This is a genomic window from Streptomyces sp. P9-A2 (assembly GCF_036634175.1).
Taxonomy (GTDB): Bacteria; Actinomycetota; Actinomycetes; order Streptomycetales; family Streptomycetaceae; genus Streptomyces; species Streptomyces pratens.
On sequence record NZ_JAZIFX010000001.1, the window covers coordinates 5,320,044 to 5,434,869 of the forward strand.

Here is a 114,826-nt window from a genome sequence, read left to right on the forward strand (position 1 = left end):
CCGGCATCATCCAGACCCTCGCCTTCCCCTTCTACGACAAGGCCTGGAACAAGACCGGCTCGGAGAAGGTCCGCAAGGGCCTGTCCATGGCGATCAACCGGGACCAGATCACCGAGACCCTCTTCGTGAAGACCCGCACCCCCGCCACCGACTGGACCTCCCCGGTCCTCGGCAAGGACGGCGGCTTCCAGGACGGGCTGTGCGGCGACGCCTGCGAGTACCGGCCCGACGAGGCCAAGAAGCTCATCCAGGAGGGCGGCGGCCTGCCCGGCGGCAAGGTCACCATCACCTACAACGCGGACACCGGCTCCCACAAGGACTGGGTCGACGCGGTCTGCAACTCCATCAACAACGCGCTGGACAACGAGCGCGCCTGCGCCGGCAACCCGGTCGGTACCTTCGCCGACTTCCGCAACCAGATCACCCAGCAGAAGATGAGCGGCCCGTTCCGCGCCGGCTGGCAGATGGACTACCCGCTCATCCAGAACTTCCTCCAGCCGCTCTACTACACCAACGCCTCCTCCAACGACGGCAAGTGGTCCAACAACGACTTCGACGAGTTCGTCGACCGGGCCAACCAGGAGACCGACACCGCCAAGGCCGTCGGCCTGTTCCAGCAGGCCGAGGAGGTCGTCCGCGACAACATGGCCGCCATCCCGCTGTGGTACCAGAACGGCAGCGCGGGCTGGTCCGAGCGGCTGTCCGACGTGAAGCTCAACCCCTTCAGCGTCCCCGTGTACGACCAGATCAAGGTGAGCTGATCCGCCGTGGGACGCTACGTCGTCCGGCGTCTGCTCCAGATGATCCCGGTGTTCATCGGGGCCACGATGCTGATCTTCCTGATGGTGAACGTGATGGGCGACCCCATCGCGGGCCTCTGCGGCGAGCGGAAGTGCGATCCGGCGACGACAGCCCGGCTGAAGAAGGAGTTCGGCCTCGACAAGCCCCTCTGGCAGCAGTACCTGACCTACATGGGGAACGTCTTCACCGGCGACTTCGGTACGGCGTTCAACGGCCAGAAGGTCACCGAGCTGATGGCGACCGCGTTCCCCGTGACCATCCGGCTCACGCTCATCGCGATCCTCTTCGAGATCGTCATCGGCATCGCCCTCGGCGTGGTCACCGGACTGCGCCGGGGACGCCCCGTCGACACCGGTGTCCTGCTACTCACCCTCGTTGTCATCTCCGTGCCCACCTTCGTCACCGGTCTGCTGCTCCAGCTGCTGCTGGGGGTGCAGTGGGGATGGATCAGTCCGTCGGTCTCCTCCGAGGCCCCGTTCGACGAGCTGATCGTGCCCGGCCTGGTGCTGGCCTCCGTCTCCCTCGCCTACGTCACCCGGCTGACCCGCACCTCCATCGCCGAGAACCGGCGCTCCGACTACGTCCGCACCGCCATCGCCAAGGGGCTGCCCCGGCACCGGGTGATCACCCGGCACCTGCTGCGCAACTCCCTCATCCCGGTGGTCACCTTCATCGGCGCCGACATCGGCTTCCTCATGGGCGGCGCGATCGTCACCGAGCGGATCTTCAACATCCACGGCGTCGGCTACCAGATCTACCAGGGCATCCTGCGGCAGAACACCCAGACCGTCGTCGGCTTCGTGACCGTCCTCGTGCTGGTCTTCCTGGTCGCCAACCTCGTCGTCGACCTTCTGTACGCCGTTCTCGACCCGAGGATCCGCTATGCCTGAACAGCACTTCGACCCCGACCGCGCCATCGCGGGGACCGGCATGGGCGGCACCATGGACCTGGGCGTCGACGAGGCCGAGACCCTCGAGAAGGCCCCGGGCGGCCCGGACGGCACCGGCCCGCAGGGCAAGCCGCGCTCCCTGTGGTCGGACGCCTGGCGCGACCTGCGCCGCAACCCCGTCTTCATCGTCTCCTCCCTGGTGATCCTCTTCCTGATCGTCATCTCCCTGTGGCCCTCGCTGATCGCCTCCGGCAGCCCGCTCAAGTGCGACCTGGCCAAGGCCCAGGAGGGCTCCCAGCCCGGCTACCCCTTCGGCTTCAACGGGCAGGGCTGCGACGTGTACACCCGTACCGTCTACGGCGCCCGTACGTCCGTCACGGTCGGGGTCTGCGCCACGCTCGGGGTCGCGGTCCTCGGCAGCGTCCTGGGCGCGCTGGCCGGCTTCTTCGGCGGGGTGGGGGACTCGGTCCTGTCCCGGATCACCGACGTCTTCTTCGCCATCCCGGTCGTCCTCGGCGGCCTGGTGCTGCTGTCCGTGGTGACCAGCAGCTCCGTGTGGCCCGTCATCGGGTTCATGGTGCTGCTCGGCTGGCCGCAGCTCTCCCGGATCGCCCGCGGTTCGGTCATCACCGCCAAGCAGAACGACTACGTCCAGGCCGCGCGGGCGCTCGGCGCCTCCAACTCCCGCCTGGTGCTCCGCCACATCGCGCCCAACGCCGTCGCCCCGGTCATCGTCGTGGCGACCATCGCGCTCGGTACGTACATCTCGCTGGAGGCGACCCTGTCCTACCTCGGCGTCGGGCTGAAGCCGCCCAGCGTCTCCTGGGGCATCGACATCTCCGCCGCCTCGCCCTACATCCGCAACGCCCCGCACGCGCTGCTGTGGCCCTCCGGCGCCCTCGCGATCACCGTCCTGGCGTTCATCATGCTCGGCGACGCGGTGCGCGACGCCCTCGACCCGAAGCTGAGGTGAGTCGCCGTCATGCTGCTCGAAGTGCGTGACCTGCACGTGGAGTTCCACACCCGGGACGGCGTCGCCAAGGCCGTCAACGGCGTCAGCTACGGCGTCGACGAGGGGGAGACGCTCGCGGTGCTCGGTGAGTCCGGCTCCGGCAAGTCGGTGACCGCGCAGGCGATCATGGGCATCCTCGACACGCCGCCCGGCCGGATCACCGGCGGCGAGGTCGTCTTCCAGGGCCGCGACCTCCTGACCCTCAAGGAGGAGCAGCGCCGCAAGGTCCGGGGCGCCGAGATGGCGATGATCTTCCAGGACGCGCTGTCCTCCCTCAACCCGGTGATCTCCGTGGGCGACCAGCTCGGCGAGATGTTCGTCGTGCACCAGGGCATGTCGAAGAAGGACGCGCGGACCAAGGCCGTCGAGCTGATGGACCGGGTGCGTATCCCCGCCGCCCGGGAGCGGGTGCGGCAGTACCCGCACCAGTTCTCCGGCGGCATGCGCCAGCGCATCATGATCGCCATGGCACTGGCCCTGGAACCGGCCCTGATCATCGCCGACGAACCGACCACCGCCCTCGACGTCACCGTCCAGGCCCAGGTCATGGAGCTCCTCGCGGAACTCCAGCGCGAGTACCGCATGGGGCTCATCCTCATCACCCACGACCTCGGCGTGGTCGCCGACGTCGCCGACCGGATCGCCGTCATGTACGCGGGGCGGATCGTCGAGTCGGCCCCCGTGCACGACATCTACAAGGCCCCCGCCCACCCGTACACCCGGGGCCTGCTGGACTCCATCCCCCGCCTCGACCAGAAGGGCCGGGAGCTCTACGCCATCAAGGGCCTGCCGCCCAACCTCATGAACATCCCGCCCGGCTGCGCCTTCCACCCCCGCTGCCCGATGGCCCAGGACATCTGCCGCACCGACGAGCCGCCGCTGTACGAGGTCACCGAGTCGGACGCCGACCGCGGCAGCGCCTGCCACTTCTGGAGGGAGTGCCTGCTTGACATCTCTCCCAGCTGAAGTTGGGAGATTCAGCCCTCGCGGGTTGAGCTTTCTGCTTCATCGACAGCAGCCGACCCGAATAAACGGCAAGGGCTGGTGTACCAGCCATCGGTCTTACGCCAGCTCCACAGACCTGACATCCCGCCAGCCCGGCGGTAGACCCGACTGGCTTGTTTTTCGCCAGCCAGGCAAAGCCGACTTTATCACCCAATCCACCCAACTCCCGCTGTGCGGTGGGACGGTGCTTCGCCCTGGGGGCGAAGCACCGCTCCCTGCCCTGCTCCGCAGGAGTCCATTCCTCCCCCGCCGGAAGGCGGGGGTATCCACGGAGAGATCTGATGACCGAGCCGAGGCATGACGTGGGCGGGAAGTCGAGCCTGGAGAAGGGCGTCGGTCCCGCCGAGGTGTCAGGCGCCGGTCCGGCCGGGGAGCCGATTCTGGAGGTCTCCGGCCTGGTCAAGCACTACCCGCTGACCCAGGGCATCCTGATCCGCAAGCAGGTCGGCGCCGTGAAGGCCGTCGACGGGGTCGACTTCGTACTCGGCCGGGGCGAGACCCTGGGCATCGTGGGCGAGTCGGGGTGCGGCAAGTCCACGGTCGCGAAGATGCTGGTCCACCTGGAGAAGCCGACGGCCGGCACGATCCGCTACAAGGGCGAGGACATCACCAAGCTGTCGGGGAAGGCCCTCAAGGCCGTCCGCCGCAACATCCAGATGGTGTTCCAGGACCCGTACACCTCCCTCAACCCCCGGATGACGGTGGGCGACATCATCGGGGAGCCCTTCGACATCCACCCCGAGGTGGCGCCCAAGGGTGACCGGCGCCGACGGGTCCAGGACCTGCTGGACGTGGTCGGCCTCAACCCGGAGTACATCAACCGGTACCCGCACCAGTTCTCCGGCGGCCAGCGCCAGCGCATCGGCATCGCGCGCGGCCTGGCCCTGAACCCCGAGGTGATCGTCGCCGACGAACCGGTCTCCGCGCTGGACGTCTCCGTCCAGGCCCAGGTGATCAACCTGATGGACCGGCTCCAGGCCGAGTTCGACCTGGCGTTCGTCTTCATCGCCCACGACCTGTCGATCGTCCGGCACATCTCCGACCGGGTCGGCGTGATGTACCTGGGCCGGATCGTCGAGATCGGCACCGACACCCAGATCTACGACCACCCGACCCACCCGTACACGCAGGCACTCCTGTCCGCCGTCCCCGTACCGGACCCGACGGCGCGGGAACACCGTGAGCGGATCATCCTCACCGGCGACGTCCCGTCCCCCACCAACATCCCCTCCGGCTGCCGCTTCCGCACCCGCTGCTGGAAGGCGCAGGCGCGCTGCGCCGAGGAGGTACCGCTGCTGGCGGTCCCCGAGGTGTTCCGCAAGGCCGGAGGCCCGGCGGCCCACGACTCGGCGTGCCACTTCGCGGAGGAGAAGCAGGTGGTCCCGTAAGGAGCCGCCGGGGCGGACGAAGGGACGGGCCGAAGAGCCCGGCCGGTCAGGCCGGATCGGGCATCAGGTCCTGTCGGTCCTCCCGGTCCTGGAGTGCGGTCACCTCCAGTCGTGGCCAGTGGGCGAGGTCGCGGAGCAGTTGCCGGTCGTGCGTCGCGACGACGACGGCGGCGCTGGTGGCGCGGATCGCGTCGGTCAGCTCGTCGACCAGCGTCGACGACAAGTGGTTGGTCGGCTCGTCGAGCAGGAGCAACCCCGGCCGCCCGGCCAGCGCCAGGGCCAGGTCGAGCCGCCGCCGCTGCCCCTGCGACATCCGCCCGACCGGCGTGCGCAGCGCGTCGGGGTCCAGCAGCCCGAGTGCCCCGAGTGGGACGGCGTCGGCGTCGCGGAGCAGGCCGCGCGCCACCAGCCGCCCCACATGGCGGGCGTGCACCTCCCGGGCGGTGAGGCCGGGGTCCTGCGCGGCGGTCTCCTGGGCGACGCGCACGACCCGTGCCCCCTTGGCCGCCCGGACGTGCCCCTGAGTGGGGTCGAGCGCACCGGCCAGCACGGCGAGCAGCGTGGACTTCCCGGCACCGTTCGGTCCGGTGACGAGCAGCCGGTCACCGCCGTCGAGGGTGAGATCGACGGGGCCGGCCAGTCGCCCGTCGACCGCGACGCCGTGCGCCCGCAGCAGGGGCGCGCCCGGCCGGACGCCCGGGTCCGGCCGGCGCAGCACGGACGGCGGCTCCGGCACGTCGATGCGGTGTGCGTCCAGGGCGTCCTGCTGCCGGTTCAGGGCCTGCACCACGCCCGGTGCGCGGGACTGCCGCTGGTGTTTGCCGGTTCCCTTGTCCGGGCGCCAGCCGGTGGAAAGCCGGTCGCGTGCCTTGGACACGGCATCCTTCAGCCGCCGGTGCTCGTCCTGCTGTTCCGCGTACTCCTGCTCCCAGCGCTCGCGCTCACGGCGCCGGGCGTCCTGCCAGGCGTCGTAGCCGCCGGCGTACAGGCGGGGCTTCCCGTCGCGGGATGGGTCGAGGTCGAGGAACCGGTCCGCGACGTCCCGCAGCAGCGCCCGGTCGTGGCTGACGACGGCGAGACCGCCGGCGTGCTCGCGCAGCCTGCGGGTCAGGAAGTCCAGGCCTCCCGCGTCGAGGTGGTTGGACGGCTCGTCAAGCAGCAGGATGTCGTGGAGCGCGCCGAGCAGGCAGGCCAGCCGGACCCGGTAGCGCTGCCCGACCGACAGCGTCGACAGGGGGCGGTCGCGGTCGGTGCAGGCGCCGAGGGCTTCGAGGGCGACGTCGACACGGCGTTCCGCGTCCCACGCGTCGAGTCGGGTGGCGGTGTCGAGCGCGGCGGCGTAGAGGTCGTCGGCGGCGGGGTCCTCGCCCTCGGTCAGGGCGAGGGCGGCCTCGTCCAGTGCGCGCAGGGCGGCGAGGGACGGGGCCAGCGCCTCGGAGGTCAGGGTGCCGACGGTCTCGCCGTCCCGCGCGGACAGTTCCTGGCGGGCCAGGCCGATGGTGCCGGCCCGGTGCACGGAGCCCTCGTCGGGCGCGAGCAGCCCGGCCAGGACGTGCAGCAGCGTCGTCTTGCCCTGCCCGTTCTCGCCGACGACGGCGATCCGTGACCGGGCGGAGACGGTGACCGAGACGCCGTTCAGGACGCGGCGCGACCCACGGGTGACGGTGACGCCCTCGGCACGGACGTGCGCACTGCCGCCCGCCGCGACGGGCACGGACATGGCTTCAGGGGTGACAGGGGTGACAGGGGTGGTCGGAGGGGTGAGGTTCAACGGATGCTCCGCAGCTCGCAGGGGGAGCCGGGGGCAGCAGAAGGCGGCCGCCCGGCGGGAACCGGAACGGCGAGCGCTTTTTCAACAGGGAGAAGGCGCCGCCGTCAGCGGCGGAATCGAACCTTCTGCGACCAGATACCTCGTGCCATGCGATCCACCGTAACAGGGGCGCCGTCGTCGCTCCCGTGAATTTCCGTCCGGCCGGACTCCTGCGGATCCGCCCGGCCGGGCAGGGCAACGGGCCGGGGCGACATGGCGCACCCCGGCCCGTTCACGGCACCCGCACGGCCGTACGCCGAACACCCTCGCGTGTCCGTATATCGGTACGGCTTCCCCGAAGTTGCCACCGTGTTAACGCAGTTCAGGCCTGTTTTCCTGGGGCGGGGCGAGTGTGTGTTCGAGAATGTCCTGAATCCGGGCTCCTGGTGTCCCCCGACGGCGGCCGTCCGTAGGCTCCGGCCGGACAAGGGCTCTCTACGCGCCCGACCCAGTCACCGAAAGGACCCTTCGGACATCGTGTCGGCTTCGCGCACGGGCTTCCACACCCGTACCGGTTCCCGCTTTCGTTCCCGCATCCTGGTCTCCTCGGCCGCGCTGACGATCGGTGTGGTGCTCGGGGTGCTCGGACCCCTGCTGATCAATGCCACCGATCCGGTCGGCCACCCCGTACATCTGGTCCTGTCCGCGGGATGGTCCTGGGCTGCGCTGGCGTTCTGCGTCGGCCTCGCCCGGGAGTCCAGGGTCGAGTCGGCCGTCCTGGCCGCCGCGTCCCTGGTCACCGCAGTGATCGCGTACTACCTGACGAAGCTGGGGCAGGGGCAGTACCTGACGCTGGGCCGGGGTGACCCTTCCGGGACGCCCTATGTCTCCTGGGGCGACTTCGCCTCGAAGACTCTGCTCTGGTGCCTGGTCGCCTGTGTCACGGGGCCTGTGCTGGGGCTGGCCGGGAACCTGGCACGGGATCACGGACTGCGCGGCCTTCCCTTCCGGATGCTGGTCCCAGTGGTGGCCGTCGTGGAGATGTCGGAGCGGCTGGACGTCGAAGCGCCGCTGCAGAGGCCCATCGTCGATACGACCTGGAGCGGTGTACGGCTGGTGGCGGTTGTCGTCCTCGTGGTTCTCGTAGGGCGCGCTGTGATGACGTGGCGGATCCGGCCCTCCGCCGGGCGGGCAGGCGAATGACGTGTGCCCGCCCGGCGTTGTGCCACTTCGTGGTTCCTTGCCGTGGTCAGTCCGTCAGGCCGAGCGAGCGCCTGAGGAAGTCGAGTTGGAGGCGGAGGAGGTTCTCGGCGACCTCCTCCTGCGGGGTCATGTGGGTGACGCCGGACAGGGGCAGTACCTCGTGGGGGCGGCCGGCTGCCAGCAGGGCCGAGGACAGGCGCAGCGAGTGGGCGACCACCACGTTGTCGTCCGCCAGCCCGTGAATGATCATCATGGGGCGGTGCGGCGTGGCGGCGTCGACCAGGCCCGCGTCGTCGATCACCGAGTTGCGGCGGTAGACCTCCGGCTGCTCGTCCGGGTGGCCGATGTAGCGCTCCTGGTAGTGGGTGTCGTACAGGCGCAGGTCGGTGACCGGGGCGCCCACCACGGCCGCGTGGAAGACGTCCGGCCGGCGCAGCGCCGCGAGGGCGGCCAGGTAGCCGCCGAAGGACCAGCCCCGGATGGCGACGCGGCTCAGGTCGAGCGGGAAGTCGGAGGCGAGGGCCTGGAGCGCGTCCACCTGGTCCTGGACGGTGATCGCGGCGATGTCGTCCTTGACGGCCTTCTCCCAGGCGGGGGAGTGGCCAGGGGTGCCGCGGCCGTCGGCGACGATCACCGCGAAGCCCTGGTCGGCGAACCACTGCGAGGTCAGGTGGGGGTTGTGTGCGGCCACCACGCGCTGGCCGTGGGGGCCGCCGTAGGGGTCCATGAGGACGGGGAGGGGAGTGTCGCCGTGGTAGTCCCTTGGCATAAGCACGGCGCACGGGATTTTGCGTGCGCCCCCCTGGGTGAGGGTCAACCGGGGGGACATACCGGGGTCTTCGGCGTACGAGCGGACAGTCGCCGTCGGTTTCCCGTCACGCAGGATCCGCGTCCGTGCCCCCGGCCGGCCCGGTGTCGCGGACACCAGGACGGTCACGCCCCCGGCGCGTACCGCGGAGTGCACGCCGGGCTCCTGGGAGACGCGCTCCACACCGAGTTCGTTCACCCGGTAGACGTGCACCTCGCCGATCTCCGGGCCGCCGTCCGCCGCCCCCGGCCTCGATCCCGGTTCCGCCCCCGCCGACGCCGATACCAGCACGTCGTCGTCCGATACGTCCAGTACCGCGCGGACGTGCAACTGCGGTCCGGTCAGCGGGCGTTCGCCGACGGCGAGTCGTCGTGCGCCTCCCTCGTCCGTGATCCGGACCAGCTGCCCGGAAGGGCTCCAGCAGGGCACCCCCGCGAAAAGATCAAGCCAAACTAGATCTTCGTCGGCGTGCACCATCCGGGTGGCCCCGGTGTCCGGGTCCACCGCCAGGAACAGCTGACTGCGCTGGTCGCGCGCCTGTACGAGCAGCAGTGGCGCACCCGCCGCTGACCAGTGAGCATGCGCCATGTACGGGTACCGCGCCCGGTCCCACACGACCTCCGTACGCGCCCCGTCCAGCCCGATCACGAACAGCCGCACCTCCGCGTTCGGGGTCCCCGCCGCCGGGTACGCCACCCGCTGCGGCTCCCGATCCGGATGTGCCGGATCGGAGATCCACCACCGCCTCACCGGCGTGTCGTCCGCGCGCGCCACCAGCAGCCGGTCCGACTCGGGCGCCCACCAGAAGCCCCGCGAACGCCCCATCTCCTCGGCCGCGATGAACTCCGCCAGCCCGTAGGTGACGTTCTCCGTCTCGGGGGTCGCCAGGGCCCTGTCGTCCGCCCCCTCCGCTCCGACGGCCCGCAGCGCACCCTGCGCGACATAGGCGATGTGACGCCCGTCGGGTGACGGCCGGGGGTCGATCACCGGCCCGGGAGTGGGCAGTTCACGCGTCGCCCCGGCCGACAGGTCGGCTGTGAAAAGCCGTCCTGACAAGGCGAAAGATGCCGACTCGACCTCCGCGTCGGTGGCGTAGCCGACGATGCCGGCGCCTCCCTCGCGGCTGCGTTCGCGCCGCGCCCGCTCCTGGGCCGACAGGTTCTCCGCGGCGCCGCCCAGCAGGGCGCGCGGGTCGGCCGCCACGCGCTCCCCGCCGTCCCGGGGGTCGAGCACCCACAGCGAATTCGCCCGGTCCGTACCGGAACCGGAACGCAGGAACACGACCCGGGAACCGTCGGGTGCCACGGTGAACGATCGCGGCGCGCCGAGCGTGAAGCGCTGGGTGCGGGCGTGCCGTCGGGGGAAGGAGTCAGCGTCGGTCGTCATGCCATGACCATATTGGCCATGCGCCCCCTTGTGCGGCCGTGCGCCGACCGATGCGCACGTACGGATAGTTATGATCGTTAGCGCATAGTGGGTATGAACCTGCTGGCTGCTGTGTGGATTTATCTGCCCCCATATTCCTACCCCCCCTGTCGTCCTGGGATCCTTGGAGGTGAGCCGCCGTGGCACTCTCGATTTCGGCGGTAGTGCTGCTGGCGATCATCGTCTTCCTGCTGATCAAGAAGTCGGGCCTCAAGACGGGGCATGCGGTCGTCTGCATGCTCCTCGGCTTCTACATGGCGTCGTCGACGATCGCGCCTACGATCAGTGAGCTGACGACCAACATCGCGGGCATGATCGGCAGCATCAACTTCTGACCCGCCGGCTTCGTCCGGCTCGACTCCAGCTCCCTGCCGGGGCGCTGGTGCGACAGGCAGGGCCGGACGGACCCTAGGACTGGCGCGTGGAAGCAATCGGTGTGCTCGCCGTCACCGGGTTCCTTGTCGCGTGGCTGCTGTGGAGCCTCTGGAACCTCTACCGCATCCCCGTCGGTCTGCGGGACGGATCGTGGCAGCGCCCGCTGTGGTGGGCGCGCCTGTGGTCCCTCGCGCTGTTCGTCGGCTGCGTCGCCTGGCTCCGGGGTGCGCTCAGCGGCGGGCTCGACGTGGGTGAGACATGCGCGTACGTCCATCATCAGACGTACGACAGCGCCTACCTGGCGGAACCTGGCGAGGAGTTCAACGCGCTGTTCCCGTTGAGCAACAAGTGCAACGCGCACTACGACCTGGTTCCGGCCTGGGTGAACCCGACCGTCCTGAACTGCGCCGCCTTCGTACTGCTCGCCACGGCCGTGCTGCTGTGGTTCGGTGTCGCGCGTCTCACCGGCCGTGGCGCGTCGGGCAGCGCGGTGCGGCGACTCGGGGATGCCGACCTCTCGCCTGTTACTCGCCGGTAAGGAATGATGGCGGGCAATCATCCACGCGTTCAGGGGCGGTGCCACCGGTGACGGCTTCCGAGGAACGGACCGGGGTGCACGTCTTCCGCGACGACGCCCTCGGCGACCACGACGTCCTCGGCGACCACGACGCCGTGGGCCTGGCCGAGGCGATCCGCGGGGGAGAGGTCGGGGCCGCCGAGGCCGGCCTCAGCGGCGCTCGGGCAGGTCGGCCTCCGCCGGCAGGGTGGAGAGCGTGCGCGGCGCCTTGGTCGACGACGCCGCGGGCGCGGTCTCCTTCCCGCAGAAGGCCGCTTCCAGCGTCCCGCCGAGCGCCGTGTTCGCCGCGCCCCGGTTCGAGGTGTTCGCCATGGCGGAGAGCGCGCGCCGACCGTCACGGGTGGTGAAGGCATACGTGTAGAAGCCCTGCACGGTGCCGGTGTGCCCGTACACCTGGGTGCCGCAGGACAGGTCGTAGCGGCGCAGCCCGAGTCCGTAGAAGCGGGTCTGGGTGGCGTCCGTCGGGGTGACCGTGGTCATGGCGTCCAGCATCCGGGGTGAGAGCAGCCTGCCCTGCATCAGCGCGGTCGTGAAGGTGTTCAGGTCGGCCGGGTCGGAGATGACCGCGCCGGCCGACTGGGCCCAGGAAGCGGTCTGCTCCGTGGAGTCGACGAGCGGCGCCCCCGCCTCGTCGGGGTGGAGGTAGCCGCGCACGTGCGCTCCCTCGATCCGGGTCTCCGGGTGGACGTAAGAGGTGTGACGCAGCTTCAGCGGGTTGATGATGCGCCGCTCGTACTGCTTGGCGACCGAGGTCCCCGTGGCGTTCTCGATGAGCATGCCGACGACGACGAAGTTGGCGTTGGAGTACTTGTAGGCCACACCGGGCTCGGTGGTGCGGGGTTCGGCCAGGGAGAGGTCGACCAGTTCCTGGTAGGTGAAGACGCGGTTGCGCACGGCTTCGAAGCCGGGCACGGTCTTGGCGAACATGGCCTCGGTGTAGTCGGCCAGGCCGCTGCGGTGGGTGAGCAGGTGACGGACCGTGATGCGGTCGTCGGGCAGCAGTCCGGGAAGGTAGTGGTTGACCGGCGTGTCGAGCTCCAGCCGTCCCTCGTCGACCAGTTGGAGCAGCACAACGCTGGAGAAGGTCTTGCTGACGCTGCCGATGCGGAAGCGTGCCCGGGTGTCCATGGCCTCGCCGGAGACGCGGTCGCGGACGCCGGCGGTGCGCGTTTGGACGCCGTCGGGACCGGTGAAGCGGGCCATCGCGCCCGGAGCGCCGTTGGCCATGGCGGAGTTCAGAGCCGCGGTCACGCCGTCCATGTCGGGGGCGGGGGCGGCGGGGGTTGCGGGGCCGGTAGGGGCCGTGGGGGCTGCCGGTGTCGCGGAGGCCGCGGTGGCGGGGGCGAGACCGCCGGCGAGGGCGGCGATCAGGGTGGCGCTCATGGCCAGACGTCGGTGTGTCGACAGGGGCACGTGACTTCCTTTTTCTCGACTCATCGGAAAAGCGGCACCCGCGTGGGGTGTGCAGTGGGGGCCTGGGAGGAGCGATCACTGCGCGCTGTCCCGGATCCCCCTGGAGCATGAGTGCCAACGCGTCACGTCGGTTCCTGTCACGGGGCGCCGATATCCCGTCCGACAGGGTGTCAGGACCGTTTCCCGGTAGGTCGGCGGAGCGTCGCCGGGGTTCGGAAGCGGTCCGGGCGCAGAAGAACCGTCCCGGACGGGGGGCGGGGCGGCGGGAGAGGGGGCGTCGGCATTTCTGTGTGTCTGCCGGATTACTGTGTGTCTGCCGGACGCCCCGCCGCTCAGGCGCGACCCGCCGCCTTTCGCTTCGAGGCGACCGCGCTGGCAGACGATCTACTCCGCAGACTGCCGCCCGCGACCAGCGTGAGCAGCCCGAGAACCGGTCACACCAGCCCTTTGACCTGCGTATTCAAGGCGGCGCAGGCTCAGTTCCAGAGGCTGTTCCCGCTGCACGACAAGTGCAACGCGCACTACGACCTGGTTCCGGCCCGGGTCAACCCGGCCATCGTGAACTGTGTCGCCTTCGTGCTGCTCGCCACGGCCGTGCTGCTGTGGTTCGGTGTCGCGCGTCTCACCGGCCGTGGCGCGTCGGGCAGCGCGGTGCGGCGACTCGGGGATGCCGACCTCTCGCCTGTTACTCGCCGGTAAGGAATGATGGTGGGCAACCATCCACACGTTCAGGGGCGGTGCCACCGGTGACGACTTCCGAGGAACAGGAAAAGGAGCAGGCACGGGAACGGGCACGGGAGCGGGAGCGGGCCAGGGTGCACGTCTTCCGCGACGACGCCCTCGGCGACCACGACGCCGTGGGCCTGGCCGAGGCGATCCGCGGGGGAGAGGTCGGGGCCGCCGAGGCCGCCCGCGACGCGGCGGCCAGGGTCAGGGCGGTGGAGGACCACCTCAACGCCGTCCAGGTGCACATCGACGTTCCGGCGTACCGCTCCGAGCCGGCCGGTGCCTTCGCCGGAGTGCCGACCTTCGTCAAGGACAACACCGACTACCAGGGGCTGCCCACCGGGCACGGCAGCGCCGCGTTCGCGCCGAAGGCGGCACGGCGGCACGCCCCGTTCGCCCGGCAGTTCCTGAGCACCGGCGTCACGGTGCTCGGCAAGACCCGGATGCCCGAGTTCGGGTTCAGTCCCACCACGGAGTACGAGGACGCCGAGCCCGTCCGCAACCCGTGGCACACGGGTCATTCGGCGGGCGGTTCGTCGGGCGGCAGCGCGGCCCTCGTCGCCGCCGGGGCGGTACCGATCGCGCACGCCAACGACGGCGGCGGCTCGATCCGGATTCCCGCCGCCTGCTGCGGACTCGTCGGACTGAAGCCCACCCGGGGCCGGGTGGTCCCCAATGCCCAGGGCCGTCAGCTCCCCATCGACCTGGTCGCCGACGGCGTCGTGAGCCGCTCGGTACGGGACAGCGCCGCGTTCCTCGCCGCCGCCGAGCAGCACTGGCGCAACCCGAAGCTGCCGCCCGTCGGGCTGGTCGAGGGCCCCTCGGAACGGCGGCTGCGCATCGGGCTCGTGCTGGACTCGCCGAACGGCGTCCCCTCCGACGCCGACACCCGCGCGGCCGTCACGGAGACGGCCCGGCGGCTGGAGCGCCTCGGGCACACCGTGGAGCCGGTGGAGCTGTCGATCGACCCGCGCTTCACCCCGGACTTCCTCACCTACTGGGGGCTGCTGTCGTTCCTGATCGGCGTCACCGGCCGGACCCTCGGCACGGACTTCGACCGGCGCCGCATGGACGGCCTCAGCCGGGGCCTGCGCGAGACGTACGTGAAGGACTGGCAGCGCACACCGGGCGTGGTGCGGAGGCTGAAGCGCACGCGGGAGCCGTACGCGGCGGCGTTCCGCGGGCTCGACCTGATCCTCTCCCCGGTACTGGCCCACACCACGCCCCCGCTGGGCCACCTCAACCCGGCCGTCCCCTACGAGACCCTGATCGAACGCATCCTCGCCTACGTGGCGTTCACCCCGGTCAACAACGTCGTCGGGACGCCGTCGATCTCGGTCCCGGCCGCACACACGACGCCGGAAGGACTCCCCGTCGGCGTCATGTTCTCCGCCCGCCCGGGCGCCGAACGGACGCTGCTGGAGCTCGCCTTCGAGCTGGAGGCCGACGAGCCGTTCCGGGGCATCCGGGACGCCTGACGGGAGCTGCGGATGGGCTCTGGCAAAAACCGTGAGTACTTGACCTCACCGGCTGTGTCCGGGCCGGTCGCCTCCGACCTGACGGTCTCCCGCCTGATCGACACCCTCGCCGCCTCCGGCGGGAAAGCCCTGTCCGTGATCCGCGCCGCGTGTTCCGAAGACCGCCAACGGGGCTGGACCCAGACTTCGTCGGCGGCCCATCACGAAAGGTCGAGGCTGGAACCTCGGAGTGCACTCGAAGCAAGCGCCAACGGTGCCGGACAGCGACTGTCCCCCGTGTTGCGCTACCACAAAGTGATCTCTATTCCAACCGCTCTTCCAGACATTCCGTGATGGATCGTCAAAGCGTGTGAAGTGAAAGGCGCTTGCCCCGTGCGGATGCCGTACCTAATGTGATCTTGGCGCTCGGTCACCAGTTCGGGCGTCAGTTCTGGATGTATCCGTAGTTGACGCGTTACGCGTTCGGGAGGGGACTTAGAGATGATCAGCAAGAAGGTGGCCTCGTGGGGAGCCGCTCTGGCGATTGCCACAGGAGCCGGAGTCGCAGCGGCCGCGGCTCCGGCCTGGGCGGTACCGGACGGCTGCGAGGCGCCGAAGCCCAGCCTCACCAGCACGAACGGACTCCTCAAGGGCAAGGCGACCTCGACCTGTACGACGTCGAAGACGCGAGCGCTGGTCGTGGAGATCAAGTGGAACAAGGCTGTCCTCCCGGATCCGCTCACCGCCAAGAACACGGATTCCGGCACCAAGAAGTCGTACAACGCCACGGTCTCCACGTGTGACAACGGAAACAAGCGTGGGTATTACGCCCGGGGCTACTTCACGCAGAACGACTCGCACCACGACACCAGCCCCAAGGATATAAAGTCCTGCGGCTGAGTGCGGACCAGATAGACAGCTAGGCGGATGGGGGGCGGCTTCATGGCCGTGGTGGAAGCGTGTGGGCTGGAACAGCGCCGCGGAGCACGGCAGGTCCTTCACGGGGTCAACTTCACGGTCGGTGCCGGTGTGACAGGGCTTCTCGGCCCGAACGGCGCGGGAAAGACGACGCTCCTCGAGACACTCTCCACATTGCTGCCCCCTTCCGCCGGCACTCTCTCGGTGCTGGGCGCTGATGCCGCCGAACGCCGCGCGCGTGAAAATATCAGACGGGGGATCGGTTTCCTGCCGCAGGGCTTCGGATACCCACCCAATTTTCGCGTAATCGATTTCGTCGAGTACGCCGCCTGGAGCAAAGGGCTCCCTCACCGAAAAATTTCTGAAGCGGCCCGTGAGGCAATGAATGCTGTCGATCTGTCGCAATTCGGCCACCGGCCTCTCAAAGCACTTTCGGGCGGCATGCTCCGTCGCGCCGGAATCGCTTCGGCCATTGTGCACAGCCCGTCCTTCCTGATCCTCGACGAGCCGACTGTCGGCCTCGACCCGCAGCAGCGCACCCAGTTCCGAGAACTCGTCATTCGTATTTCCGACCGGACCTCCGTGCTTCTGAGTACTCATCTGACCGAAGACATCTCCGTAGCCTGCGACCGCGTTCTGGTCCTGAACAAGGGCACGATCGCCTTCGATGGATCCGTCGAAGAGCTTTCCGCGCGGGGTCGGGCTCCCACCGGAGACGGTGACGGCAGCGGGGTCCGTTCGACGCAGACCGAGCTGGAGCGCGGGTACGACAGGGTGGTCACCGCCGCATGACCGACCGGACATCCCTCACGGTGCAGTCACCTGATCCATACGGGCAGGACGACCTGCCATCGGCCCGTCCGCACTCCCCGCTACGCTCGTTCCTGATCCCTCTGAGGATCGAGCTGGCCCGCTCGGGCTTTCTGTGGTTCGTGCCCGTCCTGGTCTGCGTAGGAGTCGCGATCGCCTGGCACACACTCCGCCCCGGCGTCGCCTACTGGCCCAGCACCATCACTTCGGCCAACGCCTCGGTCGTCATCACCGGCCCCCTCGTCGCGGGCATGGCGACATGGCTCGGCGCGCGGGAGAAGCGAAGAGGACTGGTCTACCTCAGGGTCCTGTCTCCGCAGGCCGACTGGCTTCACCTGGCTGCCGAGCTGATCGCGGTCCTGGCGTGGACGGCCTTTTCCTACGTCTTCGTGCTGCTGACCGTGGCCCTGCGTACGTCGTTCATGGGAGCGACGGGGAGGTTCAGCCTCTCTGCCGCACTGGCCGGCGCCATGGGGCTCTGCCTGCATGCTGTGGCGGGCTACGCGATAGGCCGCTGTTGGCACGGCAGAATCGCCCCCCCGCTCGTGGCCATCGGCGCGTTCGTGATCACGTTGTACGGCTCCGGCGGATACGGTTCTTCCTGGTACCTGCTCTTCCCGGTCCTCATCGACGTGCCGGACCCGTTCTCGGCGTGGCAGCCAGGCCTCTACTGGCGTCAACTCCTCTGGCTTTTCGCCTTGGTCGCCCTGCTGACCAGCCTGTGTCTCGCCGGTGTATGGCGAAGCCGCATCCTTCTGGCCTGCGTGGCGTTTTCCGCAGCGCTCGCAGTGGCCGGTGGTTACGTCACCTGGCAACTGCGCGGCGTGTACTTCGAGCCGGGTGAACCAGCTTTCTCCTACGCCTGCCGTCAGGGAACCGTCACCGTGTGCGTCAACCCGACCTTCCGTGCTGCCCTCCCCGACCTTGAGGCGGGTTTCTCGGAGATCGTCAGGAAACTCGATGGAACACCGGGAGAAGTCACGAAACTTGAACAGCGCCCGAGAGGGGTGGGCGGAGCCGCGTCTCCAGGAGCGCACGCCATCCACATGGACAATCTCGGACCTGGATGGCTCAGCGAAGTCCGCTCCGAGTTCCTGCAGGAGCTGGTCGACCAGGACGCATGCATGGACGCCGAAGAGGACGCCTATCTGCTGACGGAGTCCGTTGCAGCATGGATCACCGATGAAGCGGTTCCGGAGAACAGCCGATCGGCATACGCCTCGGACCATCTTCGCGGTCTCTCTCCAGGACAATCCCGGAACTGGCTGAACGATCACTTCACGCAGTTCCGTGAGTGCTCACTCGTTTCGTCCGACTTCACGCGGAGCTGACACTGAACGCGTTTCGATTCTGGCTGCTGTTCGCTCGTGCATACCGGGGCGCGCAGTCATTCGCGGCCATCTTGTTGCTCACGGTACTGAACGCCGTAGTAGGGGCCCATGAGGTGCGAGCCGGTATATCGGAGCCTGTGACGATTCCGTACGCGCTGCTGATTCCGGCTCTCATGGCATGCGTGGTCGGGCTGTCCTGCTACGCGGACGTCGGCCATATGGACCGGGCAGGGACCCGCCGCGTCCCGCTCGCTCGACTCCTTCTGCTGCTCGCCCTCCTGACCCCGGCCGCAGTCGGGCTTCTGCTCCTCACCCCAGGCAGCCAGTCCCCCGAGGCCCTTGGTCAGGGTGAGTGGGCCGCGTTCCGTAATCTCCTGGGCCTGACCGGGGTCGTCGCCCTGTCGGTGACTGTTCTCGGGCAGGAAGGGAGCTGGGTGCCCGCGACCGTTCTCACGGGCGCTGCCCTCTTTCTCGGCCGGCAGGGCACGGGAGCCGGCATGTGGTCGTGGATTTCCGCACCGCAGAACGACTCCGACGCCTTTTGTGTCGCTGTGGTTCTCTTCGTCTGCGGTACGTCACTCCTCGTCGTCCACGGTGAGAGGGGTCTGGCACGGCGCGTACTCCGGCATTGAGGAACACCGCGGCCCGAGGGTTCCGCCTCGATGTGGCGCTCGCGGTCGGGTGGGGATGGGGACCGCCTGGCCGAAGTGCCCGGCGAGCCGGTCCGGGAAGCGGCACGTCACCTCGGCGGTGCAGCTCTCGGTGAAGACCATGAAGTGCATCCGGCCCTTGGGGCTGATCGCCGAAATCGCGTTCACCGAGAACCGCTTCCCGCTCCGTCGCACCACGGGAGTCCTGCCGTTCTCCCCCCAGGTGCGGCCGAGGAGATCGTCCGCGACCTCCAGTCCACCCTCGACGAGTTCACCGCCATCGCCCGTTCCCTGGGCGGCGAAGTGGACGTACCGGAGGCCGAGGTCGAGTAGGAGTTGGCCGTCAGCCCTCGACCGCGTACGGCACGAAGTCGGCCCACGTGGCGGGGGCGAAGGCCAGCCGACCGCCGTCCAGGTCCTTGGAGTCACGGACATGGACGGTGCCGGGCGCGGTGGCGATCTCCACGCACGAGTCGCCCTCACTGCCGCTGCTGTAACTGCTCTTGAACCACACCAGGTTGGAGCCGTCCCTGGCTGAGGTGTTCCGGATCATGCTTCCCCCAGCAGTTGTTCGATGAAGGCCGTCGACTCACGTGGTGTGAGCGCCTGAGACCGGATGATGCCATACCGCAGTTCCAAGATGCGGAGCTGCTTCAGGTCGTAAACCGGCCGTCCATTGGCCACTGCTGGGGAACGGCCGATCGCTGAACCGTCGTCGAACTTGAGCACCTCGATGCTGCCGTCCACCCCGGCATGTTCATCACGTTCCATTGGCATCACTTGAAGCTCGACGTTACGCAGCCGTCCTGCCTCAAGGAGGTGCTCAAGCTGGGCACGCAGGACAGCCCTTCCGCCCAGTGGTCGTCGAAGTGTCCACTCTTCCAGGATGAAGCTCAGTTCGGGCGCAGGGTCCCGTTCGAAGATCGCCTTGCGTGCCACGCGTGCGGCAATGAACTGCTCCACCTCACCCGCTGAATAGGCGGGGCGCCGCATGGACAGAAGGGTGCGTGCGTACTGCGGGTGCTGCAACAACCCATGGATGTTCAAGGGGTCATACAGCTGAAGCTCAACCGCCCGCCCCTCCATCTGAGCCAAGTCCCGGACCTTCTTCGGGTACCGGACCTTCTTCACGTCCTCCTTCATCGCTGAGATGAGCCCCCCGGCGTTGAACAGCTCGTCCGCCGTGTCCAGGTACTCGGGCCGGGGGATGCGCTTGCCGCTCTCGATCTTGTAGACGAGGTCGTCGCCGTAACCGACCGCTACCGCGAAGTCGCCGACGCGCATGCCCGCCGCCTCCCGGCGGAGCCTCAACTGCCGTCCCACGGTGGCCACCACCGCGAGTGCCCAGTCGTCGTCCGGGTCGACCTCCCACCCCGGCTCATCCGTCTGGTCCGTCTCGGTCGTGACCCGCACCGCCTCGCCGTTCACCGACATGTCGCGCTCCTCCGTTGTGCCGCGCCGTACCGTCGCGCGGTGCCGGTGGGAGCCGTATCGACAGTTCGGACAGGGCCGGACGAGCCATGGACGGTCACCCTACGCAGCATCGCGATTACTCAACACGGTACGTCCGGTCGGCCACGCTGAGTGACGTGAATCAGGAAACTCAGGAAATCTCCGGGACGGACACCCGACCCGGCTGCGAAGTCCGCAACGTCACGATGCTGCTGTCGTCCACCCCGCGCGGTGCCCGTCTCGCCCGCCTGCTCGCGGTGGACGCACTCCGGAGCTGGGGCCTTCCAGGCGAGGCGGCGAGCCACGTCGTGGCGGAGCCGGCGGCCAACGCGGCCACGCACGGCCGTCTGCCCGGCCGCAGCTTCCGCCTCACGCTGTACGTGGTCGGCGCCACGCTCCGCATCGAGGTCACCGACACACGGGGCGACCGGCTGCCCGCGCGGCAGGAGCCCGATGGCGGGGCCGAGTCGGGCCGTGGGCTGCTGCTCGTGGAGGCGCTGGCGGACCGCTGGGGAGTGGCCGAGGGGCGGTTCCCGCACAAAACCGTGTGGGCCGAACTGAGCCTTACGCCACCGGAACCCGTCCCCACGCGTTCCGGTGACGTCGACGACTGAAAGACAAAGAACGTGGGGGGAAAGAACCCCACCAAGCCCCACCCCTCCCGCCCGTGACGCGCACTCACTCGGGCGGGTGAACATCCCCGGTCCGGCTGGATTTCGTGGCCCTCCAGGCCCGACGCTCGGCGCAGGACCACAGAAGACATGCGACGGCCCCCGCCGGGACGGCCATCCCAGGGCGAGGGCCTGACCACAGAGGAAGTGAAGGTCTTCCTGATGGGTACCCAGAACCCTAACGCGCACCCGCGCGCCCAGGCCCGTATTGCGGGCAACCAGCACCCGAACCGGGGCCACCGCACCGGCGGGCTGCTCCACGACAACTCCCGCCACACCGAACGCTTCACGGTGATCGGCAACCACCTCGCCCAGCACCGCGAACTCTCGCTGCTGGCCATCGGACTCGGCACCCACCTCCAGTCGCTGCCGAAGGGCGCCCCCGCCCCCCGTTCCGCGCCCGCACCCGTCCGGTACGGGATGCGCAACTGCGACGGTTGCGAGCGCGGCTTCCGCGCCCCCGCATCCGAAGCCCGCTGCCGCGACTGCCGCACCACTCTGCAGGACACCGTCCTGACCGGTGGTGCGTCAGTGCCTTCGGAGTCGACGGCACCGCCTCTGGACCATTGAGGTTTTCCCGACGAAATGATCCCGTGGGGTGACTTGGCCCAGGGGATCCCGCGAGTCGCGATGAGTCCTGCGGCGTCCGGCGGTCGTACCGTCGAACCCGTCACCGAGGAGGATGTCTGATGCGCAGCGTGACCTATTCGATGAGCGTCTCGCTCGACGGCTACATCGTCGGGCCGGACGGCGGCTTCGACTGGACGGTGCCCGACGAGGAGGTCTTCCGCTTCTGGATCGACGAGATCCGGGAGGTCGGCGTCCACCTGTTGGGACGACGGCTGTACGAGACGATGCTGTACTGGGAGACCGCCGACCAGGATCCCTCGCTCGACGACTCCAAGCTCGAGTGGACCGCGCTCTGGAAGCCGCTCCCGAAGGTGGTGTTCTCCACCACGCTGTCGGCGGTGCGGGGTCATGCCCGCCTGGCCTCCGGGGGCCTGGCGGAGGAGATCGAGCGGTTGCGGGCCGAGCCGGGGGAGGGCGACATCGCGATCGGCGGCGCGACCCTCGCCGCCGAGGCGGCCGCGTCGGGCCTGATCGACGAGTACCGGGCCGTGGTCTACCCGGTGCTGCTCGGCGGCGGCATTCCGTTCTTTCCCCAACGCGAGCGCCGGGTGGACCTCGAACTCGTCGAGACCCGCACCTTCGGATCGAGAGCCGTCTACCTCCGCCACCGTGTGGCGCGCTGACCCTGTCCGGCAGGGATCTTGCCCCATGCAGTTGCCTTGAGTAAGTACCTGGGTCTGGCCCTGGCCGTGGGCGAGCCCTGCCTCCCCCCAGATCACAGCGACCGGATCGAGTCGGGAAAGATGAGGAGCGTGAACATCGACGGGGCTGTTGTGGCGATCGGGAACGCTCAGGACATGCCAGATCCGCGGCCACGGCGGTGCCGTCGCCCCACGCCTGGGAGGTGTCCAGACGGGCATGCGCGTTGACCAGGCCGGCGACGGCCTGGTTCAGCAGCACGATCGAGGCCGCCCCCAGCCGTATCGCCAGGAGCCGCCGGGTCAGCCCCTGACCGCGTACGGGACGAAGCCGGCCCACGCGGCGGGGGCGAAGGCCGGCCGGGGGCCTTACTCGGACGACTGGCCGACCCTGACCACGTACTTGCCCCGCACACCGCCCGCCTCCAGCGCCCGGTGTGCCACCGATGTCTCCTCCAGCGGGAAGACCGTGTCCACCGCCGGGCGCAGTCTCCCCTCCGCCACCTGGCGGGCGAGGTCGTCGAAGAGCGCCCGCACGGGGTTGCCGCTGAAGAAGCGCACCCGGCCGCGTCCGTGTACGGCGCTGGCCGCGATGTAGCCGAGCGAGGCGGCGGGCCGCGTCAGGTCGAAGGCGATGGTGACCATGCGCCCGCCGGGTTTCAGCAGGCGCCGGAAGGCCCGCAGGTCGGTGCCCACCGTGTCGAGGACCACGTCGAACAGGCCCAGTTCCGCCGGCGGAACGGTCCGGTGGTCGACGGCGTGGTGGGCGCCGAGCGTGCGGACGAAGTCCAGGTTGGCGGCGCGGGCCAGGGCCGTGACCTCGGCACCGTACGCCCGCCCGAGCTGGACGGCGGCGTTGCCGACACCGCCCGCCGCGCCCCGTACGAGCAGCCGTTCGCCAGGGCGCAGCGCGGCCTTGTCGCGGAGCGCGGTGATGGCCGTGGTGGCCACCGGCAGCGCGGCGGCGGACACCAGGTCCAGTCCGTCCGGGACCCGGCCGAGCCGCTCGGCCCGCACGGTCACGTACTCGGCGGCGCTGCCGAACCCGGAGGTGCGGCCCAGGACGCCCCACACCGGGTCGCCGACCGCGACGCCCGTCGTGCCGGTACCGAGTGCGACGATCTCACCGGTGAAGTCCAACCCGACGCGCTGCGGGAACTTCCGGCCGGTGAAGAGGCGGAGACGGCCGGAACGGGCCGCCAGTTCGCCACCGTTGACGCTGAACGCACGCACCCGCACGAGAACCTCGCCGGGTGCTGGTTCGGGGCGTGGCACCCGGCCCACGTACAACACCTCAGGACCGCCGAAGCGGTCGAACAGTCGGCCTTGGCCCGCGCCGAGCCGTTCACGCATGGATCACGAGCCGCGGGTCCCTTCAGCTGAAGGGACCCGCGTCCGCCGGGGAGGCGTGCCAGTTGGTGACGATCGGGTCCTCGACGGTAATGGTGCCGACCGGCAGGGACACCGGGTCGGGGTCGTCGTCACCGACGCCGACGATGATGCTGTCCAGTTCCTTGCCACCGTTTCCGCCGGTGCTTTTCGGGTTCACCCCGGCGTAGGCGGTGGTGCTCCCGCTCAGCTTGATCTGGTCGCCGACGGTCTGCTCCGCGGGGCCCGCCTGGGTGCCGTCGGAGCCGAACGCCACGGTCGGTCGCGGATCCGGTCGGCCCGTTCGGGGAGGGTGTGGGCAATGCCCCGTCGTCCGAGCCAGGTCCGGATCGCTGTGGAGCCGTAGCCCTTTACTCGAGATCATTCAGAGACGCCGCTCAGCAGCCCGCCTCGACGCCGCTGTTCACGAACGAGTCGACGTCGATCGAGTAGCCGGCCCCGGTGGTGAGATCGGGGCGGCTTCCGTGGCCGTCCTCCGCGAGGCCCTCGGCGGTGAGGAAGACGATCCGCAGGGCCATTTCCTCTCTGGCGAAGCACAGGTCGTCGGGCAAGGCTTCGGGGTGCGGATCCCATCCGTCACGTACCGCCGCCGCCCGGTAGTGTGCGGCCACTTCGGCCTGCGTGCCGGGGAAGGCGTACGTCCGGCCGGCGTACACCGAGACATCGCCGCTGTCCGCCCAGCATCCGGCGTCGATCTTCTCGAAGCCCCGGGCGACGGTGGCCCCGGCGGGCCGGGAGTCGAGGATGTCGAGCGCCGCCATCTCCTTCACCCGGTCGTCGGTCCCCTCGCAGTCCCTGGTGAGTTCCAGCAGTGTGCAGCCGGTGAGCGTCCCGGCCGCAAGCGCGGTCGAGAGGAGCAGGGGTATCAGGCGGGTGGTACCTGTCCGCAGAGGCAAAGCGGGCTCCAGGAGGAAGGCCGGGGCGGAGGGGGCCGCCAGGCAGCAGAGTTGTCCGTGCCGCTCCGGAGCGGCACCGCCCAGTTCTACCAAGGAGCCGTCCCCCTCGCATCGTTCCTGATGCGAGGGGGACGCTTTGAGGACACCTCCTGGGAAGCGGGGCCGGGTCCTTGAGGGACACGGCCCCGCTGATCCGACGGGGCGTCAGCCCGCCCAGACCTCGGCCTCGTCGGCCGGGACGGTGGTGGCCAGGCCCAGTTCCTTGCGGGCGGCGACCGACTTGTTCGGGTCGATGCCGGTGAACGCCGGGTCGTAGGCGATGTAGAACGCGTCGGCGTCGGCGGCGTTCGCGGCCTTCCCCCAGTTCCCGGCCGCCTTCGTCAGCGTCGCGTGGAGCTTGCCGACCTCGGTGCCCTCGATGCCGTCCAGGCCCTCGACGTGTGCGTCGAGGGCGGCCGCGACGGCCTTGGCCTGCGCCTTGTAGCCGGCCAGGTCGTCCTCGACGGTGTCCTTCTCGGGCTGGTTCGCCCACAGGGCCTCGTAGACCGCGTTCGAACCCTCGAGGTAGGTGGTCTGCTCGGGCTCGAGGGACTTCACGGTGTCCAGCGAGCCGCTGAACGTGCCCTTCTCCGCGGTGTAGGTACAGCTCACCGCGCGGTCACCCGTCGCCCAGCTCTCCTTGGACGGGGTGTAGTGGAAGAGGCCGACGCCCTTGGGGAGCGCCCAGGTGTCCGGGGCGTACTTCTGCGCCTCGACCAGGCAGCGGTTGTCCGCGATCGTCGTGATCTCGTCGCCGCCGGGGTACTCCTTGCCCTCGTCGATCGCGAACTCGCCGACGACCTGGCCCTCGTGCTCCTCGTCGCAGGGCACGATCTCGACGGCGTACGCCGTCTCCTCGGCCTTGCCGTTCGGGTTGTAGCAGTCGCCGATGTCCAGCGAGAACACCGAGCGCTGGCGAGCCACCTTCTTCGCGCCGTCCTTGGCACTGCCGACGGCGTCGGAGACGTCCGAGCATCCCACCGCGCCGATCGCGAGCAGGGCGGCAACGGCGGATATGCCGCGAAGTGAACGATACGGGGCGCGGATTGCCACGGCTTGTACATCCTCTTATGTGATCTTTATGAAGGTCGCACGCATCGTATGCCACTCCTGTGGCCCGGTCGGCGAGGGTCCTCACCTCATCACGACGCCTCTGACTCGCGACGGGCCGCGAGGGTTGCATCCGGGCTACTCGCAGGTGGGAGCGGGGAGGGCCCTGTGGCACTTCCGCGGAGCCGGGCGCTGTTGAGCGTGGAGGGACGTGCGCAAGGGCGGGCGTACCGCGAGGCGCGGATTCGCCACGAAAACGGCCTGGCGTGAACGGGCGTCAAGCCCTCGGCGCCGCTGGGCGAGACGACCTGCACCTACGACACCCAGAACCGGCTGTCCTACGCCCTGGAGGCCGACACGGCGGGCGCGCGGAAGGCCTCCTGGCTGTACTGCCGGGACAAGGCCGGCAACCTCACCAGCCAGGACGGCAGCGAGAACGCCTGCCCCGGCGGCGCGGTGTTCACCTACAACGACGCCTCCCGGCTGACCGGCCAGACCGGCTCGGCCACACCCTGGTCCTACGACAAGCTCGGCAACGAGACCGCCGGCGGGCGCGTGGCCGCCATCGCCCGTACGGGTGAGTCCTGGACCGACTACAGCCAACTCTCCGGCCTCACCGCCTACGGCACGAGCTACGACCTGGTCCACGCGGGAACGGACAACTCCGAGCGCACCAAGCTGGGTTCGACCTGGTTCCATCACACCGCCCTCGGCCTGGTGTTCACGACGACCAACGGCGTGGACACCGGATTCATCCGCGAACCGGCGGACACACTGAACTCCATGACGACTGGATCGGACAGTGGCGGGTCGGCACCATAGCGGACCCGCCACGGCCTAGAAGAGTCATGATCAACCCGGATTCTTTCACCGGCGTGGAAAAAGTGAAGCGCAATATGAAATTCACGGCGATCGCCACTTTCCCTGTCCTGGTCATAGCAATCTTTGCTTCTGGCCTGGGGAATCGGCGAAGCGTGGATCCTCGTCGCTCTCGCTGCCGCGGTTTGGACTCTCCTTTGGGTCCGTTTCGCGGGCGTAGGCGCCCGGCGAGGTCTTCCCGACCAAAAGTAGTCCGTATGTGTGGGTCACGGAGTGAGATACCGCTGATGTAAACCACACGACAGAAGACCTCAGGGGTAGGAGAAGAACGCCTCCCTCTACGCGGGTGGCGACTTCATCGACAACACCGACCCCAGCGGGGCCAGTGAACTCGGTTGCATCCCAGGGGGTTTCTCCGTAGTGGCGGAGTTCTCTCATTCGGGGAGCGCTTCGGACGGTATCGCCTCATCGAGGGCGGGTCCCGCTGTGTCGGCGGTCCGGGCGGTCCGGGCGGTCCGGGCGGCCCGTGCAGACCGGGACGGATGAGCGGGTCGTGAGCACTGTGCGGCCATGTGCTCACGGTTTTGCCGGCACCCGTCCGGAGCGTGGGCGGCCGGGGGTCGACGGGCGTGATCCGGAAACGGAGGCATCGGTTTCGGCCGCCTTCGGCCGGGTCGCTTGTCCTGGCTTGCCCCCCGGCGTCGCCACGATCATGACGATCATGCTCGTGAAGAACATGGCGGAGGGGCGGCCCGCCCCTGCCGGTGTGCGGCGGGGCAGGCACGCGTCGTGCGTGAGCGAAGCCTCCCGGCCACGGCCCGTGAACGGGTCCGGCCACAGGACCGCCGTCACGGGGTCCGGCCGGGAATCCGCAGGCTGCTCTTTCCGTTGACGGCGGGATTCTTCGTGTTCTGGAGCGCGTCAAGAATGGCCAGACCCTGGCCCACCATGCCCGCGGCCATCTGGTTGACGCCCTCGGTGCCGTTGAGGACGGTGAGGCTGGCGCCCGACATACCGCGGGCGGCCGCGTCGGCGAGGGCCGGCAGGTTCTCCACCACACGGTTGGCGGCGATCAGCTCCTGGTTGCCGTCCCGCAGCGAGAGGGCGCGGGCGGTGTTCGCGTCGGCCTGGGCCTGCGCGATGGTGCGCTCGGTGTAGGCGTTGCCGTCCGCCTCGAACTTGGCCCTGTCCCGGGCGGCTTCGGCCAGGGTGCGCAGCCGGTATGCCTCAGCGTCCGCCGGGCGCCTGATCTCTCCTTCAAGGCGCTGGGCCGCCAGTTCGGCCTGGCGCTGGGCGAGCGCGGTCTGTTCCTCGATGACCTCGTGGGACGCCCTGGCCTGAGCGAGCGGGCCGGCCTGGGCGGCTCGGGCGTTGGACTGCTCGGTCTCGGCGAGGAACCCGGCCCGTTTGATCGCGGTGTCCCGCTCGTACTCCGCCTTGAGGGCGGCCGCCTGCTGTTCGCGTTCGGTCGCCTCCTGGTCGGCCTTGGCCCGGGCGATGCGCGCCTGGCTGGCGACTGCGGCGGCGTGCGGAGCGGAGAGGTTGTTGATGTATCCGGTGGCGTCCTCGATCTCCTGGATCTGGAGCGCGTCGACGACGATGCCGAGTTTCTCCATCTCGCTGTGACTGCCCGCCATCACTTCCTGGGCGACCCGGTTGCGTTCCCGGATGATCTGTTCGACGGTCAGTCCGCCGACGATGGACCTGAGGTGTCCGGCGAAGATCCGGCCGACGAGCTCCTCCATCTGTTCCTGTTCGGAGAGGAAGCGGCGGGCCGCGTTGGCGATCGAGACCGCGTCGTCACCGACCTTGAACACGCAGACCGCGCGCACACGCAGCTGGATGCCCTGCTGGGTGACGCAGTCCTCCGCGATCTCCGCTTCCCGCAGTGCCAGGGACAGCATGCGGGCCTTCTGCTTCACAGGCAGTACGAAACTGCCGTGACCTGTGACGATACGGAACTGCGTCGCCTGCGCCTGCCGTTTCGTACCGGATATGAGCATGGCCTCATTGGGCGCGGGGACCTGCCAGAACAGCATGAGAGAACTCCCGTCGAGCAGCGGGACGCAACGCACTTTTCCGGCCCTTTGCGGGACCGTTCAGGACGGCAGCGGCTCGACGATCACCGAGCGCGCCGAAATGGAGTCGACGACGATGACCCGTGCGTCTCTTGCGAGGGTGGTGTTGGTACGCGACCATGCCGCGTAGGTCTCCGAGCCCCCGCGCACAGCCACCAAGACCTCACCCGGTCCGTCCGGAGGAATCCCCACGGTGATTCTTCCGATCGCTCCGACCGGACTCTGGGAGGACTCGTCAGTGCTGGGCATGGGCCCTCTCGCCGGGCATACGTCTCATGATCACAGGCGATCACCTTCGGCCCTGTTGTCGATCGGGAGCGGCCACGTCACACGAGCCGACGGCGACGATTCTCTCGATGTCTTCACGGTACTCCCGCTCCCTGCCGGGCGGGAGCGCGGCGTCAGTACCCGCCACCGGTCTGCTTGGCCTCACCGGTGACGCTGCTGCCGGACGTGTCGAGTACGTACCAGGCGGCACCGAAGGCGGTGGAGCCCTGACCGTTCATGTCACCGGCCTTTTGGTCGCCCCCGAAGTAGTACAGGGGGTGCCCGTTGTACGTGATCTGCTTCTCGCCGCCGCTCCGGCCGGTGGTCCCCCAGCAGATCTGCCTTCGCGCCCTTCCCGGCGGCCGGTGCGCCGGTCACGGTGACGGGCGGCCAGGCGGCGGCGCAGGTACCGGTGCAGGTGGACTCGGTGGAGGTGTCGGCCTCGAAGAGGTAAAGGGTGCGGCCCCGGCCATCGACGAGGACGGTACCCAGCGGGGAGGAGGCGCCGGCCACGGTTCCTGCGGCTGCCGCCGTACCCGACGCCGACGGGGAGGCACCGGTGGACGCCGACTGCGACGAGGACGAGTAAGAGCCCCCGTTGCTGTTCGAACAGCCGCTGGCGGTGCCGGCGAACAGCCCGATCACGGCGACGACAGCGGTTTTCCTGGCAAGTACGGCGATGGGTTTCATCCGGGAGAACTCCTGACACTGGAGCGTTGGCCTGTCCGTGCGGGGCCAGGAGAACCATTGAGGCAGGGAATCAGGCCTGCGGCGCGTCGGGCGTGCCGCCCGGGTGCCCCGGGCGGGGGAAGCGGGCCGTGGTGCGGCGTTCGACGAGGAAAGGCCAGATATTTCGGGTGGCCCGTGGGCTCGTCTTCTCCGCGCCTGCCGGCCCCGCGCCAGGTGTGGCAGCGGCCTCCCCACGGCTCCGCCGGCGGAGGGAGGGAGCCACCGACCCGGACCACGAGACCGGGTGACGGGCGCCCTGGGTGGGGGCGAGGGAGGCCGGGCGCCTCATAGGGTGGAACCCATGACGGAACTGCCCTCTCCCAGCCTGCGGCCGGGGGAACCCCCCTCCCGCGCCGCCCGGCGGCTGATGCTGGTGCACGCCCACCCGGACGACGAGTCGATCAACAACGGCGCCACCATGGCCCGCTACGCCGCAGAGGGCGCCCACGTGACCCTGGTCACCTGCACCCTCGGGGAGCGCGGCGAGGTCATCCCGCCCGGACTGGCCCACCTGAGCGGCGCCGCTCTCGGACAGCACCGTATGGGTGAACTGGCCGGGGCGATGCGCGCCCTCGGCGTCGACGACTTCCGGCTGCTCGGCGGCGCCGGACGCTACAGCGACTCCGGGATGACGGGCCTGCCCGACAACGACGACCCCGGCTGCTTCTGGCAGGCCGACGTCGACCAGGCCGCCGGTCTGCTCGCCCAGGTGATCCTCGAGGTCCGGCCCCACGTCCTCGTCACGTACGACGACAACGGCGGCTACGGGCACCCCGACCACGTCCAGGCGCACCGCGTCGCCATACGGGCCGTCGAGCTCGCCGCCCGGGACGGATGGGACATCCCCAAGGTCTACTGGAACCGGGTGCCCCGCTCCGTCGCCGAGGCCGCCTTCGCGCGCCTGCACGACGACCTGGCCGCACTGCCGTTCGACAAGGCGGGCGAGATCGGCGACGTCCCTGGAGTCGTCGACGACGAACGGGTCACCACCGCGATCGACGGCACCGCGTACGCCGCCGCCAAGGCCGCCGCGATGCGCGCCCACGCCACCCAGATCACCGTGGCCGAGCCGTACGCGCCGTACTTCGTGCTCTCCAACGAACTCGCGCAGCCGCTGTTCACGACCGAGTACTACGAGCTGGTGCGCGGTGCCCGCTCCCTCGGCCGGGAGAGCGACCTGTTCGCCGGGATCGCGGCCGGGGCGGGGGAGACGGCATGAGCGACCGGACGGCCGGGAACACATCGGCGCTGGCCCAGCCGCTGCGGCTGCCCTCCGGCGGGCGGATCGCCGCCTGCGTGGGGCTGTTCCTGCTCGGTGCCGTGGTGGGCGTGGCCGGGGCGCTGGTACAGCCCGCGTGGTTCCCGGGCGGGCTGCTGCTCGCCCTCGCCGCCGAGGCCGGGCTCTGCCTGGGCGGGGCGCTCGCGCTGCGCAGCCGCGCCGGGGCCGCGTCGGCCGCCGGCGGCTGGGTGCTCGTCGTCCTCCTGCTCTCCGCCAGCCGCCCCGAAGGCGACTTCCTGTTCGCCGCGGGAGCCGGCTCCTACCTCTTCCTGCTCGGCGGCATCGCCGTCGCTGTGATGTGCGCCACCCTCGCGCCGGGGCGGCAACCGCAGGGCGATCCTGCCCGACTTGAGAAGTGACGTACCACTTCGCCGCGGTGCGCGCGTGCGGTTCCGGTGGGGGTTTCCGCCACGGTCCGGCCATACGGTCCGGATGCGGCCAGTATGGTTGTGCGCGCGCCGCTGAGCCTCCCCGAACTCTCGGCTCCGGCCGAGTTGGGGGAGACCCCCACCGTGAGGTCGTGACGGGCGGCGGAGCCAACCGGGAGAACCTGCCTTGAGTCGTGAAACTGACACTCCGTCCACCGGGCCCAACGGGCGCGGCGGAGCCGCATACCCGTCGGGCACCCCGCCCTACGGAATTCCGGCGGTTCCGGGTGAGGCGGCGGCCGCGGGCCGGCCCGCGGCACGGCCGGACGAACAGCGCCCGGGCGACCAGCGGCCGGGCGGCCCACGTGCGGACGAACGCAAGACCGAGACCACACTGACGACCAGAATCCGGATCAACATCCCCGGTTCCCGGCCCATTCCGCCGGTCGTCGTGCGCAAGACCGTCAAGGACGGCGAGGGCACGGGCGCCGGCGACACCCAGGGTGCGGCCCAGGGGGGAGCCGGGAACCGGACACCGGCGCCCGCGCCCGGCGCCCCCAGAGCACTGGGGGCCGGCAGCGGCGCCGCTGCCGGACCGGGTTCCGGCCCAGGCGCCGTCGAGCCCTCCACCGCGCCCGCCCCGGGCGCCACGGGTCGCCCGCGGCCCGCCCCGCAGCAGTCGGTTCCGCAGCAGGCGGCCCCGGCGGACAAGCCGGCCAGCGACTGGTTCGCGCCGCGCAAGTCCGGTGCGGGCAAGAGCGGTACGAGCGGCGGCTCCGGCAACGGAGCGGGTCCGGCGGGCGGTTCGGGACCCGTGGGCGGCGCTCCGGGAACGTCCGGTGCGCCCGGCCCGTCAGCACCGGCCGGCTCGCCCGGCACCTTCGGTGGCGGTGCGCGTCCGGGTGGACGTCCGGCCGGTGTGTCCGGCGGGATGAGCGTGACGGGTGGCGGCCCCCGGCCCGGTGGCCTCGGTGGTCCCGGTGGCACGAACGGTTCCGCACCCGGCGGTGGCAACGGCTCCGGACTCTCCGGCGCCACCGGCGGGCCGGTCGCGCCCGGACACGGCGGCGGCACCGGTTCCTTCGACGTGACCGAGGCACTGGCCGCCGGCCCGCTCGGCAGCGGCGGTACGCGTCCGGGCGCGGGCCCGGGTGCGGGCGGGAACGGCGGCGGCGAACCGCGCCTCGACGACCTGCCGTTCTTCACCGACGACGACCTCGAAGCGCGCAGCGGCCAGGCGGGACACCCCGGCCAGTCGCCGTACGGCGATCAGGGCGGACCCGGTGGTCCTGTCGGCCCCGGTGGTTTCGGTGGCCCCCCGACCGGCCCTGGCACCGGTCGGACCGGCCCGCTGGGCCTGCCGCCCGGCGGTGGCCCGCGCGGCCCCCACGGCGGCGGCCCGCACGGCGGCGGACTGGGCGACGACACCGCGAGCCTCACCCCGCAGTTCCCCGCCCCCGAACCCGGCGCCCCGGGCTACGGAGCCCGCCACGACAACGTCTCCGGGCAGACCGTCACCAGCGGCATCCCGGTCGTGTCGGCGAGCGCCGCCTTCGACGCGGGCTTCCCGGCCGACGGCCCCGGCACGCACACGCCGCCCAGGCAGCCCGAACCGGCCACCCCGCCCCCGGCGGCCTCCTCGAAGACACCGAAGAAGAAGGGCCGCAGCAAGCTGCCCCTGCTCGGCGGCGCCGTGATCCTGCTCGCCGGTGTCGCCTACGGCGGCGGTCTGCTGATGAACCACTCCGACGTGCCCAAGGGCACCACCGTGCTCGGCGTCGACATCGGCGGCGGCACCCGCGACGAGGCCGTGCAGACACTCGACAAGGCCCTCGCCGACCGGCTGAACGAACCGCTCAAGCTGGCCGTCGGCGACAAGACCGTCGAACTGGAGCCGGACAAGGCCGGACTCCAGCTCGACACCGACGCCACCATCGGCGCGGCGGCCCGGAGCGACTACAACCCGGTCTCCGTCATCGGCTCCCTCTTCGGCAACAGCCGCGTCGTGGACCCCGTCATCCCCGTCGACGAGGAGAAACTGCACGCCGCCCTGGAGACCGCGGGCGGCGGCTCCGGCAACGACGGCACGATCACGTTCGAGTCCGGCAAGGCCGTCGCCGTCTACGGCAAGCCCGGCGCGGGCATCGACGTCGACAAATCGGCCGAGGCGGTCGAGGAGGCGTACCGGACCCAGGTGGAGACCGGTTCCTCGTCCACGGTGAAGGTTCCGACCACCACTCAGGAACCCACGGTCTCCAAGGCCGAGGTCGACCGGATGATGAAGGAGTTCGCCCAGCCGGCGATGTCCGCCAACGTGACGGTGCAGACCGACGCGGAACACTCGGTGCCGATGAGTCCGCAGAAGTCGCTGTGGAAGTTCCTCAGGGTGGAGGCCGTCAACGGCAAGCTGGTCGACAAGCCCGACCTGAAGGCCCTGGAGGAGCTTTACGGCCAGGCGTTCGACGGTGTGCTCATCACCCGGGGCAACGGCGAGAAGACGCCTGTCACTTCCCAGGACGTCTATGTCGCCCTTCGCCAGGCGCTGACCAGCACGACCAACCGGGTCGCGGTCATCGAGACCGACCCGAGCTGAACCGGCACCGGCTCCTCCTCCTGATCCCCGCATGACATCCGTCATGCGGGGATCAGGACGCCCGGCACTGTCCTCCGGGCCCCGTACAGGTCACGATGGTCGCCAGACGGGGGAGCGGGTCATCGGCCCCACGCTCGCCGCCGCCGACGGCTCCACCAACGCGGAACCGGCCCTCTCCCTGCAGCTGGCCCAGGGCACGGTCCGCAACTACCTCTCCACCGCCATCCAGAAACTGGCCGTCCGCAACCGCGCGGAGGCGGCCCGGGTGGCCCGGGTGGCCAGGGAGCCAGGGTGGCCAGGGAGAAGGGCCGGCTGTAGTCCGGGGTCCGGGCCCTGGTGTCCGGGGCCGGGCCTGATGTCGCAGTCGCGCCGACCCGGACAGGGTCGGCGCGACCACGCTCCGTTCGTCCGGTGCGCCAGGGCGTCCGGCTCAGGTGTCCCCGCGCCGCACCGTGCACAGTGCCCAGATCATGACGCCGGAGAGGGCGATCATCACGACCGACCAGACCGGGGCGTACGGCAGGGACATGAAGTTGGCGATCATGATGAGCCCGCCGACCGCCACACCGGCCACCCGTGCCCACGTACTGGCCTGGAACAGCCCCACGCTGATGAGCACGGCCACCGCGCCCAGGATCAGGTGGATCCAGCCCCAGGACGTGAGGTCGAACTTGAAGACGTAGTTCTGCGTGGTCACGAAGACATCGTCCTGGGCGATCCCGGAGATGCCCCGGACGATGTTCAGGACTCCGGCGAGCATCAGCATGACGCCGCCGAAGACGGTCAGCCCGCCGGCCCACTCGCGCTTGGCGGAGGGACTGTGCGCACGTGCCTGTGTGTGATGGGCGTGAGCCGTAGCCATGTCGCCGCCCCTTTCGTTTGTCGTACAGGTTGCTCGTACTCGTTCGTCGTAGTCGTTCGGCGTATGGGTTCGTCGTGTGGGTGCGTGTGGTCAGTGGGTGTGTCCCGCGCCGTGGCCGCTCAGCACCAGTTCCTTGGCCCGGTCGAACTCCTCGTCGGTGAGGTCGCCGCGGGAGCGGATCTCGGACAGCCGGTGCAGTTCGTCGGCGGTGCCGGCCTGCCCGCCGGGGCTCGCCGCCGTCTCCCTGATGTAGCTGTCGAACGCCTTCTGCCGCGCACGGGCCTGCGTGATCTCCCGCCGGCCCATGTTCCGGCCGCGGGCCACGACGTAGACGAACACGCCGACGAACGGCAGCACGATGACGAAGATCAGCCACCCGGTCTTGGCCCAGCCGCCCAGCTCGTCGTCCCGGAAGAGGTCGGCGACGACCCGGAACAGCAGTACGAACCACATGACCCACAGGAACAGCAGCAGCATCGTCCAGAAGGCCCCGAGCAGGGGATAGTCGTACGCGAGGTAGGTCGCGGAGCTCATGGCTCTCCTTCGTCCGGAATCCGGCGCGGGTGGCGCGTGCCGTACCAGGCTGCCCCGGCCGCGGCCGTGCGGCCTCACCCCTGACGGGTGATCCCGGACGGACCGGGCCGCGGTGAGTTGGAGAGCGGACGTACGCCGAAGCCAGGAGGGCGGATCATGACCACACCGAGCGCCGTCTCCGCGACACTCCCACCGGCCGAGCGGATCGACCGGGGCCGGACGGCCCGCACCCGCGTGCTTCGCTCGGCGCACGGCCTGTTCGACCCCGGCCCCGACCGCTTCGACCCGGTCGACGTGCTCGCACACCAGTCGGCCGCGCGGGTACCCGAACTGGTCCCGATCCGGTACGGGCGCATGCTGGAATCGCCGTTCCGGTTCTACCGGGGAGCCGCCGCGATCATGGCGCCGACCTGGCGACACTGCCGCACACCGGACTCGAGGTACAACTGTGCGGCGACGCCCACCTGCTGAACTTCCGGCTGCTGGCCTCGCCGGAACGGCACCTCGTCTTCGACATCAACGACTTCGACGAGACCTTCCCCGGCCCCTTCGAATGGGACGTCAAACGCCTCGCCGCCAGCCTCGTCATCGCGGGCCGCGCCAACGGCTTCTCGACGCGGCGGCAGGACAAGGCGGTCACCACCTGCGTCCGGGCGTACCGCGCCCTCCCGGCCTTCGCCCAGGCCTACGCCGACCGCAACGAACGGGACTTCAAGAAGCTCGGGGCCGCCGTACGCTCGGGGCGGCTCACGGCCGAGAACCTCTGAGGGGGCGGCCGGGGGACGGCCCGGGGGACAGGGGTCCCGTGGACCGGCCGGGAGCGCGCGGGCAGACGAAAGCGGCGCTGTCAGGACCGGAGACCGGTCCTGACAGAGCCGCCCGCGGGTTCGTGCGCGCCTTCGCCCGCACCTCGCGTGGCCCGCTCAGTGAGCGGCGACGAGCACCACGGGCTCCTCGGCGTCCTCGGCCTGGGCGAGCATGTCCTTCGCTTCCTCGGCGCGGCCCTTGATGAAGACGGCGGAGGCCACGGCACCGAGGACGCACAGGACGCCGGTGACGGTGACGGCGGCGTGCAGACCGTTGACGAACGCCTGGCCACTGCCCTCGATGACGGCGGCCTTGATCTGCGCCGACATGTCACCGGAGACGGGGGCGATACCCATCGTGACGGCGTCCTCGGCCTGCTCCAGACCGTGCGCCAGGCCCGTCGGGACACCCGCGCCGGTCAGCTCGCCGAACAACGAGGAACCGACCTTGCCGGCGATCACGGTGATCAGCACCGAGGTACCGAGGGCGCCACCGATCTGCAGCATGGTCGACTGCAGGCCGGAGGCCACACCACCGTCCTTGACAGGCGCGTTGCCGATGATCGTGGCGGCGGTGGCCGGCAGCACGATGCCGACGCCCAGGCCGATCGCGATGAACGGCGGCCACATCGTCGCGTAGGACGAGTCGACGCTCCACGACAGCATGCCGAACATGCCGGCGCCCGAGAGGAGCAGGCCCAGCGGGATCGTGACCCGCGCGCCGAGGCGGGCGGTCAGCTGGGAACCGATCGGAGAGGCGAACAGCGACGCGATCGACATCGGAAGCGTGCTGATACCGGCCTCGACCGGCGTGTAGCCGCGCACGTTCTGCAGGTACAGCATGATGAAGAAGATGCCGCCGAGCATCACGAAGAAGTTCAGCAGGGTCATGACCGCACCGGTGGTCAGCGAGCGGTTGCGGAACAGGCGCATCGGCAGCAGCGGGTGCTCCTGCCGGGTCTCGTACCAGCCGAAGACGACCAGCAGCGCCAGACCCAGGACGAGGGCGCCAAGAGTGCCGGCGGAGGTCCAGCCCCACGTCTCGCCCTTGACGATGCCGAAGACGAGCGCGACCATGCCCGCCGCCAGCAGGACGACGCCGGGAATGTCGAAACGCTGCTGACCGCCGGAGTTCTTGGACTCGGCGAGCACCACCGCGCTGAACACCAGCGCGACGAGGCCGATCGGCACGTTCAGGAAGAAGACCGACTCCCAGTTGACGTGCTCGACGAGCAGACCGCCGATGATCGGGCCCAGCGACGTCGAAACGGCCGAGACCATGCCCCAGATGCCCACCGCGAGCCCGAACTTCTTCGGCGGGAAGACGGCGCGCAGGATGCCCAGGGTGTTGGGCATCAGGATGCCGCCCGCCACACCCTGCAGGGCACGGAAGGCGATGACGCCCTCGATGCTGCCGACCACGCCGATGGCGACCGAGGTGACGATGAACCCGCCGATGCCGGCGAGGTAGTAGAAGCGCCGGCCGAACCGGTCGCCGAGCTTGCCGCCGAGGATCATCGAGGCGGCGAGCGCGATCAGGTAGGAGTTGGTGACCCACTGCAGCTCAGCGGTGCTGGCGTCGAGGTCCTTGCCGATCGCCGGGTTGGCGATGGCGACGACGGAGCCGTCGAGCTGCACCATGAGCAGGCCGAACGACACGGCGATCAGCGCGAGCCAGGGATTGGCCCGGAAGCGCTCGAACTTCGACCGGGCGGCCGTGTCGGGAGCGGAGTGATCCACGGGTGTGGACGCCATGAAAGGAGCCACTTCTTTCTTTGAGGGGGACGGACGAACTGCACGGCGGGGCCGCGGTCCGGCAGCTGGCCCGGAACCCCCGCCCGCCCGGTCAGGGGCAGAGCGAGGCGCACGGGGCCGTGCCCAGGGCTGTCCGGTAACGACTGCCCGGGGAAAGGAGGAGGGGGTGGAGGCGCGGGACGCCGAACGAGCACCTCACCGTCGGTGCTTGCGCGATGCGCGATGCTTGCGCGATGCGCGATGCTTGCGCGATGCGCGAGCCGGTGACGCTCTCGTCAGCCGACTGCCGGGCGGAGGCTCCGGGCCAGCACTTTCAGCGCGCCGACAGCGGAACCCAGCGCGTCCAGCTCACCGTCGGTGAGGGACAGCATCGCCTGGCCGAGGTGACTCTCCTCGAGGGCGATGGCCTCGGCGATCCGCTGCCGCGAGGACTCCGTGAGGTGGAGGTGGGCGATCCGCTTGTCGACGCCGTCCTGCCGGCGCTCCAGCTCTCCCCGCTCGGTGAGCTGGGAGACCAGTGTGCTGACGTTGTTCGGCTTCATCAGCAGCGCCTCGGCCGCCTCACGGACCGTGGCGCCCTCATACTGTGCGACGAACCGCAGCAGTGCCAGCTGCCCCTCGGGCGGCTTCGGGTGCGGGTACTCACTCGCCACCCGCCGCTCCAGGGCCCGGTGCAGCGCGGGAAGGCACGCCGCGAGCTCGGAGCTCACGTGTGCGATGCGCTGGTCGGAGGCACTGTTGATGGACACCCGTAGATATTAGGTATCTAAAAATACCTATGTCAAACGAGGTGTGAGGGGGGTCTCACGGGGACTGCACAGCCGGGCTTTCGCCGGAGCGACGGGGCTTACGGGGCTTGCAGGGTTGAGGGGGCTTGTGGGGCTTGCGAGATCTGCAGGGCCTGCAGGGTCGACGGGGCCTGCGGGGTTGATGGGGCCTTGCGGGCCTTGCAGGGTCGACGGGGCCTGCGGGGTTGATGGGGTCTTGTAGGGCCTACGGGACCTACGGGGCCTACGGGGCCTACGGGACCTACGGGGCCTACGGGGCCTACGGGACCTACGGGGCCTGCGGGGCCTACGGGGCCTACGGGGCCTTGTGGGGTCGACGGGGTCTTGTGGGGCCTGCAAGGGTCTGTGGGGCTTGCGGGACGAGCCTCAGTTGAGCAGTGCCCGTGCCGCCCGTGCCTCGCCGCGGATCCGGTCCGCCGCCGGCTCGTCCACCGCTGCCACCACCTCGGCGTACGCCTCCAGCTCGTCCGCGCCCTCGAGGAAATCGCCGCGCCGCACCAGCAACCGGGCCCGTTCGTACCGCAGCTCCGCCGGCCGGGAGGGGAGCAGCAGGGACAGGTCCAGCGCCCATAGCGACACGTCCGAGCGCTCCGGGCGGGCCTCGGCCCACGCCCGGATGTTGTTCAGGACGCGCAGCACGACGTTCAGCGGATCGGCCGGTACCAGCATCGACGGCTCCAGCGGCGCCCCCGTCGCCCCGGCGACCAGTAGCTCCGTATCGGCCCCGGTCAGCACCCGGCCGCCCTCGAAGGGGTCGACGAGCACCTGCCGCTCCGGGACCGCCTCGCCCCGCGCCACGGCCTCCGCCGGCTTCGCCTCCGCCGTCGCACCGGCTTCCCCGAGGCCGACCACGAAGTGACCGGGCAGCCCGACCCCGTACACCGGTGCCCCCGCCCGCCGGGCGACCTCCAGCCACACCACCGACAGCAGGATCGGCAGCCCCCGCCGTCGCCGCAGCACCTCGTGCAGCAGCGACGACTCCAGACGCTGGTAGTCCCCCTGGGCGCCGTGGAAACCGCACCGCTCGCCCAGCAGTTCCCGCAGCGCCGACGCCCACGCGCGCGGAGTGCCGGGCCGGTAGGGGAGGCGGCCGGCCAGCGCGTCCAGCTCGATCTGCGCGGCGTCGATGCCCGCCTCGTCCAGCGTGCCGTCCGCCGCCGCACCGACCAGCAGGCACAGCGTGGCCAGATCCGGCCGCTCGGACCGGGCCTCCTCGGCGAACCGCCGCCGCAGTTCGGCGGAGCGTTCCGGAGGCGGGGGATGGGGGGAGCGCATGACCGGTTCGTGCCCTCTCACGGCGATCCGTCACCGGCCGGAGCCGACGACCGGGGCGCGCGGTAGTGGTGGTAGGAGTGGTGCGCGGCGAAACCCATCCTGCCGTACAGGGCGTGGGCCGCCGCGTTGTCGTCCTCGACCTGGAGCCAGGCGGCCGACGCGCCCTCCTCGAGCGCCCGCCGGGCCAGCGCGGCCATCACGGCGCTCGCCAGCCCGCGCCGCCGCAGCGCCGGATCCACCTCGACGGCGGCGAAACCGGCCCACCGGCCGTCCACGACACACCGCCCGATCGCGGCGGGAGCGGCGCCGCCCGGAGCACCGTCCCCGGGGCCGCCGTCCCCAGGGCCGGCGTCCCCGGGGCCGCCGTCCCCAGGGGTGGCGTCCCCGGGGACGCCACCCCCCGCCGGCACGGTCGCGAACCACACCGACGGGCCTTCCCCGCTCTCGGCTCGGCCCGAGCGGGGGGACCCCCCTCCCAGCACCTTCAGGGCGACCTCGCTCACGCCCCGGCGCTGATAACGCGCCAGCCACGCCTCGTCGGCCTCCCGGGACAGCAGGACGTCCACCCCGGCCGGTTCGCCGCCGGACGGCTCAGGTCCCGCGTCGGCGACCGGCGCGAGCCCGCCGACCCACAGCTCGGCGGTCACCTCCCGCACCCAGCCCCGCCGCTCCAGCTCCGCGCCCAGCGCCTCCTGCGTGCCCTCGGCACCGGTCGCCGTCTGCACGTAGGCGGGCAGCCCGCGTTCGGCGTACCAGCGGCATACGGTCGTCAGCGCCTCGTCCAGCGGTACGCCCGGGTCGCCGAGCGGCAGCACCGAGTTGGCCCGGCGGGTGAAGCCCACCCGCCGCTCGACGGCCGCCCTCAGCTCCCAGTCGCCCAGCCGCTCGCTCTCCACGGGCCGCCACGCCCGCGCGGCGACCCGCGCCAGCTCCTCGTAGGAAGCGGCCGGACCACGCCGGCGGGCCGGCGCGGACGGCACCACCTTGCCCGCGACCAGCGCGGATTCCCGGACGAGGACGCTCTCGCCGTTCTTCCGTGTGATCCGCAGCACGCCGTCGTCCCATGATGTGAGAACTCCGACCACGTCGGTGAACCTCCCACCCGGGGGACCATGTTCGATCAAGCTCCGTACGGAGACCCGTTTGCCCACGTCAGTAGTGGTGATACGGACCTCGAGACGCCCGGCGGCGGATATTTCCACAGGTCGGTACACCCCTCCTGTTCGGATCATGCCCAAGAACGGAGATACTAGGGGCGGGCATCGACGACGCCGCGCTCCCGCGCGCCAGGCGGCGGAGCCTGAAGAGGCCCGCCAGCGCCCTATCGAGGAGGAACGACAGCGTGACCTACGTCATCGCGCAGCCTTGTGTCGACGTGAAGGACAAGGCGTGCATCGAGGAGTGCCCGGTCGACTGCATCTACGAGGGCCAGCGGTCCTTGTACATCCACCCGGACGAATGCGTCGACTGCGGCGCCTGTGAACCGGTCTGCCCGGTCGAGGCCATCTTCTACGAGGACGACACTCCCGAGGAGTGGAAGGACTACTACAAGGCCAACGTCGAGTTCTTCGACGACCTCGGCTCGCCCGGCGGTGCCAGCAAGCTCGGGCTGATCGAGCGCGACCACCCGTTCATCGCCGCGCTGCCGCCGCAGGCGTAAGCACCCGGGCGGCCCGGAAGCGGCCCGCGCCCGCGCCGCCTCGGTCCCGTACGGCCTGATCGCCCCCGATCGGCGCCGTACGGGGCCGAGGCGTTTGCCGTACCGGCGTGTGCCGGCGTGTATCGAAGCGCACCGATGACAGCGCACGGATGAAAGTGAGCCAGTGACCGTGTCCGCAGTTTCCGAACGCTTGCCCACCTTCCCCTGGGACAAGCTCGAGCCGTACAAGAAGACGGCCGCCGCGCACCCCGACGGCATCGTCGACCTCTCCGTCGGCACCCCCGTCGACCCGGTCCCCGAGCCGATCCGCAAGGCCCTGACCGCCGCCGCGGACTCCCCGGGCTATCCCACGGTCTGGGGCACCCCGGAACTGCGTGACGCGCTCACCCGCTGGGTGGAGCGACGCCTGGGCGCCCGCGAGATGACCCACCACCATGTGCTGCCGGTCGTCGGCTCCAAGGAACTGGTCGCCTGGCTGCCCACCCAGCTGGGCCTCGGCCCCGGCGACCGGGTGGCGTACCCGCGCCTGGCCTATCCGACGTACGAGGTCGGCGCCCGCCTGGCCCGCGCGGAGTACGAGGCGTACGACGATCCGACCAAGCTGGACCCGACGGGTCTGAGGCTCCTCTGGCTGAACTCCCCGTCCAACCCCACGGGCCAGGTCCTCCCCAAGGCGGAGCTGACCCGGATCGTCGCCTGGGCCCGCGCGCACGGCGTCCTGGTCTTCTCCGACGAGTGCTACCTCGAACTGGGCTGGGACGCCGACCCGGTGTCGGTGCTGCACCCGGACGTCAACGGCGGCTCGTACGACGGCATCGTCGCCGTGCACTCGCTGTCCAAGCGGTCCAACCTCGCGGGCTACCGCGCCGCCTTCCTGGCCGGCGACCCGGCCGTCCTCGGCCCGCTGCTGCAGATCCGCAAGCACGGCGGCATGATGACCTCGGCGCCCACCCAGGCGGCCGTGGTGGCGGCCCTGGGCGACGACGAACACGTCCGCGTCCAGCGCGAGCGCTACACGGCCCGCCGCACCGCGCTGCGGATGGCCCTCCTGGGGCACGGCTTCCGCATCGAGCACAGCGAGGGCGGGCTCTACCTCTGGGCCACCCGCGACGAGTCCTGCTGGGACACCGTCGCCCGCCTCGCCGAGCTCGGCATCCTGGTCGCACCGGGCGACTTCTACGGCCCGGCCGGCGAGCGGTTCGTCCGCGTCGCCCTCACCGCCACGGACGAGCGGGTAAGGGCGGCGGTGGAACGCCTGAAGGCGTGACGCGAGGCAGTCGCACGGACGCCGACGGGGCCCGGGTTCTTCCTGGGCCCCGTCGGCATACATGGCGTACATGGCGTACATGGCGTACATGCGGTCCGGGCCGGCCGGGCCCGGACCCCCGTGGATCCGGACCCGGACCCGGACCCGGACCCGGTCGGGTCAGCCGAGCGGCAGCGCCGGGGCCGGGAGGGTCCGGGCGGTCGGCACGCCGTCCAGGGGGACGGCGTCGGTCGGCAACGTGCCCTCGGCGGCCTGGACCGCCACCGGCGCGGCCTGCCCGAGCGCCTGGCCGCCGGTGCCGCCCGCGGTCTCGGTGACGGCGTGCGCCGCGTCGTCCACGGTGCCGGTCGCGCCGGCCTGGTCCAGGGCGGTCAGACCGCCGACGTTCGGGGTGGCCGGCAGCCCGGGGGCCGCGGTGGCGGAACCGGCCGCACCGACCCCGGCGGCCGCTCCGGCGGCGACGAGCAGCGCGGCACGGGCGATCCGACGGGTCAGGGGGAGGGACATGGTGCTCCTTCGGCGGGAGAGAACGGTGAAACGTCCAGCCGAACCCGGCGGGTGGTCGGTCTCACGTCGATCTGGTCGATCTCCGGTCGTCGGCCTCCGGGCCCGGACGCAGTGACTACCGCTCGAAGGCCTGGAAGGTTGCGGTGGGGCGACGTAAAGAGTTGGCAACGGGTCGCATGATCGGGTACGCCGAAAAGCGGACGAACGGTATGTCGTTCGACGGGCTGCCGAATGGTTACAGCGCCCAAGCCCCAAGGAGCCCGGCGAAGCAGGGGCGAGAACGCGTAAACCCGCTCACCACGTCAACGCCCCGACCCTCGGAGCAACCTTCAAGGGTGAGTCGTCGGGCAACCGTGCGAGGGGCTGTACGGTCCACCGCGCGGCCTGCCGTGCGGGTTACTCCGCGGTCCGGATCACGACCGCGGAGTAACCCGCGCCGCCGTCCGCGCCCGCGGAGTTCTTGCCGTCCTCGTCGCCCTTGCCCTCGCCCTCGACCGGGGTCCACCGGCCGCCGTCGTCCCCGGCGGTCCACTCCCGCCCCGCGTACGACACCCGCTCCATGTGCAGCGCGGAGGCGTTGGCCACGGCCCAGTGCGCCAGCTGCCAGCCCTGAGCCCTGGCCTTCCGGCCCGGGTCCGCCTCGGTGGACACCGACAGCGTCATGGTCCGCCCGTCGGAGTCGGAACTGAAGCCGGTGCCGGAACCGGAGCCGGGGTCACCGTTCCGGGGGGTGGAGGGTACGGGGCTCGCCGCGTCGCCGACCTCGGCGCCGACCGGTTCCAGGGTGTCCCGCCCGAAGTCCCGGACCAGCGCGTCACGTACCGCGTCCGTCCCCGCCGCGCGGGTCGCCCCCGGACGGCCCGCGCAGGTCAGCGTGGCCTCCGAGTTGCCGGTCAGGGCGGCGGCCAGCAGGGTGGCGTCCGGCTCATGCTTGGCGTACGCCTGCGGGAAGCCGCTGAGCTGCACCCGCTGGGCGGCGACGGTGAGCGGCAGCCGGGTGTACCCCGGCACCTCCTCCAGCCCCTCGTAGAACTTCCCCGCGGAGTACGCCGGGTCCATGATCTCCTCCGGCGTGCCCCAGCCCTGCGAGGGGCGCTGCTGGAACAGGCCGAGCGAGTCACGGTCGCCGTAGTCGATGTTGCGCAGCGCCGATTCCTGGAGGGCCGTCGCCAGCGCGATCGCCACGGCCCGCTCGGGCAGGTCGCGGGCGGTGCCGACGGCGGTGATCGTCGCCGCGTTCACCGCCTGCTCGGGCGTGAACGCGTACGCGGCCCCGTCGTCCTTGCCGGACACGACCCGGCAACCCGGGCCGCTGGTGCCGCCCGTGTCGTACTGGACCACCAGATAACCGGCGATCCCGAGAAGTACCACGGAGGCCGTCCCGAAACGGAGGAAGCGGCCACGACGCCTGGAAGGAAGTGGTGACTCTGACACGCGTAACAAGGTACTGGAGAGTAGGAGCCGTGTGTTCCGGGTGTGGACAGTGGGCCCGGACCAGCGCGTTAGGGTCGTCGCCATGGCCGATACACCGCTTGACCTCACTCTGGACGCGGCACGCCTGACCGCGCGGCTCGTCGACTTCCCCTCCGTCAGCGGCACCGAGAAGCCGCTCGCCGACGCGATCGAATCCGCCCTGCGGCCCCTGCCGCACCTCACGGTCGACCGGTACGGCAACAACGTCGTGGCCCGTACGCACCTGGGACGCGAGGAGCGCGTGATCCTCGCCGGTCACATCGACACGGTCCCCATCGCGGACAACGTCCCCTCCCGGCTCGACGAGGACGGCGTGCTGTGGGGCTGCGGCACCAGCGACATGAAGGCGGGCGTGGCCGTACAGCTGCGCATCGCGGCCACCGTCCCCGCCCCCAACCGGGACCTCACCTTCGTCTTCTACGACAACGAGGAGGTCTCCGCGGACCTCAACGGCCTCAAGCACGTCGCCGAACAGCACCCCGACTGGCTGGAGGGTGACTTCGCGGTCCTCCTCGAGCCCACCGACGGCCAGGTCGAGGGCGGCTGCCAGGGCACGCTCCGGGTGCTGTTGAAGACCACCGGCGAGCGCGCCCACTCCGCGCGGAGCTGGATGGGCGCCAACGCGATCCACGCGGCATCCCCCGTCCTCGCCCGCCTCGCCTCCTACGAGCCGCGCCACCCGGTGATCGACGGTCTGGAGTACCGCGAGGGCCTGAACGCGGTGGGCATCTCCGGAGGCGTCGCCGGCAACGTCATCCCCGACGAGTGCGTCGTCGCCGTCAACTTCCGCTACGCCCCCGACCGCTCCGAGGCCGAGGCCCTCGCCCACGTCCGCGAGGTCTTCGCGGACTGCGGCGTGAGCGAGTTCGTCGTCGACGACCACAGCGGCGCGGCCCTGCCCGGCCTCTCCCACCCGGCGGCGGCCGCCTTCATCGAGGCGGTCGGCGGCACCCCCCAGCCCAAGTACGGCTGGACGGACGTCTCCCGCTTCTCGGCCCTCGGCATCCCGGCGGTCAACTACGGCCCCGGCAACCCGCACCTGGCGCACAAGCGGGACGAACGCGTCGAGACGGCGAAGATCCTCGCGGGGGAGGAGCGGCTGCGGTCCTGGCTGACCGCGTGAGCACACCACCCCGGCGGGGCGTTTGGAACGCTGTCCCGCGGACATGCTGACGTCCCCCGGACGTAACCCTCGTGGATCTACGCTGAGGTGGAATGACCTCTCCCCGTCCTCTCGGCGATCTCCCGAGCCGGGGAGACCGGAACGGAGGGAGCACATATGGCTACTGGCAACCCCGAGGGCAAGCAGGTTCCACCGGAGGAGCAGCGGCTGGGCCCGGTACTCCGCAGGCGGGGCCAGGTCCAGACGAGCACCACGGACCAGCGGCTGCTGGACGGGCGTGCCCCCTCGGACTGGGTGCACACCGACCCCTGGCGGGTGCTGCGCATCCAGTCGGAGTTCATCGAGGGGTTCGGCGCACTCGCCGAGCTGCCCCCCGCCATCAGCGTCTTCGGCTCGGCCCGCACACCGGCGACCTCGCCGGAGTACGACGCCGGCGTCCGGCTGGGCCGGGGCCTGGTCGAGGCGGGCTTCGCCGTCGTCACCGGCGGCGGCCCCGGCGCCATGGAGGCGGCCAACAAGGGCGCCTGCGAGGCCGACGGCGTCTCGGTCGGCCTCGGTATCGAGCTGCCCTTCGAGCAGGGGCTCAACAGCTACGTCGACATCGGCCTGAACTTCCGGTACTTCTTCGTCCGCAAGCTGATGTTCGTCAAGTACTCGCAGGGCTTCGTCGTCCTGCCCGGCGGCCTCGGCACCCTCGACGAACTCTTCGAGGCGCTGACCCTGGTCCAGACGCAGAAGATCACCCAGTTCCCCGTCGTCCTGTTCGGCACCGAGTACTGGGGCGGCCTGGTCGACTGGCTGCGCGGCACGGTCATCGCCCAGGGCAAGGCGGCCGAGAAGGACCTCCTCCTCTTCCACGTCACGGACGACGTGGACGAAGCGGTGTCCCTGGTGTCCAAGGAAGCGGGCCGCTGAGCAGGCGAGCCCTCCACGCCTTGCCCCGCCCTCACCCACTGACCGGCGCGTGGACCGGAGGCCTCCTCGACAGCCCCCTCCCGCCCTGCCGAGCGACACGTGGGCCCCGGGCGGCCGCCCCCCGGCCCCCCGGGGCCCCGCAGGACGACCGGAGGGGCCCCGGGGGGCCGGGGGAGGTACTTCTGATCCCTGCCGAGCGGCGTGCGGGCCGGGGCCTTTCCCGACCCACCGTGTGACGGTCCGGGCCCTGGGGTCACTTTTCGATCCACCGAGTCGGGCGGTGGGTGGGCACAGGGCGGGGTCCAGGGGCAGAGCCCCCGGCTGGGTGTGGGGCGGAGCCCCATGCCCGGGGTCCAGGGACGCCGGTCATGGAAACGGGCTCAGGGGCAGAACCGTCACCCGGGGCGGAGCCCTACGCGAGCCCCCGCCGGGCCACCGCAGGGGCACGGTGGCCCGCGATGGACGCCACCATGTCCAGCACCTGCCGCGTCTCCGCCACCTCGTGCACCCGGTACACCCGCGCCCCCAGCCACGCCGACACCGCGGTCGTCGCAAGCGTCCCCAGCACCCGCTCCTTGACCGGCCGGTCCAGGGTCTCCCCGACGAAGTCCTTGTTGGACAGGGACACCAGCACCGGCCACCCGGTGGCGACCATCTCGTCCAGCCGCCGCGTCGCCTCGAGACTGTGCCGGGTGTTCTTGCCGAAGTCGTGCCCGGGATCGATCATCACCGACTCCCGCGGCACGCCCAGGGACACCGCGCGCTCCGCCAGCCCCAGCGTCCGCTCGAGGATGTCGGCCATCACGTCCTCGTACTCCACCCGGTGCGGCCGGGTCCGTGGCAGTGCGCCTCCCGCGTGGGTGCACACCAGCCCCGTGCCGTACCGCGCGGCGACCTCCGCGAGCCGCGGATCGACCCCGCCCCAGGCATCGTTCAGGACGTCCGCCCCCACCTCGCACACGGCCTCGCCGATCTCGTGCCGCCAGGTGTCCACGCTGATCACGACGTCCGGGAAACGCCGCCGCACCTCGGCGACGAAACCGACCGTGCGTCGTGCCTCCTCCTCCGCGGAGACCTCCTCGCCCGGCCCGGCCTTCACCCCGCCGATGTCGATGATCGCGGCGCCCTCGGCCACCGCCTGCTCCACGCGCGTGAGCGCCGGTTCGTCGCGGAAGGTCGCGCCCCGGTCGTAGAAGGAGTCGGGGGTCCGGTTCACGATCGCCATGATCACCGGCTCGTGCGGTGCGAATTCCCGCCTGCCCAGCCTGAGCATCCCCAAAGACCTCTTCTCGTCGGTGCGGTCCGACGGCCGTCCCGGCCGCCTGTGACCCTGACTGTCAGACTCGCATGGCACGATCGGAGCCACACATCCGACTCCGGCTCGATCCAACCCTGGGGACCACAGCGATGGTTATGTTCCTGTTCCTGGTCGTCGCGCTCGCCGTCGTGGTCGCCGCGGTGACCCTCGCCGTGGTGGGCGGCGGCGAGAGCGGCCCGCTGCCCGACGCGGCCCCCGACCGGCTGAGGGACACCCTGCCGCTGGACCGCCCGGTCAGCCGCGCGGACGTGGACGGTCTTCGCTTTCCCCTCGCCGCGCGCGGCTACCGCATGGACGACGTGGACGACGCGCTGAGCCGCCTCGGCGCCGAGCTCGCCGAGCGCGACGCCCGGATCGCCGACCTGGAATCCGCGCTGGCCGGTGCCCGTGCCGTCGCGGCCCACCTCGCCCTGGACAAGCCCGCCGCGCGCCAGGAGGGCGACCAGCTGTGACCGACGGGGCCGCCCTCGCGGGTCCGGACGGCGCACCGCGCTGCCCCTGGGCCCTGTCCACCGAGGACTACATCGCCTACCACGACGAGGAGTGGGGCCGCCCGGTCCACGGGGACGACGCCCTGTTCGAGCGCCTCAGCCTGGAGGCCTTCCAGTCCGGCCTGTCGTGGATCACGATCCTGCGCCGCCGTCCGGGCTTCCGCAGCGCCTTCGCCGGCTTCCGGATCGCGGCCGTCGCGGAGTTCACCGACGCCGACCGGGAACGCCTGCTGGCCGACGCCGGCATCATCCGCAACCGCGCCAAGATCGACGCGACCCTGGGCAACGCACGCGTGCTGGCCGGGTGGGCGCCCGGCGACCTGGACGCCCTGATCTGGTCGCACGCACCCGACCCGGCAGGCCGCCCGGCACCGGTGACCCTCGCCGACGTGCCCGCGATCACACCCGAGTCGACGGCGCTGTCCAAGGCCCTGAAGAAGCAGGGCCTGCGCTTCGTCGGCCCGACCACGGCCTACGCGCTGATGCAGGCCTGCGGCCTGGTCGACGACCACCTGAAGGACTGCGCGGCCCGACAGCCCTGACCCCTCGAAGGCGAGCAGGCCACGCCGCAGACGGCCCCGGGCCTGTCGCCCGGGGCCTGCCCCTTCCGGATCTGCCGCTCCCGGGTCTGCCCCTTCCGGGTCTGCCCCTTCCGGGTCTGCCGCCCCGGGTCTGTCATTCCCGGACCTGTCGCCCCGGGCCCGTCGCTCCTGGATCTGCCACCCCCGGAGTCAGCGGCCCTGGTACTTCGGCTTCTCCTTGTTGACGAAGGCCTGCACGGCGATCGTGTGGTCCTCGGAGGCGCCCGCCCGGGTCTGGAGCTCGTCCTCCTTCTCCAGGGCCTCCTCCAGGGAGTGGGTGAGCCCGTACGCCACCGACTCCTTGAGTGCCGCGTACGCCACCGTGGGCCCCGCGGCCAGCGCCCGCGCCGTCTTCTCCGCCTCCGCGCGCAGTTCGGCGGCCGGGACCAGCCGGTTCGCGATCCCGAGGTCGTACGCCTCCTGGGCCGTGATGCTGCGGGGGAAGAGCAGCAGGTCGGTGGCGCGGCTCGGGCCGACGACCCGCGGCAGCGTCCAGGAGATACCGGAGTCCGCGGTCAGCGCGACCCCGGCGAACGACGTGTTGAACGCCGCCGTGTCGGCCACGATCCGGTAGTCCGCCGCCAGCGCGAAGCCGAAGCCCGCCCCGGCCGCCACCCCGTTCACCGCGGCGACCACCGGTTTCGCGGCCCCGGCGAGCGCCTTCACGATCGGGTTGTAGTGCTCGCGCACCGTACTCATCGTGCGCCCGCCGCCGTCCTCCCGGTCGGCGACCAGCAGCCCGATGTGCTCCTTGAGGTCCTGCCCGACGCAGAACGCCCGGTCGCCGGCGGCGGTCAGCAGTACGGCCCGCACACCCTCGTCGTCCGCGGCGGCCCGGACCGCGTCCCGGAGAGCGGCCTTCGCCGCCACGTTCAGCGCGTTCATCGCCTCCGGGCGGTTCAGCGTGATCGTCGCGAGTCCGTCGCTCACCTCGTAGAGCACGGTGTCGGCCATGGTGTATCCCTCCGCGTCGCGGCTCGTGGACCTACCCGTCAGTACGTCCCTGTGCAGGACAGCATGACGGAGATCGCCGGCGCCGGTGCGGAGCCCGTGTGTGACCTGCGTCAAAGAATTCCGGTCCGATTTTCTTAGGGGGAGTGGCGTAAGAGGGCGCAGTATCGCAGCCACATCGCCGAATTGAGTGGTTTTGCTCGCGCGCGTTGCCCAAGCGATGCCGACCGATGTTGGTCATCGGGTCCTGAGATGCGGGATAATGGCCTGGAAGCAATGTGTTCGATGCCGGTGGCGTGTGTCCTGCTTCAAGGACCGCAGGTGCCCTTCAGTGGGCCGTCGGCTAGACGGTTGAGCTGGGTTTCAGGAAGGGGAACGAGCATGGCGGCCATGAAGCCGCGGACGGGTGACGGCCCGCTCGAGGTGACCAAGGAGGGGCGGGGCATCGTCATGCGCGTTCCGCTCGAAGGCGGCGGGCGGCTCGTCGTCGAGCTGACCCCGGATGAGGCCGACGCGCTCGGCGATGCTCTCAAGAAGGTCGTCGGCTGACGCGCAAGCGACCCTACCCTTTCAGTTGCCCCGGTGCCGTATACGGCACCGGGGCAACTGTTTGCCCAGGTCGGAGCGGTGTCGGAGAGGTCCGCCACCGTTTCTCGTCCGATGCGCGTCCGGAGCCGTCCGCTACCGCTTCACCACGTGCGCTACCGCTTCACCACACAGAGCAGGCCGTCACCCACGGGCAGCAGGGACGACACCAGTTCCTGGCTCTCGCGCAGGGCCCGCACCAGTTCCCGCAGCCGCAGCACCTCGGTGGGCTGCGGACCGGAGTCCACCGTCCGGCCGCTCGCGAAGACCCCTTCGAAGGCGACCAGGCCTCCCGGGCGCAGCAGACGCAACGATTCCGCGAGATAGTCCTGGTACTCGAGCCGGTCCCCGTCGCAGAAGACGAGGTCGTAGCCGGAGTCCGCGAGGCGGGGCAGGACGTCCAACGCCCGTCCGGGGATGAAACGGGCCCTGTTGGCGGCGAAGCCCGCCGTGCGGAAGGCCTGACGGGCGGACTGCTGATGCTCCGGTTCCTGGTCGACCGTGGTCAGCACACCGTCCGGCCGCATCCCGTGCAGCAGGTGGATCCCGGAGACGCCGCAGCCGGTGCCGATCTCCGCGACCGCCTTGGCGTCCGCGGTGGCCGCGAGCAACCGCAGGGCCGCACCCGTACCGGGCGACACCGAGCGCAGCCCTGCCTCCTGGGCCCGGTCCCGGGCCCAGTGCAGCGCCTCGTCCTCGGCGACATAGGCGTCCGCGAACGCCCAGCTCGTCTGCCGGTTGGCGGTAATGGCCCTCTCCCGTCCCCGTGGTTGCCTCGGCGTGACTTTATCCGTTGACACCGGGAACCCACTGATGGGACCGGACGTTTACAGGGAAGAGCGAGCGGCGTGTGCCGTGGAGGGGGTGGGCGTATGAGCGGGAACACCGAGCAAGTGCTGACGCGGGCCCACGAGCCGTGGCAGCGCACATCAATTTCTCGTAAAACCGCTTATCCGGAGCTAACGGGCGAGGTGGCTATGGTAGGGGCTCCACTGGACACCACCAGAGCCGATAGGGGAGGTGCGGCTGCGCCTATGGATCGGGGAGGAGTGCTGAGGCGCTTCCTTGGATCGGCGGGCAGGCCGAAATCCGTGAACGACACCGCTGCTGACCACAGCCACGCCGCCGAGCCGGCCCAGACCGCGAGCTTCTCCACCGACGCGGACGGGCAGGCGTGGACTCCGCCCACGTGGGAGGAGATCGTCAGCACGCACAGCGGCCGGGTCTACCGGCTCGCCTACCGCCTCACCGGTAACCAGCACGACGCGGAGGACCTCACCCAGGAGGTCTTCGTCCGCGTCTTCCGCTCCCTGTCGACATACACACCGGGCACCTTCGAGGGCTGGCTGCACCGCATCACGACCAACCTCTTCCTGGACATGGTGCGCCGCAAGCAGCGCATCCGTTTCGACTCGCTGGGCGACGACGCGGCCGAGCGGCTCCCCAGCAAGGAGCCCACCCCCCAGCAGGTCTTCAACGACACTCACTTCGACGCGGACGTCCAGCAGGCCCTCGACACGCTCGCGCCCGAATTCCGCGCCGCGGTCGTCCTCTGCGACATCGAGGGACTGTCGTACGAGGAGATCGCCGCGACCCTCGGCGTCAAGCTCGGCACGGTCCGGTCCCGGATCCACCGCGGGCGCTCCCAGCTGCGCAAGGCCCTCGCTCACCGCTCGCCCCAGGCGCGCACGGAGCGCCGCTCCTTCGCGCCGCGTGTTCCCGCACTGGGAGGAGGGGGCGCGAGCACGTGAGCGGTTCACGTCCGAAACCTGCCGAAGGACACCTCGCAGAGGAGCACCTGGGAGACCGGCTTTCCGCCCTGGTGGACGGAGAGCTCGGTCATGACGCGCGCGAGCGCGTACTGGCGCACGTCGCCACCTGCGCGAAGTGCAAGTCGGAGCTGGACGCGCAGCGCCGCCTGAAGAACGTCTTCGCGCAAGCCGCGCCCCCGCCCCCGTCCGAGAGCTTCCTGGCCCGGCTCCAGGGTCTTCCGGCGGGCGGAGACCTCGGCGGCGGCTCGCCACTGGACGACGCAGGGCTGCCGGGCGACCTGTCCGTGCAGCTCGGTCGGCTGCCTGGACCCTTCGGGACCGGCGGTAGGCGCGGTGAGCGGTTCGAGTTCGCCTACACGCCCGCCCGGCGCCCCTCCTCCCTGCTCCCGTCTTCGTCGGACGCGGGGCCGGCGGACCGGGGCTTCCGTATCCATGAGGTCGGCCGGCACGAGCAGGACCGGTCCTCCTCGCGCGGGATGCGCTTCGCCGCCGCCGCGGCGGGAGCGGTGTCCCTCGCGGCGATCGCCCTCGGTGGTGTCGTCACCCTCACACCCGTCGACGCGGAGGTCCGCGGCTCGGGCAGCGGCAGCAATGTGACCCCGCTGCGCACCCAGGGCAGCGCAGCGGCGGCGACGCCCGATTCCCAGCGCCGCCGTGGCTCCGCCCCCCTGCTGGGCCAGTTGCAGGGCCAGAGCACACGGGGCGGAACCCCGGCCGTCCCGACCCAGGCGTCCGCGCCGCTGCTCCCGGGGGCCCCACCGTCCGCTCCCCGGGGGCACAGCCCCCTGGCGGCCACCCCCGTCACGGCCGACGCCGCCCCGATGGCTCCGCTGATACCGCCGTTGTCCCTGACCGAGTGGGAGACGACCCCGGGGCTCAGGACCCCCGGCGGCTTCCCCACCGCCGAGGCCTCGTCGTCCCCCAATACCCCCACTTCCTCCACGCCCTCCGGCGGCGCGACCGCGGCTCCCGCCCCGCCGCTTCCTCCCGCATGATCAGCAGACCGGTGCACCGGTCTGCGTACCGGCCTGCGCGCCGGTCTGTGTACCGCACCCGTCCGCTGCGCACGGGCGTGCGAACCTGATTGAATCCAGGTGGCGCGCCCGAGTCCATGGAGCCGGGTGCCGGACCAGGAGCTCCGAGCCGCGGAAGCGTACGGAGTCACCGATTCGACGATCTGCGGCCGGCTGTGGGGAGAGCATGAACGAGGGAAAGCCCCCGAAGGCGAGCCCATCGGGGGAGCAGGAACAGTCGGCCGAACCGGACCGGGACGGAGACTTCGAGCTGGAGCGACCCACGCCGCCGGGCGGCATCGCCGGCTCCGACGGCCCGGGCGGCGCGGACCTCACCGACGGTGCCGGTCCGGATCCCGCCCCGGTGGACGCACCGAAGGAAGCGGACTTCGAACTCGCCCGGCCCGCCGGGTCCTTGGCCGAAACCGAGGGTGACTACGAACTGCGCCGGCCCCTGAAGGTCGAGAGGACGGAAGCCGGCCTGCCCGCGGAAGGCGCCGCACCCGCGGGAGTTGTCGAGCCTCGCGAGTCCGACGTGGCCGCGGAGCCCGCAGGGTCCACGGATCCCGCGGAGTCCTCCGGGCGCTCCGGGTTCTCCGAGTCCGTCGTACCCGGGTCCGTCGTACCCGGTTCCTTCGGAGACCGGTCCGAGCAGCCCCGGCCGTTGCACGACCCCGACCCCTACAGCACCCCGCCGTACGGTGAGCCGGGGCCCTGGGCGCCCGCGCCCCCTGTTCAGCATCCGGCGGCAACTCCCGCGCAGGACACGTCGATTCCCGCTCCGGGAGCGTCCCCGACGGCGGGCACACTGCCGCACGGCATGCCCGTGCCCGGTGCGCCGGAAGCTGCTGCCGCTGCCACCGTCCCGCCCGCGCCCGGTGCCTCCGGACCGGGCGCCCCGGACGCGAGCCACCCCACACCCGCACCCGCGGTCGAACCCGCGCCCATGCTCCCGGCCCCGGGCGCTCCGGCAGTGGAGAGCCAGGCGCCGGCCGACCCCTGGCAGCGTTACGACCCCTGGGCCGCCGCCGCGGCGAGTACCCCGTTGCAGCAGATCGGGGGCGCGGTCGACACGGAGGACGGGCGGCGCAAGCGGGCCAGGAGGAAGCTCGTCGGCCTCATGCTGCTGGTCGCGCTCCTCTCGGGCAGCGTCGGCGGAATCGTCGGCACCCAGCTGGAACGCGGCGGCGGTGTGGGCGCCGTGGAACTCCCGCAGGCCGAGGAGGAACCCGCCGGGCGGGAACCCGGAAGCATCGCAGGGATCGCCGCGCAGGCCCTGCCCAGCGTCGTCACCCTGCACGTCAGCGGCGCGGCGTCGGCGGGCACCGGCACCGGATTCGTGCTCGACGGACGCGGACACATCCTCACCAACGACCACGTCGTGCAGCCCGCCGGACGCGACGGCGAGATCACCGTGACCTTCCACAGCGGCGACACCGCCGAGGCCACGGTCGTCGGCCGGGACAGCGGCTACGACCTCGCCGTGGTGAAGGTCAAGGGCGTCAGCGGGCTGGCTCCCCTGCCCCTCGGCAACTCGGACAACGTGCAGGTGGGCGACCCCGTCGTCGCCATCGGCGCCCCCTTCGACCTGGCCGGCACGGTCACCGCCGGCATCATCAGCGCGCGCGAACGCCCCATCACGGCGGGCGGCGGGCAGGGCGACGGCAGTGACGTGTCGTACGTCGACGCCCTGCAGACCGACGCGCCGATCAACCCCGGCAACTCCGGCGGCCCCCTGCTCGACGCCGAGGGCCGCGTGATCGGCATCAACTCCGCCATCCGCTCCGCAGCCGACGGCGGAGGTGACGCCGAGGGCGGCCAGGCCGGTTCCATAGGCCTCGGCTTCGCCATCCCGATCAACCAGGGCAAGCGCGTCGCCGAGGAGCTGATCAACAACGGCAGGGCGACCCACCCGGTGATCGGCATCACCCTGGACATGGACTACGCCGGCGACGGCGCCCAGGTCGGGACCGAGGGCAGCGACGGCGGGCCCCCGGTCGGCACCGGCGGGCCCGGGGACAAGGCCGGGATCAAGGCCGGCGACGTCATCACGAAGGTCGACGGGCAGCGCGTCCACTCCGGTGAGGAACTCATCGTCAAGACCCGCGCACACCGCCCCGGAGACCGGCTGGAGCTCACCCTGGAGCGGGACGGCAAGGAGCGGGAGGTCTCGCTGGTCCTCGGCTCCTCCGGCGGCGACTAGACATCGGTCGGCACGACGGCCGGGACGGCAGCGCGGGGACACGGGAGGCGTGGCAGGCACGGAAAGGCGAACAGCCGGCGAAGACCGTACCCGTCACGCATCCGGAGGCCCCGGCACAGTACCGGCCGTACGGGGAGGCCGGGTACCGTGGACCCGGCCCGGACCACGGAAGACCGCACGGATGCACGGACGCACGGACGCACTGACCGCCGAGGGCCGAGGGCCGAGGACATCGCAAGGAGCTTCAGGTGTTCAATGACATAGGACCGCTCGAGCTGGTGACGCTCGTCATCCTCGCCGTGCTCGTCTTCGGTCCGGACAAGCTCCCCAAGGTCATCCAGGACGTGACCAGGACGATCCGGAAGATCCGCGACTTCTCGGACAGCGCCAAGCAGGACATCCGCGAGGAACTGGGCCCGGAGTTCAAGGACTTCGAGTTCGAGGACCTCAACCCCAAGACGTTCATCCGCAAGCAGATGGACAACGACGACCTGGGGCTCAAGGAGATCCGCAGCGGCTTCGACCTGAAGAAGGAGATGGCCGAGGTCACGGACGCCGTCCAGGGCCGCGACCCCGAGTCCTCCGCATCTTCCCCGGCGTCCTCCGCATCCTCCTCGGCTTCCTCCGAGGGAGGCCGCCTCGATATGACGAAGAAGCCCGAGAAGACGGTCGCCGACGATCGTCCGCCCTTCGACTCGGATGCCACCTGAGCCTCGCCCGGCGCGGCCGCGGTCGGCTGCGTGGGGGCGTACGCCCCCATGTGTGTGACGCGTTTCATACTCCGCCGGAGCCCGCACGGCCCGAACCGGACGTCCAGGCGGCCCACGCGCCGGGCGGTCTCCCGGGCACGCACCCACGAGGTGGCTATGCTGCCCCAGTTGTTGTGCGGTCCGGACGAGTACGCCCGAAGGGGGGCGGGCCGCCCCCGGTCCGACGAGAGCGAGGAGGCGTCCGGACATGGAGACGACGAGTCGGGCAGTCGCGCAGGCGCCGGCCGCGGAGGACGGACGGCCGGCCCCCTCCGCCCGGCGTACGGTCGACGGCTACCTGAGCGCGCCCTTCCCGTGGTACGGCCTCGACGAGGCGTTCACGGGGCGGCGCTGGCTGATGCAGGTCGGCACCGCGGCGGACGGGTCCGTCGAGCACGGATCGATCGGGCACGGTGACGAGCCCTCGGTGCGCAGCGAGTACACGGCCCAGAGCGGCCAGGAGACCAAGGAGAAGTTCGCGGTCGCCGTGACGGTGGCCGCCCACCCGGTGCGCCGCAGCGCGGACGGCACCGGCCTGATGGAGGCCACCTCCGTGTCCTCCGCGGCCTGGCTCGCCGGAGTGGGGCTGCTGTCGTTCACCTGGCCGGGCCAGATGGACCACTCCCTGCGCGACGACTGGCTGGAGCAGCAGACGGAGACGGCCTGGGTGCTGGCGGACGACCTCGACGGACCGGACTGGTCGATGCTGTCCCTCCCCGTGGACGGGGTGCCGACGCCGTTCCACTACCGGGAGTCCGAGTTCGGCTGGGTGCTCGCGGGATCTACGCGGGCGGGCCTGCACGTCGGTGCGTACGGCCGGGGCATGAGCGCGTACGGCCTGGGCTTCGCCGTGGTCAAGGACATCACCGCCTACGCGTCCTGAGCGGGAGCGTACGGGCCGGGGGGAGCCATGCGGCTCGGGGGAGCATGCGGCCCGGTCCGAGCCGCGGAACGCGGTACCGCCGTCCCCGCACGGCGAAGGGCGCCGCCCCGAAGGACGGCGCCCCGGCCGGACGCGGCACAGCGGCTCTCAGGGCCCCGTACGGGCGCCTGGAGCGCTCAGAACTTGTTCCGGGGCGTGATGCCCAGCGCCAGGCCCGCCAGGCCGCGCTGACGCCCGCCGAGCTTGCCGGCGATCGAGCGGAGCGCCGAACCCGCGGGGGACTCCGGGTCGGACAGGACGACCGGCCGGCCCTCGTCGCCGCCCTCGCGCAGGCGCAGGTCGATGGGGATGGAACCGAGCACCGGGACGTTGGCCCCCGTGGTGCGGGTCAGGCCGTCGGCCACCGACTGGCCGCCACCGGTGCCGAAGACGTCGACCATCTCGTCGCAGTGCGGGCAGGGCAGACCGGACATGTTCTCGACCACGCCGACGATCTTCTGGTGGGTCTGCACGGCGATGGAGCCCGCACGCTCGGCCACCTCGGCCGCCGCCTGCTGAGGTGTGGTGACGACCAGGATCTCGGCGTTCGGCACGAGCTGCGCGACCGAGATCGCGATGTCACCGGTGCCCGGCGGCAGGTCGAGCAGCAGTACGTCCAGGTCGCCCCAGTACACGTCCGCCAGGAACTGCTGCAGCGCGCGGTGCAGCATCGGGCCGCGCCACACCACCGGCGCGTTGCCCGGGGTGAACATGCCGATGGAGATGACCTTCACGCCGTGCGCGGACGGCGGCATGATCATGTTCTCGACCTGGGTCGGACGTCCGTCGGCACCCAGCATGCGCGGCACCGAGTGACCGTAGATGTCGGCGTCCACGACGCCCACCTTCAGGCCGTCGGCCGCCATCGCCGCCGCCAGGTTCACCGTCACCGACGACTTGCCCACCCCGCCCTTGCCGGAGGCGACCGCGTACACCCGGGTCAGACTGCCCGGCTTCGCGAAGGGCACCTCGCGCTCGGCCTGGCCGCCGCGCAGGGCGTTCGCCAGCTCCTTGCGCTGCTCGTCGCTCATCACGTCCAGCGTGACGTCGACCCGCGTGACCCCTTCGACCCGGGAGACCGCGTCCGTCACCCGCTGTGTGATCGTGTCCCGCATCGGACAGCCGGAGACCGTCAGGTACACGGCGACCGCGACCGCTCCGTCCGCCCCGATCTCCACCGACTTGACCATCCCGAGTTCGGTGAGGGGCCGGTTGATCTCGGGGTCGTTCACTGTCGCCAGTGCCTCGCGCACCGCGTCTTCCGTAGCCATGGTGTCGATGGTACGGCGCCCCGCGCGTCCCCCGGTAAGCCCGCTACTGGTCGTCTGCGTCACGTCCCGGAGACCGTTGCGCCCGCATTGCCGCGATGGAGCCGTGGTGGTCCCGGTGTCCGTTCTGCCGTTCCTCGAGCTCCTTCATCATGTCCTGGAGCTCCGAGCGGATCCAGTCGCGCGTCGCGACCTCCCCCAGCCCGATCCGCAGGGCGGCGATCTCCCGCGTCAGATACTCGGTGTCCGCGATCACCCGCTCGTCCTGCTTGCGGTCCTGCTCCAGGTTGACCCGGTCACGGTCGTCCTGCCTGTTCTGCGCCAGCAGGATCAGCGGGGCGGCGTACGAGGCCTGGAGGGACAGCATCAGGGTCAGGAAGATGAACGGGTACTCGTCGAACCGCAGTTCCTCCGGCGCGGACACGTTCCACACCAGCCACACGATGATGACGACCGTCATCCAGACGATGAACCGGCCGGTCCCCAGGAAACGCGCGATCCGCTCCGACAGGCGTCCGAAGGCCTCCGGGTCCCACTCGGGCAGCAGCCGGCGCCTGGGCGGGCGCGGCTGGTCCAGCCGTGGCGTCCGCACGCGGCCGGCGGCCGTGGCGCCCGCCGGATGACGCTGCTCGCGCACGCCGTCGCGCTCAGGTGCCATCGGTCACCACCCCCTCCTCGTCGTCCCTGACGTCCGCACCATCGGTACCGTCCGCGTCGTCCGCGCCTCTCGTGCCCTCCGGGCCCCCGGCATCGTCCGGGGCTTCGTCGTTCAGATGGAACTCGGTCTCCCGCCAGTCGTCCGGCAGCATGTGGTCCAGTACGTCGTCGACCGTCACCGCGCCCAGCAGCGCTCCCGTCTCGTCGACCACGGGCGCCGCCACCATGTCGTACGCGGCGAAGAACCCGGCCACCACGGGCAGCGCCGCACCCGGCGCCAGCCACTGCAGATCCTCGTCGAGGATCGAGCCGACCAGCGTGTACGGGGGGTCGCGCAGCAGCCGCTGGAAGTGGACCGTGCCCAGGTACTTGCCGGTCGGGGTCTCCTCCGGCGGACGGCACACATAGATCTGGGCCGCGTGCGCCGGGGACAGGTCCGGGTTGCGGATGCGGGCCAGCGCGTCGGCGACGGTCGCGTCGGGCCTGAGCACGATCGGCTCGGTCGTCATCAGACCGCCCGCGGTGTGCTCCTCGTACGCCATCAGGCGCCGCATGTCGGCCGCGTCATCGGGCCGCATCAGGCTCAGCAGCCGCTCCTTGTCCTCCTCGGGCAGCTCGGAGAGCAGGTCGGCGGCGTCGTCCGGGTCCATGGCCTCCAGAACGTCCGCGGCGCGCTCCTCCTTCAGCTTGCCGAGGATCTCCACCTGGTCGTCCTCGGGCAACTCCTCCAGCACGTCCGCGAGGCGGTCGTCGTCCAGAGCGGCGGCCACCTCGGCGCGGCGCTTGGCGGAGAGGTGGTGCAGGACATTGGCCAGGTCGGCGGGGCGCAACTGCTCGAACGTGGCGAGCAGACTCTCGGCGCCCTGCCCCTGCTCCTCCAGCGAGAACCCGCTGACCGCCGACCACTCGACGGTCAGGGTTTCCCCCTTGCCCCGCCGAAACGTTCCACCCTTCTTGCCCTTGCGGACGAACACCCGGTCGATCACCCATCCCCGGCGGGCCGGCAGCTGATGCACCGACAGGTCCAGGACGGTGACCTCCTCACCGGTCTCCACGAGTGTCACCCTGCGGTCCAGGAGCTCGCCGAAGACGAGCCGTTCGGTGGGCCGCTGCTCGAAGCGCCGGACGTTGAGCACCCCGGTGGTGATGACCTGGCCGGACTGCACGGCGGTCACCCGGTTCATGGGTAGGAAGATGCGGCGCCGGCTGGGAAGTTCGACCACCAGACCGAGCAGTTTCGGCGGACGCCCGCCCACCCGCAGCATGACGACCATGTCGCGCACACGCCCCACCTGGTCGCCGGCCGGATCGAAGGCGGCGACGCCGGAGACGTGGGAGACGAAGAACCGGTGGGCGCCCGCTGCCATGCGGCGGCTCCTTTTCGTACGGGGCGGTGCTGCCGTGCGTGTGTGCTGCTGCTTGCTCAGGTCTTGCCGTGCCGTCCTGTCGTGCCCGTCCTGTCGTGCCGTGCCCGTCCTGTCTGTCGCTGCGCCGGTTGTCCGGATGCCCCGTTCGGGCGGCTTCAGGCTAGCCCGTCCCGATCAGCGATGCTCCCGCGGCCGGTCCGGACGGACTGCCTCCGACCGGCCGGTACGCCCCCGGTACTCTGCGGTACGCCGTTCAGGTCCCCGTCAGAGAGGCAGCGCAACCTGTGACTCCGATCTCCCCGGGCCGTTCCCGCACAGCCACGCTGGCGAGTGCCGTGTGTGTGCTGCTCGTGACCGGCATGGCGCTCACGGGATGCTCAGAGGAAGAAGACCCGGACAAGGGCACCAACGGCGTCGGCAGGCTGTCCGCCGCAGAGATCCAGAACAGGACACGGACGGCCGCCAAGTCGGTCGACACCGTGCGGCTGCACGGGAACGTCGTCACCAGCGGGCGTACGTACACGCTCGACATGCGGCTCAAGCCCGAGGGCGGCATCGGATCGGTCACCGCCGGAGGACAGACGTTCCGGTTGATGAAGGTCGACGACCAGCTCTTCCTGAAGGCCGACGCCAAGTTCTGGGGCCAGGCGGACGGCGGGGCCGGCAAGGACGGCGCGAAGGGCGGCGCGAAGGGCGAGGGCGGCGCGTCGGACGCGGCGGCGGCCGGCAAGCTCGCCGAGAAGTACGTGAAGGTACCGAAGGGCGACCCGTCGTACAAGAAGTTCATCGGGTTCGCGGACAAGGATGTCCTCCTCACCGGTCTGCTGACCCTGCACGGCACCCTCGCCACCGACGGCCACCACGAGCAGGGCGGCGTCCGCACCATCCGCATCACCGGCGACGAGGGTTCCGGCGGCACCCTGGACGTCTCCCTCGAGGGCAAGCCGTACCCGCTGCGCCTGGTGCGCGCCGGTAAGGCGGGCACCCTCACCTTCTCGGCCTGGGGCGCCGACTTCGCCCTGGAGCAACCGGCCAAGGACGAGACGCTGGACTACGAGGGCCAGCTCCCGACGTCGTAGCGGGACCGGGCGGAGTGACCGGGCGGAGCGAGCGGCTGGAGCGACCGGTCAGCCGTCGTAGCAGGACCGGGCGGAGCGAGCGACCGGTCAGCGGCGCTTCCCGCGCCCCGCCAGCAGCCGGGGCAGGCCCGCGGGGGCCGGGTGCCGGGTCGTCACCGGGGTCGGCAGGGGAGGCTCGGCCAGGGAACCTTCGGGCAGGGGTGCAGTCGCCCCGGTCGGCTCCAGGCGCAGCACCCGGCACTCACGCGCCCAGCGTTCCGTCATCGCCTCGCCGTCGGGCGCGTTGAGCCGCTTGCCCTTGAGTACGGCGACCGCCGCCTCCCACTCCTCGGACCCGGAGGGCAACTCCACGATCGTCGCGGCCCAGGTGACCAGCCGGCCGCCCTTGTCCTTGCTGCGCACCGTCACCTCGGCCGGCCCGCCGTCCGCCAGCCCCGGCAGCGGCTGCTCCCCGGGACCGTCGCCGACCAGGCACATCGCACCCTCGTGCCACACGTGCCACAGCGGCCGGGCCGGGCCCCCGGACCCCCGGACCCAGACGAGGCCGGACTTCTTGGTGGCCTCCTCGACGAGAGCCCGGTCGAACAGCGCACTGGTCGCACTTGTCATGGGGCCAGCCTATCCAGGACCCCCGAGCCGGACCCCCGAGCCGGATCCGGGATCCGGGGCCGAAATCCGGGGCCGGGGGCCGGTCCCGGAGTCCGCCCCGGCACCGACGCCGGCTCCCCGGCACCGACGCCGGCTCCCCGGCACCGACGCCGGCTCCCCGGCACCGACGCCGGCTCCCCGGCACCGACGCCGGCTCCCCGGCACCGACGCCGGCACCGGCACCGACGCCGGCACCGGCACCGGCACCGGCTCCGGGACCGGAGCCGGTGTCAGAGCCAGCCGTTGCGCTTCAGCATGCGGTGGATGCCCAGGCAGAGGGCCACGGTCACGCTGAGGATCACCGGGTAGCCGTACTTCCAGTGCGTCTCCGGCATGTAGTCGAAGTTCATGCCGTACACCCCGCAGACCATCGTCGGGACGGCGATGATGGCGGCCCACGAGGTGATCTTGCGCATGTCCTCGTTCTGCGCCACGGACGCCTGCGCGAGATTGGCCTGGAGGATGGAGTTGAGCAGCTCGTCGAAGCCGATCACCTGCTCGTGCACCCGGGCCACGTGGTCGGCGACGTCCCGGAAGTACTTCTGGATCTCCGGGTCGATCAGCCGCATCGGCCGCTCGCTCAGCAGCTGCATGGGCCGCAGCAGGGGTGACACCGCCCGCTTGAACTCCAGCACCTCTCGCTTGAGCTGGTAGATCCGTCCGGCGTCGGTGCCGCGCGGGGTGCCTCCCCGGCCCGGCGAGAACACCTCCGTCTCCACCTCGTCGATGTCGTCCTGCACCGCGTCGGCGACCGCGATGTAGCCGTCGACGACGTGGTCGGCGATGGCGTGCAGGACCGCCGAGGGCCCCTTGGCCAGCAGCTCGGGGTCCTCCTCGAGGCGGTGCCGCAGGCCCCGCAGGGAACCCTGGCCGCCGTGCCGGACGGTGATGAAGAAGTCCCGGCCGGTGAAGCACATCACCTCACCGGTCTCGACGACCTCGCTGCCGGAGTCGAGCCGGTCGTGGTCGAGGTAGTGGATGGTCTTGAAGACCGTGAAGAGCGAGTCGTCGTAGCGTTCCAGCTTGGGCCGCTGGTGGGCCTGCACGGCGTCCTCCACGGCCAGCGGGTGCAGTCCGAACTCGCGGGCGATACCGGCGAACTCGTCCTCGGTCGGCTCGTGCAGACCGATCCACACGAAGCCCGAGTCACGGCGCACCAGGCGCATCGCCTCCTGAGGAGTGAGCGGGCTCCCGGTCTCCACACGGCGGCCGTCGCGGTAGATGGCGCAGTCGACGACCGCGGTGGTCGTCGTCGGGTCACGGGTGGTGTCGTACGGGGCGCTGCTCTCCTTGCGCAGCGGGGCACGGGAGGGACGGACCACGGCGCGCAGGTCGCGGATCATCGACATGGCGGGCTCCTTCGCGAAACGGGCGACGAAAGGCGCCGGCGCAACGGGTGGAACCACCCGGAATGAGGACGTCCTGACCAGAGATGACCCGGCCTCCGGAAAAAGCCCGGGCAGGGGATGTTTGGCACGTCCACAAAGCGGGGAGCACCGCACCGTCGCGGTGGCGAGTCTCGTCGCTGATGCAGCTACTGGGGCAGATCAGTCGGAACGAAACGAAATGCTCTTCCGATGAAGGCGCGATGATGCGAGGTGGCAGCCGGAACGGAGCAGTTACATCAACGGGTGGAAGAGCGGGTGCTACTGCACGGTCGACTTCGGTCCATGCCAGCCCCACCTCCTCCGGCCGGTCCCTCGTAAGGGACGATCCTCATCCCTCGAGGGGATTCCCCCATAGAGGGAGTGTCATAGCGGTACCGGGGCTCAGGCGGACTCTCCCAGTGCCCTGAAAATGCCCTGCCGGGCCTGGGCGTTGCCTGGGGGGCCTGCTGCGTGCTGCCCCGAACCACCGGGCCAGACTAGCAGCCGCCCCCCTGTCAAGGTGCCGCTTCGCCTGCCGCCGATGAGTTCTATGCTCGCCGTATGGCAGATGTTCTTCCTCTGGTCGAAGCCCGGTTGGTCATGGCTCTGGGCGAACCGGACGCGCGCGCGGCGGTCACCTTTCTGGGTACGGACCGCGTCGAGGTGCTGCGCTTCCAGGAGGGCGACATCGTGCGCTACGCCACCCTCGGCATGTCCGCGCAGCCCATGGCCGACCCCACGGCGGTGATCGCGGATCCGGTCGCGGGCCCGCGCGCGGAGCTGGTGCTGTCGGTGCGCAGCGGTCTCGCCGACACCGACAAGGTGCTCCGCCCGCTCGCCGTGCTCGCCGCGTCCCCGCAGGTCGAGGGCGTGGTCGTGGCCCCCGGCGCCTCCCTCGACGTCGGTGAACCGCTGTGGCCCGGGGCCCCGTTCACCTCGGTGCTGGTCGCCGAGCCGGGCGGCCTGGTGGAGGACCTGGAGCTCGACGAGCCCATGGAGCCCGTACGGTTCCTGCCGCTGCTGCCCATGACGCCGAACGAGGCCGCCTGGAAGCGGGTGCACGGGGCCCAGGAGTTGCAGGAGCGCTGGCTGACCCGCGGAACGGACCTGAGGCACCCCACCCGAACCTCCGTCGCGCTGGACTGACGTGCTCCCCGCTGGGGTGACCGGCCGCCTGCCGGAGTGAGCAAGCTCACCTGTGCCGGTCCGTCAACGATGCGTCGGGGCAACTCGGTTGATGAGGACGGTGCCTGTCGAGGGTGGCCGGGCCGGTCGGTCGTGGCGGCGCGCACGTCACTGACACGGGCACCGGATGCACGGTGCCGTGACCCGAACCGGTCGGTGTGTACCGTTTCCGGCCCCCGGGTGACCGGTTCGGTCCGGACGGGTGATCGTCCTTGACGTGGAGGAGCGGGGGTAGGACCGTGGGGCCCTATGAGGGGCGAACCCAGTTGCCCGAAGTGTGGTGGCCGGGTCAGGGCTCCCGGCCTCTTCTCCGATGCCTGGCAGTGCGATGTGCACGGCATCGTGCATCCGGTCCAGCCCGTGATACCGCCGAGCGTCGAGGCACTCGACGTCGTCGTGCACCGTACCCGGGTACCGGTGTGGATGCCGTGGCCGCTGCCGGTGGGCTGGCTGTTCACCGGGGTGGCCAGCGCGGGCGACGACCGCGGCGGCGGCCGCGCCAGCGCCGTCGCGTGCACCGGACCCGGACCGCTCGGCGGCATGGGCGAGCTGATCCTCGTGGCCGAGGAACTCGGCGTCGGGCTCGGCGCCCGGTACGCGGGCGTCGACGGCCCGGACCCGGGGCCGTACTTGGACATCGAGAAGGCCGCCGAGACCAAGGTGCTGGCCGCCGGCCGCCCGACCCCGCTCTGGCGCGTCTCCGGGACACCGGACGACCGGGCCGTCTTCGCGGGCGAGGCGCTCGGGATGTGGCTGTGGGCGGTGCTGTGGCCCGAGCAGTCCGGGCTCCTGATGTACGAAGAGCTGGTCCTCACCGACCTCCGGGACGCCGGGGCCGAGTCGGAACTGGTGCCCTGCGGGGCGCTGTCGCCGCGGCTGATGGAGAGGCCGTGACGGGGGCGGCGAGAGGGGCGGCGAGAGGGGCGGCGTGCAGGGACGGCGCGGAGGGGCGGCGCGGAGCGCGCCCGCAGGGGCGCGGGCACGGGTATGGGCACGAGGTGCGCGTGCAGGGGACATGCGTGCACGCGGTATGTGTGCACGCGGTATGCGTGCAGGAGGTATGCGTGTAGGGGGTGCCGAGCGGGTTCGGGTGTGACGGAAGCGTGCGGAAGTGCGGTTATCCTGAGGCGTCCCCCGTCCGTCCGTCACCGCTTGGAGCAACACGTCGTGCGTATCGATCTGCACACCCACTCCACCGCGTCCGACGGTACGGACTCCCCGGCCGGCCTGGTCCGCGCGGCCGCGGCCGCCGGTCTCGACGTCGTCGCGCTGACCGACCACGACACCACCCGCGGCCACGCCGAGGCCCTCGCCGCGCTCCCCGACGGGCTCACGCTGGTGACCGGCGCCGAACTCTCCTGCCGCTACGACGGCACCGGCGTGCACATGCTGGCCTATCTCTTCGATCCCGAGGAACCGGCGTTGCTCGCCGAGCGCGAGCTGGTCCGGGACGACCGCGTGCCGCGAGCCCAGGGCATGATCGCCAAGCTGAACGGCCTGGGCGTGCCCGTCACCTGGGAGCAGGTCGCCCGGATCGCCGGCGACGGCTCGGTGGGCCGCCCGCACATCGCCACGGCACTCGTCGAGCTGGGCGTGGTGGAGACGGTGAACGACGCCTTCACCCGGGAGTGGCTGGCGGACGGCGGCCGGGCCCACATGGCGAAGCACGAGACCGACCCCTTCGAAGCGATCCGGCTGGTCAAGGGCGCGGGCGGGGTGGCGGTGTTCGCCCACCCGGCCGCGAGCAAGCGCGGCCGGACCGTACCGGAGTCCGCCATCGCGGAACTGGCCGAGGCCGGTCTCGACGGCATCGAGGTCGACCACATGGACCACGACCCCGACACCCGGGCGCGGCTGCGGGGCCTCGCGAAGGAACTGGGGCTGCTCGTGACCGGGTCCAGCGACTACCACGGCAGCCGGAAGAGCTGCGTGCCCGGCGAGTTCACCACTGACCCCGAGGTGTACGGCGAGATCACGCGCCGGGCGACCGGCGCGTTCCCCGTGCCGGGGGCCGGCGGCGCCTGAGCCGCCCGTACCTCCCGGGCCCGCCCCGCGCCGGGGCGGCGCCCGTTTTCCCCCTGAGCTTCCTCGTCGAGCACTCCTGAGCGCGCGCCTTCCCGAGTGCCGCCCGCTCGCTGCTCACCGCTCTCCCCTCACCCCACCCCTCGTTTCCCAGCAAGGCAGACATGTTCGACGTCGCCGTCTTCGGCTCCCTCTTCCTGACCCTCTTCGTCATCATGGATCCCCCCGGGATCACCCCGATCTTCCTGGCCCTGACCGCGGGCCGGCCCGCCCAGGTGCAGAAGCGGATGGCCTTCCAGGCCGTCTGCGTGGCCGGTGGGGTGATCGTCCTGTTCGGACTGATCGGGCAGCAGATCCTCGACTACCTGCATGTGTCCGTGCCCGCGCTGATGATCGCGGGCGGGCTGCTGCTCCTGCTGATCGCGCTCGACCTGCTCACCGGCAAGACCGACGAACCCCAGCAGACCAAGGACGTCAACGTCGCTCTGGTCCCGCTCGGTATGCCGCTGCTGGCCGGGCCCGGCGCGATCGTGTCGGTCATCCTCGCGGTGCAGAAGGCCGGCAGCACCTCGGCCCAGGTGTCGGTGTGGGCGGCGATCCTCGCCATCCACGTGGTGCTGTGGCTGGTGATGCGGTACTCGCTGCTGATCATCCGGGTCATCAAGGACGGTGGGGTGGTCCTGGTGACGCGGCTCGCGGGCATGATGCTCTCCGCGATCGCCGTACAGCAGATCATCAACGGGGTCACGCAGGTGATCCGGGGCAGCTGACCGCGCCCGCGCCCGTACCGCGCCCGCGCCCGTACCGCGCCCGCGTTCGTACCGCGCCCGCGCCCGTGTCCGCACCGCCTCCCGTAGGACGCACGGAGCCCCCGTACCCATCAGCGGTGCGGGGGCTTCGGAACAGGCGGTACAGGACCCGGTGTCCTGCGTTACGAGGCCGGCGTGTCGGCCGGGCGGATCCACAGGCGCTGCCCGATGGCGGCGGCCTGCTGCACAATGCTGTTAACAAGGGCGGCGTCCACGACGGTCGTGTCCACGGCGGTGCCGTCGACGTCGTCGAGTCGCATGATTTCGAAGCGCAAGGGCTTCTCCCTTCGTCTGGACATCCTCCTGAAGGAGAACTACTGGGTGGACGGCTACGGGCCGGACCGGTCCGTGCTCCATCAGTGATGAACGGCGCGCCTGCCGCAATCATTCCCTACGCTAAGGAAATTCTTCGATCGGCTAATTACTGACGGGTTGTTGACGGGCAAATGTTCCGGAGGAGACCGACCGGGACCGGTTGTGTTCGCACAGTGACCGCCGGGACAATGGAGACGATGAACGACGACCTGGCGGACCTGAACTCCCGTATCGACCGCACGAACGAGCTGCTCCAGCGCATGCTCGCCGAGGTGGCGAAGACGCCCTCCACGCACGCGATCTTCGTCGACGCGGGCTATCTGTACGCGGCGGCGGGGCGGCTGGTGGCCGGGACGGAGGACCGCCGGGCCTTCGACCTCGACGCCGAGGGACTCATCGACGCGCTCATCGACCGGGCCCGCACCATCTTCGCGGACAGCAGGCTGTTGCGCGTCTACTGGTACGACGGCGCCAGACGCCGCATCCACACCGCCGAGCAGCAGACCGTCGCGGAGCTCCCCGACGTCAAGGTCCGCCTCGGCAACCTCAACGCCAACAACCAGCAGAAGGGCGTCGACTCCCTGATCCGCTCCGACCTGGAGTCACTGGCCCGGCACCGTGCCATCAGCGACGCGGCTCTGCTGGGCGGCGACGAGGACCTGGTCTCGGCGGTCGAGGCCGCCCAGGGGTACGGCGCCCGCGTCCACCTCTGGGGCATCGAGGCGCCCGAGGGCCGCAATCAGGCCGAGCCCCTGCTCTGGGAGGTCGACAGCCAGCGCACCTTCGACCTCGACTTCTTCAAGCCGTACGTCTCCCGGCGCACGGCCCCCGGGTACGAACCGACGACAGGGCGGCCCGCCCGCGAGGACGTCCGCTTCGTCGGTGCCCGGATCGCCGCGAAGTGGCTCTCCGAACGCGGGCGGGACTCGCTGGTGGAACTGCTGCCCGGCCATCCCTACCTGCCCGGCTCGGTCGACCAGGACCTGCTGGTGGAGGCCGAGGGCCTCCTGCAGTACTCCCTGCGCGGCCAGGCCGACCTGCGACGCGCCCTGCGCGACGGCTTCTGGGACCACCTCCAGGCGCAGTACTAGGCGCAGTGCTAGGCGCAGTGCTAGGCGAGAGGGCCGGCGCCGGTGGTGGAGGTGGTGGCTGTTCCGGTGACGGTGGGGGTGCCGTTGTGGTGCCCCTGGAGGCCGTCCCAGAAGGTGGTGAGGGCATGCGCGGTGGCCTCGGGCCGTTCGGCGGCGGGGGAGTGCCCGGCGCCCACGACGACCGTGCGGTGCGCGTTCAGGCGTACGGCCATGGCGTCGAGGTCCGGCACCGGCCAGGTGTCGTCATGCGCACCCGACAGCACATGGAACGGCATTGGTACGGCGGCGAGTTCGGCGACCAGGTCCGGCTCTGCGCACAACTGTCGCCCAGTGGCAAGTAGTTGAGCGGGGCTGGTGCCCAACCAGCGTCGGCGCAGATGCTCCTGGCCGCCGAGCCCGCGCGCGGGTCCGCCGACCTCCTCCGGCGGGCCCAGGGCCAGGATCGCCTCCCAGCACTGCGCCGCCGTCATCCGGGAGAGCGCGTCCCGCAGCAACTTCACGCGCTGCTCCTGGGAGACGGAGATCCGGGCCGGGCCGGACGAGATCAGGGTGAGCGAACGGAAGGGGGAGTGGTCCTCGAGTACCGCCGCACGGGCGATCTGGCCACCCAGCGAGTGTCCGACCAGATGCAGCGGTACGTCCGTGCCGAGCGCCTCCGCCTGCGCGAGCACGTCCCGCGCCAACTGCGCCCGCGCGTAAACGGACTCGTCGTCCACGGGCCCGTCGGACTCGTACTGCCCCCGCCCGTCCACGGCGACGCTGCGGTACCCGCGAGCGGTGAGCGGCCCGTGCACCAGCGTGAAGTCCTCCTTGCTCCCCGTGAACCCGGGCAGCGACAACACGACCCCCTTCGGCTCGCCCCCGCCGGCCGGCGGCACGTCGACGACGGCGAACTCCCCACGGGAGGTGCGGAGCCGGTACGCCCGAGCGCCGGGCGGCGTCGCGGAGAGGAGAGAGGGCGAGGACGGGGGAGAGGGGGAAGGAGCAGGAGGGGAAGCGGGGGCGGCGTGGCTGGTCACGGGGCGAGACTAGCGGGCGCCGGGCCACGGACGGGGCGCCGGGTGACACCTGCCGGGGGACGCCGACGGCCCGGCCCCACCGATGGGGGACCGGGCCGTCGAACGGCGCCTCTGGCGCGGGTCAGGCCTCCGTGGAATCCGCGGAAACCGTCGCCGCGGCCTTGCGGGGACGGCGGACCCGAGGCTTGACCTCGGACGTCTCCGGCTCGGCCTCGGACGTGGTCTGTGCCGGGATGCCGGCCGTGTCCGCGGTGGCCTTGCGGACGCGGCGGCGGGGCTTGGCCTCGGTGGCCTCGACGACCTCGACGACCTCGGTGGCCCCGGCAGCCTCGGCGGCCTTGGCGGCCGCCGTCTTCCTGGTGCGCTTGGGCTTCGCCTCGGCCGTGGCGTCCACCGTGGCCTCCGGCTCCTGCACGGCGGTGGCCGCCTTACGGGTGCGGCGCGGCTTGGCCTCGATGGCCTCGACCGTGTCCACGGCCGTCTCCGCCTTGGCGGTGGCCTTGCGGGTGCGGCGCGGCTTGGTCGCCACGGTCTCCGCCGGCTCGGCCTCGGAAGCGGCCTGTGCCGGGATGCCTACGGCGGTCGCGGTGGCCTTGCGGGTGCGGCGACGGGGCGTGGTCTCCGCACCTTCGGCGGTGTCGAGCACGGCCTCGGCCGGGGCAGTCCCGGGAGCCTCGGCCACGCTCTTGCGGGTGCGGCGCGGCTTGGCCGGAGCCGGCTCCGGTACGGATTCGGCGGTCACCTCGACGGTGTCCACCACCGCTTCGGCGGCCGAAGGCGCGGTCGCGGCCGCGGACTTGCGGGTCCGGCGGCGACGCGGCTCGGCGGGTGCCTCGGGCTCCCCGGTCGCCGGGGCCGTCCCGGTCACGGTGGTGCTCTCGGCCGACGGGGCGACGGCGACCGCCACCGCCGCGTCGGCCTCGACCGGCGAACCGGCCGGTGCCGCGGTGTCGACGACTGCCGTCTCCGTGGACCTGCGGGAACGGCGGCGGCGCGGCCTCGACGGGGTCTCGGAGGTCTCCGGGTGCTCCAGAGCCTGCCCGGACACGCCCTCCGCCGTCGCGACGGAGGACTCGACAGCGGTCTCTGCGGACTCGACAGGCCCGGTGGAATCGATCGCGCTCACCGGAGCGGTCGTGGCCTCGGCCTGGGCTCCGCCGCGCATACGACGACGGCGACGCGGGGTGCGGGGAGCCGTACCGGCCTCCGCCTCACCGGTGTCCTCGACGGCCGGGGCCGCCGACTGCTGCGCCGGGTCGCTCAGCGGCGTACCACCACGCGTACGGCGACGGCGGCGCGGCGTACGGGCCGAACGCTCGTGGTCGACGGAACGGGAATCGGCCCGCTCGCCCCGGTCGGCCCGCTCGCCCCGGTCGGTCCGCTCACTGCGGCCACCCCGTCCGCGCGGGCCACCGCGGCCGCCCGGCTCGCCCAGGTCCTCCATCTCCTCCGCGTCGAGTCCGGCGCGGGTGCGCTCCGAGCGCGGCAGAACGCCCTTCGTACCCTCGGGGATGCCGAGGTCGGAGAACAGGTGCGGAGAGGTGGAGTACGTCTCCGGCGGGTTGCCGAAGCCCAGATCCAGTGCCTTGTTGATCAGCTGCCAGCGCGGGATGTCGTCCCAGTCGACCAGCGTGATCGCCGTACCCTTCGCCCCCGCGCGGCCGGTACGGCCGATGCGGTGCAGATACGTCTTCTCGTCCTCGGGGGACTGGTAGTTGATGACGTGCGTGACACCTTCGACGTCGATGCCGCGGGCGGCGACGTCGGTGCAGACGAGCACGTCCACCTTGCCGTTGCGGAAGGCGCGCAGCGCCTGCTCGCGGGCGCCCTGGCCGAGGTCGCCGTGGACCGCTCCGGAGGCGAAGCCACGCTGCTTGAGCTGGTCGGCGAGGTCGGCGGCGGTGCGCTTGGTGCGGCAGAAGACCATGACCAGGCCCCGGCCGTCCGCCTGGAGTATCCGCGAGACCAACTCGGGCTTGTCCATGTTGTGCGCGCGGTAGATGAACTGCGTGGTGTTCGCGACGGTCGCGCCCGCGTCGTCCGGCGAGGTGGCGCTGATGTGCGTGGGCTGCGACATGTAACGGCGGGCCAGTCCGATGACCGCGCCCGGCATCGTCGCCGAGAACAGCATGGTCTGGCGGCGGGCCGGAAGCAGGTTGATGATCTTCTCGACGTCGGGCAGGAAGCCCAGGTCGAGCATCTCGTCGGCCTCGTCGAGAACGAGGGCCTTGACGTCCTTCAGGTTCAGCTTCTTCTGCCCGGCCAGGTCGAGCAGCCGGCCCGGGGTGCCGACGATCACGTCGACGCCCTTCTTCAGGGCCTCGACCTGCGGCTCGTAGGCCCGGCCTCCGTAGATCGCGGTGACGCGGACATTGCGCACCTTGCCGGCGGTCAGCAGGTCGTTGGTGACCTGCGTGCACAGCTCGCGGGTGGGCACGACGACGAGCGCCTGCGGCGTGTCGGTGAGGTCCTCGGGCTTCGCGCGGCCCGCCTCCACGTCCGCGGGGACGGTCACACGCTCGATGAGCGGAAGACCGAAGCCCAGCGTCTTGCCGGTACCGGTCTTGGCCTGGCCGATGACGTCCGTGCCCGTCAGGGCCACGGGGAGCGTCATCTCCTGGATGGGGAAGGGGGTGATGATGCCGACGGCTTCAAGGGCTTCGGCGGTCTCGGGAAGAATCCCGAGCTCTCGGAACGTAGTCAGGGTGCTGCCTCTTCTGTGTACGCGGTGCGAGGCGAACGCGGGGGTCGTCTATGGACCGTGCCGGGGACGTCGGCTGCCTTACGGGAATGCCGTAGGGCACGGGACCACTGCCAACGCTCTAGCGCTCGTACCGCTGAGGGTCCCTCCGATCGTCGTACGCGATGTGCCGTACGGTCAGGGAGAGCGGTCGGGGCGGAGCCGATCGGGCCTCCGACCGGGCATCCTCATACATGCGCCCTGTCGACTACGTCAGAGTATTCGGCGGGCGCATTACCACCATACCCCGGATTCGCGCACACGCCATGGCCGATTTGGCCACGTAGTCGTCGTCACACGTGTTGACCAGTACCTTACGGCGCGCGACGAGCGGGCTATTGTGCGGATTATGACGAGCTCTGACAAGCCTGACCACGCCGCGGGCACAGCCGACACTCCCGCCGCGCCGACCGGCGTCGCCGCCATGGACTGGGCGGCCGCCGCCGCCGCCCCGCAGTACCGCGCCGCCGTCGTGGACCTGCTCGGCGCGCTCGCGTACGGGGAACTGGCGGCGTTCGAGCGGCTCGCGGACGACGCCAAGCTGGCCCCCACGCTGGAGGACAAGGCGGAGCTGGCGAAGATGGCGTCGGCCGAGTTCCACCACTTCGAGCGGCTGCGCGACCGCCTGGCCGGCATCGGCGAGGAGCCGACCGTCGCGATGGAGCCGTTCGTCGCCGCATACGAGGGCTTCCACAAGCAGACGGCGCCCTCCGACTGGCTCGAAGGACTCGTCAAGGCCTACGTCGGCGACTCGATCGCCAGTGACTTCTACCGGGAGGTCGCGGTCCGGCTGGACTCCGACACCCGCGCGCTGGTGCTGGCCGTGCTCGACGACACCGGGCACGGCGGGTTCGCCGTGGAGAAGGTGCGCGCGGCGATCGATGCGGACCCGCGGGTGGGCGGGCGGCTCGCCCTGTGGGCGCGTCGGCTGATGGGTGAGGCGCTGTCCCAGTCGCAGCGGGTGGTGGCCGACCGGGACGCGCTGTCGACGATGCTCGTCGGCGGAGTCGCGGACGGCTTCGACCTCGCCGAGGTCGGCCGGATGTTCTCCCGGATCACCGAGGCCCACACCAAGCGGATGGCGGCCCTGGGCCTGGCGGCCTGAGAGCCGCCCGGCTCCTCCCCGCCCCGCTTCCTCGGACGTCGGTGCCGATGGCCGGTCGGGCGGCCGGTCAGGCGGTGGCCGACCGGCCGCGGATTCTGCCCGCGGGGCGCAGCAGCAGGGACAGTGACGCCACGGAGAGGGTCGTCGCGCCGAACAGGGTCGCCGGCAGGTTGCCCGAGTCCATTGCGCCGTGCGTGAGGAAGGCGCCCAACAGTGCCCCGGCGACACCGGTCGACAGGACCAGGGTGCGGGCGGGGAGACGGTGCGGCAGGCGGCGCGTGGCCGTCCACGCCAGAGCCAGGCCGAGGATCACTGAACTGAGCGTTTCCAAGAGCATGTCGGGGTCCCTCCCACATGGCCGGCCTGCTCGCATCGGTCATAGCCCGTCCTACCCCTGACCTGCGGAATCCAATCCTCTCCCGGAGGGGTCCCGTGTCCCGGTCCTGCGGGCGGAGACGGTGGTGCGCGGTGGCGGAACGGCCGGGGGCGCGAAGGGGACGGCAGGGGAGGGAAGTCGAACGGAGCAGACGCGGAGAATCACGCGGAGGCACCGGCCGGGAGAGAGTCGGAGAGGGGAAGCCGGAGAGGGGAGCCGGAGCGACGGAGCGGCACGGGGCGGGGACGCGGAAGGGCCCGGCGGTTCGAGGTGCCGAACCGCCGGGCCCTTCCGTGTCTGCCGGTCGTTGCCTACAGCGCGCCGAAGCCCACCTTGCGCGGGGCCGGCTCGCCGATCTCGATGTACGCGAGACGGTCGGCCGGGACCAGGATCTTGCGACCGTGCTCGTCCACGAGGCTCAGCAGCTGAGCCTTCCCGGCCAGCGCCTCGGCCACCGCGCGCTCGACCTCCTCGGCGCTCTGACCGCTCTCCAGAACGATCTCGCGGGGCGCGTGCTGCACGCCGATCTTGACCTCCACGGCTATGTCCCTCCGACGGTCAGTGAAGTGCGCGGCCTTCCGCGCCGTACCCAGCACACATTAGCCCGGTGCGGGGACCCGCACGCTCAGCACCCGCAACGCCAGGAGCGAACAGCCGGCGGGAACACACGGCAGTCCCCGCCGGCTCGCACGCGCTGCCCGGCGCTGTCAGAACTACTGCTCGCTGCCGTGCAGCGGGAATCCGGCGATACCCCGCCAGGCCAGCGAGGTCAGCAGCTGGACCGCCTGGTCGCGCGGCACACTGCGGTCGCTGTGCAGCCAGGACCGTGCGACCACCTGGGCCAGCCCGCCCAGCCCCGAGGCGAGCAGCATCGACTCCTGGCGCGAGAGCCCGGTGTCCTCGGCGATGACGTCGCAGATCGCCTCGGCGCAGTCGTTGGTGACCCGGTCCACCCGCTCGCGCACGGCGGGCTCGTTCGTCAGGTCCGACTCGAAGACCAGACGGAAGGCACCACCGTCGTCCTCGACGTACGCGAAGTAGGCGTCCATGGTCGCCCGTACGCGCTGCTTGTTGTCGTGCGTCGACGCGAGCGCGTGGCGCACCGACTGGATCAGCGACTCGCAGTGCTGGTCCAGCAGTGCCAGATAAAGGTCGAGCTTGCCCGGGAAATGCTGGTAGAGCACCGGCTTGCTGACCCCCGCACGCTCGGCGATGTCGTCCATCGCCGCCGCGTGGTAACCCTGCGCGACGAACACTTCCTGGGCGGCGCCCAGGAGCTGGTTCCGTCGGGCACGGCGCGGCAGGCGTGTACCCCTCGGGCGCACGGTCTCTGTCTGCTCGATGGCTGTCACGCCGCCTCCCATTGTCGTCCACGTGCGGTGTGAGCCGCGCCGTCATCGTACTTTTCGGTAACCGTGCTGTGCGCGGTGAGAGCGCAGAATTTCACGGACCGGACGACGCCGAAATCCGTACGGACGGTTTCAAAAGCTGTCAGACGGGGCAAGGCGGCGCCTCGGTTCCGTATGTGCCCTTCTCGTGCGGGCACCCTTCGGCGGCCTCCCCGGCTCTCTCGTCACCGTCACCGGTAGTCGTCCTCGTCGAGGGAGACGATCCTGGCCTGCTCGACGAGGTCCGCCTCGTTGGCCCGGTCGATGTCGGCGCCGGCCAGAGAGTCGTCGCGGTCCGGGGTGAGGTCCGTGAGCTGTTCGGCCGTGTCGGCCTCCGGCGCCTCGACGTCGTACTCCGGGCTTTCGCGGGCGTCGTCGGTTTCCTCGAACGTCTCGGGATCGGTGGGGTCTGTGGCCATGGCTGGGCCCCTTCCTACGAACGTCCCCGGAGTTGTGCGGGGACCACATACGGGTGCCCTGGGTACGAGCCTAGGAGACACCCGATCCGAGCGCTATGCGATCCGCGACCGGGATGTGGCACGGTGCGCACACGGCGGGGCCGGCCTGTGACCCCCGACACAAAGGCCCTGGTGTGATCATCTCGTAACATTGCCGCATGTCTTCGACCGACCTGCCGTCCGTGCCGCCCGTGCCGCCCGCGACCGTGCTTCCCGAAGCGGACGCCGTGAGGGTCGCCGAGGGCGAGCGTCTCAGGTCGGTCGCGCTCCCGGGCGTCACCCTGTCCGTGCGGTCGAGACCGCCCACGCGCGAAGGGCTGCCGCCCGCGCTCCACATCCACGGCCTCGGTGGATCGTCGCAGAACTGGTCGGCGCTGATGCCCTTCCTGGAGGACGTGGTCCACAGCGAGGCCGTCGACCTTCCGGGCTTCGGCGACTCGCCGCCCCCGGACGACGGCGACTACTCGATCTCGGCGCACGCACGCGCGGTGATCCGTTGTCTCGACGCCGCAGGGCGCGGCCCCGTGCACCTCTTCGGCAATTCGCTCGGCGGCGCGGTCGCCACCCGCGTCGCCGCCGTACGCCCCGACCTCGTCCGCACGCTCACACTCGTGTCACCGGCCCTTCCCGAGCTGCGCGTGCAGCGCACCGCCGTGCCGACGGGACTGCTGGCGCTGCCCGGGGTGGCCCGGCTCTTCGACCGGCTCACCCGGGGATGGTCGGCGGAACAGCGCGTCCGGGGTGTCGTGGCGCTCTGCTACGGGGACCCCGGACAGGTGTCGCCGGAGGCGTTCCGCCACGCCGTGCAGGAGATGGAACGACGGCTGCGGCTGCCGTACTTCTGGGACGCCATGGCAGGTTCCGCGCGGGGGCTCGTCAACGCGTACACCCTCGGCGGCCAGCACGGGCTGTGGCGCCAGGCCGAGCGGGTGCTCGCGCCGACCCTGCTGCTGTACGGCGGCCGGGACCAGCTGGTCGGCTTCCGGATGGCAGGGCGCGCGGCCCGCGCGTTCCGTGACTCCAGACTGGTCACCCTGCCCGGTGCGGGGCATGTGGCGATGATGGAATACCCCGAGACGGTGGCGGCCGCGTTCCGTGAACTCCTTTTGGATACAACGAATTCGGCAGAGGAAGGGGATACCTTGGAGCTGGGCGCGAAGGGCGCTCCGGGCTCGGCCGCCGGTATCACCGCGGACGAGGCCGCCGACGGCGGGGCCACCGCCGAGAACATGAGGGGCTGAGGCGCGAGGTGGGACGCCACAGCCGTCGTGGACCCGCACCCAAGGGCGACGCCCGCCCGGCGCGGGGAACGACGCTCCCGGGGCAGGGGGCGACCTCCGGCGGAACCGGCGCGTACAGCCCGCCCGGCCCGTACAGCCCGCCCGGCTCACCCGGGCAGGGAGCACAGGGGGGCGGCCCGCCCGCGGGACCCGGAACCCCCGCCCATGGCGTGCCACGGTTTCCGGACGGCCGGTTCCCGGACGGGGCACCGGCGCGTGGAGTTCCCCGTCCGACCGACGGCACCCCCGCCCATGGCTTCCCCCGCCTGCCCGACGGCACCCCCGGGTACGGCGTACCGCGTGCCCGCGGCGGTGGCCATCCCGAGCAGCAGGAACCCGGCGGCGGCTGGGGCGAGTGGGGAGGACGGAGCGCGGGCGCAGGGTACGCCGGTCCGGCCGGCAAGGCGGCCGTACCCCTGCCGCGACAGCGCCAGGCGCCGCCCGAGGGACCGCGCGGGACACCGGGGCCGCGAGGGTGGCAGGCTCCGCGGCAGGACTATCTCGACGCCTTCGACGCGGGTGGCGACGGCTTCACTTCCCGCCTGCCCGCCGCGCCCCGCCCGGCCTCCGCCGCGGACTCCCCGCCCCCCGCGTACCCCGTACATCCCGCGGACCCCTACGACGCCGTCACCGAGTGGAACACCGCCTCGGCCGCACGCTTTCCGCCCGGCACCGACGCCGCCGTGCCACCCACCGGGGCGCCGGCGCAGACCAAGGGCGCCAAGGGGCGCACGTTCACCGGGATCGCGGCCGCCGCCGTCACCACCGTGCTGGCGGTCGTCGTGGCCGGCCAGGTCGCCGACGGAGGCGACGGTTCCGACGACCTCCAGGCGCGGTCCGCCCCCGAACAGGCGGCGCGCGACGCCCGGGACCCCGGCGCGAACGAGGGCGCGGGCGATGGGCAGAACACGTCTCCGGGCGACTCCCGCGCCGCCGGACCGCTGACGTACGCGCAGAAGATGGACGAGAAGTACCCGCTCAGCGCCACGGCCGAGGGCTCGGGGAAGTTCGACGCGGTCCCCGGCATCGCCGACGCGCCGGGCAAGGGGCAGAAGATCACCTATCGCGTGGACGTGGAGCGGGGGCTCGGTCTGGACGGCGCGCTCTTCGCCGAGGCGGTGCACAGGACCCTCAACGACAACCGCAGCTGGGCGCACAACGGCGCTCGCGCCTTCGAACGCATCCACTCCGGCACCCCCCGCTTCGTCATCACCCTCGCCAGTCCCGGGACGACCGCCGAGTGGTGCGCCAAGTCCGGCCTGGACACCACGGTCGACAACGTCTCCTGCGACTCGGCCGCCACCGAACGCGTCATGATCAACGCGTTCCGCTGGGCGCAGGGCGCCGAGACGTACGGCGACGAGATGTTCACCTACCGCCAGATGCTGATCAACCACGAGATCGGACACCGTCTCGGGTACAACCACCTCACCTGCGACAAGGACGGTGAGCTGGCTCCGGTCATGCAGCAGCAGACCAAGTTCCTCGGCCACGGCGGAATCAACTGCCTGCCCAACGCCTGGCCGTATCCGAAGGGCTGACGGACGCGTCGGTGCCGGCGCGGGGGACCGTGGGCGCCCGTGCCGCGTCCGACACCGTCCGCATGTTCGTCTGATCTCTTACGACCTCACCCGCGATGGCGAGCGGGCTCCCGACGTCCTGCGGCTTCGCCTCCGGCGTTGTCGTCGGTCGCGATGGCTCCGCCATCACTCCCTCCTCCGCCTCGGATGCGAAGCCGCAGGACGCCGCTCGCCGATCCACTCCCCATCGCGGGTGAGGTCGTTAGCGCGACCAAACGCGCCCCGCACCGGAAAGTTACGACCGTTCACCCCTTTTGGTGGTGCGACGGACAACCGTCCAGCACGCCACCACCTTGACCGTCTACGTTCGTCCCGCTGCGAGCCGCCGGGTCAACGGCGGCTCCCCATACGGGAGATCGGGGGTGCACTCGTGCGCATCGGACTGGTTACGGAGGGTGGCTATCCGTATGTGAGCGGTGACGCCGGACTCTGGTGCGACCGTCTCGTGCGCGGACTCGGGCACCACGAGTTCGACGTCTACGCGTTCAGTCGCAGCGAGGCCCAGGAGGACGACGGCTGGGTGGCGCTGCCGCCGCAGGTCGGACGGGTGCGTACCGCGCCGCTGTGGACGGCCGAGGACGACGGGGTGGTGTACGGCAGGCGCGCGCGCCGGCGCTTCGACGAGCACTACGGCGAACTCGCCGCCGTCCTCTGCGCGTCGGACCCCGCGACGGTGCCGGGCCTCTCGGCGGTGCCGGATTCCGCGCCGGCGCCGGACCTCGCGAGCCCCGACGCGGACCCCGGGAGGAAAGGGACGACCCGTGCCCCGGCCGAGGCGGACCGTTTCGCCGGAGCTCTGTACGGCCTCGCCGAACTCGCCCGCGACGAGGGCGGTCTCGCGGTCGCCCTCCGCTCCGAGACCGCCGTACGCGCTCTGGAGCGAGCCTGTCGTGCGCCCCGCGTGCTGCCCGCCGCGCGGGAGGCCCGGGTGGCGGACCTGCTGGCTGTGGCCGCGCACCTGCACGAGGCCCTGCGCCCCCTCTCGCTCGACTGGTACGAGGAGGACGGGCTCGGCGCGGTCGACCTGTGCCACGCCGCTTCCGGCGGCACGGCCGTCCTTCCGGGCCTGCTCGCGGGCCACTTCTTCGACGTCCCCCTGCTGGTGACCGAGTACGGCGTACGGCTGCGCACGCACTATCTGACCCGGCCGGACTCCCCGTCCGCCGTCCGGTCCCTCCTCGCGGCCTTCCACGGCCGGCTCGCCGCCGAGACCTACCGGCGGGCAGCTTTCATCACCTCGGGCAACACGCACACCCGCCGCTGGCAGGAGCGCTGCGGTGCCGACCGGGCGAAGGTCCGCACGATCCACCCCGGGCTGGACGCGGCGCCCTTCGCGGAAGTGGGCGAGTCCCCGGAGCGTGCCGATCCGCACACCCTCGTCTGGAGCGGCCGGGTGGAGCCCGCCAAGGACCTGGTCTCCCTGCTGCACGCGTTCGCCGTGATCCGCACGGCCGAGCCCGGGGCCCGCCTGCGGATCATCGGCGGCCCGGCCGGTCCCGAGGGTGCCGCCTACCTCGAGCACTGCAGAGAACTTGCCACGCGGCTCTTCCCTGACGGGTCCGGGACCCCGCACGCCGACGGCACCGGCCCGGTGTCCTTCGAGGAGATCGGCGGCCCGGGGCTCGCCGGCCCCGCCGACGTGTACGCCGCGGGCGCCGTGACCGTTCTGTCCAGCGTGGTCGAAGGCTTCCCCGTCGGACTCGTCGAGGCGATGCTCGCCGGCCGCGCGACGGTGTCGACGGACGTCGGCGCGGTGGTCGAGGTCATCGGCGGTACCGGACTCGTCGTACCGCCGCGCGATCCACGGGCGCTCGCCGAGGCGTGCGTGTCGTTGCTGCGTGACCCCGAGCGTCGCGCGCGCCTCGGCGCCGCCGCGCGCGCCCGCGCACTCGAACTGTTCACCGTCGAGCAGAACGTCGCCGCGTTCCACGACCTGTACCTGGAGACCGTCGCGCGCACCCCGGTCCGCCGCGTCCTCCTGAACGGCACGGGCGATCCCGTGCCCTTCGCCGCCCCGGTCGAGGCCCACGTACCCGGCCGCTGGGCCGACCCCGCCTCCCGCAAGCCGCCCCGCGCCGCCCCCGCCTGGGCCACGGACACGCCGGTACGGGCCGCCTGCCCCGCTCGGTCCGCCACCACCCGGCCCGTACCCTCTCCGGCTCGGCCGGCGACCAACCCGGTGCCGGGCGCGTCACCGGTCCCCACGACGGAGGCGGCACGATGACGGGCCTCGACGAACTGGACCGCGAGTCCGCGCGGCCCGGCGCCGGCCAAGGCGCCGCCGACCCCGTGAAGGCGCTGCTGCACCGCCATCGCGAGCTGTGCGAGCGCGCGGTGGACCCCCTGGAGATCGCGGCGGGCCTGGAGGCGCACGGCGTCACCGACCGGACCGCCGCGCGCTTCAAGCACCGGGACGTCTTCTCCCTCGCGGAGGAGCTGTACGCCCGGATCCCGCGCGACGGCGACACCCCCCGTCCCTCCGCCGCCACGACCGCCCCGGGGCTCCGCGCCGGCTGGATCGTTCTCACCCTGCTCCCCGGCGTCCTCGGCCTCGCGTCGGTGGCCGCCCTGCGCCTCACCCACGGCCAGAGCCGCTTCTACGCGGTCGCCGCGGGCGTTCTCGTCATCGCCCTGGCCATGTGCGCGGCCCTTCGACGCGGCAGCCCGCCCGGCACTCCGCCCGCGACCTCCACCCCGCCCACCAGGGGCACGGCGGCCTGGACCTGCTGGCTCATCGGCTACGCCCTCCTGGGCGACGGACTGCTCCACACCGCGCTCACCGGCGGCCCCGACAGCCCGCCCACCGGCGGCCCCGACGGCGACTGGGCGCTCGCCGTAGCCCCGGCCCTGGCCCTCACCCTGGCCTTCGCCCCCGGGGCCTGGAGCGCCCGGTTCTTCGCCGTACGGGCCCGCCGCAAGGTCGTGGCCAGCCGCGGCCTCGAAGACTTCGCCGACTCCGTGCGCCCCCTGCTGTTCGGATCCTTCGCCCTGTTCCTGTGCGCCCTGGCCGCTCTCTCCGCCCTCTGCGCCACGGCCCTGGACGAGCACTTCGTCCCTCACGAAGTGCTCACCCTGGGCGCCCTCCTCTTCCTGGCCCGCCTCCTCGCCCTCCACGGCTTCACCCACGCGCCGAAGGTGATCCTCGCGGCCACGGCCCTCGCCCAGACGGCGGCCCTGGCCACGGTCTTCGCGGCCCGTCTGCCCGGCTGCGGGGCGCTGGCCGCCCCCGTGGAAACCCTGGCCACCGCCTGGGACCCCGGTGGCGTGGCCACCCTCACCTGCGGCGCGGCCGCCCTGACCCTCCTGATCCACGCAGCCCGCACCCTCACCCGAGCCTCGGCCCACGCCCAGCCGGAGGCACCACCCCAAGGAGACCCCGCATGATCACCCGCCCAGCAGCCTCGGCCGTCACAGGAGCCACCCGATGAGAGTCCTGCTGATCGGAGCCAACGGGTACATCGGCCGCTTCGTCGCCGACCGTCTGCTCGCCGACCCGGCCGTCCAGCTCACCGTCCTCGGCCGCGGCGACGACGCCGACGTCCGCTTCGACCTCGCCACCGGCAGCCCCGGCGCACTCACCCGGTTCCTCGACGCCGTCCACCCCGGCGTCGTGGTCAACTGCGCCGGCACCACCCGCGGCGGAGCCCGCGACCTCACCCGGCACAACACCGTCGCCGTCGCCACCGTCTGCGAGGCCCTGCGCCGCAGCGGCTGCGGCGCCCGGCTCGTGCAGCTCGGCTGCAGTGCCGAATACGGACCCAGCCAGGCCAACTCCTCCACGGCGGAGGACGCGGTCCCCCGCCCCGGCGGCCCGTACGGCGTGAGCAAGCTCGCCGCGACCGAACTCGTCCTCGGCTCCGGCCTGGACGCCGTGGTCCTGCGGGTCTTCTCGCCCGCGGGGCCCGGCACCCCCGCCGGTTCGCCGCTCGGCCGCCTCGCCGAGGCCATGCGCCGCGCCATGCAGTCCGGCGACGGCGAACTGAAACTCGGCGGTCTCGGCGTCCAGCGCGACTTCGTCGACGTCCGGGACGTGGCCCGTGCCGTGCACGCGGCCTCGCTCTCCGCCGCGCAGGGGGTCATCAACATCGGTTCGGGCCGTGCCGTGCGGCTGAGGGACGCCGCCGCGGTACTCGCCCGCGTGGCCGGATACGGCGGCACCCTCCAGGAGCTCGACGGCCCGCCCGGCGCCCACGCCTCCCACGGCGGTCACCTCGGTCACACGGGGCACACCGCTCACACCGCCCACACCCCGCACCTCAGGTCGGCCATCGGACACCCTCGCGGCGAGTCCGACCCGCACGCGGCCTCGGTCGGGTTCCCGTACCCGGACGGCTGCGGCAACTGGCAGCAGGCGGACGTGCGCACCGCGCGCGACCGGCTCGGCTGGCGCCCCCGGATCAATCTCGAGGAATCCCTCGCCGACATCTGGATGGAGGCGGCATGTCGTATCTGATCAACCGGAGTCACCCGAGCGGTCCGGGCCGCCCGAGCGGTCCGGTTCATCCGAGCGGTCCGGTTCGTCCCGTCCGTCCGGCCGCCGCGGGCGACAGCAGGCCCGGTACCGGCACCGGTGGCCGTACCGGCTTCGGGGTGCCCGGTCTGGCGCACCCCCTTCTCGCCCCGGCCGAGTGGAACGGGCTCACCCGCGCGGGAGGTGCGAGCCCTCTGCACTGGGTCGTCCTGAACGTGGCCGACGGACCCGGAGTGCAACCCGACCCGAGCTGCCTGGAAGCGGCCGGCCGCCTGCGCAACGCCGGTGTCCGTATCCTGGGCCATCTCGACTCGGCATATGGCCTCCGGGACCTCGGCGAGCTGATCTCGGACGCGCACCGGTTCCTCGACTGGTACCAGGCCGACGGGTTCCTCCTGGACCGCTGCCCCGCGGACCGCGCCGCGCTCCCCGCGGTCCGGCGCGCGGTCCGTACCCTCCGGGTGATCCATGACGACGCCCACATCGTCCTCGGCCACGGGACCCACCCGCACCCCGGCCACGCCGACATCGCCGACCAACTGGTCACCTTCTCCGGCTCGTGGCACGACTACCGCTGGTCACAGGCGGCCGAGTGGACCGTCGACCACCCGCCCGAGCGCTTCTGCCACTTCGTCCACGGAGTGCCCCGGCCGCATCTGGGGGAGGCGCTGCGCATCGCCCGCTGGCAGGGTGCCGCGACCCTCTGGTTCACCGACCGCACCGACCGCGACAGCCGCATCGGCCCCTGGGAGCAGCTGCCCGGCTACTGGGACGGTGTCGTCTCGCAGGTCGGGACGGGTGTCTCGGAATGAAAAAGGCCATGGCACTGTTGGGGAGAAGAACAACCGTAGTGATTGACCGACCAACGGAGTCCCCGTGTCGTTGCCACCCCTGGTCGAGCCGGCCGCCGAGCTCACCGTAGACGAGGTCCGCAGGTACTCCCGCCACCTGATCATTCCCGATGTGGGGATGGCCGGGCAGAAGCGGCTGAAGAACGCCAAGGTGCTGTTCGTCGGCGCCGGTGGCCTGGGTTCGCCGGGGCTGATGTATCTGGCCGCGGCCGGCGTGGGCACGCTCGGCATCGTGGAGTTCGACGAGGTCGACGAGTCGAACCTGCAGCGGCAGGTCATCCACAGCCAGGCCGACATCGGCCGGCCCAAGGCCGAGTCCGCGCGCGACACGATCAAGGGCATCAACCCCTACGTGAACGTGGTCCTGCACGAGGAGCGCCTCGAGTCCGACAACGTGATGGGTATCTTCAGCGACTACGACCTCATCGTCGACGGCACGGACAACTTCGCGACCCGGTACCTGGTCAACGACGCGTGCGTGCTGCTGAACAAGCCCTACGTCTGGGGTTCGATCTACCGTTTCGACGGCCAGGCCTCCGTGTTCTGGTCCGAGCACGGCCCCTGCTACCGCTGCCTCTACCCGGAGCCCCCGCCCCCCGGCATGGTCCCCTCCTGCGCCGAGGGCGGCGTCCTGGGCGTGCTGTGCGCGTCCATCGGCTCCATCCAGGCCAACGAGGCCATCAAGCTTCTCGCCGGCATCGGTGAGCCGCTTCTCGGCCGCCTGATGATCTACGACGCCCTGGAGATGCAGTACCGCCAGGTCAAGGTCCGCAAGGACCCCGACTGCGCGATCTGCGGCGAGAACCCGACCGTCACCGAGCTCATCGACTACGAGGCCTTCTGCGGCGTCGTCTCCGAGGAGGCCCAGGCGGCGGCCGCCGACTCCACGATCACTCCCAAGCAGCTCAAGGAGTGGATCGACGAGGGCGAGAACATCGAGATCATCGACGTCCGGGAGCCGAACGAGTTCGAGATCGTCTCCATCCCCGGTGCCCGGCTGATCCCGAAGAACGAGTTCCTCATGGGCAGCGCCCTGGAGAGCCTCCCGCAGGACAAGAAGATCGTCCTGAACTGCAAGACGGGCGTCCGCAGTGCGGAAGTCCTCGCGGTCCTGAAGTCCGCGGGCTTCGCCGACGCCGTCCACGTCGGCGGCGGCGTGGTCGGCTGGGTCAACCAGATCGAACCGGCGAAGCCGATCTACTGACCGATCGGCCGGCCCCGGGTCGCCACCGCGATCCCGGGCGGGTCCCGGGCAGGTTCCGGGCGGGGGCTTCACGCATCACGGATGCGTGAAGCCCCCGCTGCCGTCAGGAGCAGACCTTGCCGTCCTTGGGCACCGTGCCGTCCAGCAGATACGCGTTCACGGTGGAGTCGACGCAGTCGCTCCCACTGCCGTACGCGCTATGGCCCTCGCCCTCCCAGGTGAGTACGACCCCCACGTCCTCGCCCAGCTCGTCCGCCATCCGCCGAGCGCCCTCGTACGGAGTGGCGGGATCGCCGGTGTTGCCGATCACCAGGACAGGAGCGGCACCCGGCGCGCTCACCTCCGGGGTGTCGTGCTGCCCGGGGACCGGCCAGTCGTGGCACCAGCCGGCCGTGTCCCAGCCGAGGAAGGGGCCGAACACCGGCGAGATCCGCTCGAACTCCGGCAGCAGCTCCTCGGTCTGGGCCGCGGTCATCCGCTGCTTGTCGTCCAGACACGATATGGCCCGCTGCGAGTGGGTCGTCGTACCGTACTTCCCCGACGCGTCCCGTTCGTTGTAGCCGTCGGCCAGCGCCAGCAGCTCCGAGCCGTCGCCCTCCTCGGCCGCCTCCAGCGCGCTGGTCAGTACCGGCCAGCCGTCCTTGCCGTACAGGGGGAGGACGATGCCGGTCAGTGCCAGCGACTGGGTCAGCTCCCGCCCCTTGGAGGACGTCGGCAGCGGCTCGGCGTCGATCCGGTCCAGCAGCTCCGCTATTTCACGCGAACCCCGCCCGGGGTCCCGGCCGGTGGACTTCAGATAGTTGTCCAGCGCGCGCTGGAATCCGCGGGTCTGGTTCTGGGCGTGCCCCACGGTGTCGGCGCTCGGGTCGACCACCGCGTCGAGGGTCAGCCGTCCCACCCTCTTCGGGAACAGATGGGCGTAGACGCCGCCGAGTTCGGTGCCGTAGGAGATGCCGAAGTAGTTGAGCCTGTCGTCGCCCACGGCCCGCCGGATGCGGTCCATGTCACGGGCGGTGTCGGTGGTCGACACATGGGCCAGCAGCTCGCCGGCCGACTCCTGGCAGCCCTTGCCGAAGTCCGCCGCGTCCGCGAGGTACGCCTGTTCCTCGGCCGGGGTGTCCGGGGTGGAGTCCACCGACTCGGCCGCCTGGGTCTCCTCGTCGTCCCGGCAGCGGATGCCCTCGCTGGCGGCCACCCCGCGCGGATCCCAGCTCACCAGGTCGTACCGCTCGCGCAGCTTCGAGGCGGTGGTGGCGTAGGAGGGCATCATGGACACGCCGGAGCCGCCGGGCCCGCCGAAGTTGAACAGCAGGGACCCGAGGCGGTCGTCCCCGGTGGCCTTCGCCCGGATCAGCGCCAGCTCGATCGTCCCGTCGTCCGGCTCCGACCAGTCCAGCGGCACCCGGAGTGTGCCGCACTGCCATTCCTCACCGGGCGCGGGTGTGTCCCCGGAGGCCTCGCAGCGACCCCAGTCGATCGCCGTCCCGCCACTCCTGTCGTGGTCGTCGGAGCCGCCACCGCTGCATGCTGCCGTCAGCAGCGCGGCACAGGCCGTCAGAGCCGTCCACCGTACGAAACGCGTCATGTGCCACATTCCCCTCGCGGGCCGTCCACACCGTGCGGCGGATGGCGGTCAGGCCATGGTAGGCAGGTCCCGGGTTCGCCGCGGAAGCCTGTGGATAACCCTCTGACCTGCTATTTTGTAGCTTTCACTGCGTGTTCGTGCCGCCTGCTCGCGCTGCCTGCCGCAGCTACAGCGCTCCCTTGCGGGTGAGGTGGTTGAAGGCCAGCCATCCCGGGAGCACCGGCAGCCACAGGGTCAGCAGCCGGAACAGCAGCACCGCCGGCGCGGCGACCTCGCTGGGCAGTCCGACCGCGATCAGACCGACCGTCAGGGTCGCCTCGACCGCTCCCACACCACCCGGGGTGGGGGCCGCCGACCCCAGCGCGTTGCCCGCGAGGAAGACCACTGCGACACCGGCCAGGCTGATCGACGTCGTCCCGTCGCCGAACGCCTGGACGGAGGCGTACAGGCACAGCACGAAACAGGCGGTCAGCAGCAGCATGCCGCCGATGCCGGTGACCAGCTTCTGCGGACGTTGCAGCACATCGAGCATCCGCGGCACGACGCCAGCGAAGAGCGACCGCACGCGGGTGAAGAGGAACTTCCGCAGGAACGGCACCGAGGTCACCACCAGCACCAGCACCGCCACCGTCAGCAGACCCGCGATGACCGTACGGGACGGCGACAGCGAGGGCGTCTTCTCGGTACCGGTCAGATAGCCGAACGCCAGCAGCATCAGGATGTGGCAGCCCAGCCCGAACAACTGGGACGCGCCGACACTCGCCACCGCGAGCCCCGGCCGCACCCCGGCCCGCTGGAGGAACCGGGTGTTCAGGGCGACCCCGCCCACCGCCGCCGGGGCGACGATCTTCACGAAGGAGCCGGCGACCTGCGCCGCCACCGTCCTGACGAACGGCACCCGCTCCGGCACGAACCCCAGCAGCGCCAGGGCGGCGGCGAAGTAGCTGGCGGCCGAGAACAGCACGGCCGCCGCCACCCAGCCCCACTCCGCGTTGGCGATCAGCGGCCCGAACTCGATGTGGGTGAGCTGCGTCAGCAGGAAGTACCCGCCGATGGCGCCGGCGATGAAACTGATCAGCGTGCGCGGACGCACCCGCTCGAGGCGGACCGGCTCGACCGGCGCCTGCGGCCTGATCCGCAGCACCTCGTGCCGGATCTGGGTGAGCAGGTCCTCCTCGCGGGCCTCCTCCAGCGCCTCGTCGATCGCCCGCTTCTCGGCCCGCTGTTCCGCGCGTACAGCCTTCTTGTCGGGCTTCCCGGCCGTCTTGTCGGGCTTTCCGGCCGTGGCGGGCCCGTCGGCCGAGGACTTCCCCGAGTGGTCCGCGGCCTGCTCCGCGCGCAGCTGCTTGGCCTGCCGGGAGGCCTCCAGGACCGCCTCACGCTCGCGCTCGGCCCGCTCCCGGGCGAGCCGGCGCAGCGTCGCGCGCGTGGAGCGGCTCAGCGCGATCGGCTGAAGCATCGGCAGACAGTCCGCCACGGCGTCGGGGCCGAGCACGCTCAGAGCCGAGGCCACCGCGCGCTCGGCGCCCACCCGCAGCCCCAGCGTCACCAGTAGCTGGGCGACGTCCATACGCAACAGCACTTCGCCGGCCGCGATCTCCCCGACCCGCAGATCGGTGAGGATCACCGTGCCGGAGGGATCCACCAGGATCGCGTCGCCGACCAGCCTGCGGTGCGCGATCCGGCGGGACTGCAACGCCTGCACCTGACGCCAGGTGTCGCGCAGCAGCGCGTCGGTGATCTCCTCGTCCGGCAGCGAGTCGAGGGTGCGCCCGCCACTGTGCTCGTAGACGAGCATCACCGCGTCGGGGCCGAGCTCGGACATCGCGATCAGCTTCGGCGCGTTGGCACCGGCCGCGATGGCCGCGTACGCCAGCAGCGCCTCCTGCTCGAGCGCCTGGCGCAGGGACTGGAGACTTCTGCGCGTGGCGAAGCCGCGCAGGGTCAGATTGCGCCACGCGCGGTAGAAGAATCCCTGTGCCTGCTGCTCGCGGTCGACCACGGTCACGTCCAGCGGTGGACCGTCCTCCAGGGTGACGAAGTACCGGCGGCCCCGGTCCCCGGCCTCGGCGGCGTCCGGTGCCTCCTGGCGGGACGCGCTCACCGGAAGGAAGCCGACGGTGCGCAGGCCCGCCATCAGGGTCTGTCCGGTGGGGCGCACATTGGGCGACCCGACCGCGTAGAGGGTGCCGTACGCGACGGTCCAGCCGAGCAGTACCGTCAGGATGACCGAGAACGGAGTCGTGTACCCGGTGACCAGCATCGAGAAGGCATCGAGGAGCAGCACGACCCACAGCACCGTGCGCCATCTGGGTCTGCGGGACATGCCGACGGCCGTCATGTAGGCGATGACGGGTGCCAGATAGCCGTGCACCGGATCGGTGAGGGAGTGGATGTCGCCGGGGGAGGGCTGGGTGAGCGCCTCCTGGATCGAACCGGGAGCCGCCCGGGCGACCCACAGATCGGTGGCGAGTGTCACTCCGTGCGCGAGGACGGCGGCGAGCACACCGTCGGCGATCCGCAGCCCGTCCCGTTTGATCAGCCGTTCGATGGCGAAGGCGACCGGCACGAGGAGGATCGCGATGCTGGAGGCCAGACCGGCGATCTTGATGAGCAGGTCGGGCGCCTGACCGGTGCCCTTGGTGATGTCCTGTTCCAGCCCCGACGTGGTGCCGTGGGCGAACGCGGCGATCGCCAGCAGCACCACGATGGCGAACACACCCACCAGGAGCCGCATGAGATCGGACGGACGGTGCACGCGCGCGGGGAGCAGGGGCTCGTCGCCCTCGACCTCCTCGATGCACGCCGGATCCGTGCCGTCCGTGCCGTCGGCGCGGTGGGCGTCCGGAGCAGCCTGCTTCCCGGTCGTCCCGGTGCCGGCGTCCTTGGTGTCGGCGGTCTGTGGATCGGTGCGACCGGTGTCCGGGTGCGACGGAGCGTCAGGGGTGCCCTCCGCGTCCCCGGGGTGCGCGCCCTGCTCCGTCATTGCCTCTTCTTGGTCTCGTATCACCAGTCACCGCCCGCACGATGGTGGCATGCCGCACCGCCGCACGCGGGCAGCAGGGTCGACGTGCGGGGTCGCACAGTCTGCCCGAAGTACGGTTCCCGGGCGAGGCGTATGTACGCCGCGGTGCGCGTCACATCGCCGGTCGCGTTGTCGGCGGGGTGGTGCAGTATGGGCCGGATGAGCCAGCAGCGCCTTCCGTCCGCCACCGGCCCGGAGCATGCGGGCACCCTGCCCGAGTACGCCGAGCGGGTCCTCGACGTGGCCGAGCGGATCCCGCCGGGCCGCGTCATGACGTACGGCGACGTGGCCGAATGGCTGGAGGAGGGCGGCCCCCGGCAGGTCGGGCGCGTGATGGCGCTCTACGGGGGAGCCGTCCCGTGGTGGCGGGTCGTCCGCGCGGACGGAGTGCTGTTGCCGGGCCACGAGCTGAGAGCCCTCGACCACTACCGCGCGGAGGGAACTCCCCTGAAGGAGGCGAGCCGGGCCGCCGATGGGCATCTGCCACGCCTCGAGATGAAGCGCGCGCGGTGGGACGGCGGCGGGCACGCGGACGCTGCCGGGCACGCGGACGCCGCCGGACACGTGAGGGGAGGCGGGCGCGCGGGAGGTCACCTCAGCGGGCTTCCGCCATCGGACGTACCGCCGTACGACCTGTGATCCGTGCGGGGGAAACGGGGCACGTCCGTGACATGACGTACGTTCGTGAGGCGGGTGACACGAGTGGCGCATGCGGCGGGAGGGAAGAAGCGGAAGTTCTGCTTCCATACTTTCTGTCGGCGTAGCGTCAACCGCAGGTGTCCCCCTCGACCCCGCGGCCACCGCCCCCCACACGCGGTGGAACGGCAACCAGCACACCCACCAGGACCGGCGAACCACGTGAGCTCCCCTTTCTCCACCAATGGCCTGTCGCACCCCCAGGTGCGGCGGGGGAACCGTGGCGTTCATCGACTGGTTCGTACCCCGCCGGCCCGTACATCCCTCCCTCGGCTGGACGCCGCACAACGCTCCGTGGTTGACCACAGGACCGGACCGATGCTCGTCCTCGCAGGTCCGGGCACCGGAAAGACGACCACACTGGTCGAGTCGGTGGCCGCGCGCATCGCCCGCGGGGGTGACCCCGAACGCATCCTCGTGCTGACGTTCAGCCGCAGGGCGGCGGTCGAGCTGCGCGACCGCATGGCCCTGCGCACAGGGGCCGCGCACGCGCCCCGGGCGACCACGTTCCACTCCCTGTGCTACGCCCTGGTCCGCGCCCACCAGGACAGCGACCTCTTCGTCGAGCCGCTGCGGCTGCTGTCTGGCCCCGAGCAGGACGTCACCGTCCGTGAGCTGCTCGCGGGCCAGGTCGACCTGGAACGCCTCGGCCTCGCGCATGTGCGCTGGCCGGACGAGCTGCGCGCCTGCCTGACCACCCGCGGCTTCGCCGACGAGGTCCGCGCGGTGCTCGCCCGCAGCCGCGAGCTGGGCCTCGCCCCCGACGCCCTGGACGCCTTCGCCCGCCGCATAGGACGCCCCGACTGGCGTGCCGCGTCCGCCTTCCTCGCCGAGTACCTCGACGTCCTCGACCTGCAGGGCGTCCTCGACTACGCCGAACTGGTCCACCGCGCGGTGCTCCTCGCCCGCCGCCCCGAGACCGCCCGGCAGCTCGCCGCGCGCTACGACGCCGTGTACGTGGACGAGTACCAGGACACCGACCCGGCGCAGATACGGCTACTGCAGGCACTGGCCGGCGGCGGCCGCACCCTGGTCGCCCTCGGCGACCCGGACCAGTCGATCTACGCCTTCCGGGGTGCGGACGTGAACGGCATCCTGGACTTCCCCGACGCGTTCCCCCGCGCGGACGGCCGACCGGCCCCGGTCGAGGTGCTGCGCGTCGCACGTCGCTCCGGCGCGGACCTGCTGGCCGCCACCCGCCTGATCACCCAGCGCATGCCCCTGTCCCGCCTGCCCGCCGAGAAGGTCCGCGCCCACCGGGAGCTCACCCCGGCACGGGGCGGCGGCCGGGCCGAGGCCTACACGTACCCGACCTCCGGCACGGAACTGGACAACATCGCCGACATCCTGCGCAGGGCCCACCTGGAGGACGGCGTCGCCTGGAACGACATGGCCGTCCTGGTGCGGGCCGGCTCCCGCACACTTCCCGTCGTCCGCCGAGCCCTCGCCTCGGCGGGCGTCCCGGTGGACGTCGACGGCAACGACCTTCCCCTGCGCCACGAACCGGCGGTGGCCCCGCTGCTCACGGCCCTGCGCGCGGTGGCGACGGCGGAGGCGGCCGACTGGCCGGAGCAGGAGACGGAGCAGGAGCCGCAGGCTCCGGGGAAGGGGGAGGGACAGGAACAGGACCAGGGGCAGAAACGGGAAGAGGAGCCGGAGCGACCCTGCTGGCTCGACACCGAGACCGCGCTCACCCTGCTCGCCTCCCCCCTCGCCGGCATGGACGCCGCCGACCTGCGCCGTCTCGGCCGGGCCCTGCGCGAGGAGGAGCGGGCCGCGGGCAACATGCTGCCGCCGCCCTCGGACGAACTCCTCGCGCGGGCGCTGGCCGAACCCGAGCGGCTGGTCGTGCACGACCCCGCCTACGCGCGCGGAGCCCAGCGGCTCGGCGCGCTGCTGCGCACGGCACGTGAGCGCCTGGCGAGCGGCGGCACCGCCGAGGAGGCGCTGTGGGACCTGTGGGACGGCACCCCTTGGCCCACGCGACTGGAACGCTCCGCCCACCGCGGTGGCGCGGCCGGACGCAATGCCGACCGGGACCTCGACGCGGTGTGCGCCCTGTTCGCGACCGCCACCCGCGCGGAGGAACGCACCGGAGGCCGCGGCGCCCTGAACTTCCTGGAGGAGATCGACGCCGAGGACATCGCCGCGGACACCCTCACCCGCCGCCCCGTACGCCCCGACGCCGTACGCCTGATGACCGCGCACCGCGCAAAGGGCCTGGAGTGGCGGCTGGTCGTCGTGGCCGGTGTCCAGGAGGGCCTGTGGCCGGACCTGCGCCGCCGCGGCTCCCTGCTGGAGGCCGACCGTATCGGCCGCGACGGGCTCGCCGAACCGCTCACCCCCGGCGCGCTCCTCGCCGAGGAACGCCGCCTGTTCTACGTCGCCGCCACCCGCGCGCGTGAACGGCTTGTCGTGACGGCCGTGAAGGCCCCCGCGGACGACGGCGACCAGCCCTCCCGCTTCCTGACCGAACTCGGCGTCGAGCCCAAGGACGTCACCGGGCGCCCGCGCCGTCCGCTGTCCGTCGCCGCGCTGGTCGCCGAACTGCGTGCCACCACCGTCGACCCGCGCGTCTCCGACACCCTCAGGGAGGCCGCCGCCCGCCGGCTCGCCCGGCTCGCCGCTCTCGCCGACGAGGACGGCCGCCCCCTGGTGCCGTCCGCCCACCCGTACCGCTGGTGGGGCATGTACGAACCCACCCGGAGCAAGGTGCCGCTGCGCAGCCGCGACCAGCCCGTCGTGCTCTCCGGCAGCGCCCTCGACCAGCTCGCCAACACCTGCGCCCTGCAGTGGTTCCTCGGCCGGGAGGTGAAGGCCGACGCCCCCGCGACCGCCGCCCAGGGCTTCGGCAACGTGGTGCACGTCCTCGCCGACGAGGTGGCCTCCGGGCACACCCCGGCCGACCTCGCCGTCCTCATGGAACGGCTCGACTCCGTGTGGAACGCACTCGCCTTCGACGCGCCCTGGAAGTCCCGGCAGGAGAAGCAGAACGCGCGCGTGGCACTCGAACGCTTCCTGAAGTGGCACGTCATGGACCGCGCCGGCCGCACCCCGGTGGCCAGCGAGCACGACTTCGACGTCCGGCTCGAAGCCGGCGACTACGAGGTCCGCATCCGTGGCCAGATGGACCGCGTCGAAGCCGACGGCGAGGGCCGCGCCTACGTCGTCGACTTCAAGACCGGCAAACACGCCCCCAGCTCCGCCGAGGTGGCCCGCCACCCCCAGCTCGCCGTCTACCAGCTCGCCGTACAGGAAGGCGCCGTCGACGAGGTGTTCGACGGCACCCGCCCCGAGACGGGTGGCGCCGAACTGGTCCAGCTGCGCCAGGCCGCCGCCAAAAGGGACGGCGGAGAGACCCTGCCCAAGGTGCAGGCCCAGGAGCCGCTGGAGGGGGAGCGGAGGGAGCAGGGGGAGTGGGTCGGCGACCTGCTCGCCACGGCCGCCGGAAAGGTCCTCGACGAACGCTTCACCCCGAGCGCGGGCCAGCACTGCACCCACTGCGCCTTCCGCGCCTCGTGCAGCGCCCGCCCCGAGGGCCGGCACGTGGTCGAGTGACCGGGACGGATGGGCGACGACCCCCGGGGAATCATCATGTGTACGCCCAACGGGTACGTGTCGGCGCAGCTGAGCAGCGCCGACCGGCCGGGGTTCGCCCCGGGCGACTGGTTCGACGGCACGACGGAGGAACACCGGTACGAGGCGAGCACGTACATCGCGTACTCCGGACCGTTCCACGTCGACGAGGAGGCAGGCACGCTCACCCATCGCGGCGGTGCCCACGACCTCGTGAGGCGCATGAGAGCGCGGTGCGCGACCCCGGAGGCACACGGCCTGACGGGGACATGCGGCCTGATGGTGCACACGGCCTGATGGTGCACACGGCCCGGGCGATGCGCCGGCGGCCGGCGTGACGCATCGCACCACCCGCGCCGACCTGCGGTTCTCCGGTCGCTGCGGGGCGGTACGGCCTTTTTGTCAGCGGCCGCCGCTAGCCTCTGCATGTGCATACGCGCATCAGCGATCCCGAGCAGCTCAAGGAGCTCCTCGGGATCCCTTTCACTCCCGAGCAGACGGCCTGCATCATCGCGCCGCCCGCTCCTCAGGTGATCGTGGCCGGAGCCGGCTCCGGCAAGACGACGGTGATGGCGGCGCGGGTGGTGTGGCTGGTCGGCACCGGCCAGGTCGCCCCGGAGCAGGTGCTCGGCCTCACCTTCACCAACAAGGCCGCCGGCGAACTCGCCGAACGCGTCCGCAAGGCGCTGATCAAGGCAGGCGTCACCGATCCGGACACCATCGACCCGGACAACCCGCCGGGCGAACCGGTGATCTCTACTTACCACGCTTTCGCGGGCCGCCTCCTGACCGACCACGGGCTGCGCCTCGGCCTCGAACCGACCTCCCGCCTCCTCGCCGACGCCACCCGCTACCAGCTCGCCGCACGGGTGCTGCGCGAGGCCCCCGGCCCCTACCCCGCCCTCACCCGTGCCTTCCCCGACCTGGTCGGGGACCTCCTCACCCTCGACGGCGAACTCTCCGAGCACCTCGTACGGCCCGAGGACCTGCGCGGCCATGACACCGAGCTGCTGCGCACCTTGGAGAACACCAAGCTCACCAACGCCGACCTGCGCAAAGTGCCCGAAGCGGCCGCCGCGCGGCGTGAACTCGCCGGCCTCGTCCTGCGCTACCGGGCCGCCAAACGCGAACGCGACCTGCTCGACTTCGGCGACCAGATCGCCCTCTCGGCCCAGCTCGCCCGGATCCCCGAGGTGGGCCGCGTCCTGCGCGACGAGTTCCGCGTGGTCCTCCTCGACGAGTACCAGGACACCTCGGTCGCCCAGCGCGTCCTCCTCGCCGGTCTGTTCGGCGGCGGCACCGGCCACCCGGTCACCGCCGTCGGCGACCCCTGCCAGGCGATCTACGGCTGGCGCGGCGCCTCCGTCGCGAACCTCGACGACTTCCCCGAACACTTCGCCCGGGCCGACGGCGGCCCCGCCACCCGCCAGTCGCTCAGCGAGAACCGCCGCAGCGGCGGCCGCCTGCTGGACCTCGCCAACGGCCTCGCCGAGCCCCTGCGAGCCATGCACGCGGGCGTGGAAGCCCTACGCCCGGCTCCGGGAGCCGAGCGGGACGGCACCGTCCGCTGCGCCCTGCTGCCCACCCACGCCGAGGAACTCGACTGGATCGCCGACTCCGTCGCCCACCTCGTACGCACCGGCAAGGAGCCCGGCGAGATCGCCGTCCTGTGCCGCACCGCGACCGACTTCGCCGAGATCCAGAGCGCCCTCGTCGCCCGGGACGTACCCGTCGAGGTCGTCGGCCTGTCCGGGCTGCTGCACCTGCCCGAGATCGCCGACCTGGTCGCCGTCTGCGAGGTCCTCCAGGACCCCGGCGCCAACGCCTCGCTCGTCCGTCTGCTGACCGGCCCCCGCTGGCGCATCGGCCCGCGCGATCTCGCCCTCCTCGGCCGCCGCGCTCGCCTGCTCGTGTCCCACGCGCGCGTGGACGGCGAGGACGACCCCGACCGCCGTCTCGCCGAGGCCGTCGAGGGCATCGACCCGTCCGAGGTGATCTCGCTCGCCGACGCCCTCGACACGTTCCTGGAGACCCCGCTGGACGGCCACGGGGACGATGACGGGCTGCCCTTCTCACCGGACGCGCGCGTGCGGTTCGCCCGGCTGGCCGCCGAACTGCGCGATCTGCGCCGCTCCCTGGCCGACCCGCTGATGGACGTCCTGCACCGCGTCCTCGCCGTCACCGGCCTGGAGATCGAACTGTCGGCGTCCCCACACGCCCTGGCCGCCCGCCGCCGCGAGACCCTCTCCAACTTCCTCGACATCGCCGCCTCCTTCGCCGCCGGGGACGCCGAGGCCGGCCTGCTCGCCTTCCTCGGCTTCCTGCGCACCGCCGCCCAGTACGAGAAGGGCCTCGACAACGCGCTGCCCGGCGGCGAGAACACCGTCAAGGTGCTCACCGCGCACAAGTCCAAGGGCCTGGAGTGGGATGTCGTGGTCGTCCCCGGACTGGTCACCGGCACCTTCCCCAGCGGTCAGGGCCGCGAGAAGTGGACCGCGCAGGGCAAGGTCCTGCCGCACGGGCTGCGCGGCGATGCCGACACCCTGCCCGACATCGAATCCTGGGACTCCCGGGGCCTGAAGGCCTTCCACGAGGCGATGAAGGACCACCAGCACACCGAGGAGCTCCGTCTCGGTTACGTCGCCTTCACCCGTCCCCGCTCGCTGCTGCTCGGCTCCGGCCACTGGTGGGGGGCCTCCCAGAAGAAGCCGCGCGGGCCGTCCGCGTTCCTCCGGGCCCTCCACGACCACTGCGCCGCCGGGTACGGCGAGATCGAGGCATGGGCGGACGAGCCCGCCGAGGACGACGAGAACCCCGCACTGAGCCGGGCCACCCAGGACCAGGTGTGGCCCCTCCCGCTGGACGACGAAGCCCTCGCCCGCCGCCGCGCCGCCGCCGACACCGTCCTGGCCCACCTCGAGAGCCTCGCCGGCCACCCCGACGATCTTCCCCCGGCCGTACACGCCCCGGACACGTACGACGACCCGGACTGGCCCCTGCCCCCGGACGACGAGGACCTGCTGCCCGAGGACGAGGGCCTCCCGCCCGACGACATCGACCCCTTCGCCGACGACGCGTCCGGCGGGGGCGACTGGGACTCCTGGACCGCCGACCGCCCCACCGGCAGTCTTCCGGCCGATCATTCCGTCGACCGCCGTTCCGTCGACCGCCGCCCCACCATCCCGCACCAAGCGACGGCCCCTGAGCCCACCGGGTCCCCCGGGTCCACCGACGCCCCGGAGCCCACCGGCCTCCCCGACGCCCCGGAGCCCGCCACGCCACGCCTCACGCCGGAGGAGGCCCGTACCGTCGCCTCCTGGGACCGCGACCTCGACGCCCTCACCGGCGAACTGCTGCGCGCCCGTGACAGCGTCACCGAGGTCCTGCTGCCCCCGTCGCTCACCGCCTCCCAGCTGCTGCGGCTGGCCGAGGACCCGGACGGCTTCGCACGGGAGCTGGCCCGTCCCATGCCCCGCCCGCCGCAGCCGGCCGCCCGCCGCGGTACCCGCTTCCACGCCTGGGTCGAGGCGCGCTTCGAGGAACTGACACTGCCCCTGCTCGAACCGGACGACCTTCCCGGCAGCGAGGCCGAGATCGCCGACGAGCAGGACCTCGCCGCCCTCAAGGAGGCCTTCGAACGCACCCCGTACGCCCACCGCACGCCCTACCGCGTGGAGACCCCCTTCCAGCTGGAGATCGCCGGCCGGGTCGTCCGTGGACGCATCGACGCCGTCTACCGGCAGGACGGCAGCGATGCGGGCGGGACCGGGGCCAGGGACAGCGACGGCGACAGTGCCGGAACCAGGGGCGGTACTGTCGCCGGCGCCGGGACGACGTACGAGATCGTCGACTGGAAGACCGGCCGAGGCCGCACCGCCGACCCGCTCCAGCTCGCCGTCTACCGGCTCGCCTGGGCCGAGCAGCAGGGCGTCCCCCCGGAGTCGGTCAGCGCCGCCTTCCTGTACGTACGCACCGGCGAGGTCGTACGCCCCGAGGCGTTGCCGGACCGCGCGGCCATCGAACGGCTGCTGCTGGAAGAACCGTCCGGTGAGATACCGCACTCCGAGGACACCCCCGCGGGCCGATAGGCTCGAGACCATGAGCCAGCCCGTTGACAGTGCCGTCAGCGCCGTCCGCACGTACATCGAACAGCACCGCGCCACCTTCCTCGACGACCTCGCCGAGTGGCTGCGCATCCCCTCGGTCTCGGCCCAGCCCGATCACGCACCCGACGTGCGCCGCAGCGCCGACTGGCTCGCCGCCGCACTCACCGCGACCGGCTTCCCGACCGCCGAGGTCTGGCCGACCCGGGGCGCCCCCGCCGTTTACGCCGAATGGCCCTCCTCCGACCCCGGGGCGCCCACCGTCCTGGTCTACGGCCACCACGACGTGCAGCCCGCCGCCCGGGAGGACGGCTGGCACAGCGAGCCCTTCGAACCCCTCGTCCGGGACAACCGGATGTACGCGCGCGGGGCGGCCGACGACAAGGGCCAGGTGTTCTTCCACACCCTCGGCGTCCGCGCCCACCTGGCCACGACCGGCCGCAGCGCCCCCGCAGTGCACCTGAAACTGCTGATCGAGGGCGAGGAGGAATCCGGCTCACCCCACTTCCGGACCCTCGTCGAGCGGCACGCGGACCGGCTCGCCGCCGACGTGGTGATCGTCTCCGACACCGGGATGTGGTCCGAGGACACCCCCACCGTGTGCACCGGCATGCGCGGCCTCGCCGAGTGCGAGATCCGCCTGCACGGCCCCGACCAGGACATCCACTCCGGTTCCTTCGGCGGCGCGGTGCCCAACCCGGCCACCGCCGTCGCCCGGCTGGTCGCCGCGCTGCACGACGAGCACGCGCGCGTGGCGGTCCCCGGCTTCTACGACGGCGTCGTCGAGCTCACCGACCGCGAACGCGAACTCTTCGCCGAGCTGCCCTTCGACGAGCGGGAGTGGCTGCGCGCCGCCTCCTCCCACGCGACCGGAGGCGAGGCCGGATACAGCACCCTGGAGCGCGTCTGGGCCCGCCCCACCGCGGAGGTCAACGGCATCGGCGGCGGCTACCAGGGCCCCGGCAGCAAGACGGTCATCCCGTCCTCCGCCATGGTCAAACTGTCCTTCCGGCTGGTCGCCGGACAGGACCCCGACCACATCGAGAAGGCCGTCCGCGACTGGGTGGCCGGACAGATCCCCGACGGCATCCGGTGCGAGATCGCCTTCAGTCCCGCCACCCGCCCGTGCCTGACCCCGCTGGACCACCCGGCCCTCAAGTCCGTGGCCCGCGCCATGGGCCGGGCTTTCGGCACACCCGTCCGCTTCACGCGCGAGGGCGGTTCCGGACCGGCCGCCGACCTCCAGGACGTGCTCGGCGCCCCCGTGCTCTTCCTTGGCATCTCCGTCCCGTCCGACGGATGGCACGCCCCCGACGAGAAGGTCGAACTGGACCTGCTCCTCAAGGGCGCCGAGGCCGCCGCACACCTCTGGGACGACCTCGCCGAGCACTGGCGGCACGTGCCCTGAACGCTCTCGGGCCGTCCGGCCCGGGCCGCCCGCGCGGGGCACACTGGAAGCACTCCGCCACCGCGCGCGCCTACGGGCCCGGTCGCGCCCGCCCGTACGACCCGCCGAACCGACCGCCGATCCCATCCGTTTCACCGGGGGAGTTGGAAGCACCCGTGACCACCTGGACCGACCACACCACCGACCGCCCCGTCTCGCTCACCGCCCCGAGCGGCATCAACCGCGCCGCCCACCACCGGCTCGACGAAGCATGGCTCGCGGCGGCCTGGAGCCACCCTTCGACGCGCTGCTTCGTGGTCTCCGGCGGCCAGGTCCTCATCGACGAGACGGCCGACGGCCGCACCGAACTCGTCATGACGCCCCCCTTCGAGGCACCGCTCACCGAAGCACACCGTTATTTCCTGGGCACCGACGAGGACGGCGTCAGCTACTTCGCCCTGCAGAAGGACGCCCTGCCCGGCCGCATGGACGACTCCGCCCGGCCGGCCGGCCTGCGCGAGGCGGGCTTGCTCCTGGCACCCCGCGACGCGGGTCTGATGGTGCACGCGGTCGCCCTGGAGAACTGGCAGCGGCTGCACCGCTTCTGCTCCCGCTGCGGAGAGCGCACCGTCATCGCCGCGGCCGGCCACATTCGCCGCTGCCCGGCCTGCGGCGCCGAGCATTATCCGCGCACCGACCCCGCGGTGATCATGTCCGTCGTCGACGACCAGGACCGCATCCTGCTCGGCCGCCAGGTCCACTGGCCCGAGGGCCGCTTCTCGACGCTCGCCGGCTTCGTCGAGCCGGGGGAGTCCATCGAGCAGTCGGTGCGACGCGAGGTCCACGAGGAGGTCGGCATCAGCGTCGGCGAGGTCGAGTACGTCGCCAGCCAGCCCTGGCCGTTCCCCTCCAGCCTCATGCTGGGCTTCGTCGCCCGCGCCACCTCGACCGAGATCGACGTCGACGGCGACGAGATCCACGAGGCCCGTTGGTTCTCCCGGGACCAACTGGGCGCCGCTTTCGAATCCGGCGAGATGCTCCCGCCCTACGGCATCTCGATCGCGGCCCGCCTGATCGAGCGCTGGTACGGCAAGCCCCTCCCGACCCGCACCACCTTCTGACCCGCGGCGCCTTCCGCGCCGTACCGCCTTCGCCCCGCGGTACCCGCCGTACAACGACGGAGCGGGGTGGGCGTCCCACGACCGGGCCTTGATCAGGCCCTCGGTCAGGAACGCCCACCCCGCTCCGGGGAACCGCTCGCTCAGACGCCGACCTTCTGCTTCACCTGCGCCAACGACGGGTTGGTGAGTGTCGAGCCGTCCTCGAAGAGGACGGTCGGGACCGTCTGTAAACTTCCCGCCAGTGAGGGCGGCCAGGGAGGGCCGCCCCCTGCAGGAGAGGGAAGAGCGTGAGCGAGAAGCCCAGGGCTCTTGGCGTCATCCGTCTGTCCGTTGGCAACGAGAACCAGACCGGCGAAGAGACGCAGCGCACGCGCATCAGCAAGCGGGCCGATGCCGAAGAGATGGAGTTGATCGACTTCGCGGTGGACATCGACGTATCCGCCTTGATCTCGCCGTGGATGCGTCCGTCCCTGGGGGACTGGCTCAACAACAAGAAGGATCAGTTCGACCACATCATCATTCTGAAGATCGACCGCATCGCTCGGTCGGTCCGGCACCTCTCGGACATCATCGAGTGGTGCGAGGCGAACGGTAAGGGCCTGATCTCCTGTGAAGAGGGGTTCGACCTCTCGAAGCCGTGGGGCAAGACGATCGCCAAGATCCTCGCCGTGGTCGCAGAGGCCGAACTCGACGCCATCAAGGCCCGCACCAAGGCGTCCCGGGAGACGATGCGTAAGGCCGGGCGCTGGCCCGGCGGTCTCGTCCCGTTCGGACGGAGAGCAGTCAAGGGGGAGGACGGCTTCACTCTGGAGCTGGACCCCAAGTACGGCCCTGTCCTCATCGAGATGATCCGACGGTTCATCGAGAAGCCGAGCTTCTCCGCCGTGGCCGACTGGCTCAACGACGAGGGAGTACCCACGGCCCAGGACATCGCTCGCATCCGTGCCGCAGCCGGTGCGAGTACTACCCGACTTGCCGACCCGAAGCCACGTGGAAGCCGGTGGACGGCCACCACGGTCCAGGCCGTACTCACCAGCCGATCACTCCTGGGGGAGTACGTACGGGCCAACGGCACCGTGGTGCGCAACGACGACGGCACGCCCGTCATGCGGTCGGAACCGGTGCTGAACGAGGAGGAGTGGGCGACCTTGTCCGAGGCCGCCGCCTCGGTCAAGTACAAGAAGCAGAAGGGCTCGACCTCTCCGACGGTAGGCATCACGTTCTGCATGTCGTGTGGCAGCCCGATCTACTACGTCAAGGGCAACCCGGCCAAGGGGCAGCGCGAGCGGTATCGCTGTCATGGCAACAAGAGCAAGGGCATCAAGGCGTGCCCGAAACAGACCTTCCTAGCCGACGACCTGTACCCGTGGCTGGAGTCAGCGCTCTTGGGGGAGATCGGGCACCTTGAGCGGATGGAGTCCAGCACGACCATCGATGACAGCCGTGCGGCGAAGCTGGCCGTCATCGACGGCAAGATGAACCAGCTACTCAAGGAACTTCAAGAAAGCGAGATCAGCGCCGTCGCGTACGCCTCCCGCGTCGCCGACCTCGCGCAGAAGAGAGAGAAAGTCACCAGCCAGGATGGACCGAAGCCGGTGACGGTATGGGTCGGCACGGGCGAGAGCTACGCGGAGTGGTGGCAGCGGTCCAACGTGAATGAGCGTCGGGAGTTCCTGAAGAAGCACAAGGTGAAGGCGTACTTCCGAACCGACGTACTTGCCATCGACCCAGGGGACCTGATCGACAACCTTCGGGTACAGGGTGTGCAGTGGAGAGATGTGCGCACGGCGCCGTCTCAGGTCGTGGAGCCGCTCGAAGCCTTCAAGCTTCCCGGATGGGTGCCCGTAGCAAAGCCGCCGTTGCTGACCGGTGCCGGGTCCGAGATCGTCAGCCGCTGGGAGGATTTCGAAGCGCAGCGCGCGGCACAGCAAGCGAAGGCTGGCGTTGATGGGGCAGATCGGAGCGAAGAGATTCTGTCCCTCGCCTGACAGTCGTCTAGTAGGGTTTTGTTAGGTTTGCCATAGTGCCTGGTGGGAGCGTTTCGTGGTGTCCTGTCTGGTGTGACACCTGAGGAGATGGAGACGGTCCGCCCGCGCCTGGAGGCGTTCGCGGCCCAGATGCTGGGCCCGCTGACCCGGCGGGACCAGCGGGCGAAGGGCGAGCTGTACCTGCGCGGGCTGATGCTGGACGGCAAGCGCAAGTCGATGCAGCCGATGGCCGAACGCCTGGGCGTGGACCACCAGCAGCTCCAGCAGTTCGTCTCCTCCTCCACCTGGGACTACACCAAGGTCCGTGAACGGCAGGCCCGTTGGGCGGCAGCGCACATCGGCCCGGAGGCGTACGCCATCGACGACGTCGGCTTCCCCAAGGACGGCTACGACTCCCCGGGGGTGGCCCGGATGTACTGCGGCGCGCTGGGCAAGCGCGGCAACTGCCAGATCGGGGTCAGCGTCAATCTGGTGTCCGACCGGGCCTCCTCGGCCGTCGACTGGCGCCTGTTTCTCCCCGAGAGCTGGGACGACACCCGGCAGGGCGAAGACGCGTTGCTGGCCGAGGCGATCCGCAGGCGACGGGTCAGGGCGGGTGTCCCCGAGGCTGAGCGGCACCGGGAGAAGTGGCGCCTGGCACTGGAGATGCTCGACGAAGTGCGCGAGGACTGGGAACTGCCGGACCTGCCGGTCGTCGCCGACGCCGGCTACGGGGATGCCACGGGCTTTCGCGAGGGGCTGACCGAGCGCGACCTGGCCTACGCCGTGGCGGTCAAGGGCACCACTACCGCTTACCCGGGTGACGCGGTCCCCGAGCGGGTGTCGTACTCCGGCCGGGGGCGCCCACCCGTCCCGGCCTACCCCCAGCCGCACACCACCTTGCGCCAACTCGCCCTGGATGCAGGAAGGTCGGTGGTGCGGACGGTGACCTGGCGCCAGGGCAGCAGGACCAGCAAGCACAACCCCCGCGCCGAGATGCGCTCGCGGTTCCTGGCGCTGCGGGTCCGCCCCGCCAACCGCACCATCCGCCGCTTCGCCGACGGCTCCCTGCCCGAGTGCTGGCTCCTGGCCGAGTGGCCACCGGGCTCCGCCGAGCCCACCGACTACTGGCTGTCCACCCTTCCCGCCGACACCCCCTTGCGTGACCTGGTCCGGATCGCCAAGATCCGATGGCGAGTTGAGCACGACTACCGTGAGCTCAAGGACGGTCTGGGGCTGGACCACTTCGAGGGGCGCAGCTTCCACGGCTGGCACCGGCACGTCACCCTGGCCGCCCTTGCCCAGGCCTTCTGCACCCTGCTGCGGCTCGACCCAAAAGTCCCTGCGCCGGCCTGACCCTCTACGCGGTCCTCCGCGAACTCCAGGCCCTCCTGGCCACCTGGACCGGCGCCTGCTCGATATGCGGCCAGCCTGCACCGACCCCAGAACCACACCACAGGACCTAACAAAGCCCTACTAGTGCTCTGACCGCATAGGTTCACCGGTTTGGTGTCTACGGGTTCTGCGCCGGTTCAGGGAGCGATCGGGGTCGCCCAGGTACGGAACAGCGTGAGGGTCTCGGTGAGGTTTCCGGGGCCGCACGCGGCGTGGAAGGTCCTCTCGGCGGTCCAGGCCCAGACTGAACCGCCCCGGGTTCGGTAGAGATCTCAGATTGTGGTGATGACCTGGGGTTTCGTGAGTTCGGTGTAGTAGTTGGCTTCGTATTCGACGGGCGGAATGTGGCCTATCTCGCCGTGGAGTCTTCGGTGGTTGTACCAGTCGACCCACTCGGCGGTGGCCAGCTCGACCTGGGAGAGCGTCTTCCAGGGCCGCCGGGGCTTGATCAACTCGGTTTTGAACAGGCCGATCGTGGACTCCATCAGGGCGTTGTCGTACGCGTCACCGACCGATCCGATGCTCGCCGCGATGCCGGCGGCGTCCAGGTGCTCGGCGAGCTTGAACGACGTGTATTGCGACCCGGCGTCCGAGTGATGGATCAACTCGCCCGGCTGAACCGGCTGTTTATCGCGGTCGCGTTGCCAGAGGGCCATCTCCAGGGCGTCCAGCACGAAGACGGTCTCCTTCACGGTGGCCGCGGACCAGCCGACGATCCGGCGGGAGAAGGTGTCCACGACGAACGCGACATAGACGGTCGCGGACCAGGTCTTCACATGGGTGAAGTCCGCCACCCAGCACCGGTTCGGAGCGACGGCGACGAAGTCGCGGTCGACCAGATCGGGGGCCCGCTGGACCTGTCCGCCGGGGATCGTGGTGATGACGCGTCTGCCGCGCACTGCCCCCTGGATCCCGAGCTCGCGCATCAGGCGCTCGACGGTGCAGCGAGCCACCGCATGTCCCTGCCGGTTCAGCTCGCGCCAGACCTTCCGGGCCCCGTAGACACGGTAGTTGGACGTGTGGACGTCCTGGATCCGCTCCTTGAGTTCTTCGTCGCGCAAGCGGCGGGCGGAGGGCGTTTCGAGGCGTTTCTTGTGGGCGTAGTACGTGGAAGGGGCGATCTTGCAGTCGTGCTCGGTGAGCGTCCTGCAGATCGGCTCGACCCCGCCGAAGCGGTCCCGGTGCTCGTCGATGAACGCTACGAGCGCGTGTGTGGCCGGTCGAGCTCGGCCGCGAAGAAACTCGCCGCGGCCTTGAGGATCTCGTTGGCCCGCTTCAGCTCGGCGTTCTCCTTCTTCAACGCCTTGAGCTGGGCGGACTCCTCCGTCGTCGTCCCCGGACGCTGCCCCGCGTCGATCTCGTGCTGCTTCACCCAGTTCCGCAGCGTCTCGCGGGACCCGATGCCGAGCTTGTCGGTGACCGCCTGCAGGGCGGCCGTCTCGTTCGGGTGGTCGTCGCGCACCTCGGCGACCATGCGCACCGCACGACGGCGCAGCTCAAGCGGGTAACGGGAGGGTCGTGCCATGACTCAATCCTTACATGGAATCGAGCCTCCACCTGACCCGGGGCGGTTCAGGTACGCCCCCTCTGTTTTCGACAGGGCGTAGGGGGACCGCTCGGACGGTGAGAACGGGGACCACTGTTTCGGCAACGAGATTGGGGACCACCCGGCCTGACCGGATGTGACATGCCGCTTTCGGCGTAATGAGGGGCTTGGGGCATCTGGCCGGTCACGCTGTGCGCGTTGATCAAGGTCGTGTCAGGAGACCTTTTCGTGTACAGATCGCGTGAGTGGATCTTCGAGCGGATCCGCCGGGACCGGCGGCTGGATCCGACGGTGTCGCAGCGGACGCTGGCCCGGCGCTACCGGGTGTCGCGCAAGACGGTCGTTAAGGCCCTGAACCATCCGGTGCCGCCGGTGCGGAAGCCACCTCCGCCCCGCGCGAGCGTGCTGGAGCCGGTGGAGGGCTTCATCGACGAGATGCTGCGGGAGGACGTCCGGGCGCCTCGCAAGCAGCGGCATACCATCGACCGCATCGTGCAGCGGCTGGCGGCGGAGCGGGGTTTCGAGCAGGCGTCGTACTCCACGGTCCGCGACTACGTGCGCAGGCGCCGGCCCGAGATCGAGCTTCAGGCCCGGGAGGGGCGGCGGTTCCTGGAGGGCACGGTGCCGCAGGCCAAGCGGCCCGGGGAGGAGGCCGAGGTCGACTTCGCGGACGTGTGGGTGGACCTGGCCGGGCAGCGCCGCAAGTGCGTGCTGTTCACGCTGCGGATGTCGTACTCGGGCAAGGCGGTCCACCGCGTCTACGCCACCGCCTCACAGGAAGCCTTCCTGGAAGGGCACGTGGAGGCGTTTTCCGTGCTGGGTGGGGTGCCCACCGTCCACATTCGGTATGACAACCTCAAGCCCGCGGTGAAGCAGGTGCTGTTCGGTCGCTCACGCACCGAGTCGGCCCGCTGGACCGCCTTTCGATCCTGGTACTCGTTCTCGCCCTTCTACTGCACCCCGGGAGAGGCCGGCGCCCACGAGAAGGGCGGGGTGGAACACGAGGGTGGCCGGTTCCGCCGTCGGCACCTGGTCCCGCCACCGGAGGCGGAGTCGCTGGCGGAGCTGAACGAGCGCCTGGCGGCGGTCGACGCCGAGGAGGACGCCCGCCACATCCACGGCCGCCCGACCTCGGTGGGCTTCGACTTCGAGCAGGAACGGCCGCTGCTGCATCCGTTGCCGGCGGACGAGTACGACACCGGGATCGACCTGACGCCGGTGGTGCACCGCAACGGCCGGGTCACCGTCCGCCAGTGCTACTACTCGGTGCCCGCCCGGTTCATCGGCGCCAAGGTGCGGGTGAGGCTGAGGGCGAACGAGGTGTGGATCTTCGACGGCCGCAACGTCGTCGCCCGCCATCCACGGCTGACCCGCCGCTACACCTACCACGACATCCTCGACCACTACCTGGAGATCCTGCTGGTCAAGCCCGGTGCGTTCGCCGGGGCGGCCGCGCTGGCGCAAGCCCGCGCGGAAGGGGTCTTCAGTAAGACGCACGAGGCGTTCTGGGCCGCGGCGAAGACCAGGTGCGGCGACCGCGAGGGCACCCGGATGCTGATCGAGGTGTTGTTGCTGCACCGGACTCTGCCCGCCGAGGCGGTCGTCGCCGGGATGACCACGGTGCTGAAGGTCGGCGCGGTCAGCACCGACCTGGTGGCCATCGAGGCCCGCAAGGCCCTGGAGAACGCCGAGGCCGAGCCGACCGACGATCCGCTCGACCAGGACGACGGCAACAGGGGCGGTGAGGACGCCGCCGGTGACGGCGCGAAGGTGCTCTCCCTGCACGCCAAGCGGCTGCCGCCGGACCTGCGGCCCGGGCTGCCGGACCTGAGCAAGTACGACCGGCTGCTGAAGCCGGTCACCCCCATGACGAGCACGGCGACGACACCAAGGAAGGGCACCAGCGCATGACCCCCACCAGCACCGCCGAGCCGCACGCGGCCGAGGTCCCGGCCACCCGGATGCCGCTGCCCGGCGACCCGGAGGACGCCGCGATCGACGAACTCTGCCGGGACCTCAGGTTGCCCGCCCTGCGCGAGCGGTTCGTCGAGGTGGCCACCACCGCCCGCCGCGAACAGCTGACCTACAAGCAGTTCCTGTTGGACCTGCTGCAGCTGGAGCGCGACGACCGGGAGCTCCGCCGCCAGCAGCGGCTGATCCGGGCCGCCCGCTTCCCCCGACCCAAGCGGCTGGAGGACTTCCGGTTCGAGAAGAACCCGCACGTCTCACCGGAGATCATCGGCGAGCTGAAGAACCCCGTCTGGGTCCAGGAGGGACGTCCCCTGGTCCTGATCGGCGACAGCGGCACGGGCAAGAGCCATCTGCTGATCGGGGTCGGCACCGCGATCGCCGAGGCCGGCCTGTCGGTCCGCTACACCACCACCGCGGCCCTGGTGAACGAGCTCGCCGAGGCCGCCACGGCCAAGCGCCTGTCCTCCGTGATCGCCCGCTACAGCAAGGTCGATCTTCTGTGCCTGGACGAGTTCGGCTACCTCGACCTGGACAAGAAGGGCGCCAAGCTGCTGTTCCAGATCTTCACCGAGCGGGAGGAGCGCAAGGCGACCGCGGTCGCCACCAACTCCCCCTTCGCTGAGTGGGACAAGATCTTCAACGAGCCCCGGCTCTGCGCGGCCGTCGCCGACCGGCTCACCTTCCGCTGCACGCTGATCCAGACCGGAACCGAGTCCTACCGCTTCCAGGCCACCGAGTCCGAACGGCAGAACACAGCGCGGTGAGCAGACGGGACTGATCCACGGCAGTGCCCCTCAGTAGGCTGAGGCGCTGAACAAAGGAGCGCCGCACATGAGTTTCCGCCTGAAGGCGATCACCCGCGAGGAGCACCTGGCCTTCGTTACGGCCCAGCCCTCGGCGAGTCACATGCAGGTTCCCTCCTGGGGGGATGTGAAGCCGGACTGGCGGGCGGAGAGTCTGGGCTGGTTCGACGGCAACGACCGTCTCGCCGGCGTGGGACTGGTGCTGTTCCGGCCCTTGCCGAAGCTCAAGCGGTACCTTGCATATCTGCCTGAAGGACCGGTGATTGACTGGGCTGCACCGGATCTTGAGCAGTGGCTGGAGCCGATGCTCGCCTATCTCAAGGCCCAGGGCGCGTTCTCGGTGAAGATGGGCCCGCCCGTCGTCGCCCGCCGCTGGAGTGCGGAGGCGGTCAAGGCTGCGATCGCCGATCCGCAGGCCAGGCGGCTGCGGGATGCCGAGGCCACCGCGCACGAGCCGCGGGCTTTCGACGTCGCAGACCGGCTTCGGCGGATGGGCTGGCAGCAGACCGAACCCGACAGCGAGGACGGCTTCGCCGCCGGTCAGCCGCGCTATGTCTTCCAAGTCCTGTTTGCCGGACGGTCGCTGGAGGATGTCCAGCGAGGCCTCAACCAACAGTGGCGCCGCAACATCAAGAAGGCAGAGAAAGCAGGTGTCAAGGTCGTCCTCGGCGGCTACGACGATCTGCCCGCCTTCTACGACCTCTACGTCGAGACCGCCGAACGCGACCGGTTCATCCCTCGCCCTCTGACCTACTTCCAGCGCATGTGGACCGCGCTCACGGCCGAGGACCCCAACCGCATGCGCCTCTACCTCGCCCACCACGAGGGTGAAGTGCTCGCGGCGGCGACGATGCTGACCGTCGGTGAGCACGTCTGGTACTCCTACGGTGCCTCCACCAGCCGAAAGCGCGAGGTCCAGCCGAACAACGCCATCCAGTGGCGGATGATGTCCGACGCCCATGAGCTCGGCGCGAGTATCTATGACTTCCGAGGCATCACCGACACCCTGGACGAGAGCAACCACCTGCTGGGCCTGCTCCGGTTCAAGGTCGGCACCGGCGGCCAGGCCGTGGAATACCTCGGTGAATGGGACTTCCCCCTCAACAAGTTCCTGCACAAGGCCCTCGACCTCTACATGTCCCGCCGCTGAGTTCGAAAGGCCGCAGAACTTCACAGCACCGTGATGGAGCCGGGTCCTCCAGTGCCATGCCTGTCAGGGACACAGCCCGAGAGGACCCGGGACCGCCAAGCTACCGGCACCCCGGCCACCAGGAACTCAGACACCCCGCGCCCTATCGCCACTGCGTCGGAAGTCACCCGATAGAGGTGGCTCCCGATCTCGTTGCCGATCATGGACCTGTGTCGCATCCATCCTCTTCACGGATGGAGCAACGTGGCTCTCGTTCCCGTTGCCGCAGCGGCTCCCGTTCACCCTGCCGAAAACACCCCCTCCGGTCACGTCGACCAGAGGGGGCGTGGTGCCTTGTGAGCTTCAGACGCCGAGCGCCTGCTTCACCTGGGCAAGACTCGGGTTGGTCATCACGACCTCAGAGCCACCGTTGGTGGGAACTACCTGAACCGTCGGGACCGTCTGGTTCCCGCCGTTCGCCTTCTCCACGAAAGCCGCGGAGTCCGGGTCCTGCTCGATGTTGATCTCGGTGTACGCGATGCCCTCGCGGTCCATCTGACCCTTCAGGCGGCGGCAGTATCCGCACCACGTGGTGCTGTACATCGTCACAGTGCCCGGCATGTCTCTCGTGCTCCTTCGGCGACTCGGGAAGTCCTCGTTGAGGGGAACGTACTTGAAAGCGCCACCATTCCCGAGGGCTGGGGCTGGGGCTGGGGCTGGGGCTGGGGCCGCCCGCCCGCGGGACGTGATGTCCGCCCCGTCCGCGTGACGTGATGCCTGCCGCATGCCTGCCGTACGAGGACGTGATGCCTGTCGCATCAGTACGACTGCGAGGGCACGCCTGTGGACAACCGGCTCAGCGGTCTCCGGTGACCTGGCAGCATGGCTGTGTGACAGCAGCAACGCACTCCCCTCTCTTTCCGCGGGTACCGGACTCGGCCGACGCGGTGCTCGAAGGGCTCGACCCCGAGCAGCGTGAGGTCGCCACCGCCCTGCACGGTCCGGTGTGTGTGCTGGCGGGTGCCGGCACCGGCAAGACCAGGGCGATCACCCACCGGATCGCCTACGGGGTGCGCGCCGGGATCCTCCAGCCCTCCAGCGTGCTCGCCGTCACCTTCACCAACCGCGCCGCCGGGGAGATGCGCGGGCGGCTGCGCCAGCTCGGCGCCGTGGGGGTCCAGGCCCGCACCTTCCACTCGGCGGCGCTCCGCCAGCTCCAGTACTTCTGGCCGAAAGCGGTCGGTGGCTCCCTGCCCCGGCTGGTCGACCGCAAGATCCAGCTCGTCGCCGACGCGGCCGCAGCCTGCCGCATCCGGCTCGACCGGGGCGAGCTGCGGGACGTCACCGCCGAGATCGAGTGGTCCAAGGTCACCCAGACCGTCCCGGCCGACTACCCGCCCGCCGCCGTCAAGGCCGGGCGTGAGGCGACCCGCGACCCCGCCGAGATCGCCCAGCTCTACGCCGCCTACGAGGACCTCAAGCGGGAGCGGGGGGTCATCGACTTCGAGGACGTGCTGCTGCTCACCGTGGCCGTGCTCCAGGACCGCCAGGACATCGCGGAACAGGTCCGGGCCCAGTACCAGCACTTCGTCGTCGACGAGTACCAGGACGTCAGCCCGCTCCAGCAGCGACTGCTGGAACTCTGGCTCGGCGACCGGGAGAACCTGTGCGTGGTCGGCGACGCCAGTCAGACGATCTACTCGTTCACGGGCGCAACGCCCGACCACCTGCTCGACTTCCGCACCAAGCACCCCGGTGCCACCGTCGTGAAACTGGTCCGCGACTACCGTTCGACCCCCCAGGTGGTCCGCCTCGCCAACGGGCTGCTCGCCCAGGCGCACGGCCGTGCCGCCGATCACCGGCTGGAACTCGTCTCCCAGCGCGGCCCGGGACCCGACCCCGTCTTCACCGAGTACACCGACGAACCCGCGGAGGCCGAGGGCGCCGCGCGCCGGATCGGTGAACTGATCGGTTCCGGTGTCCGGGCCAGTGAGATCGCCGTGCTGTTCCGCACGAACTCCCAGTCCGAGACCTACGAACAGGCCCTAGCGGACGCCGGAGTGCCGTATCAGCTGCGTGGCGCCGAGCGTTTCTTCGACCGTCCGGAAGTGCGCAAGGCGGGCAGTGCCCTGCGCGCGGCGGCTCGCTTCGGCGGCAACGACAGCCTCCTCGACGACGTGGTGGACCTGCCCTCCCAGGTGCGTGCCGTGTTGTCGGGCGAAGGCTGGACGGCGCAGCCGCCGGCGGGTTCGGGGGCGGTACGGGAGCGCTGGGAGTCCCTGGCCGCTCTGGTGAACCTCGCCCAGGACTTCGTCGCCGCGAAGCCGGGCGCCACCCTTGCCGATCTCGTCGCCGAACTCGATGAGCGGGCAGGTGCCCAGCACGCCCCGACCGTGCAGGGCGTCACCCTCGCGTCGCTGCACTCGGCCAAGGGCCTGGAGTGGGACGTGGTCTTCCTGGTCGGTGTCGCCGAGGGCATGATGCCGATCACCTATGCGAAGACCGACGAACAGATCGAGGAGGAGCGCCGTCTCCTCTATGTAGGTGTCACCCGGGCACGGGAGCGGCTCCACGTCTCCTGGTCGCTCGCCCGCTCGCCCGGCGGGCGGGCGAACCGCCGGCCCAGCCGTTTCCTCGACGGGCTGCGTTCCGGTTCGCCGGCAGGCCGTGGCGGCGCGGTCGGCAGCGGAGCCACGGGGGGTGTGGAGCGTGGCGTGTCAGGGAGGGCGACCGCCGTCTCCGTGGCTCCGGAACCGAGACGCAGGCAGCGCAGCCCCGCCCGCTGCCGGGTCTGCGGCCGCACGTTGACGGACGCGGGCGAGATGAAACTGATGCGCTGCGAGGACTGCCCCTCCGACATGGACGAGGGCGTCTACGAGCGGTTGCACGACTGGCGTGGTGAGCAGGCGCGGCGCAGTGGGCAGCCCGCTTTCTGCGTCTTCACCGACAAGACGCTGATGGCCATCGCCGAGGCCGTTCCCGAGGACCCGCCGGGGCTCGCCCGCATCCCCGGGGTGGGCAAGCGCAAGCTGGACCGTTACGGGGCCGACGTACTGGCGATCTGCGCAGGCGGGGACGGAGCGCAGGGCAAAGATCAGGACTGATTCCAACTCGTCGAGAAAATAGTTTGCGCATGCCCCAGCAATCCCCATAGGTTCTTAGACACGAGAGCAGCGGCCTTCTCGGAGGCCCTGATTCCGTGCTGTACTTGCATATCCGTCGGACCGGCTGACCCCGGTCCCCCGATGCGCCGAGAGGAGGCGAGTCCCGTGATCAGCATCAACACCAGCTCCGTCGTCAAAATGACCGATCACTCGGCCGTCTCCCTGTGCATTCTCGGCGTCTCGAATCAGGGCACCGCTCTGTCCGGCATCCCTGCCGCACGTCCGGCGTCCTCCGTTGCTTCCGCGGGCCTTGTCGTCCGTGAGCGCGATGAGCGACCGATCAAGGCACTGGAAGCGGGAGAGGCACAGGCGAAGACCTATGCCTTTGCGGCGACCGGTGCCGGATTCCGGGAGCAGACGACGCAGCATCACCTGATGTGGGCCTTCCGTGGGCCAGAACCCTGGAGTGATCCAGCCTGATTCGATCAGGCCGGCGCCTTCAGGGCCGCGGAACCCCACCCGGGATCCGCGGCCCTTCTGTTTGTCCCCGAACGGGGACGGCGGACCGAAGCGCCTCGGGACAGGACAAGAACCCGGTACCAGCCGCCACCCGGCCCACCGGCCGGAAACGACCAGACGAGGAAGACGAACCGTGCAACTCGAAGCGCACGCCCCGTCCGTACCGCCTTCCGACACGATCCCCAAGCCCGGCTCCACGGAGGACCCGACCTTGACTCCGCTCACCGCGCTCACCGCGCTCGACGACGCCATCGAGAACCTCGGCGTACCCGTCCCCTGCCGTTCCTACGACCCGGAGGTCTTCTTCGCCGAGTCGCCGGCGGACGTCGAGTACGCCAAGTCCCTCTGCCGTACCTGTCCGCTGATGGAGGCATGCCTCGCCGGCGCCAAGGAGCGGCGTGAGCCGTGGGGCGTCTGGGGCGGCGAGCTGTTCGTCCAGGGCGTTGTTGTCGCCCGGAAGCGGCCGCGCGGCCGTCCGCGGAAGAACCCGGTCACAGCATGAACACCCCAGGAACGATCGACCGCCCCCTCACGCACGACCCCCAGAAGCAGGACCCGATGATGCCGACCGCCGACGAGCCCGCAGGCTCCGCGACCGAAGACTTCACCACCCGTGGTGCGAACGACTCGCGCCAGAACAGGACCCGTGAGATGCAACTCATTCCAGAAGCCCTGGCCCGTGCGCATATGCACGAGCGCCTGCGCGAGGCCGAGCGGGAGCGCCGGGCGGCACGCCTGGTGACCGCTCGCCGGATGCAGCGCCGCGCCGAGCGCGCCTCCCGGCGTGCCCGCCGCGCACTCGCCATGGCCGTCATGCAGTAACCGATCCAACCGATCGGGTCGATTCGGCCTTCGAGTCGATCCAGCCCGTCGTGGCTCTTCCATGGGGGCCAGTCCGTGCCGAACGGACCGGCCCCCACGGCACGTTGCGCCGAGCGAGCCATCCGGTACGGCGTTGTCGTCACCGGATGACGAGCCATTCCGAAGACGGTGACGGTGGCGGTGGCGGTGACGACCGCTCGGCCGCGGAACAGACGCCCCAGGCGTGCACCCGCTGTGGTGTGACGTCCGAGAGCCCGCTGCCGACCTGGACACTTTCAGTGGGGAACGGCATCCGGCGGTACTACCGCGAGGCCTGTTCCCGGCAGGGTCCAGGGGCGATCGAGGGCCGCCTGGACGCGCAGTGGTGGTGAACAGCGGGCGCGGTCCGGGGCGGTGTCTCTCACGCCTGCGCCGCCGACGCCTCCTCGGCCGGTTCGACCGCCTCGTCCCCGAGCGCCTCGTCCTCGGCGGTCACCGCCGAAGGCTTCCCCTTCGCGGGCTTCCGCTTCATGGACTTCCGTCCGGCGGGTTCCGCCTCCGAGGGCTCCTTCACCAGGATCTCGTCCACCGCTTGCCTCGGTACCAGTTCCCCTGCTCCTTCTGTTCCCCCTGTCGTCTCTGCCTCCGTTGTCCCTGGCTCCGCTTCTTCCGCCTCTTCCAGGACGAACCCCGGCAGCCACTCCCGCAGTTCGTCGCGCAGCCGTACCGTCCCGCCCAGCTGGCACAGCACGCCGATCGTGCTCAGGGTCACCCGGTGGATCAGCAGATACGCCGGGGGAAGATTGAGCTGCTTGGCCAGCTGGTAGGCGG

101 protein-coding genes and 7 pseudogenes (2 of these 108 only partly in view) are annotated in these 114,826 nt (G+C 71.1%); 65 read left to right on the forward strand and 43 right to left on the reverse strand.

Features of this window, described 5'->3' with window-relative positions; genetic code table 11:
• From V4Y04_RS24285 to V4Y04_RS24305, 5 genes are all read left to right on the forward strand, one after another.
• Positions 1-761, forward strand: partial view of a peptide ABC transporter substrate-binding protein gene (locus V4Y04_RS24285; RefSeq protein WP_332430433.1) — the 3' end only. 865 nt of this gene lie to the left of the window's left edge; the window shows 761 of its 1,626 coding nt (coding positions 866-1,626); its start codon lies beyond the left edge, outside the window; the stop codon is at positions 759-761.
• Positions 762-767: 6 nt separating this feature from the next.
• Positions 768-1,691: an ABC transporter permease gene (locus V4Y04_RS24290; protein WP_332430434.1), complete on the forward strand. Its 924-nt coding sequence runs from the start codon at positions 768-770 to the stop codon at positions 1,689-1,691.
• A complete protein-coding gene (locus tag V4Y04_RS24295; protein ID WP_332430435.1) occupies positions 1,684-2,664 on the forward strand; it encodes an ABC transporter permease in 981 nt (326 codons plus the stop codon). Before V4Y04_RS24290 ends, V4Y04_RS24295 begins: the two co-directional genes overlap by 8 nt.
• A 9-nt stretch (positions 2,665-2,673) precedes the next feature.
• The gene (locus tag V4Y04_RS24300) at positions 2,674-3,669 is read left to right on the forward strand and encodes an ABC transporter ATP-binding protein (RefSeq protein WP_332430436.1); all 996 of its coding nucleotides are present in this window, start codon (positions 2,674-2,676) and stop codon (positions 3,667-3,669) included.
• Positions 3,670-3,989: 320 nt separating this feature from the next.
• Positions 3,990-5,096, forward strand: a complete 1,107-nt coding sequence (locus V4Y04_RS24305) for an ABC transporter ATP-binding protein (protein WP_332430437.1) — start codon at positions 3,990-3,992, stop codon at positions 5,094-5,096.
• Positions 5,097-5,142: 46 nt separating this feature from the next.
• Here the strand turns inward: V4Y04_RS24305 and V4Y04_RS24310 are convergent, their stop codons facing one another.
• A complete protein-coding gene (locus tag V4Y04_RS24310; protein WP_332430438.1) occupies positions 5,143-6,816 on the reverse strand; it encodes an ABC-F family ATP-binding cassette domain-containing protein in 1,674 nt (557 codons plus the stop codon).
• A gap of 567 nt (positions 6,817-7,383) precedes the next feature.
• On the opposite strand from V4Y04_RS24310, the gene V4Y04_RS24315 reads away from it, so the two are divergent.
• Positions 7,384-8,049, forward strand: a complete 666-nt coding sequence (locus V4Y04_RS24315; protein ID WP_332430439.1) for a DUF6518 family protein — start codon at positions 7,384-7,386, stop codon at positions 8,047-8,049.
• Between the two features lie 46 nt (positions 8,050-8,095).
• On the opposite strand, the gene V4Y04_RS24320 is transcribed toward V4Y04_RS24315, so the two are convergent.
• Complete coding sequence (locus tag V4Y04_RS24320) at positions 8,096-10,243, reverse strand: S9 family peptidase (RefSeq protein WP_332430440.1); 2,148 nt, start codon at positions 10,241-10,243, stop codon at positions 8,096-8,098.
• Between the two features lie 179 nt (positions 10,244-10,422).
• Between V4Y04_RS24320 and V4Y04_RS24325 the strand changes: the two genes are divergently transcribed.
• Together V4Y04_RS24325 and V4Y04_RS24330 are read left to right on the forward strand one after the other, a co-directional pair.
• Entirely contained in the window at positions 10,423-10,617 is a 195-nt protein-coding gene (locus V4Y04_RS24325; protein WP_055593820.1) for a hypothetical protein, read from the forward strand.
• A gap of 86 nt (positions 10,618-10,703) precedes the next feature.
• On the forward strand, positions 10,704-11,195 hold the full coding sequence (locus tag V4Y04_RS24330; protein WP_332430441.1) for a hypothetical protein: 492 nt from the start codon (positions 10,704-10,706) through the stop codon (positions 11,193-11,195).
• 189 nt (positions 11,196-11,384) lie between these two features.
• On the opposite strand, the gene V4Y04_RS24335 is transcribed toward V4Y04_RS24330, so the two are convergent.
• A complete protein-coding gene (locus tag V4Y04_RS24335; protein WP_332430442.1) occupies positions 11,385-12,647 on the reverse strand; it encodes a serine hydrolase domain-containing protein in 1,263 nt (420 codons plus the stop codon).
• Positions 12,648-13,094: 447 nt separating this feature from the next.
• On the opposite strand from V4Y04_RS24335, the gene V4Y04_RS24340 reads away from it, so the two are divergent.
• The 6 genes from V4Y04_RS24340 (at position 13,095) to V4Y04_RS24365 (ending at position 18,521) form a co-directional block, all read left to right on the forward strand.
• Positions 13,095-13,346: a hypothetical protein gene (locus V4Y04_RS24340; protein ID WP_332430443.1), complete on the forward strand. Its 252-nt coding sequence runs from the start codon at positions 13,095-13,097 to the stop codon at positions 13,344-13,346.
• Between the two features lie 47 nt (positions 13,347-13,393).
• Positions 13,394-14,851, forward strand: a complete 1,458-nt coding sequence (locus V4Y04_RS24345) for an amidase (RefSeq protein WP_332430444.1) — start codon at positions 13,394-13,396, stop codon at positions 14,849-14,851.
• A 480-nt stretch (positions 14,852-15,331) separates the two neighbouring features.
• Positions 15,332-15,730, forward strand: a complete 399-nt coding sequence (locus V4Y04_RS24350; protein WP_332430445.1) for a hypothetical protein — start codon at positions 15,332-15,334, stop codon at positions 15,728-15,730.
• Positions 15,731-15,772: 42 nt separating this feature from the next.
• Complete coding sequence (locus tag V4Y04_RS24355) at positions 15,773-16,540, forward strand: ATP-binding cassette domain-containing protein (RefSeq protein WP_332430446.1); 768 nt, start codon at positions 15,773-15,775, stop codon at positions 16,538-16,540.
• A complete protein-coding gene (locus tag V4Y04_RS24360) occupies positions 16,537-17,889 on the forward strand; it encodes a hypothetical protein (RefSeq protein ID WP_332430447.1) in 1,353 nt (450 codons plus the stop codon). Before V4Y04_RS24355 ends, V4Y04_RS24360 begins: the two co-directional genes overlap by 4 nt.
• Before the next feature lie 137 nt (positions 17,890-18,026).
• Positions 18,027-18,521: a hypothetical protein gene (locus tag V4Y04_RS24365; RefSeq protein WP_332430448.1), complete on the forward strand. Its 495-nt coding sequence runs from the start codon at positions 18,027-18,029 to the stop codon at positions 18,519-18,521.
• Here V4Y04_RS24365 and V4Y04_RS24370 read toward each other — a convergent pair.
• Genes V4Y04_RS24370 through V4Y04_RS24380 form a run of 3 tightly spaced genes read right to left on the reverse strand, consistent with a single transcriptional unit; the run spans position 18,465 to position 19,973 of the window.
• Positions 18,465-18,974, reverse strand: coding sequence for a transposase (locus V4Y04_RS24370; protein ID WP_332430449.1), 510 nt, complete (start codon positions 18,972-18,974; stop codon positions 18,465-18,467). The two genes, V4Y04_RS24365 and V4Y04_RS24370, sit on opposite strands and share 57 nt — an antisense overlap.
• Positions 18,883-19,092, reverse strand: coding sequence for a DUF397 domain-containing protein (locus V4Y04_RS24375; protein ID WP_332430450.1), 210 nt, complete (start codon positions 19,090-19,092; stop codon positions 18,883-18,885). The genes V4Y04_RS24370 and V4Y04_RS24375 overlap by 92 nt, the downstream gene beginning before the upstream one ends.
• On the reverse strand, positions 19,089-19,973 hold the full coding sequence (locus V4Y04_RS24380) for a helix-turn-helix domain-containing protein (protein WP_332430451.1): 885 nt from the start codon (positions 19,971-19,973) through the stop codon (positions 19,089-19,091). The genes V4Y04_RS24375 and V4Y04_RS24380 overlap by 4 nt, the downstream gene beginning before the upstream one ends.
• A 155-nt stretch (positions 19,974-20,128) precedes the next feature.
• Here V4Y04_RS24380 and V4Y04_RS24385 point away from each other — a divergent pair, with 155 nt between their 5' ends.
• The 3 genes and pseudogenes from V4Y04_RS24385 to V4Y04_RS24395 all read left to right on the forward strand — a co-directional run bounded on the left by V4Y04_RS24385 (position 20,129) and on the right by V4Y04_RS24395 (position 21,915).
• Positions 20,129-20,605: an ATP-binding protein gene (locus tag V4Y04_RS24385; RefSeq protein ID WP_332430452.1), complete on the forward strand. Its 477-nt coding sequence runs from the start codon at positions 20,129-20,131 to the stop codon at positions 20,603-20,605.
• 219 nt (positions 20,606-20,824) lie between these two features.
• Positions 20,825-21,046, forward strand: a pseudogene (locus tag V4Y04_RS24390) (helix-turn-helix domain-containing protein); the annotation flags it as partial.
• 305 nt (positions 21,047-21,351) lie between these two features.
• Positions 21,352-21,915, forward strand: coding sequence for a dihydrofolate reductase family protein (locus tag V4Y04_RS24395; protein ID WP_332430453.1), 564 nt, complete (start codon positions 21,352-21,354; stop codon positions 21,913-21,915).
• 384 nt (positions 21,916-22,299) lie between these two features.
• On the opposite strand, the gene V4Y04_RS24400 is transcribed toward V4Y04_RS24395, so the two are convergent.
• From V4Y04_RS24400 to V4Y04_RS24415, 4 genes and pseudogenes are all read right to left on the reverse strand, one after another.
• Positions 22,300-23,283, reverse strand: a complete 984-nt coding sequence (locus tag V4Y04_RS24400) for an NAD(P)-dependent alcohol dehydrogenase (RefSeq protein ID WP_332430454.1) — start codon at positions 23,281-23,283, stop codon at positions 22,300-22,302.
• A gap of 22 nt (positions 23,284-23,305) precedes the next feature.
• Positions 23,306-23,593: pseudogene (locus V4Y04_RS24405) on the reverse strand (DUF4232 domain-containing protein); the annotation flags it as partial.
• A gap of 103 nt (positions 23,594-23,696) precedes the next feature.
• A complete protein-coding gene (locus tag V4Y04_RS24410) occupies positions 23,697-24,215 on the reverse strand; it encodes a hypothetical protein (protein WP_332430455.1) in 519 nt (172 codons plus the stop codon).
• Positions 24,216-24,419: 204 nt separating this feature from the next.
• On the reverse strand, positions 24,420-25,307 hold the full coding sequence (locus tag V4Y04_RS24415) for a septum formation family protein (protein WP_332430456.1): 888 nt from the start codon (positions 25,305-25,307) through the stop codon (positions 24,420-24,422).
• Between the two features lie 453 nt (positions 25,308-25,760).
• Here V4Y04_RS24415 and V4Y04_RS24420 point away from each other — a divergent pair, with 453 nt between their 5' ends.
• The gene (locus V4Y04_RS24420) at positions 25,761-26,126 is read left to right on the forward strand and encodes a hypothetical protein (RefSeq protein WP_332430457.1); all 366 of its coding nucleotides are present in this window, start codon (positions 25,761-25,763) and stop codon (positions 26,124-26,126) included.
• A gap of 845 nt (positions 26,127-26,971) precedes the next feature.
• Here V4Y04_RS24420 and V4Y04_RS24425 read toward each other — a convergent pair.
• The 4 genes and pseudogenes from V4Y04_RS24425 to V4Y04_RS24440 form a co-directional block, all read right to left on the reverse strand.
• Entirely contained in the window at positions 26,972-28,162 is a 1,191-nt protein-coding gene (locus V4Y04_RS24425) for an SPFH domain-containing protein (protein WP_332430458.1), read from the reverse strand.
• A gap of 60 nt (positions 28,163-28,222) precedes the next feature.
• Positions 28,223-28,357 carry a hypothetical protein gene (locus V4Y04_RS24430; protein ID WP_332430459.1) on the reverse strand — a complete coding sequence of 45 codons (135 nt, stop codon included), beginning with the start codon at positions 28,355-28,357 and terminating at the stop codon, positions 28,223-28,225.
• Positions 28,358-28,719: 362 nt separating this feature from the next.
• Positions 28,720-28,806 (reverse strand): annotated as a pseudogene (locus tag V4Y04_RS24435) (hypothetical protein); the annotation flags it as partial.
• A gap of 97 nt (positions 28,807-28,903) precedes the next feature.
• Positions 28,904-29,158 (reverse strand): annotated as a pseudogene (locus tag V4Y04_RS24440) (hypothetical protein); the annotation flags it as partial.
• Positions 29,159-29,498: 340 nt separating this feature from the next.
• Between V4Y04_RS24440 and mshB the strand changes: the two are divergent.
• From mshB to V4Y04_RS24460, 4 genes and pseudogenes are all read left to right on the forward strand, one after another.
• Entirely contained in the window at positions 29,499-30,416 is a 918-nt protein-coding gene (gene mshB, locus V4Y04_RS24445) for an N-acetyl-1-D-myo-inositol-2-amino-2-deoxy-alpha-D-glucopyranoside deacetylase (protein WP_332430460.1), read from the forward strand.
• On the forward strand, positions 30,413-30,835 hold the full coding sequence (locus V4Y04_RS24450; RefSeq protein ID WP_332430461.1) for a DUF6113 family protein: 423 nt from the start codon (positions 30,413-30,415) through the stop codon (positions 30,833-30,835). Before mshB ends, V4Y04_RS24450 begins: the two co-directional genes overlap by 4 nt.
• Before the next feature lie 196 nt (positions 30,836-31,031).
• Positions 31,032-33,437 (forward strand): hypothetical protein, encoded by a 2,406-nt coding sequence (locus tag V4Y04_RS24455; protein ID WP_332430462.1) that lies wholly within the window; start codon positions 31,032-31,034, stop codon positions 33,435-33,437.
• A 109-nt stretch (positions 33,438-33,546) separates the two neighbouring features.
• Positions 33,547-33,732, forward strand: a pseudogene (locus V4Y04_RS24460) (LuxR C-terminal-related transcriptional regulator); the annotation flags it as partial.
• Positions 33,733-33,867: 135 nt separating this feature from the next.
• On the opposite strand, the gene V4Y04_RS24465 reads toward V4Y04_RS24460, so the two are convergent.
• A complete protein-coding gene (locus V4Y04_RS24465) occupies positions 33,868-34,299 on the reverse strand; it encodes a DUF7144 family membrane protein (RefSeq protein ID WP_332430463.1) in 432 nt (143 codons plus the stop codon).
• A gap of 90 nt (positions 34,300-34,389) precedes the next feature.
• The gene (locus V4Y04_RS24470; protein WP_332430464.1) at positions 34,390-34,833 is read right to left on the reverse strand and encodes an SHOCT domain-containing protein; all 444 of its coding nucleotides are present in this window, start codon (positions 34,831-34,833) and stop codon (positions 34,390-34,392) included.
• 156 nt (positions 34,834-34,989) lie between these two features.
• Here V4Y04_RS24470 and V4Y04_RS24475 point away from each other — a divergent pair.
• Positions 34,990-35,495, forward strand: a pseudogene (locus V4Y04_RS24475) (DUF2252 family protein); the annotation flags it as partial.
• 261 nt (positions 35,496-35,756) lie between these two features.
• Here the strand turns inward: V4Y04_RS24475 and V4Y04_RS24480 are convergent.
• The 4 genes from V4Y04_RS24480 to V4Y04_RS24495 form a co-directional block, all read right to left on the reverse strand.
• A complete protein-coding gene (locus V4Y04_RS24480; protein ID WP_332430465.1) occupies positions 35,757-37,394 on the reverse strand; it encodes an MFS transporter in 1,638 nt (545 codons plus the stop codon).
• 275 nt (positions 37,395-37,669) lie between these two features.
• Positions 37,670-38,143, reverse strand: a complete 474-nt coding sequence (locus V4Y04_RS24485; protein ID WP_332430466.1) for a MarR family winged helix-turn-helix transcriptional regulator — start codon at positions 38,141-38,143, stop codon at positions 37,670-37,672.
• 405 nt (positions 38,144-38,548) lie between these two features.
• The gene (locus V4Y04_RS24490; protein ID WP_332430467.1) at positions 38,549-39,457 is read right to left on the reverse strand and encodes a transglutaminase-like domain-containing protein; all 909 of its coding nucleotides are present in this window, start codon (positions 39,455-39,457) and stop codon (positions 38,549-38,551) included.
• 17 nt (positions 39,458-39,474) lie between these two features.
• Entirely contained in the window at positions 39,475-40,659 is a 1,185-nt protein-coding gene (locus V4Y04_RS24495) for a GNAT family N-acetyltransferase (protein WP_332430468.1), read from the reverse strand.
• A 140-nt stretch (positions 40,660-40,799) separates the two neighbouring features.
• Between V4Y04_RS24495 and fdxA the strand changes: the two genes are divergently transcribed.
• Positions 40,800-41,117 (forward strand): ferredoxin, encoded by a 318-nt coding sequence (fdxA, locus tag V4Y04_RS24500; RefSeq protein WP_055572727.1) that lies wholly within the window; start codon positions 40,800-40,802, stop codon positions 41,115-41,117.
• Positions 41,118-41,286: 169 nt separating this feature from the next.
• Positions 41,287-42,384, forward strand: a complete 1,098-nt coding sequence (locus tag V4Y04_RS24505; RefSeq protein ID WP_332430469.1) for a bifunctional succinyldiaminopimelate transaminase/glutamate-prephenate aminotransferase — start codon at positions 41,287-41,289, stop codon at positions 42,382-42,384.
• A 159-nt stretch (positions 42,385-42,543) separates the two neighbouring features.
• Here V4Y04_RS24505 and V4Y04_RS24510 read toward each other — a convergent pair whose 3' ends face one another.
• A complete protein-coding gene (locus V4Y04_RS24510) occupies positions 42,544-42,891 on the reverse strand; it encodes an ATP-binding protein (protein WP_332430470.1) in 348 nt (115 codons plus the stop codon).
• A 396-nt stretch (positions 42,892-43,287) separates the two neighbouring features.
• Positions 43,288-44,325 carry a heavy metal transporter gene (locus V4Y04_RS24515; RefSeq protein ID WP_443080075.1) on the reverse strand — a complete coding sequence of 346 codons (1,038 nt, stop codon included), beginning with the start codon at positions 44,323-44,325 and terminating at the stop codon, positions 43,288-43,290.
• Between the two features lie 82 nt (positions 44,326-44,407).
• On the opposite strand from V4Y04_RS24515, the gene dapE reads away from it, so the two are divergent.
• On the forward strand, positions 44,408-45,487 hold the full coding sequence (gene dapE / locus V4Y04_RS24520; RefSeq protein WP_332430472.1) for a succinyl-diaminopimelate desuccinylase: 1,080 nt from the start codon (positions 44,408-44,410) through the stop codon (positions 45,485-45,487).
• 156 nt (positions 45,488-45,643) lie between these two features.
• Complete coding sequence (locus V4Y04_RS24525; RefSeq protein WP_332430473.1) at positions 45,644-46,402, forward strand: TIGR00730 family Rossman fold protein; 759 nt, start codon at positions 45,644-45,646, stop codon at positions 46,400-46,402.
• Between the two features lie 412 nt (positions 46,403-46,814).
• Here the strand turns inward: V4Y04_RS24525 and folP are convergent, their stop codons facing one another.
• Positions 46,815-47,675 (reverse strand): dihydropteroate synthase, encoded by an 861-nt coding sequence (folP, locus tag V4Y04_RS24530; protein ID WP_332432986.1) that lies wholly within the window; start codon positions 47,673-47,675, stop codon positions 46,815-46,817.
• A 140-nt stretch (positions 47,676-47,815) separates the two neighbouring features.
• On the opposite strand from folP, the gene V4Y04_RS24535 reads away from it, so the two are divergent.
• A complete protein-coding gene (locus V4Y04_RS24535; RefSeq protein WP_332432987.1) occupies positions 47,816-48,172 on the forward strand; it encodes a DivIVA domain-containing protein in 357 nt (118 codons plus the stop codon).
• Positions 48,169-48,753 carry a DNA-3-methyladenine glycosylase I gene (locus tag V4Y04_RS24540; RefSeq protein WP_332430474.1) on the forward strand — a complete coding sequence of 195 codons (585 nt, stop codon included), beginning with the start codon at positions 48,169-48,171 and terminating at the stop codon, positions 48,751-48,753. The genes V4Y04_RS24535 and V4Y04_RS24540 overlap by 4 nt, the downstream gene beginning before the upstream one ends.
• 189 nt (positions 48,754-48,942) lie before the next feature.
• On the opposite strand, the gene V4Y04_RS24545 is transcribed toward V4Y04_RS24540, so the two are convergent.
• A complete protein-coding gene (locus V4Y04_RS24545) occupies positions 48,943-49,746 on the reverse strand; it encodes an enoyl-CoA hydratase/isomerase family protein (RefSeq protein WP_332430475.1) in 804 nt (267 codons plus the stop codon).
• Positions 49,747-50,124: 378 nt separating this feature from the next.
• Here V4Y04_RS24545 and V4Y04_RS24550 point away from each other — a divergent pair, with 378 nt between their 5' ends.
• Positions 50,125-50,292 (forward strand): DUF3117 domain-containing protein, encoded by a 168-nt coding sequence (locus V4Y04_RS24550; protein ID WP_003966491.1) that lies wholly within the window; start codon positions 50,125-50,127, stop codon positions 50,290-50,292.
• Between the two features lie 152 nt (positions 50,293-50,444).
• On the opposite strand, the gene V4Y04_RS24555 is transcribed toward V4Y04_RS24550, so the two are convergent.
• On the reverse strand, positions 50,445-51,128 hold the full coding sequence (locus V4Y04_RS24555; RefSeq protein ID WP_332430476.1) for an O-methyltransferase: 684 nt from the start codon (positions 51,126-51,128) through the stop codon (positions 50,445-50,447).
• Between the two features lie 249 nt (positions 51,129-51,377).
• Between V4Y04_RS24555 and sigE the strand changes: the two genes are divergently transcribed.
• The 5 genes from sigE to V4Y04_RS24580 all read left to right on the forward strand — a co-directional run bounded on the left by sigE (position 51,378) and on the right by V4Y04_RS24580 (position 56,948).
• Complete coding sequence (gene sigE / locus V4Y04_RS24560; RefSeq protein WP_332432988.1) at positions 51,378-52,079, forward strand: RNA polymerase sigma factor SigE; 702 nt, start codon at positions 51,378-51,380, stop codon at positions 52,077-52,079.
• Positions 52,076-53,095, forward strand: coding sequence for an anti-sigma factor family protein (locus V4Y04_RS24565; RefSeq protein ID WP_332430477.1), 1,020 nt, complete (start codon positions 52,076-52,078; stop codon positions 53,093-53,095). The genes sigE and V4Y04_RS24565 overlap by 4 nt, the downstream gene beginning before the upstream one ends.
• Before the next feature lie 205 nt (positions 53,096-53,300).
• Positions 53,301-55,316 (forward strand): trypsin-like peptidase domain-containing protein, encoded by a 2,016-nt coding sequence (locus V4Y04_RS24570; protein WP_332430478.1) that lies wholly within the window; start codon positions 53,301-53,303, stop codon positions 55,314-55,316.
• A gap of 248 nt (positions 55,317-55,564) precedes the next feature.
• Positions 55,565-56,026, forward strand: a complete 462-nt coding sequence (locus tag V4Y04_RS24575) for a sec-independent translocase (RefSeq protein ID WP_332430479.1) — start codon at positions 55,565-55,567, stop codon at positions 56,024-56,026.
• A 247-nt stretch (positions 56,027-56,273) separates the two neighbouring features.
• Positions 56,274-56,948: a hypothetical protein gene (locus V4Y04_RS24580; RefSeq protein ID WP_332430480.1), complete on the forward strand. Its 675-nt coding sequence runs from the start codon at positions 56,274-56,276 to the stop codon at positions 56,946-56,948.
• Positions 56,949-57,124: 176 nt separating this feature from the next.
• Here the strand turns inward: V4Y04_RS24580 and V4Y04_RS24585 are convergent, their stop codons facing one another.
• The 3 genes from V4Y04_RS24585 to V4Y04_RS24595 are packed head-to-tail and all read right to left on the reverse strand — an operon-like array spanning position 57,125 to position 60,279.
• Entirely contained in the window at positions 57,125-58,258 is a 1,134-nt protein-coding gene (locus tag V4Y04_RS24585) for an Mrp/NBP35 family ATP-binding protein (RefSeq protein WP_332430481.1), read from the reverse strand.
• Positions 58,259-58,301: 43 nt separating this feature from the next.
• A complete protein-coding gene (locus V4Y04_RS24590) occupies positions 58,302-58,913 on the reverse strand; it encodes a DUF1003 domain-containing protein (RefSeq protein ID WP_332430482.1) in 612 nt (203 codons plus the stop codon).
• Entirely contained in the window at positions 58,903-60,279 is a 1,377-nt protein-coding gene (locus tag V4Y04_RS24595; protein WP_332430483.1) for a magnesium transporter MgtE N-terminal domain-containing protein, read from the reverse strand. The genes V4Y04_RS24590 and V4Y04_RS24595 overlap by 11 nt, the downstream gene beginning before the upstream one ends.
• A 284-nt stretch (positions 60,280-60,563) precedes the next feature.
• On the opposite strand from V4Y04_RS24595, the gene V4Y04_RS24600 reads away from it, so the two are divergent.
• Positions 60,564-61,358, forward strand: coding sequence for a hypothetical protein (locus V4Y04_RS24600; RefSeq protein ID WP_332430484.1), 795 nt, complete (start codon positions 60,564-60,566; stop codon positions 61,356-61,358).
• 87 nt (positions 61,359-61,445) lie between these two features.
• Here the strand turns inward: V4Y04_RS24600 and V4Y04_RS24605 are convergent, their stop codons facing one another.
• Positions 61,446-61,967: a hypothetical protein gene (locus tag V4Y04_RS24605; protein ID WP_332430485.1), complete on the reverse strand. Its 522-nt coding sequence runs from the start codon at positions 61,965-61,967 to the stop codon at positions 61,446-61,448.
• Positions 61,968-62,236: 269 nt separating this feature from the next.
• Entirely contained in the window at positions 62,237-63,355 is a 1,119-nt protein-coding gene (locus V4Y04_RS24610; RefSeq protein WP_332430486.1) for a magnesium and cobalt transport protein CorA, read from the reverse strand.
• A 579-nt stretch (positions 63,356-63,934) separates the two neighbouring features.
• On the opposite strand from V4Y04_RS24610, the gene V4Y04_RS24615 reads away from it, so the two are divergent.
• From V4Y04_RS24615 to V4Y04_RS24630, 4 genes are all read left to right on the forward strand, one after another.
• Positions 63,935-64,519, forward strand: coding sequence for a suppressor of fused domain protein (locus tag V4Y04_RS24615; RefSeq protein WP_332430487.1), 585 nt, complete (start codon positions 63,935-63,937; stop codon positions 64,517-64,519).
• A gap of 288 nt (positions 64,520-64,807) precedes the next feature.
• Positions 64,808-65,452 carry a DUF6758 family protein gene (locus tag V4Y04_RS24620; RefSeq protein ID WP_332430488.1) on the forward strand — a complete coding sequence of 215 codons (645 nt, stop codon included), beginning with the start codon at positions 64,808-64,810 and terminating at the stop codon, positions 65,450-65,452.
• Between the two features lie 273 nt (positions 65,453-65,725).
• Entirely contained in the window at positions 65,726-66,583 is an 858-nt protein-coding gene (locus tag V4Y04_RS24625; protein WP_332430489.1) for a PHP domain-containing protein, read from the forward strand.
• 161 nt (positions 66,584-66,744) lie between these two features.
• A complete protein-coding gene (locus tag V4Y04_RS24630) occupies positions 66,745-67,350 on the forward strand; it encodes a MarC family protein (protein WP_332430490.1) in 606 nt (201 codons plus the stop codon).
• Positions 67,351-67,511: 161 nt separating this feature from the next.
• Here V4Y04_RS24630 and V4Y04_RS24635 read toward each other — a convergent pair whose 3' ends face one another.
• The gene (locus V4Y04_RS24635) at positions 67,512-67,649 is read right to left on the reverse strand and encodes a hypothetical protein (protein WP_332433158.1); all 138 of its coding nucleotides are present in this window, start codon (positions 67,647-67,649) and stop codon (positions 67,512-67,514) included.
• A 252-nt stretch (positions 67,650-67,901) separates the two neighbouring features.
• Here V4Y04_RS24635 and V4Y04_RS24640 point away from each other — a divergent pair, with 252 nt between their 5' ends.
• Positions 67,902-68,795: an NYN domain-containing protein gene (locus V4Y04_RS24640; protein ID WP_332430491.1), complete on the forward strand. Its 894-nt coding sequence runs from the start codon at positions 67,902-67,904 to the stop codon at positions 68,793-68,795.
• Between the two features lie 20 nt (positions 68,796-68,815).
• On the opposite strand, the gene V4Y04_RS24645 is transcribed toward V4Y04_RS24640, so the two are convergent.
• On the reverse strand, positions 68,816-69,814 hold the full coding sequence (locus V4Y04_RS24645; protein WP_332430492.1) for an alpha/beta fold hydrolase: 999 nt from the start codon (positions 69,812-69,814) through the stop codon (positions 68,816-68,818).
• A gap of 121 nt (positions 69,815-69,935) precedes the next feature.
• Positions 69,936-72,428 carry a DEAD/DEAH box helicase gene (locus V4Y04_RS24650; protein WP_332430493.1) on the reverse strand — a complete coding sequence of 831 codons (2,493 nt, stop codon included), beginning with the start codon at positions 72,426-72,428 and terminating at the stop codon, positions 69,936-69,938.
• Positions 72,429-72,903: 475 nt separating this feature from the next.
• Between V4Y04_RS24650 and V4Y04_RS24655 the strand changes: the two genes are divergently transcribed.
• Positions 72,904-73,659 (forward strand): ferritin-like fold-containing protein, encoded by a 756-nt coding sequence (locus V4Y04_RS24655; RefSeq protein WP_332430494.1) that lies wholly within the window; start codon positions 72,904-72,906, stop codon positions 73,657-73,659.
• 67 nt (positions 73,660-73,726) lie between these two features.
• Here the strand turns inward: V4Y04_RS24655 and V4Y04_RS24660 are convergent, their stop codons facing one another.
• The 4 genes from V4Y04_RS24660 to V4Y04_RS24675 form a co-directional block, all read right to left on the reverse strand.
• Entirely contained in the window at positions 73,727-73,996 is a 270-nt protein-coding gene (locus tag V4Y04_RS24660) for a hypothetical protein (protein WP_332430495.1), read from the reverse strand.
• 350 nt (positions 73,997-74,346) lie between these two features.
• Positions 74,347-74,574, reverse strand: a complete 228-nt coding sequence (locus V4Y04_RS24665; RefSeq protein ID WP_332430496.1) for a DUF3107 domain-containing protein — start codon at positions 74,572-74,574, stop codon at positions 74,347-74,349.
• Between the two features lie 174 nt (positions 74,575-74,748).
• Positions 74,749-75,387, reverse strand: a complete 639-nt coding sequence (locus V4Y04_RS24670; protein ID WP_332430497.1) for a TetR/AcrR family transcriptional regulator — start codon at positions 75,385-75,387, stop codon at positions 74,749-74,751.
• 227 nt (positions 75,388-75,614) lie between these two features.
• Positions 75,615-75,842 (reverse strand): hypothetical protein, encoded by a 228-nt coding sequence (locus V4Y04_RS24675; protein ID WP_332430498.1) that lies wholly within the window; start codon positions 75,840-75,842, stop codon positions 75,615-75,617.
• 197 nt (positions 75,843-76,039) lie between these two features.
• On the opposite strand from V4Y04_RS24675, the gene V4Y04_RS24680 reads away from it, so the two are divergent.
• From V4Y04_RS24680 to moeZ, 7 genes are all read left to right on the forward strand, one after another.
• Positions 76,040-77,122, forward strand: coding sequence for an alpha/beta fold hydrolase (locus V4Y04_RS24680; RefSeq protein WP_332430499.1), 1,083 nt, complete (start codon positions 76,040-76,042; stop codon positions 77,120-77,122).
• Between the two features lie 8 nt (positions 77,123-77,130).
• The gene (locus V4Y04_RS24685) at positions 77,131-78,702 is read left to right on the forward strand and encodes a DUF3152 domain-containing protein (RefSeq protein WP_332430500.1); all 1,572 of its coding nucleotides are present in this window, start codon (positions 77,131-77,133) and stop codon (positions 78,700-78,702) included.
• Between the two features lie 409 nt (positions 78,703-79,111).
• A complete protein-coding gene (locus V4Y04_RS24690; protein ID WP_332430501.1) occupies positions 79,112-80,965 on the forward strand; it encodes a DUF3492 domain-containing protein in 1,854 nt (617 codons plus the stop codon).
• Complete coding sequence (locus V4Y04_RS24695; RefSeq protein ID WP_332430502.1) at positions 80,962-82,125, forward strand: hypothetical protein; 1,164 nt, start codon at positions 80,962-80,964, stop codon at positions 82,123-82,125. Before V4Y04_RS24690 ends, V4Y04_RS24695 begins: the two co-directional genes overlap by 4 nt.
• A gap of 40 nt (positions 82,126-82,165) precedes the next feature.
• Positions 82,166-83,194 carry an NAD-dependent epimerase/dehydratase family protein gene (locus V4Y04_RS24700; protein ID WP_332430503.1) on the forward strand — a complete coding sequence of 343 codons (1,029 nt, stop codon included), beginning with the start codon at positions 82,166-82,168 and terminating at the stop codon, positions 83,192-83,194.
• Complete coding sequence (locus V4Y04_RS24705) at positions 83,182-84,024, forward strand: spherulation-specific family 4 protein (RefSeq protein ID WP_332430504.1); 843 nt, start codon at positions 83,182-83,184, stop codon at positions 84,022-84,024. The genes V4Y04_RS24700 and V4Y04_RS24705 overlap by 13 nt, the downstream gene beginning before the upstream one ends.
• A gap of 64 nt (positions 84,025-84,088) precedes the next feature.
• Entirely contained in the window at positions 84,089-85,267 is a 1,179-nt protein-coding gene (moeZ, locus tag V4Y04_RS24710) for an adenylyltransferase/sulfurtransferase MoeZ (protein ID WP_332430505.1), read from the forward strand.
• A 103-nt stretch (positions 85,268-85,370) separates the two neighbouring features.
• On the opposite strand, the gene V4Y04_RS24715 is transcribed toward moeZ, so the two are convergent.
• Both V4Y04_RS24715 and V4Y04_RS24720 read right to left on the reverse strand, forming a co-directional pair.
• Positions 85,371-86,852, reverse strand: coding sequence for an alpha/beta hydrolase (locus V4Y04_RS24715; RefSeq protein WP_332430506.1), 1,482 nt, complete (start codon positions 86,850-86,852; stop codon positions 85,371-85,373).
• Between the two features lie 166 nt (positions 86,853-87,018).
• Positions 87,019-89,838 (reverse strand): lysylphosphatidylglycerol synthase transmembrane domain-containing protein, encoded by a 2,820-nt coding sequence (locus V4Y04_RS24720; protein ID WP_332430507.1) that lies wholly within the window; start codon positions 89,836-89,838, stop codon positions 87,019-87,021.
• A gap of 198 nt (positions 89,839-90,036) precedes the next feature.
• Here V4Y04_RS24720 and V4Y04_RS24725 point away from each other — a divergent pair, with 198 nt between their 5' ends.
• From V4Y04_RS24725 to nudC, 6 genes are all read left to right on the forward strand, one after another.
• On the forward strand, positions 90,037-90,516 hold the full coding sequence (locus V4Y04_RS24725) for an MGMT family protein (RefSeq protein WP_332430508.1): 480 nt from the start codon (positions 90,037-90,039) through the stop codon (positions 90,514-90,516).
• A 219-nt stretch (positions 90,517-90,735) separates the two neighbouring features.
• Entirely contained in the window at positions 90,736-94,131 is a 3,396-nt protein-coding gene (locus V4Y04_RS24730; RefSeq protein WP_332430509.1) for an ATP-dependent helicase, read from the forward strand.
• A 9-nt stretch (positions 94,132-94,140) separates the two neighbouring features.
• A complete protein-coding gene (locus V4Y04_RS24735; protein ID WP_332430510.1) occupies positions 94,141-94,446 on the forward strand; it encodes a lipocalin-like domain-containing protein in 306 nt (101 codons plus the stop codon).
• Positions 94,447-94,577: 131 nt separating this feature from the next.
• Positions 94,578-98,237 (forward strand): ATP-dependent DNA helicase, encoded by a 3,660-nt coding sequence (locus V4Y04_RS24740; RefSeq protein WP_332430511.1) that lies wholly within the window; start codon positions 94,578-94,580, stop codon positions 98,235-98,237.
• Positions 98,238-98,247: 10 nt separating this feature from the next.
• Positions 98,248-99,660 (forward strand): dipeptidase, encoded by a 1,413-nt coding sequence (locus tag V4Y04_RS24745; RefSeq protein ID WP_332430512.1) that lies wholly within the window; start codon positions 98,248-98,250, stop codon positions 99,658-99,660.
• 143 nt (positions 99,661-99,803) lie between these two features.
• Positions 99,804-100,760, forward strand: a complete 957-nt coding sequence (gene nudC / locus V4Y04_RS24750) for an NAD(+) diphosphatase (RefSeq protein WP_332430513.1) — start codon at positions 99,804-99,806, stop codon at positions 100,758-100,760.
• Between the two features lie 140 nt (positions 100,761-100,900).
• On the opposite strand, the pseudogene V4Y04_RS24755 reads toward nudC, so the two are convergent.
• Positions 100,901-100,996: pseudogene (locus V4Y04_RS24755) on the reverse strand (NrdH-redoxin); the annotation flags it as partial.
• Between the two features lie 51 nt (positions 100,997-101,047).
• Between V4Y04_RS24755 and V4Y04_RS24760 the strand changes: the two are divergent.
• Positions 101,048-102,748, forward strand: coding sequence for a recombinase family protein (locus V4Y04_RS24760; protein WP_332430514.1), 1,701 nt, complete (start codon positions 101,048-101,050; stop codon positions 102,746-102,748).
• Between the two features lie 72 nt (positions 102,749-102,820).
• Complete coding sequence (locus tag V4Y04_RS24765; protein WP_332430515.1) at positions 102,821-104,083, forward strand: IS701 family transposase; 1,263 nt, start codon at positions 102,821-102,823, stop codon at positions 104,081-104,083.
• A gap of 311 nt (positions 104,084-104,394) precedes the next feature.
• Here the strand turns inward: V4Y04_RS24765 and V4Y04_RS24770 are convergent.
• Positions 104,395-105,647 (reverse strand): IS3 family transposase gene (locus tag V4Y04_RS24770; protein WP_332430516.1). Its coding sequence is split into 2 segments (ribosomal slippage): positions 104,395-105,365 and positions 105,365-105,647, totalling 1,254 coding nucleotides; the frame shifts between segments, so codons are not numbered across the junction.
• A gap of 249 nt (positions 105,648-105,896) precedes the next feature.
• Here V4Y04_RS24770 and istA point away from each other — a divergent pair.
• The 3 genes from istA to V4Y04_RS24785 all read left to right on the forward strand — a co-directional run bounded on the left by istA (position 105,897) and on the right by V4Y04_RS24785 (position 109,592).
• Positions 105,897-107,579 (forward strand): IS21 family transposase, encoded by a 1,683-nt coding sequence (gene istA, locus V4Y04_RS24775; protein WP_332430517.1) that lies wholly within the window; start codon positions 105,897-105,899, stop codon positions 107,577-107,579.
• A 50-nt stretch (positions 107,580-107,629) separates the two neighbouring features.
• Positions 107,630-108,403, forward strand: coding sequence for an IS21-like element helper ATPase IstB (istB, locus tag V4Y04_RS24780; protein ID WP_443080201.1), 774 nt, complete (start codon positions 107,630-107,632; stop codon positions 108,401-108,403).
• 67 nt (positions 108,404-108,470) lie between these two features.
• Complete coding sequence (locus V4Y04_RS24785) at positions 108,471-109,592, forward strand: lipid II:glycine glycyltransferase FemX (RefSeq protein WP_332430519.1); 1,122 nt, start codon at positions 108,471-108,473, stop codon at positions 109,590-109,592.
• 342 nt (positions 109,593-109,934) lie between these two features.
• Here V4Y04_RS24785 and V4Y04_RS24790 read toward each other — a convergent pair whose 3' ends face one another.
• Positions 109,935-110,192: a mycoredoxin gene (locus tag V4Y04_RS24790; protein ID WP_332430520.1), complete on the reverse strand. Its 258-nt coding sequence runs from the start codon at positions 110,190-110,192 to the stop codon at positions 109,935-109,937.
• Between the two features lie 185 nt (positions 110,193-110,377).
• On the opposite strand from V4Y04_RS24790, the gene V4Y04_RS24795 reads away from it, so the two are divergent.
• From V4Y04_RS24795 to V4Y04_RS24815, 5 genes are all read left to right on the forward strand, one after another.
• On the forward strand, positions 110,378-112,675 hold the full coding sequence (locus V4Y04_RS24795; RefSeq protein ID WP_332430521.1) for an ATP-dependent DNA helicase UvrD2: 2,298 nt from the start codon (positions 110,378-110,380) through the stop codon (positions 112,673-112,675).
• Between the two features lie 165 nt (positions 112,676-112,840).
• Positions 112,841-113,155, forward strand: a complete 315-nt coding sequence (locus tag V4Y04_RS24800) for a hypothetical protein (RefSeq protein WP_332430522.1) — start codon at positions 112,841-112,843, stop codon at positions 113,153-113,155.
• Positions 113,156-113,327: 172 nt separating this feature from the next.
• Positions 113,328-113,696 carry a WhiB family transcriptional regulator gene (locus tag V4Y04_RS24805; RefSeq protein ID WP_055573144.1) on the forward strand — a complete coding sequence of 123 codons (369 nt, stop codon included), beginning with the start codon at positions 113,328-113,330 and terminating at the stop codon, positions 113,694-113,696.
• Entirely contained in the window at positions 113,693-114,016 is a 324-nt protein-coding gene (locus V4Y04_RS24810; RefSeq protein ID WP_332430523.1) for a hypothetical protein, read from the forward strand. The genes V4Y04_RS24805 and V4Y04_RS24810 overlap by 4 nt, the downstream gene beginning before the upstream one ends.
• Before the next feature lie 146 nt (positions 114,017-114,162).
• On the forward strand, positions 114,163-114,387 hold the full coding sequence (locus V4Y04_RS24815) for a hypothetical protein (RefSeq protein WP_332430524.1): 225 nt from the start codon (positions 114,163-114,165) through the stop codon (positions 114,385-114,387).
• Between the two features lie 29 nt (positions 114,388-114,416).
• Here V4Y04_RS24815 and V4Y04_RS24820 read toward each other — a convergent pair whose 3' ends face one another.
• Positions 114,417-114,826: the 3' end of an ABC1 kinase family protein gene (locus V4Y04_RS24820; protein WP_332430525.1), read on the reverse strand. Its footprint extends 1,177 nt past the window's final position; 410 of the gene's 1,587 nt are visible here — the last part of the coding sequence; its start codon lies off the right edge, out of view; its stop codon occupies positions 114,417-114,419.

Bases quoted from the DNA above. Each gene is read 5' to 3' on its own strand.
- V4Y04_RS24725 (WP_332430508.1), top strand. From the start codon at position 90,037: ATGAGCCAGCAGCGCCTTCCGTCCGCCACCGGCCCGGAGCATGCGGGC.
- V4Y04_RS24635 (WP_332433158.1), bottom strand. From the start codon at position 67,649: ATGCGACTCGACGACGTCGACGGCACCGCCGTGGACACGACCGTCGTG.
- V4Y04_RS24545 (WP_332430475.1), bottom strand. From the start codon at position 49,746: ATGGCCGACACCGTGCTCTACGAGGTGAGCGACGGACTCGCGACGATC.
- V4Y04_RS24615 (WP_332430487.1), top strand. From the start codon at position 63,935: ATGGCAGATGTTCTTCCTCTGGTCGAAGCCCGGTTGGTCATGGCTCTG.
- V4Y04_RS24580 (WP_332430480.1), top strand. From the start codon at position 56,274: ATGGAGACGACGAGTCGGGCAGTCGCGCAGGCGCCGGCCGCGGAGGAC.
- V4Y04_RS24355 (WP_332430446.1), top strand. From the start codon at position 15,773: ATGGCCGTGGTGGAAGCGTGTGGGCTGGAACAGCGCCGCGGAGCACGG.
- V4Y04_RS24310 (WP_332430438.1), bottom strand. From the start codon at position 6,816: ATGTCCGTGCCCGTCGCGGCGGGCGGCAGTGCGCACGTCCGTGCCGAG.
- V4Y04_RS24535 (WP_332432987.1), top strand. From the start codon at position 47,816: ATGTTCCTGTTCCTGGTCGTCGCGCTCGCCGTCGTGGTCGCCGCGGTG.
- V4Y04_RS24810 (WP_332430523.1), top strand. From the start codon at position 113,693: ATGAACACCCCAGGAACGATCGACCGCCCCCTCACGCACGACCCCCAG.
- V4Y04_RS24720 (WP_332430507.1), bottom strand. From the start codon at position 89,838: ATGACGGAGCAGGGCGCGCACCCCGGGGACGCGGAGGGCACCCCTGAC.
- V4Y04_RS24465 (WP_332430463.1), bottom strand. From the start codon at position 34,299: ATGGCTACGGCTCACGCCCATCACACACAGGCACGTGCGCACAGTCCC.
- V4Y04_RS24650 (WP_332430493.1), bottom strand. From the start codon at position 72,428: ATGACGCTCCCCGTGGCCCTGACGGGCACGGACGTCATCGGCCAGGCC.
- mshB (WP_332430460.1), top strand. From the start codon at position 29,499: ATGACGGAACTGCCCTCTCCCAGCCTGCGGCCGGGGGAACCCCCCTCC.
- V4Y04_RS24630 (WP_332430490.1), top strand. From the start codon at position 66,745: ATGTTCGACGTCGCCGTCTTCGGCTCCCTCTTCCTGACCCTCTTCGTC.
- V4Y04_RS24655 (WP_332430494.1), top strand. From the start codon at position 72,904: ATGACGAGCTCTGACAAGCCTGACCACGCCGCGGGCACAGCCGACACT.
- V4Y04_RS24400 (WP_332430454.1), bottom strand. From the start codon at position 23,283: ATGCGTGAACGGCTCGGCGCGGGCCAAGGCCGACTGTTCGACCGCTTC.
- V4Y04_RS24550 (WP_003966491.1), top strand. From the start codon at position 50,125: ATGGCGGCCATGAAGCCGCGGACGGGTGACGGCCCGCTCGAGGTGACC.
- V4Y04_RS24450 (WP_332430461.1), top strand. From the start codon at position 30,413: ATGAGCGACCGGACGGCCGGGAACACATCGGCGCTGGCCCAGCCGCTG.
- V4Y04_RS24675 (WP_332430498.1), bottom strand. From the start codon at position 75,842: ATGGCCACAGACCCCACCGATCCCGAGACGTTCGAGGAAACCGACGAC.
- V4Y04_RS24680 (WP_332430499.1), top strand. From the start codon at position 76,040: ATGTCTTCGACCGACCTGCCGTCCGTGCCGCCCGTGCCGCCCGCGACC.
- V4Y04_RS24620 (WP_332430488.1), top strand. From the start codon at position 64,808: ATGAGGGGCGAACCCAGTTGCCCGAAGTGTGGTGGCCGGGTCAGGGCT.
- V4Y04_RS24715 (WP_332430506.1), bottom strand. From the start codon at position 86,852: ATGACGCGTTTCGTACGGTGGACGGCTCTGACGGCCTGTGCCGCGCTG.
- V4Y04_RS24640 (WP_332430491.1), top strand. From the start codon at position 67,902: ATGAACGACGACCTGGCGGACCTGAACTCCCGTATCGACCGCACGAAC.
- V4Y04_RS24480 (WP_332430465.1), bottom strand. From the start codon at position 37,394: ATGGCGTCCACACCCGTGGATCACTCCGCTCCCGACACGGCCGCCCGG.
- V4Y04_RS24700 (WP_332430503.1), top strand. From the start codon at position 82,166: ATGAGAGTCCTGCTGATCGGAGCCAACGGGTACATCGGCCGCTTCGTC.
- V4Y04_RS24295 (WP_332430435.1), top strand. From the start codon at position 1,684: ATGCCTGAACAGCACTTCGACCCCGACCGCGCCATCGCGGGGACCGGC.
- dapE (WP_332430472.1), top strand. From the start codon at position 44,408: ATGGCCGATACACCGCTTGACCTCACTCTGGACGCGGCACGCCTGACC.
- V4Y04_RS24660 (WP_332430495.1), bottom strand. From the start codon at position 73,996: ATGCTCTTGGAAACGCTCAGTTCAGTGATCCTCGGCCTGGCTCTGGCG.
- V4Y04_RS24790 (WP_332430520.1), bottom strand. From the start codon at position 110,192: ATGCCGGGCACTGTGACGATGTACAGCACCACGTGGTGCGGATACTGC.
- folP (WP_332432986.1), bottom strand. From the start codon at position 47,675: ATGCTCAGGCTGGGCAGGCGGGAATTCGCACCGCACGAGCCGGTGATC.
- V4Y04_RS24395 (WP_332430453.1), top strand. From the start codon at position 21,352: ATGCGCAGCGTGACCTATTCGATGAGCGTCTCGCTCGACGGCTACATC.
- V4Y04_RS24380 (WP_332430451.1), bottom strand. From the start codon at position 19,973: ATGTCGGTGAACGGCGAGGCGGTGCGGGTCACGACCGAGACGGACCAG.
- V4Y04_RS24570 (WP_332430478.1), top strand. From the start codon at position 53,301: ATGAACGAGGGAAAGCCCCCGAAGGCGAGCCCATCGGGGGAGCAGGAA.
- V4Y04_RS24510 (WP_332430470.1), bottom strand. From the start codon at position 42,891: ATGTCCCTCCCCCTGACCCGTCGGATCGCCCGTGCCGCGCTGCTCGTC.
- V4Y04_RS24785 (WP_332430519.1), top strand. From the start codon at position 108,471: ATGAGTTTCCGCCTGAAGGCGATCACCCGCGAGGAGCACCTGGCCTTC.
- V4Y04_RS24425 (WP_332430458.1), bottom strand. From the start codon at position 28,162: ATGCTGTTCTGGCAGGTCCCCGCGCCCAATGAGGCCATGCTCATATCC.
- V4Y04_RS24745 (WP_332430512.1), top strand. From the start codon at position 98,248: ATGAGCCAGCCCGTTGACAGTGCCGTCAGCGCCGTCCGCACGTACATC.
- V4Y04_RS24795 (WP_332430521.1), top strand. From the start codon at position 110,378: ATGCCTGTCGCATCAGTACGACTGCGAGGGCACGCCTGTGGACAACCG.
- V4Y04_RS24605 (WP_332430485.1), bottom strand. From the start codon at position 61,967: ATGACAAGTGCGACCAGTGCGCTGTTCGACCGGGCTCTCGTCGAGGAG.
- V4Y04_RS24595 (WP_332430483.1), bottom strand. From the start codon at position 60,279: ATGGCAGCGGGCGCCCACCGGTTCTTCGTCTCCCACGTCTCCGGCGTC.
- V4Y04_RS24350 (WP_332430445.1), top strand. From the start codon at position 15,332: ATGATCAGCAAGAAGGTGGCCTCGTGGGGAGCCGCTCTGGCGATTGCC.
- V4Y04_RS24735 (WP_332430510.1), top strand. From the start codon at position 94,141: ATGGGCGACGACCCCCGGGGAATCATCATGTGTACGCCCAACGGGTAC.
- V4Y04_RS24705 (WP_332430504.1), top strand. From the start codon at position 83,182: ATGTCGTATCTGATCAACCGGAGTCACCCGAGCGGTCCGGGCCGCCCG.
- V4Y04_RS24610 (WP_332430486.1), bottom strand. From the start codon at position 63,355: ATGTCGATGATCCGCGACCTGCGCGCCGTGGTCCGTCCCTCCCGTGCC.
- V4Y04_RS24490 (WP_332430467.1), bottom strand. From the start codon at position 39,457: ATGCGCTCCCCCCATCCCCCGCCTCCGGAACGCTCCGCCGAACTGCGG.
- V4Y04_RS24370 (WP_332430449.1), bottom strand. From the start codon at position 18,974: ATGTCCGTGACTCCAAGGACCTGGACGGCGGTCGGCTGGCCTTCGCCC.
- V4Y04_RS24585 (WP_332430481.1), bottom strand. From the start codon at position 58,258: ATGGCTACGGAAGACGCGGTGCGCGAGGCACTGGCGACAGTGAACGAC.
- V4Y04_RS24470 (WP_332430464.1), bottom strand. From the start codon at position 34,833: ATGAGCTCCGCGACCTACCTCGCGTACGACTATCCCCTGCTCGGGGCC.
- V4Y04_RS24695 (WP_332430502.1), top strand. From the start codon at position 80,962: ATGACGGGCCTCGACGAACTGGACCGCGAGTCCGCGCGGCCCGGCGCC.
- V4Y04_RS24300 (WP_332430436.1), top strand. From the start codon at position 2,674: ATGCTGCTCGAAGTGCGTGACCTGCACGTGGAGTTCCACACCCGGGAC.
- V4Y04_RS24525 (WP_332430473.1), top strand. From the start codon at position 45,644: ATGGCTACTGGCAACCCCGAGGGCAAGCAGGTTCCACCGGAGGAGCAG.
- V4Y04_RS24590 (WP_332430482.1), bottom strand. From the start codon at position 58,913: ATGGCACCTGAGCGCGACGGCGTGCGCGAGCAGCGTCATCCGGCGGGC.
- V4Y04_RS24320 (WP_332430440.1), bottom strand. From the start codon at position 10,243: ATGACGACCGACGCTGACTCCTTCCCCCGACGGCACGCCCGCACCCAG.
- istB (WP_443080201.1), top strand. From the start codon at position 107,630: ATGCCGCTGCCCGGCGACCCGGAGGACGCCGCGATCGACGAACTCTGC.
- V4Y04_RS24360 (WP_332430447.1), top strand. From the start codon at position 16,537: ATGACCGACCGGACATCCCTCACGGTGCAGTCACCTGATCCATACGGG.
- V4Y04_RS24375 (WP_332430450.1), bottom strand. From the start codon at position 19,092: ATGATCCGGAACACCTCAGCCAGGGACGGCTCCAACCTGGTGTGGTTC.
- V4Y04_RS24815 (WP_332430524.1), top strand. From the start codon at position 114,163: ATGACGAGCCATTCCGAAGACGGTGACGGTGGCGGTGGCGGTGACGAC.
- V4Y04_RS24305 (WP_332430437.1), top strand. From the start codon at position 3,990: ATGACCGAGCCGAGGCATGACGTGGGCGGGAAGTCGAGCCTGGAGAAG.